Genomic DNA, 115,343 nt, shown 5'->3' with positions numbered 1-115,343 from the left:
CAACTAATACGGATGGTAGCTCTACCACCGCGGGTAAATGGGAACGCAACGGAACCACTTACACAAGGGAATGGGTAGTACCAGCAGGTCTTGCAATCCATTACGAACTTACGCCACGTTTTGACCTTGGACTTGATTTCACATACAATTATGTGAATACTGAGAAAATGGATGCAACAGTGAGCGACGTAAGTGATTATCGTACCCAACAAGGTATCTGGACTTTCGTCAAAGGTGAATCCAAAAATGACGGTTGGGGAATGGCCTCCATCGCTTTGACCTACAAGCTCGGTAAAAATGCTGTCATGGCTAAAAAGGGTAAGTATGATGCAGGTAGTGGACGCTATCATTTACGTTGGGCTAATCCTCAATCATTAATCCCAATTCCATACAATCCAACTATGGAAGATGCAGACTCAATTGCAAAGGCAAATATGCCGAAGCCAGTTGATCCACGTCTTTACACTGACTCTGATGGTGACGGTGTTGCAGATCTTTTCGACAAAGAGCCTAATACACCGCTTGGTAGCATAGTTTCTGGTGGTGGGGTCGCATTGGATCTTGATAAAATTATCAGGGATGCAATTAAGAACAACTTGCCGAAAGATGAATGCGAGGCTTTGTTTAGCAACATTGAATTCGATACAGACAAGGCAATTATTCGCAATCCGTCAAAGGAAACTTTAAGTAAAGTAGTTGAATTGCTTAATATGCGCACTAACTGCCGTATCGTTCTGGTGGGTCATACCGATGCACGTGCCTCGGACAGTTACAACGTTGGCTTATCACGCCGCAGGGTGGATGCAGCCAAAAGATTCCTGATCCGCGCTGGTCTTACTGATCCAAGCCGTATCATTGCTGAATACTACGGCGAGTACCGCCCGATTGCAGAAAATACAACAGTCGAGGGGCTGCAATCTAACCGTCGTGTTGAGATTAAAGTACTTCCAAACAATACAATTCGCTCTACTTATCCTGCCGGATTCCGGAGATAATAGTTTGACTTAAAGGCAAATGACAGGGAGGGTAAGTAATTACCCTCCCTTTTTTTATACCTGGTTAACAAGTAAAAAATAAATTTTAAGTACATTTGCACCCTGTTTAATCAAGGGACGAGTTCCCAACAAAAATTCTACAATGGCAGTTAAAATAAGGTTAGCGCGTCGCGGACGCAAAAAGAAGGCGATTTACGATATCGTAGTCGCAGATGCCAGAGCACCACGTGATGGTCGCTTCATCGAAAAATTGGGTATCTACAACCCAGGTACGAACCCAGCTTCTATTGTTCTTGAAGCTGATAAAGCAGTTGATTGGCTTCTTAAAGGAGCACAGCCAACAGATACAGCCCGCTCTATCTTGCAACATGAAGGTGTTATGTTAAAAAAACATTTACAAGTTGGTGTTATTAAAGGGGCTATTACGCAAGATGTAGCTGATGCTCGTTTTGATGATTGGAAGGGTTCAAAAGAAGGTCGTAAAGCAACTGCTGCCGACTCTCTAACTTTGCAAAGAGATGCTGATAAACAAGCTAAACTTGATGCGGAACGTAAGAAGAATCAGGATCGTGCGGATGCAATTGCGAAAAAGAATACGCCGCCCGCAGTGGAAGTAGTTGAAACGGAGGAAACGGAAGTTTCGGAAGAAGTAATCGACGAAACTGAAAGAGAAGTTGCTGCTGAACCAGAAGTTGCCGCAACAGAAGTTGCCGCAACAGAAGTTGCCGCAACGGAAGTTGCTGCAATGGAAGTTGCTGTTGAACCAGAAGCTGTTGCTGCTGAACCAGAAGTTGCCACTGAGCCAGAAGTTACTGCCGAAGTAGAACCAGAAGTTGTAGCTGAACCAGAAGTTACCGCCGGAGAAGAACCAGAAGTTGCTTCCGCTACGGAGGTTGCAGAACCAGAAGCTGCTGTAGAATCAGAAGTTGCTGCTGAACCAGAAGTAATAGCCGCTACGGAAGAAGCAACAGCAGTGGAAGAAGCACCAGCCACGCCTACCGCAGCAACGCCTGCATCGGACGCACCAGCTGAAAAGTCTGCTGAGTAACTGAAATAATAATTGAATATTTATGGGTCTGTCGGTTGTTCCGTACAGACTCATACTTTTTTATATCATACTCATTTTTTATAACAGTGACACACGATAATTGCTTTTTACTGGGATACATTGTCAGGACACACGGAACTGCTGGGAATGTCGTCATCTATCTGGATGTTGATTACCCGGACGATTACGACGGTCTCGAATCAGTTTATCTGGATATAAAGGGTGAATTGGTCCCTTACTTCATTGAAGACATCAATCTGCAAAAGCAGAGCAATGCAATTGTGCGTTTTGAAGACGTAACCAGTATTGAAAAAGCGCAGGCATTGGTGGGAAATTCATTATACCTGCCACTGGAAGATCTTGGAGAATTGGAAGAGGATGAATTTTACTACCACGAAATCAAGGGTTACACGGTTGTTGACCAAAATAAGGGAGAGTTGGGTGTGGTAAGGGGAGTTTATTCACTCAACGGGCAGGATCTGGTTGCAATGGAGTATGCTGGTCATGAGGTTTTGATCCCGACCGCAGTTGATATTGTTTTGAAAGCAGATAAGGAAAATAAGATATTATTTGTAAATCTGCCGGAGGGGCTGCTTGAAGTGTATCTCAGCAGCGATACCGACTCGGAAAACGTACCTGATGATGCGGATTGATATATTGACTTGCGTCCCCAATCTGCTGGATAGCTTTTTTGCCCATTCAATTTTGAAGCGTGCGCAGCAAGGCGGATTTGTCGAAATCCTTGTTCATGATATCAGGGATTACGCTACCAATAAACATCGCACGATCGACGATTATGCTTTTGGAGGTGGTGCAGGAATGGTTCTTCAGATCGAGCCGATTGCACATTGCATTATGTCACTTCAAAGTGAGAGGAATTATGATGAAATCATTTATCTCACACCTGACGGAGAACTGATGCAGCAGAAAATGGTAAATCAATTATCATTAAAAGGGAATATCATAATGCTCTGCGGTCATTACAAGGGAGTTGACCAAAGGGTTAGGGACCTTTTCATTACAAAAGAGATAAGTATCGGGGATTATGTCCTTTCGGGCGGAGAATTGGCGGCCGCGGTTTTGTCAGATGCCATTATCAGACTTTTACCCGGGGTTCTTAATGATGAAACTTCTGCATTAACCGATTCTTTTCAAGATAATTTGCTAGCTCCTCCTGTTTACACAAGGCCAGCCGACTACGAAGGCAATAAAGTTCCGGAAATCTTGATGTCCGGTCATGAGGCAAAAATTGAAGAATGGCGTTATGAACAGTCGCTTAAAAGAACCAGGGAACGCAGACCTGATCTTTTGAAATCTTAAAAGTCCAGGCTGCAATTAATCCATTCATTGTCAAAGTTGGTCCCGTATTTCCTGTAGAAACCAACTGCCGACGTGTTCCAATCCAAAACCTGCCACAGCATTCCTGTGCATCCGGTTGTCTTCGCCGCAGCAACCGTCGCATCAAAAAGGATCTTGCCAATCCCGTTACCACGCATTGCTTCGGTAACAATAATATCCTCCATATAAAGTCTTTTTCCTCTCCAGGTGGAATAGCGAAAATAATACAGGGAAAGTCCGATAATTTTTGAATCTGATTCGGCGACAAAGAAATTATACAATTTTTCATTGTAATCGCGGGTCATTTTTTCGACGTTATTGGTGACCTGGTTCAATGCTCTTTCGTAAACCGCAAGTTCTTTTACCAATTCAAAAATGGCAGGAATATCCTCAATCGTACCTTGTCGTGTGGAGATCGTCATTTGTAGTATTTTATCTTTAAAACCTCTATCTAAGGAAAATATACTAACTCCTACTGATAGTTTACATAGTTTTCCCACTTTTCTACAATGGCCTGAAAATTTTCTGGAAGGTCCGTATCAAACTGTATCCATTGCTTTGTAGTAGGGTGAATAAAGCCCAGGGATTTTGCATGCAAAGCCTGCCCGGGTAACAAGCTGAAACAATATTCGACCATTGCCTTATACTGCCCGCTGGAAATGCTCCGCAGGATTTTATCTCCTCCATAGGTCGTGTCATTAAAAATAGGATGGCCAATATACTTCATATGTGCGCGTATCTGGTGCGTGCGGCCTGTTTCTAGGTTACACCTGATGAGTGAGACATATCGCATGGATTTGATCACTTCGTAATGCGTGATAGCGTATTTACCCAGACTTTCATCCGGAAATACATCCATCACACGCCGGTCTTTTGCGCTTCGCCCAACATTGCCGGTAATTGTTCCTTTTGCTTCTTTTGGTTCACCCCATATGAGCGCCTGATAAGTCCGTTCAATGGTGTGGTCGGAGAATTGTTTGGCAAGAAACGACATTGCAAATTCTGTCTTTGCGATCACAAGAAGACCGGAAGTGTCCTTATCGATCCGGTGGACAAGCCCAGGTCGTCCTTCGCCATTTCTCCCGGTAGGCAGCTGTTGAAAATGATAAACCAATGCATTAATCAGCGTTCCGGTCCAGTTCCCAAACGCAGGGTGTACGACCATTCCCACGGGTTTATTGACAATGAGCAGGGCATTGTCTTCGTAAATAATGTTTAAAGGAATGTTCTCCGGACTGATTTCGGTATCACGGGGAGGCTGGGGCAGCGAAAGCGTGATAATGTCAAAAGGTTTTACTTTGTAGCTGGCCTTTGACGAAAAGCCATTGACTTTTACAGCTTCTGCCTCAATTCCGTTTTGTATTTTTGTCCGGGAAGCATTAGCGACGTGCAAGTTAAGGTATTTGTCAAGCCTGATCAGGCCTTGCCCTTTATCAGCGACAATGCGGTAATGTTCAAATAAATCATCTTCTTCGGACGCAATTTCGGTGAAATCTTCGGACATTTCAATTCTGGATATACTCAACAAAATTATTAAAATTGATGGATTTACTCGGCCCTTCGATTCCTACTTCATTACAAGAGATATCAAATGAAATTCTGAGAGCGGCGAAGATCAGGTTATATGTCAAAAGGGATGATCTCATTCATCCAGTCGTTTCGGGAAACAAATGGCGGAAATTAAAATACAACCTGCTCGAAGCCAGAGCAACAAACCAGAAAGCGATTTTGACATTCGGAGGCGCTAAGTCCAATCACTTGTATGCGACGTCCGCCGCGGGCAAAGCAATGGGTTTCGAAACAATAGGCATTATCAGGGGAGAAGAATATGAATTCAAGGAAACGGATACCTTAAAATTCTGCAAGGAACAGAACATGCAGCTTCATTTTGTTTCGCGGGAGGAATATAAAAGCCGGAATTCTATTGCTTACTTATACGGGCTTGTTCAAAAATTCAACTATCCATTTATTATACCAGAAGGCGGGACATCAAGTTCAGGCATGAAGGGCGTGAGCGAAATGGTGGAGGAAGTAGGTCAGCAGCTGGGAAGTCAGCCCGATTTTTATGCTGTTGCTGCCGGGACTGGTGGTACTGCCGCAGGTATAATGTCTGCCGGCTCCGATGTACTGGCTTTTTCTGCATTGAAAGGCGGGGAGTTTTTGGAAGAAGATATCCATGATCTGCTCATCCACCAGAAAGAAAAAGGCCGGTTGACATTATTCACAGAGTACCATTTTGGCGGATATGCAAAGTGGAATTCTGAATTAATGGATTTTATAAACCGTTTCAACAGCGATTTTGATATCCAATTAGAGCAGGTCTATACAGCAAAAATGTTTTACGGTCTTTTTGATCTGATCCAAAAGGGTTATTTCCTCAAAAATACCACCATTGTTGCGGTACATACCGGAGGTTTACAAGGGTTGATTTAAGACATCGAAGGTACTCCTTCGCTACTCTCAGCGGTTTTATTGCTAACAAATTCTTTAATCAAATCTCTATCTCCCGCAATCCAAAGCACATCCTGGTTTTCGATGATCATCGAAGAATCCGGATTGAGAATACGTTCTCCATTGCGCTCCAAACCAACAATCATCCCATGCGTTCTCTCGCGAATCTGACTGTTCCTGATGGTCTTTCCGCGAATGTTATATTCATTCCTAACCTCAATGCGTTCGAGGACAATGCTGTCTTCATGCGCTATGTATGCGTCTCCATTGGTACTGATTTCCACATGTCCGCGAAAAACATCCAATTGGTCGTCAGTGCCGATTACTTCTATTCGGTCGCAGGGATATAGCAGCTCGGTCGGGCGGGGTAAATGAATGGTCTTGCTGCCTCTTTCAATTAATACGACGTTAATGCCAAAACGCTCTCTTATTTTCAGTTCCTGTAAGGTTTTACCAATCAAATGAGAATCGGCACTTACTTCAAGAAATGCAAAATGAGCGTCCCACGGGAGTAATATCTTTTTTGATTTACCACTTCCTTCCAATTGCCGTGCATTAAGATTTTGCAAAAAGCGGTACTCTATCTTACTGTAAAACAATTGCAGTCTTCTGTAAAATATTGCAAAACCAAAAATCATGATACAGGCAGCAACGCTAAGTGCAGTTGGCGTTGCGAAAAATGAATTTAATAAAAAGCCGGTCAGAATAATGGCAATCAACACTCTGGATAACTCCAAAAGCAGCAGTGGTCCACGGCTGTATTTTCTGCTAAGCCAAATCGCGGAATATGCTTTGCGATTGGATCGTTTGAAAACCAGAGCCCAGAGAAAAGGTGAAATGAGCAGAAAAGTGATGCCAAATAAGACGGAATTGGTAATAAACGTCTCGGGAATGCGGGTATGCAGCGCATCAGCAAGCTGACGGGAAGCAGCCAGGATTACTCCGATTACAACCACGGAGTTCAATACCACCGTTTGTGCATAGGATTTCAGGATTTCATTCCAATGTGTTGTTTGCGAGATGTTCGTGGTGCTGGTGCTATATCGGTTAAGATACAGCCGCCACTTTTCAGGTAACCGCTTTTCAAGCCAATTATAAAAAGGTTCTGACGCCCTCATCATATAAGGTGTTGTGAATGTGGTGATTACGGAAACACCCACGGCAATTGGATAAAGGAAGTCGCTGGTCACCTTGAGGGTAAGTCCCAGGGTCGCAATAATGAAAGAAAACTCGCCAATCTGCGACAAGCTCATGCCCGATTGCATCGCTTTTTTCAACGGCTGCCCGGAAATAACCGCACCCAATGTTACAAACATGGTTTTTCCTACAATCACAACAAATACAAGGATGGCGGTTGGGACGGCATATTGAAGAAGCAAGCTCGGATTGATCAGCATTCCAACGGAAATGAAGAATACCGCTCCAAACAAGTCTTTCAATGGCTTTAATAAATGTTCAATCTTCTCAGCATGTGTGGTTTCCGCAAGAATAGAACCCATGATAAATGCACCCAATGCTGCTGAAAAGCCAGCTTTGGTTACCAGGAAGACCATTCCGAAACATAGGGCAACTGAAGTGATGAGAACACTTTCATCATTCATAAGTTTCCGGTAACGTCGCAGCAGTGTCGGGAAAACGGAAATGCCACCTAAGAACCAGATAGTCAGGAAGAAAAACAATTTTGCAATGGATTGTAACAATTCATAACCCGCAAATTGCCGGCTGATCGAAAGGGTCGACAATAAAACCATCAGTAGCACAGCTGTCAGATCCTCGATGACCAGAATCCCCAATACAACTCGCGTAAATTTTTGTGTTTTGATACCCAGCTCCTCAAAAGCCCGAAAAATGATTGTAGTAGATGAGATTGAGATGATACCGCCCAGGAAAAGGCTATCTATTTTACTCCAACCCAGTAACTGGCCGGTTATGAAGCCGGTGATCAACATTAAAAACACTTCAAAAAGCCCCGTAATGGCAGCCGTATTGCCAACTTTGACCAATTTTTTGAAACTAAATTCTAAACCAAGATTAAATAGCAGAAAGATCACCCCAATCTCAGCCCAGATTTCAATCGTTTTAATATCTGTGATGGTAGGGAACAGGTGAAAGTTAGGTCCGACAAGTAATCCGGCCAGAATGTAACCGAGCACAATGGGTTGTTTCAATTTCTTGAAAATGAGGGTAATAATACCCGCCATTGTGAGGATTAAAGAGAGGTCAACAATTAATTGCGGAACGTGCGTCATGAAGGGTCATCGTTGATCGATCAATAAAATACAAAAAGCCTTTGACTAGTCAAAGGCTTTTATGATATAAAACTGTTAAAAAGAACATCTTATGGATTATCCAACGCTTCCTTCCAGGCTGATTTCCAGCAGTTTCTGGGCTTCAACAGCAAATTCCATTGGCAACTGGTTCAGCACTTCTTTCGCATAACCATTTACAATAAGAGCAACTGCCTGTTCGGTCGGGATACCGCGCTGATTGCAATAGAAAAGGATGTCTTCCCCAATTTTTGAAGTTGTAGCTTCATGCTCAACAGTTGCAGAAGGATTACTTACTTCAATGTATGGAAAAGTGTGAGCTCCGCATTTATCGCCCAGTAACAGGGAATCGCATTGGGAAAAATTACGTGCTTTTTCAGCTTTTTTAAAGACTTGTACCAATCCGCGATAAGAATTTTGGCTTTTACCTGCCGAGATTCCTTTGGAAACGATGCGGCTTTTGGTGTTTTTGCCAATATGGATCATTTTAGTTCCTGTATCGGCCTGCTGCATGTTATTCGTTACAGCAACGGAATAAAATTCTCCAATTGAATTATCACCTTTTAAAATTACAGAAGGATATTTCCAGGTTATTGCCGAGCCGGTTTCAACCTGTGTCCATGATATTTTAGAACCTGCTCCGTCGCAAAGCCCACGTTTGGTCACGAAATTATAAATCCCGCCCTTTCCTTCTTTGTCACCTGGATACCAGTTCTGAACGGTGGAATATTTTACATTAGCATTCTCATGTGCGAAAATCTCTACCACTGCCGCGTGCAACTGATTTTCATCGCGCATTGGGGCTGTACACCCTTCCAAATAACTCACGTGACTGTCCTGGTCGGCAATGATAAGAGTCCGTTCAAACTGGCCGGTTCCCGCAGCATTAATACGAAAATAAGTTGAGAGCTCCATCGGGCAGCGAACACCTTTTGGAATGTAAACAAAAGAACCATCAGAAAATACGGCAGAATTCAATGCTGCATAGAAGTTGTCTCGTGGTGGAACTACCGATCCCAGATATTTCTTGACGAGCTCCGGATGTTCACGGATTGCTTCACTGATTGCGCAGAAAATAATGCCCTTCTCTTTCAGCGTACCTTTAAAAGTGGTGAACACGGATTCCGAATCCATCACCGCATCAACAGCAATCCCTGAAATCCTCTTTTGCTCATTCAGGGAAATACCCAGTCTTTCAAAAGTATTGCGCAATTCAGGGTCAATGTCTTCAATACTCTCCACTACCTTCTTCTTTTTTGGAGCAGAATAGTATTTTAACGCTTGAAAGTCAATTTTTGGGTAATGTACGTTGGGCCACTTCGGTTCAGTCAGCGTAAGCCAATAGTGGTAAGCTTTCAGACGCCAGGCCAGCATCCATTCTGGTTCATTTTTTTTGGCTGATATAAACCTGACAATATCATCATTCAACCCCATAGGAGCTTCATCTGCCTCAATATCAGTTACAAAGCCGTATTTGTATTCCGAACTGGTGATTTCCTCTAACAATTCTTCTTCTTTGCTCATAGTCTGTAATGATCACACTGTGTTATGTTAAAATAGTAACACAGAGAAATGGGATTGAGTTTAACCGGGATTTAAAAATACGGAAAATTGGCGACTTAACAGGTGTCAAAAGCATTAGAGGTAACTCCCCGAGGAAAGATAGTTTTTCACATAATCACTTACCCCATCTTCCAGCGAAGTAAATGGCCGCGTAAATCCAATGGATCTGAGCTTACTCATATTGGCCTCGGTAAAATATTGGTACTTATCGCGGATATCTTCCGGTGTGTCTATATACGAGATGTCCGGGGTTTTGGCCATTGCTTTGAAAGTATTCGTAACCAGGTCCTTAAAAGTTCTCGCCTGGCCGCTTCCCAGATTGTAAATGCCGGAATTTTGACGATGATGCATGAAGAAAATGCATACATCAATCAAATCCTTCACATAAATGAAATCCCGCATTTGTTCACCATCCTTGAAATCAGGATGATGTGAACGGAAAAGCTTCATTTTTTCAGTCGATTTGATCTGGTTATAGGCGTGGAAAATCACGGACGCCATTCTTCCTTTGTGATATTCATTTGGGCCGTAGACATTAAAAAATTTAAGGCCTGCCCAGAAAAATGGTTTTTCCCCCTGTTCCAATGCCCAAATATCAAACTCATTTTTAGAATCGCCGTATGGGTTTAGCGGTTTCAGGCTTGAGAGGGTTGATTCATTGTCGTCATATCCGTTTTCCCCGAGCCCATATGTGGCGGCAGATGAGGCGTAAACCAGCGGTATCTGATAAGCGACGCATTTTTCCCAGATCGATTTGGAATAATTGACATTCAATTCATCAAAAATTTCTTTGTCAAATTCGGTTGTATCTGTACGTGCGCCAATGTGAAAAATGAATTCAACATCACGATAATTCGCGTCCAACCACTCAAAAAGCGCAATCCGCTCAACTTTTTCCTTTATAATTTTTCCTTCCAGGTTTTCAGCTTTTTCAATTTTTGAAAAATCATCGACTGCGATAATGCTTTTAAAACCATCCTGATTGAGGCGGCTGATCAATCCGCTACCAATGAATCCGGCAGCACCTGTTACGATAATCATGGTGAGAATGTATGGTTAATGGGATTTTTTCCGATGTACCCTTGTTAATCTGCAAAACTACGGATACAAGCTGTAATTTTGTACCCTATTTATTAAGTGAGGATAAGTTTTTTATGATTTACGTAACAAGAAAAGAGCATTTCAATGCGGCGCACCGGCTTTTTAATCCGGCGTGGTCGGAGGAGAAAAATCAGGAAGTATTTGGGCCGTGTGCTAATCATAACTGGCATGGACACAACTTTGAGCTGATTGTTACCGTAAAAGGCATACCAAATCCGGATACTGGCTTTGTAATTGACCTGAAAGTTTTGGGAGATATTGTTAAGGAAAAAATTATCGATAAAGTGGACCACAAGAACCTGAACCTCGATGTTGACTTTATGAAAGATAAAATGGCGTCTTGCGAAATTTTCGTCATGGAAATATGGAATATACTAGCGCCCGCCATCACCGCAGAAGCCTCCCACGCCCAACTGCACTACATCAAACTCATCGAAACCCCCAAAAACTTCGTCGAATACTACGGAGAATAACAAAAAAAACTAATAGCTAAACGCTAACAGCTAAAGCTCAAACATGAAATACTACCTCATCGCCGGCGAACGTTCGGGAGACCTGCATGGCTCCAATTTGATCAAGGGCATCAGGGAAAATGATCCGGAAGCCACTTTCCGGGGCTGGGGCGGCGATATGATGGCTGCCGAGGGATTGGATTTGGTTACACATTACAAGGATACCGCCTTCATGGGTTTCCTGGAAGTGGCGCTGAACCTGCATAAAATCTTCGGACTTCTCAAAAAATGCAAGTCAGATATTATTGGATATCAACCCGATGCGCTGATCCTGATCGATTATCCGGGTTTCAATTTACGCATTGCTGCTTTTGCTAAATCCAAAGGTCTTAAAGTCTTCTACTACATTTCCCCAAAAGTCTGGGCCTGGAACCAGAAACGCGCTTGGAAGATCAAGAAAAATGTAGATCACATGTTTGTGATCTTTCCTTTTGAAGTTGACTTCTATAAAAAATTCGATTACAAAGTTGACTACGTCGGCAATCCATTGATGGATGCCATTGCTTCGTTCAAAGCCGATCCTGATTTTAAAACAAAAAATAAAATTGACGAGAAAAAGCCCATTATTGCTTTGCTGCCGGGAAGTCGCAGACAGGAGATCATAGGTATGCTCGATTTAATGTTGTCTGCCCAGCCGCACTTTCCCGATCATCAGTTTGTCATTGCGGGCGTTCATAACCTTCCGGCTTCGCTTTACGAAGGTTATAGGGAATCTCAAAAAGCAAGCATTGTTTACGAAAGTACTTATGACCTGCTTTCTGTGTCGCAAGCTGCCTTGGTTACATCGGGTACCGCCACTTTGGAAACAGCCCTGTTTTCGGTTCCGGAAGTGGTTTGCTACAAAACCAGCGGATTGTCATATGCGGTTGCCAAACGTCTTATCCGCGTCCCGTTTATATCATTGGTAAACCTGATTTTGGTCGAAGAGGGTGTCAGAGAATTGATTCAGGATAATCTGAATGAAAAGCTGATTGTCGAAGAACTCAGGAGTATTTTACCGGGCGGGGCAAAACGCGAACGGCAGCTCAGTCAATATGCCTCATTGCAAAAGCTTGTAGGTGGCCCGGGCGCATCTGAACATGCGGGAAATCTGATCGTAAATTACATTAAATAGCTTTTAGTCAGATGGATGATCAATTTATGCAAACTATTTGCTCTTTAAGTAGTCGTCTACGTATATTTGAACTTAAATTATTGCATGACATGAATATCTTTAATGAGATTGGCGGACTGGCTATTTCAACGAGGCTGCAACGGCTGAGCGACCAGTTTAGGAGAGAAGGAATTCAGATCTACAAAGCCAATAACATTGAATTTGAACCGAAATGGTTTCCTGTCATTTATGCTCTGCATGTCAAATCTTCACTTAGCATTTTAGAGTTATCAGAAGAAATCGGATATGCTCATCCTTCGACAATCAGCTTGTTAAAAGAACTGGAACGGGAAGGTCTGGTGGAGTCTTTCAAAGACAAAAAGGACGAGCGCAAAAGAATGGTGCGCCTGACAGGAAAAGCCTCAAAGATGGTGCTGCAAATGCAGCCGGTTTGGGAGAAAATGAAAAGTGTAGCCGAACAAATTACCAACAATGCAAATAACCTCTTATTAGCTATGGACGAAACAGAATACCAATTGAAAAAGGAAGGCTTTTTTGACCGCTACCAAAGCCTGACGCAAAGCCAAACGGATTCCGCAATTACCATTATTGACTACAGGCCTGAACTCGCGCAAGCTTTTTACGACCTAAACTATGCCTGGATATCAGAAATTTACGAAGTTGAGCCGGAAGACCAAAAGACATTATCCGACCCGGGAGGTTATTATTTGAAAGACGGTGGGGCTATCCTGATCGCCATGTTCTATGATGAACCTGTGGGTACCTGCGCATTGAAACTCGTTGGACCGGGAGTTGTGGAATTGAGTAAAATGTGTGTTTCAAAATCAATGCGCGGGAAAAAGATTGGAGATTTGCTTGGTACCGCCACTTTGGAAAAAGCCCGTGCAATGGGAATGAAGAAGGTAATGCTGAATTCTAACCGAAAAGGTTCGGCAGCCGGAATTAACTTATACCGGAAGCTAGGTTTTGTGGAAGTCCCCCTGTCAAAAACCAATTTCAAGCGAGCGGATATTGAAATGGAAATCGATTTGTGATTTTGAAAAATCAGGTTTTTCTTTTTTTCTTCCGAGCTGATGGGAACAACACATTGTTTAGGATCAACCGGTAGCCGGGTGAATTGGGATATAGATTGAGGTCGGTTGGCATACGCCGGCCACCTCCGCCACGGCCTTCGGGATCGTGGCCGCCGTAAAATGTCCATTGACCGCGGCCCAATTCGCCATAAATGTAGCGGTCGGAGCTGCTGCTGGTACCCATGATCAACGAGCTGGGCTTAACGGTATATTTTGAAAATGCGGTGGTTTGCCCGAAGAATTCGCGGATCAAATGTTCGTGATTTTGCACCAGCATAGCAGGAATAACATCCCATTTGGCCGAAAAATCGAACAATGAGAAGTAGGCGTCATTTTCCCCCCAGCCCCGGTACCTGCCAGCAGATGAGTTAATGTCTGAGAAATTCATCCCTTCGTATTCGTCCAATTGCAGTTTGAAATTGTAAAAAGCAAAAGTCTTATCGAAATCAAGCTTGGATTGCGCGTCTGGATCAATACCGTCGCCATCCAAATTATCCACAATATCCACACCGTCCGCAGCCAGCGCAATGTCGAAGGTCTCTGCACCAGAACACATTGCAAACAGGAACCCGCCACCTGCACAAAATTCCTTAATAGCCTTGGCCACAGCCAGTTTCATTTTTGAAACTTTCGCATAGCCGAAGCGATTCGCAATGGCTTCCTGCGCTTTAATGTCTTGCTGCGTTGTCCTCCTCAGGTTTTTGCCAAACTGGCCTGTAAAATCTTCGTGATGTAAATGCAGCCAATCGTATTTGGGCAGGTCGCCTTTCAATATTTCCTCATCATAAATTACATCAAAAGGGATCTCGGCATATTTTAATACCAACAAAACCGCATCTGTATTTTCAAACTCAGCCGGACTGATCTTGATGGGCGAATAAACGGCGATTTTGGCTGCCTTAAAAAGCTTCACAACATCCATATTCACATTCGGATCACTGATCTGGCCAACAATCTGGGCGCTTGCCGATTCTGAAAGTACCTCATAGGAAATGGCGCGCAGCTTGCATTCATTTTCAATGGACTTGCTGTACTGTACTTTGAAACTGCCGCCACGGTAATTGAGCAGCCATTCAACCTCGATATCCCCTTTTAATAAGATATAGGCAAGTCCATAAGCTTTTAAATGATTTGTCTGTGCCTGGTCCATGGGAATAAGGATCTGATTTCCCAGGCAAACCTTCGAAATGAGGACCAGAAATAGGAAGATAGCTTTTTTCAGCATTGTGACTGATGATTGGTATCCGGCGCTTTATCGTGGGGGGAGGTTGATCAAATTTAATGAATTAAAATCACTTTTATATCACTGGAATTGAGGTTTTTACTATTTTTGAAATATCCCTTCAACACTCCTGATAATGACCGAAACCAACATACTAGCTTACGCTTTGAAGGAATTTGCAGGGATAGGAGCGGAGGGTTTTGCTTTATCGCTGCCCTACTGGCAAAAGAAGCAATACGGCAAAGGGGAGTTTTATAATGAGTATAAAAACGTTTGCAAACATCTGGGCTTTATCCTGGACGGCGTTTTCAGGACTTACTACATACATGACGATACGGCCGAGGAAAAGAATGTATTTTTCTTCACCACCAAGCAGGTCATAGTCGCTTACAAAAGCTTTGTCACTCAAACGCCCTGCAACTATTACACACAGTCATTAGCGAATTCCACCATTATTTACATTCATGTTAAACATCTCAAGGAGCTTTATCAGCAATCGCATGAGTGGGAACGTTTTGGCCGATTGGTTGCCGAAGCGGCTTTCAACATTGCGATGACCCGGGCGGAGGATTTCATGTTTCTTACACCTGAGCAGCGTTATCTCGACCTGGTTGAGAAGCATCCAAACATTTTCAATACTGTGCCGCTTTATCACATTGCCTCCTATCTGGGCATTCAGGGACCTTCCCTAAGCCGTATCAGAAAAAGAATGATTGGCAAATAACGATTTTAACCTGGGTTAAAATTATTGTCTCAGTTACTGCTGAATTTTGTCATGTTCAATTAGGAACACAAACAAAATCAAACCTTTAAACATTAGAAATCATGAAAAGCAGTGACTCAAAAACCGTCGTATTTGTAACAGGTGCATTTGTAACGAACAGTGGCTGGGACCAATGGAAAACCTATTTTGAAAGCAAAGGATACAAAACCCATGCTCCCGCCTGGCCTTATAAAGATGGAACACCAGCCGAGTTGCGAAACAGACAGCCTAATGACATTCAACTTGCAGAGCTTACATTGGAAGAAGTAATCGATTCTTATGCTGACTTTATCAAGAAACTTCCTGAAAAGCCGATCATCATCGGACATTCATTGGGTGGATTAATGACTCAGGTTTTAATAAACAGGGGATTGGGAGTAGCAGGCGTGGCAATCCACTCCGTGCCACCACAAGGCGTTTTCCCTTACGAATTTTCATTTCTGAAAGCTGGCTGGAAAGCTTTGGGATTGTTTACTTCCCTGAAAAAGACTTACTTAATGTCATTATCCGACTGGCAGTATGCATTCACAAACGGAATGTCATTAGAAGATCAGAAAAAATCATACGAAGAAAATACAATCCCTGAATCCAAAACGGTAGCAAGAGGCGGCTTAACATCGGCTGCAAAAGTTGATTTCGCAAAACCTCACGTACCACTTTTGCTGACATCGGGCGACAAAGACAACATCATTCCAGCGCACCTGAACAATCGGAATTTCAAAGCGTATAAGAATAGCGGTTCAGTATTGGAATACAAAGAGTTTCCTGGCCGTAACCACTTCGTACTCGGACAATCTACCTGGAAAGAAGACGCTGATTATATTTTAGAATGGCTTGACAGAAATTAATTAAACATCACTCCTTTTACCGATCCTATGAAAACCAAAACTGCATTGCCTGCCGAAAGAAGGGATTTTCTGAGAAAACTAGGCGTAGGCTCACTGGCCGCGTGGTCCCTGCCATCCCTTGCTTTTGAAACACAGCTTCAAACCATTGCTCCATATCCAGGTGCAGCTGCGGATGAAAAGTATTGGCAGCAGATTAAAAAGCAGTTTGCCGTACCCGAAAACCTGATCATGCTGAATGCTGCTAATTTGTGCCCTGCACCGGCAGCTGTGAATGATGAGGTACGGAAAATGATGCTTGGATTGGAAAAGGATGTGTCGTTTGATTTCAGAAGCCAGTTTCCCGACAAAAGGAAGAAAGCGATAGAAGCCCTGGCAGGATATATGAATGTTTCAGGGGCCGAAATCGGGATAACCAGGAATACTTCGGAGAGTAATAACATTGTTGTTAATGGCCTGGACCTGAAACCTGAGGACGAAATTTTGCTATGGGACCAAAACCATCCATCCAATAGCACGACCTGGGAGCAACGAGCAAAAAGGTATGGTTTTACGGTCAAAAAAGTAGGTGTTCCGGCCGCTCCACAATCGGTGGAGGATCTGATCAAACCTTTTCGCGATGCGATTACTTCAAAAACCAAAGTGATTGCGTTTTCGCACATTTCCAATACCAGCGGCATTGCGCTTCCTGCCAAACAATTATGCGCCCTGGCCGCCGAGAAAAATGTGCTTTCACATCTGGATGGCGCGCAATCATTGGGTGCTGTTGACCTGGATTTGAAGGATATCGGTTGCGATTTTTATACAAGCAGCGCGCATAAGTGGTTTATGGGACCGCTTGAAAATGGTGTTTTGTATGTAAAAAAGGAAAGTATGGCAAATTTGTGGCCAAATATTATCAGCGCTGGTTGGAAGGAAAGCTCGCAGACGGTAGACGAAAAGTACTGCATGCTTGGACAGCGCAATGAAGCGACTATGGCCGGAATGTTAGAGACCGTTCAATTCCATCAAACCATTGGAAAAAAAAATGTCGCGGACCGTGTCTCGCAACTTAACAGTTATTTGAAAGAGCAGATCAAGTCCAAAATTCCGCAAATTACATTTGTTACCCCCATCGCTCCCGAGCTCAGCGGTGGTGTGACGGTTATTAGTCTTCCTGCCAAAAAGCCCGCAGATGTAGCCAAAGTACTTTATCAGACTTATGGCATTGCAGCTGCCCCGACTGGCGGGATCCGGATGTCGCCACACATTTATAACACCATGAGCGACCTTGATAAGGTGGTGAATGCATTAAAAGAAGCTGCGGTATGATCATTGGAAACGGATCACATGTTTGAAAGGGGTGAAGCCTGTGATAAAAACGGTGGGCGCTTCCATGGCTGGCAGCGCCCCGCGCAATGCGACATTTTTGTGCAAAGCCAATCCCGGACCAAATGAAATGGTATCTGTTCCAAAGCTATAACTTCCAGTACCATTTTTCAATAGCCAGGAGTCTTTAGTGTTTTCGATCTTAGAAACACCTTTTAATGTTCCCCCGGGCCTGAAAATCAATTCTAATGCTGCAGGGACCCGCTCGGTACCTTTGGTCATGATCTCGATTTCCATGCCTTCCGAAGTTTCTTTGATTTGTATGGTCGTTTCCAGGATTTGCACTTCGCTTTGCTGACGGTCGGTTTTTGGCATTTTCTCCCAGTCCCCGTCCGCTTTGATCTTTTCCTTAGGCAAAGGCTGATAATAAGGGCCGTCCAGTTTCTGTGTCAATGTCCAGGTTTTGCCACTTTCAGTCAGTTTTTCGGATTGGAACTGGCCCTTCCCGAAAAAAGAAGAAGCGAACCGTACGCCCTGCAACACAGCAGTACCTTTCATAAAAGTAAACCATACCGGATTATTGGCAATCAATGTACTATCCCAATTGTTCCTCCTGATCCTTACCAACCCTGAATTTGGGAATGTCTTCACATAGCTGACAGGCAATGGTTTTTCCGCTGTTAAGTCTACCCATAAGGATGGGTCAGTCAAAAAATAATCGATAAATGCGCCGGTTTTGGGGCCAGCCGTTTTTTCAATAAGCCTGCACATGGCTGCATACTCGCCGCTATTGTCTTTTATGGCCAGGAAACGGTAAGGATAATAGTAGTTTTCCAGCGTCCCGATCACCGCCTTATCCTGCCTTCCGGAAGCGTCGGTCACCACTTCGCCATTGGGATGCACGTAGAACATAGTCATATTCAGATTTTTCCGGACATAATCAAGCAGTTCCGGTTTTTTGAGACCCTTCGCCACCGTAATCAGCAGCCGATCGGTGAGCGACGAATAAATAAACGTGCTTTTTTCATTGTACTGTCCGTCCTTGTCCATATCAATGTGCTCGCCAAGCCATTGTTCAATCCTGGCGGCGTATTTTGGATTTGGCCAAAGCTCGTTCAGTTTCGTGAGGGCAGCGGAAACAACCCAGCGATGATTAGGCGTGTGAATGCCTCCCCGGCTCAGCGCTTCTCCGCCACGGATCAGGAAGGTTTTCAGGTTTGGTAAAACCTTTTCAACACCCGGAGTGCCCGATTTTTCCATCAAGGTGTAGGACATGGCAAGTCGCTTTACAATAAATCCGGTATCTGGCGTCGAATGGAAATTGGTGGATAGCAGGTCGATAGTACCGTCTTCATGTTGTGTTTTTATCAGGTATAATGCCGCGGCATTCATATCCGCCAATAATGCAGTTGACCTGTAAAATTTGGAAGTAGGCGAGGAGAGACCGCACGCGCCTGCCTGAATAATGGCGGCGGTGCTGTGTGGGTTCAGGATGTCGTATCCGTCTTTCAAACCACCAAAGGCAACATTTCCCGAATCTCTGACCTGGTAGGATCGCAGCGACTCAATCCCGAGATCATTTTGCACAATCATGGCAAGAAGCCAGTCCGGCATGGCCGTTGAATAAGTTTTTGGTAAAATTTTTGTTAAAGAAACTGCTTGCAAGGCACACACAGCAAGTGCACTGCTTGTTACGAACTGTCTTCGATCCATGAATAGTTATTGCTTACATGGGTCAAAAGAAAGAGTAGCAAAAGGATTACTTAGCCCAAAGAAATTATTCTTGGTAGTGATGTTGCAAGTTGAGTTTATGCTTTACAAGCCCCACGTAGATTTACACTGGGCTTTTTTACGAATTTATTCGATAATTTTGTTTACAATTTATTACCCCCATAATATTTCTGTCGGATGAGAACAACTGTACTGCGTAACATCAGTTTGGGTTATCTGCTTTTACCAAATATTATCTTTTCCCTTGGCTGGTTTAGGCTTCCCGTTTCAATTTGCCTGGTAATTGGGCTGATATTTATGTTTGTCAAGGGTTACGAGCGCAGAAAAGATCTCGACACTGTGCTAACTACAAAAGACATCATCCGAATTTCTGTTATCTCCTTACTCATCGTCGCATTCTCTGGAATAGGAGGGTTTTGCTTTCAGGCGTTCGATTATTGGGCGCATAATTCTAAATATTATACCCTCTACAACCAGTCCTGGCCAATTCTTTTCAAAGGAAACGGCCAATATGCCTGCCATTATTTTGGGTTTTTTCTTGTCCCTGCACTCATTTCGAAAGGCCTTGGCGAATTGTCGGGAATCGCGTTGTACTTGTGGGCAGCCATCGGGTTATGTCTGGGCATTTGCTGGATTTTTATATTTACCGGCAAAAGCTACCTGTCCTTTGTCTTTTTTCTTTCTCTCGGAGGCGTCGGACATGTGAGCAAAGTTATTCTTCTCCATGCAATAGGTCTCAATTACCACGTACCACCATTTTTCACCGAAATCTGGCCGGTGCTCTATCAGACCCAATGGGCTCCCAATCAGCTGATTCCGGTCATCATTGTTTCCTGCATCCTATTCAATGACTTTTCATACTCAAAACGGCCTGAGAACAGCTTTCTGGCCGTTATTGCCGTTTTTATTTGGGGGATTTTCCCTTCGATCATTTTCGTATTTATCTTTTCTGTTCTACTTTTTGTCAGATACCGAAGCAACCTGAGAGCGCTGCTGGCACCTAGGGTAATGCTGAATGTCATTTTACCTAGCCTGCTCTTTATTCCGACATTCTTTTACTTTCTGGCGGGCAGCAGTTCCGTGGTGATGGGATTTATCTGGCAGTTCAATCCGCTGAATGAGATTGCATTTCACTATTTCTTCGGGGTGGTCGTAGATCTGGCGGTGCTTTATGGAATTGTGATGATCCTGGGGCTGCATAAAAGTGAATACCGTAATGTGATTCACTTTTTATTCGTGATCCTTATTCTGATATCTTTTGTGCGGATGGGTAAATGGAATGATTGGTTTTTGCGAGGAAGCACACCGATTCTTACATTACTCTCTTTATTTATCCTTCAACGTTTTTCAGCCTGGATCAGAGAGCGTCCGGATTGGTATATGATGAAAATGGCGTTCCCTGTATTGGTCATTCTTGTCATGGGATTGATAGTTCCTGTGTCCCACATTACCAGGGCATTACGCCAAAACATACTTACCCAAACCCTTTTCCCGGATCAGGTTCAATTTTCTCCCTACCCTTATAATAAGTTCGAGGATTTTTATCAAATGGGTAAGTCAGTTTACTCCGAACAAGAAGCAAATCAGTTTTTAGGACGCAAAGGATCTTTCTACGAAATCTATCTGTCCAGATAGAAGGTACCTAACCTACGCTGGTTGTCCCTGCCGTTTTGATGAATTTTGGCTGAGACCTGTTTTTGGAGATCTGCTCATAAGCAAAGCCAATTCCAATAAGACTTGGCTCAGAATAGGCTTTTGCGAGAAAGGAAATTCCGACTGGCAGTTCGCTTAGGTTACCCATTGGTAATGTTAAGGAAGGAAAACCCGAAATAGCTGCAGGCCCGTATGCTCCATATCCTGTCCAAAAATCCCCGTTGATCGGATCGATACACCAGGGCGCGCCAGTCGCAGGGCCACAGAGCGCGTCGAGTTGATGTTCATCGAAATGCTGGTTTAGCAAATCTTCAACATGCTTGATCTTTTTCAACGCTGCCTTGTATTCTTCTGTTTTTAGATCGCCTTTGGCCTGAGAAGCTTCAAGTAATTCTTGTTTGAAAATCGGCATCGCAGTTGCTTCATTCTGTTTGTTGAAAGCAATCAGCGCTTCCAGAGACTTAATTTTCGCATTGGAATGGGTAAGGTACTGATTTAAACCATTCTTAAATTCATATTGTAGCAATACTGACTCAGCCCCTTCCAGTTCCTGCGTTTGCATATAGTCAACTTCAATAATGGTTGCGCCAGCTCCCCGCATCTGATCGAGCGCCTTTTTTAGTAGCGCATCAATTCCTTCGTGCAACTTTAAAAATCCTCTATCCACGCCAATACGCTTACCTTTCAGTGCATTAGGATCAAGGAATTTGGTGAAATCTGTGGGAGATGGCTCCTGACCGGTGTGCCTCGCCGGATCAGCCGGATCCGAACCGGCCATTGCTCCTAATAATATTGCTGCATCTGCTACCGTCCTCCCAAATGGCCCGGCTGTGTCCTGCGTTATGGATATAGGTATAATGCCCGATCGGCTCACAAGTCCGACGGTAGGCTTGATACCCACAACCGCATTCATCGATGCCGGGCAGGCGATGGAACCGTTTGTTTCCGTACCCACAGCAACCGCACATAAATTGGCAGCTACCGCCACACCCGATCCAGAGCTAGATCCACAGGGGGAACGATCGAGGATGTAGGGGTTTTTGGTTTGCCCGCCACGGCTGCTCCATCCGCTTGACGAACGGGTAGAACGGTAATTGGCCCATTCACTCAGGTTGGTTTTTCCGATAATGACAGCACCGGCCTCTCGTAGCTTTTTGACAATAAATGCGTCAGCAGACGCAACGTTGCCAGCCAAAGCCACTGATCCTGCCGTCGTCTGCATTTTGTCTGCGGTATCAATGTTGTCTTTGATCAGGATAGGTATTCCATGCATCGGTCCCCGCACTTTTCCATTCTTTCTCTCCTTGTCCATAGCATCCGCAATGCTCAGTGCATCAGGGTTTAACTCAATTACGGCGCGTAACTGAGGCCCCTTTTTGTCCAATGTTTCAATTTGGTTCAGGTAAAATTCGGTAAGCTTCCTGGAGGTCAGTGTTCCCGCCTGCATTCTTTTAGCAATTTCAGCCAATGTTATTTCCTTGAAATCCGAAGTTGATTCCGCTTCTTTTTTTTCAGTTTGGGAACTGCATCCGGAAATCGGAGATACAAGGGTGGTAACGCCTGCCGCTGAGGCAAGGCTGATAAAAGTTCTTCGTCTCATCGGGTGGAGTTACAAACAAGGTCTGGTGCAATATAAGACGAAAACAAAATTTGAGGGTATTTACTAACAAAGAAATTTCAATGGCTAGGTATGATCAGTAATAGAAAGACATTTCCATAAAATTATGACTACAACGCAAAAAATAGTTGTAGTCATAATTCTATAAATCATCTAATTAAATAATAAAATTGTGATATTTTATCGAGTGGCACGATTATTTATTTAATTTTACCATTGAAAATTATCACATAACCGTTTCGACTATGAGCTTCCTATCGAAAATGATATACTACTGCGGGAAGTTTTTCTTTGCTTCGATTTTATTCGTTGCAATGATTATTTCTACAATCATTTCACTACCATTTATAGGTGCGGGAATGATTAAAGATGCGATGAATTCGTATCTCCAACCAACTAATGAAAATAGCTTTTCAGACTATTATAATTAACAGTTTCTTGGAATAACGCAGTAAGCAAGGGTATGGCCGGGAGGTTCATACCCTTGTTTTTTTGGACCTAGCGAGAGAAACGTTGCTATCGGCAAAATGCATTTCCTTCAAAATGAATTAATTTGCCAGGGATATTTAGTGAACAACCACTATGAACCGAGTCCTCCATCTCCATAACCTCGTATTCTTACTGACATTCAGTCTGTTGGGCTGCCATCCGCTTTATGGACAGCAAAAGCGTTACACTTTTGAAAAAGGCTTGATGGGTTCGCCATTCAAACTCGTGTTTTACGCACCAGGCGATTCCATAGCGCAATTGGCAGCGCAGCGTGCCTTTGCCCGGGTTGAAAAGCTCAATGAAATCATGAGTGATTACCGGGATGGAAGCGAAATTAACCTGCTTTCGGCAAGTTCAGGGAGTGCTAAATGGGTGGTCGTGAGTGAAGATTTGTTTGATATACTCGCAATTTCTCAGAACATCAGCATCAAAACGGAAGGTGCGTTCGATGCCACCATGGGGCCATTGGTGCAAATGTGGCGTCATGCTACCAGGAAGGGTATTTTTCCAACCACTGCTGAGATTAAAGAAGCGAAAGAAAAGACAGGATACCAGAAGATGCAGATGGATTCGACATCCCGAAGTATTTTGCTCACACAAAAAGGCATGCGGCTCGACATTGGTGGTTTGGGCAAAGGCTATGCCGCAGAAGAAGCAATCAAAGAATTAAAATTAATGGGAATCACCTCTGCGATGATGGATGCTGGGGGAAAGATCGTACTCACCGATCCTCCTCCAGGCAGCAAAGGATGGAAAATTACCGTTTCAAATGGCAGTGACTCCCTTAAAACGATGGAGCTGGCTAATCTAGCCCTCGCAACTTCCGGACCTACTTATCGATTTATGGAATATAAGGGTGTGCGTTACTCGCATATAGTTGATCCTAAAACGGGCATCGGCCTTTTGTTCCATGTCAGGACCACCGTTATTTCTCCGGACGGAACGGTTGCTGACGCATTGGCAACTGCTTTCAGCGTGGCTGGCATCGCAAAGAGTAAGGAGTACCTGTCCCGCTTCCCCAATAGCAAAGTCTGGCTCGTTGAAAAGCAAAACGACCATATCGCAGACTGGAATATGCTGGAATAATCTCTTCGAATCTGACTTTCTAACTGAGTTTAAGCTTTTTATAGGATAATATTGACAAATAGTTTAATCAAATGAACATTTTAAACGATCGTTTAAACTATTCATTTAAAACGTTTGTTCGCCTGATACGAATGGTAAAAATGAATTTAATTAGCGAAGAACAGATTCAGGATTTACCCAATCTAACACGGAAAAAAGTGAAGTGCATAACAGAAAAAAGTGAAGACAAGATTAAGGAAGCAGCCAAGCGGGTTTTCCTGAAGAAGGGCTTTGACGGCACAACATCACGGGACATTGCACGCGAAGCTGATATGAACATTGCATTGACCAACTATTACTTCAGAAGCAAGGAAAAGCTTTTCATTGAGATCTTCAAAGACTTGATGGAGTTGTATTTCCAGAGCATCATTGATATACTGAATAAACCCGTAGACATTAAAACCAAGATCTCCGAGGTGATTGAGAATAATTACCAGATGATGAAGGAGGAGCCAGACCTGGTCATTTTTATCATGAACGAAATTCATAAGGAGCCAGAAAGGCTGTTGATAAAAATTCCATTGTACCAGCAATTCAAGTCGACCTTATTTAGTCAGCAACTCGATGCGGGAATTAAAAATGGGACAATTAGGCCGATTCGCATAGAAAACATTCTGCCTTTGATGACCAGTTGTATCGAGTTCCTGTTTTTAGGAAAAGGAATTCACCAGCAGGTTTTTAATATGTCGGACGAGGACTTTCAGGAATTCGCCGAAAGTCATAAGGAGCATGTGAAAGCAATGATTTGCAATTACCTGATTTTATAGGGGTTAAATACGAAATGTTCGCTTATCATCCTGAGAAGCCGCCAGTAGAAAATAACCTTTGATTTAGGAATGTATCGGCCGATATTGATCAACGTTTAATACAAAATGTTTGCCTGCATTTAAGAGGCTTTAAAAGAATCGATTTTTTTAATGGCATGCTATTTTGCGATAATAGTAGTAGACTGCCAAAAGCCAAATGGACGGCTAATTGCAAAATATAATAGGTTGACACTCAACGTAACTCAGGTAATACACACTTCCTGAATATTTAAAATTTTTCGGCAGATCCAAGTAGGGTGCAGTAGAAGGCTGACGTTCACGATCGTTAGCTCAAAATATCATTTGCCTGAGGAGGAATGAGGCCAAAAACTTTAATTTCTTTTTAACGGTAAAATACAAAATGAATGGTTGATTTTTTGAACTAGTGACACCAATATGTGGTTTCAGCCTGAAGCCATCGGGCACCCACCAAAGAAGCTATTGATTCTGACATTAATGATCTATGGGTAAAAAATTAAACAATCGCATTGCTGAATTCAAAGATCCGGCAGCGGCAAGGGAAAGGGGAGTATATCCTTTTTTCAGACCTATCGAATCCGGACAGGATACAGAGGTTATCATAAACGGAAAAACGGTCCTGATGTTCGGGTCGAATTCCTATCTGGGACTCACTTCCCATCCATACATTATCGAAGCTGCTCAAAAGGCGGCTCAGAAATATGGTACAGGCTGCGCTGGTTCCCGTTTTTTGAACGGAACGCTAGACATTCATGAAGAACTTGAACGCAGGCTTTCCAAATTTACTGGTAAGGAGGACGCAATTCTTTTTAGTACTGGGTATCAGGCGAATTTGGGTGCATTATCATGTCTCACCGGTCGCAATGATTATCTGATACTCGATGAAAGCGATCATGCATCCATCATTGATGGGAGCAGGTTGTCATTTTCCAAAGTAATCAAGTATGCCCATAATGACATGACTGATCTTCGTAAAAAGCTAAGCCTTCTTCCGGAAGAAGCAGACAAGCTGATAGCGACGGACGGGATTTTCAGTATGGAGGGCGACATTGTTACGTTGCCTGAGCTAACTGTGATCGCGGCTGAATTTGATGCGACGGTGCTCGTGGATGATGCACACAGCCTCGGCGTAATAGGGGAAAAGGGCGCGGGAACTGCCTCCTATTTCGGCTTGACAGACGCCACTGACCTTATTATGGGCACTTTTAGCAAATCGTTGGCTTCGTTAGGAGGTTTCATTGCAGGGGATGCAGCCGTGATCGATTACATGAAGCATCGCGCACGGTCGCTGATGTTCAGCGCCAGTATGACACCTTCCTCGGTGGGCAGCACATTGGCGGCGTTGGATATTATCGAGTCGGAACCGCACCATATGGAGCGGCTCTGGGCCAACACTAGGTATGCCAAAGAGCTTTTGCTGGTGAACGGCTTTGACCTGGGTAAAACGGAAAGCCCGATCCTACCACTTTACATCAGGGACAACGAGAAGACTTTTATCATGACCAAACGTCTTCAGGACGAAGGGGTTTTTGTTAATCCAGTGGTTTCGCCAGGCGTTCGTCCTGAACAATCTCTGATCCGTTTTTCTTTAATGGCCACACACACTTTCAGCCAGATTGAAGAAGCAGTTGATAAGATGGCCCGAATCTACCGTGAGGTTTGTCCCGAAGCGATCAGAGAAAGACAACAACTATGAAGAAAATAGTACCTGTAAACTCCTCCAAAGAACTTGCATCGTTCATTGATTACCCGCATAGTCTTTATCAAAACGATAAAAATTATGTTCCTGAACTGTTCATCGCGCAAAAAGATATGCTTACACCGGGAAAGCATCCCTTTCATGAGCATTCAGAAATTAAGCTTTTTTTAGCGTATGACGATAGCAAGATCATAGGACGCATTGCAGCGATTTTCAACAATAACTATAATGCTTTTGCCAATGAACTTGACGGTTTTTTTGGCTTCTTCGATACCATTAACGACCAGGAAACAGTGGACTTGTTGTTGAACGCAGCCACTTCCTGGGTGAAAGAAAAAGGGGCAAAGAAATTGATCGGCCCGGTGAATTTGTCGACAAATGAAACCAGCGGACTTTTAGTTGACGGCTTCAACAGGCCTCCAATGGCCATGATGGCTTACAATGCGCCTTACTACCAGCAGCTGGTAGAAAATAGCGGGTTGGCTAAGAAAATGGATTTGCTGGCTTACGAAATCAATACCAATACCGCCAGCGACCGGTCTATTAAGATGATCGACGCATTGGAAACCAGGCTGCAAAGGAGTGGCATTACGATCCGCCAGATTAATCTGAAGGATTTCAAGAATGAAGTGGTGAAGATCAGGGAAGTGTATAATTCTGCATGGGATAAAAATCAAGGTTTCGTTCCGATGACAGAACATGAATTCGACTATCTCGCGAAAGACCTGAAAATGATATTGGATCCAAGATTTTGCCTGGTTGCTGAAAAGGATGACAAACTGGTTGGATTTATACTCGGAATTCCGGATATCAACCAGATACAGATCAAAATCAAGAAGGGCCGTTTATTGCCAACCGGCATTTTCAAACTGCTTTTTGGCAAGAAAAATATCACCCGTCTGAGAGTAATTACGCTTGGCGTGATCGAAGGTTATCGCAAAATGGGAATTGAAGCGTGTTTGTATGGCAGGATCATTAAGAATACAGAAGGCACCAAAATTACAGGAGGTGAATGTTCCTGGATGCTGGAAGACAACTATCTAATGAACCACGCCATCGAACAAATTAACGGAAAGCTGTACAAACGATACAGAATGTACGAAAAACTGATATGAAAGAGAGGGTATTCATCACCGGCGCAAGTGGGTTCATAGGTTATCACCTGGTAGAAGCTGCTCTTAATGCCGGCATGGAAGTGCATGCGGCGGTGAGACCAACAAGTGACCTGACCTTCCTGAAAAAACTACAGGCTGTCTGGACCAAGAAAGGTTCGGAGACAAAGTTGGTTTTTGTGAATACGGACTTCAGTTCAAAGGAGGCGTTGAAAATATTGTTGGAAGAAGGAAAGTACACGCACATCATTCACGCAGCGGGTGTTACCAAGGCCAAAGGTGCCGCGGCTTACAACCTGGTCAATGCCGACTACTCCAGGAACTTAGCCCAGGCAGCCATGTCGTCGGATATTCCACTGCAACGATTTGTTTTCCTGAGCAGCCTTGCGGCAATAGGGCCACTGGCTTACGCTGAGGAACAACCCATTACAGAAAATACCCTTGCAATTCCGGTAACCGAATATGGCAAGAGTAAATTACTGGCAGAGCATTACCTCGAACAGGTGAGCGGTTTGCCGCTCAGCATTATCCGTCCCACGGCTGTTTACGGTCCGGGAGAAAAAGACCTGTTTGTATTGTTCAAGACATTGAATAGTGGATTGGATGCATATATCGGCAAAGGACCGCAGCGATTGAGTTTTGTGTATGTGAAAGACCTCGTGGATGCCACCATGGCTGCATTGGCTGAAAATCACCGGGAAGTTACCGTTTACAATATTTCCGATGGAAATGCCTACGACCGTTACGCATTGGCCGACCGTTTCAGGGAAATCAGCGGGAAGCAGATTTTCAGGACACACCTTCCAATGATGCTTGTAAAAATGATGGCGGGAATGCTGGATGCGCTCTACACATTTTCGTCTGCGACACCGCTACTTAACAGGGAAAAATTAAAGGAACTGACAGCTCCGAACTGGATCTGTAGCATTGATGCCGCGAGGAATAACCTGCAATACAAGCCGCAATATGATCTTCGGCAAGGACTTACAGAAACACTATCATGGTATAAAGAGAATAAATGGCTATGAATTTGAAGTGCCCATTTGATCATTAACCGCATTTATTGCGTAAATGATTTTGTCAAAGCGAACGGGTATGAAAAACGTTACGAAACTCAAAAATGAAAACAATAAGTAAGTCGATATGGTTGAACATCTTCCTGACGCTCTGTGTAATACAGATTGGCGCAGGGGCTGCCATAGCGCAAAATACCACGATTAAAGGGACCATTACCGATGCCAGGTCTGGCGAAACGCTGCCTTACGTGACCATTCTCATTCCAGGTACCAAGATGGGTACGATCTCAGATGTGGATGGAAAATATGCGATGACGCTGAAGGAAACTTACCCGACTGTTAAATTCACTTATGTAGGTTATCTCAATATCGAAAAGCCAATTGCGCCAGGAATTGACCAGGTGATCAATGTGAAGATGGCGGTCGATGCCTCGATGCTGAAGGAGGTTACGATCAAAGGCAAGGGCCGTTATCGCAATAAGGATAATCCTGCGGTGCAGTTGATCCGCGAAGTCATTGCGCACAAGGATGAAAACAAAATGGCAGCCAATGACTTTGTAGAATACGAACAGTATGAAAAAATCTCATTGGCATTAAGCAACTTATCCGACGATTTTAAAGACAAACGCATTTTCAAAAACTACCAATTTTTGTTCAAACAGCAGGACTCAACTGCCATGGGAGGTAAGGTGATGCTGCCTGCCTATATTGAAGAAAAGCTTTCGCAGATTTATTTCAGAAAAGACCCTAATGCGAAAAAGCAAAAGGTAATTGCAAACCGTCGTGCAGAGTTTGATCCGAAATTTGTGGATAATGATGGTTTGAGCAAATATTTCAACCGGCTTTATGAAGATATCAACATCTATGATAATGACATTTCCATTGCTACCAATCTGCTTCTGAGCCCAATTGCCAATTCAGCCCCGACTTTCTACAAATTCTTCATCCGCGATACAATTAAAACAAGTACGCCCTGGCTGATTGAACTTGGTTTCGTGCCAAGAAATAAAACAGATCTGCTTTTCGAAGGAAGGCTCTTCGTAACATTGGATGGAAAATACGGCGTTCAGAATGCATATCTGACTGTGAACAAAGACATTAACCTTAATTTTTTACGGGATCTTGAAGCAAGTCTAGAGTTTGAAAAAGGGAATGATGAAAGGTATCACGCCAGTAAAACCACCTTGGCCATGGAATTTGCATTGGGTGAAAAAGGCGGTGGGTTATATGGTCAGCGGGTAGTGAATTTCAAAGATTATAAGATCAATGAGAGCCGGCCGGACAGCATTTACAAAGGCCCCAATGAAGAGATAGCCTACAATCCGGAGATAAAAACCGGAGAGTCCTTCTGGGCAAGCGCAAGGCACATTCCCTTGGAACGGACGGAGCTGGATATTTATAGGAACATTGATACCCTGCAAAAACTTCCTTCTTTCAGACGGACGATGGACATTGCCACACTTTTGCTGGCAGGTTATAAGTCATTTGGAAAAGTGGAGATTGGGCCGGTGAATACTTTTTACAGCTTCAATCCTATTGAGGGCTTTCGGCTTCGTTTCGGTGGACGAACTACGACCGAGTTGAGCAAACGCGTCTATTTTGAAACTTATGCGGCTTATGGTTTTAAAGACCGGAAGTGGAAGTACTTTTTGAGCAGTACCTATTCATTCAACAATAAGTCGATATACCATTTTCCTTTTCATTATCTCCGGGCGAGTTACCAACGCGATACCAAGATCCCCGGCCAGGATTTGCAGTTTGTGCAGGAAGATAATTTCCTGCTATCCTTCAAAAGAGGGGATAACAACCGCTGGCTATACAATGACGTTTACAAACTGGAATACGTCCGCGAATTTGAAAACCATCTGTCTTATAAAATAGGATTTACACAGTGGAGTCAACGGGCAGCCGGAATTCTGCGCTATGAGACTCTGGATGATGAAGGTGTTTTACAAAACGCGGGTCTACTCAACAATTCCGAGGCGAATGTGGAGCTGAGGTATGCGCCCAATGAGAAATTTTATCAGGGAAAATTGTATCGCACACCTATTATCAACAAATACCCGATTTTCACATTGCGTTACAATGCAGGTTTGAAAGGGGTTTTCGAAGGGCAGAATCGCTATGATAACCTGGCTCTCAATATTTCGAAAAGAGTTTACCTTTCCCAGTTCGGTTATGCTGATGTCAGCACCGAAGGTGGTTACACATTCGGAAGCAAGATATTATTTCCGCTGCTGACCGTACACCGTGCCAACCAGACTTACGCCTATCAGCTCAATTCCTATAATCTGATGAATTTCCTTGAATTTGTCAGTGACCATTATGCAAGCGTGGATGTGCAGTACTATATGAATGGTTTTCTTTTCAACAAAATACCGCTATTGAAAAGATTGAAATTGAGAGAAGTTTTCAGTTTTAAAGGATTGATGGGTGGTTTGCGTGATGAAAATAATCCGGCTAATAACCCGTCGCTTTTCCGCTTTCCGGTGGATGAGCAGGGTAAACCGATCAGTTATACATTATCGCGGCAGCCTTACATTGAGGGAAGTGTGGGTGTGGCCAATATATTCAAGCTTATTCGTGTAGACCTGGTCAAAAGGTTTACTTACCTGAATAACCCAAATGTTTCCGAATGGGGGATCAGGGCAAGGTTTAAGCTTGATTTTTAGTCATAGGGCAGTTGAAAAGGCAGCGATATGAATTATGCAATCATAGCGGCGGGGGAAGGTTCGAGGCTGGCGAAGGGAGGATTTAAACTTCCAAAACCAATGGTAAGCCTCAATGGTGAAATGCTGATTGACAGGCTGATCGGCATTTTCATGCGGAACAATGCAGAGAAGATCATGATCATTATTCGTGAAGAATCGACAAGTCTTGAAGCGCATTTATCTGAACTAAGCCTGACATTGCCGATTGAAGTGGTCAAAAAATCAACGCCAAGTTCTTTGCATAGCGTTTATGAGCTTTTGAAAACGGATCCCAATCTTGACTCGGTTTGCCTTACTACGACCGATACCGTTTTCAAAGAGGAAGAATTCAAAGCGTTTATCACCGAATTCGAAAATAATCCGGATAGGGAAGGACAAATGGCGGTAACCTCATTCATTGATGACGAAAGCCCATTGTTTGTGACTGTTGACGAGGATCAAATGATCACGGCTTTTACAGATGTGAATAGTACCGAAACACTGTTTGTGTCGGGTGGGATTTATTGTTTCCGAGAAAAGGCAATCCGAAATGTGAAGCAGGCAATGGAAAACGGACTGAGCCGCATGCGGAATTTTCAAAGGCAGTTATTGGACAATGGTGTGAAGCTGCGGGCTTATCCTTTCTCCAAAATCGTGGATGTCGATCATGTAAGCGATATCCGTACAGCAGAATTGTTTCTAAGGCCAGAAGAAATGGTCTAGGAACATTAGAATAAAAAGACAAACTGACACCAATTATAAAAGGCCGGAGAATTTGCCGGGCGCAGCGTACATGAATGATTTAGAATTACTCGGCGTACACCGCAATAAAAAGTTTTCGCCTAATCACATTGGTAATGACGACGCGATTTTTCAGCTGACTGCAAAGGCGCTTGAAAAATTGGGTTTCAGGGTTACAATTTGTTGTGAGGATGAGTTTCTTGAAATGGAATTAGTGGAACAGGAACAGATATTCACCATGGCCCGGCAGAAAGAAGTTGTTGCCAAGTTGCAAATGCTGGAAAAAACTGGAAAAGTAGTGGTTAACTCCGCATTTGGGATTGAAAACTGCTTTCGTACCAACCTGACCAATGCATTGAACCTGAATGATATCCCGGTTGCTGACAGTTGCATTGTACCTACCAGCTATCAGGACGACGAAATTTTCGATCGGATTAAAGGAAAAGGTTACTGGATCAAACGCGGGGATTTCCATGCGATCCATAAGGAAGATGTTTCGTATGCAAGGTCGAAGGAAGAAGCCAAGGAGATTTTGCGCGAATATGCACTGCGCGACATTCCTGATGCTGTTATTTCCCAACATCTGATCGGTGATCTGGTGAAGTTTTACGGCGTGCGCGGTACTGACTTTTTCTATTGGTTTTATCCTTACGACAGCAACCATCATAAGTTTGCCGGTTATCAGCAGATTAACGGAGACCCAGTCCATAACCCATTTGATGAGTTAGAATTATGGAGAGTAGCCACGAAAGCTGCGCGGGTTGTTGGAATTGACATTTACGGCGGAGACGCCATTGTGAGCAAAGACGGCTCTTTCCGCATCATTGACCTGAACGACTGGCCGAGCTTTGCACCGTGCCGCGACAAGGCAGCGCCGCACATTGCGAACAGGATTTATCAAAAGTTTACAACGACAGTTCATGGCTAACCCAACCACTTCGTTTGAAAATTCTTTAAAATCCAGCGATACCGAGGAGCAGATCGATATCTGGTTCTATCGGCCGATCGGTTACCAGATCGCATTGTTTTGTGCAAAAGTGGGTTTGAGGCCCAATCCGGTTACCATCATCAGCATATTTTTTGGAGTTGCCGCTGGCATTTTATTCTATTACCAGGCTTTGTGGATTAATGTGATCGGAATGTTGTCGCTGGTATTCGCGAATTCGCTCGACAGCGCAGACGGACAACTTGCCCGGATGACGAATGATAAAAGCAGGCTGGGTAGGATATTGGACGGAGCGGCCGGAGATTTCTGGTTTATCGCGATCCACATTGCGCTCTGCCTTCGCAGCCAGCAGGAGGGTTGGAGTGTATGGATCTGGGTACCCGGCGTTTTGGCTGGTGTATCCCATGTGATTCAGTCAGCGATGGCAGATTATTACCGGAATGTGCATTTGTTTTTTATCAAAGGAACAACCGGGAGCGAGCTGGATAGCAGCCGGGATTTGCAGAAGGAATACGACGCGATGACCTGGTCCAAGAATTTCGGGATGAAATTGGTCGCGCGCTTTTACTTGAACTATACCAAAATGCAGGAAAGCTTTTCACCCAATCTGCAACAGCTGCTTGGAATAGTCAAAAAGCATTATCACAGCGGCTTACCCGCGGAGCTGGTTACCGATTTCAGGGCTCAAAATAAGCCGCTGATGAAGTATACCAATATTGTACAGTTCAATACCCGCGTGCTGTTCCTGTTTTTGTGGTTGTTCATCGATCAATCATGGATCTATTTCTTCTTTGACATTTTTGTGCTAAACCCAATCCTGATTTATATGATTGTAAATCAGGAGAAGGTGAGCAAATATTTTTACCAAAAAATCCTGAAAAAGGAAGCCAATGAATTCCAAGGCGTATAAAGCACTTTTCCTTGCAATAGGCATTATTTCCCTTGGCTATATGGTCTACGGAACGGGCCTGGCTGAGATATGGAGCGATATTCAGCGGACAGGGATTTGGTTTGTACCCGTAGTTGGCAGCTGGTTATTGATTTATATACTCAATGCATTTGCATTTCGGTCTATCATCCGTGAACCCAATTTGCCTGAAAGTGATTTGTCTTTGTGGTCTGTTTTACGGCTGACGATTTCTGGTTATGCTATCAATTACATCACGCCATTTGTGGCTTTGGGTGGAGAACCTTACCGGATCCTGGAACTGAAACCGGTGCTGGGAATCCAGAAAGCGACTTCTTCGGTACTGTCTTACAGTCTGATGCACATGTTTTCGCATGTTCTTTTCTGGCTGGCGTCCATTATCCTGATCGTGGCGGTGGTGCCTTTGAGCAATTCCATGCTGACAGGCTGCGGAATGCTGCTGATCGCTGGGTTGGGTTTGGGCTATTGGTTTATCAATGTTTATAAAAAAGGATTCACAGTAAGCACATTCCGCCTGCTCGAAAAAGTCCCTTTTGTCAAAAATAAGGCCCGCGAATTTGCGGCGAGAAATGCTGAAACACTTTATGAAGTGGACGAGCAGATAAGGATTTTATATGCGGAGAGGCAGGATGTTTTTTATAAATCATTGTTCTTTGAGTTTGTTGCCAGGGTAATCGGCTGTTTGGAAATATATTTCACAGCACATGCTATCGGCTTGGAAATGAGCCTGTCCCAATCATTGATCGTCAGTTCCGGCTCATCCCTTTTCGCCAATCTGATATTTTTCTTCCCAATGCAATTGGGCACCAGAGAAGGTGGATTGGTATTGGCATTAAAAAGCGTAGGATTAGCGGCTACCCCGGGAATTTTCATCGGAGTAGTGATGCGGATCAGGGAAATCGTTTGGATTATGATTGGGTTGGCGTTGGTGAGTAGGAAGGTGGAAAAGAAGAAGGAAAAGGGGCTTTTAGCTGTTAGCGATTAATTAATGGGAGGAATGGGAAGAAAGGGAGGAGGGAAAATGGAATTAAATTTCCTCCCTTTTCTCCTTCCTCCCCCTCCTCCAAAAAACAGAACATGATAAAAGGCATCCTCCTAGACTACGGCGGCACCATTGACACCAACGGGCTTCATTGGGCTAATGTTTTGTGGGAAAGTTACCAGCGGAATAAAGTAAATGCAGATAGGGAAACGTTTGCAAAAGCATACACATTTGGGGAGAAGGCATTGGCGATGAACCCCATCGTTAAGCCGCATCACGTTTTTTATGATGTGCTTTTTTTGAAGGTTGAGCAGCAGTTTAATTTTTTGAAAGAGAAGGGTTTTGAAGTTGATGATGCTGCAATTGAAACAATCGCAGGAGAATGCAATGATTTCGCACACACTACCGTGAAAAATGCAACGCTAGCTTTGGCGCAGTTGGCAGCAAATTACCCTATCGTTATGGTTTCCAATTTTTACGGGAACATTCAGAATGTGTTGCAGGATTTTGGCATTGGAAGTTACTTCCAGGCTGTTGTAGAATCTGCTGTGGTGGGCGTCCGGAAGCCTGATCCGCAAATTTACCAGCTTGGAATTGACATTCTTGGTTTTGCTCCTGCGGAATGTGTGGTGGTTGGGGATTCTTATTCCAAAGACATTAACCCAGCCAAACAGCTTGGATGTAAGGCGATTTGGTTGAATGTAAAAGGTTGGGATGAGGCTTTGGAACCGCAGCAGATTTCGGAAGCGGATGTTGAGATTACCGATTTTAACCAGATCACAGAAGCGATTAAGGATCTGGGCTAGTTGTTCACTTTTATCAGGACATGTGAAGTGCCATGATAAAATTAAAGTTTAAAAGTCATGTACGATATATGTACCATAGGCCATATAACACTGGATAAGGTAGTTACGGCCCAATCAGTGAAATACATGCCTGGCGGCACGTCATTTTATTTTTCGAAGGCGCTCAGGCAGTTTGATGTCAATTATATGCTGGTAACCGCGCTGGCGGAAAATGAAAATTACATTGTGGCCGGGTTGCGGGATGAGAACATCGAAGTTTTTTCTCAAAACAGTGCCTATACCGTTTACTTCGAAAACATTTACAGCGCCAATCAGGATCATCGCCAACAAAATGTTTTGCATAAAGCGTCGCCATTCACGTTAGCCCAAATGCCCGGTATTGAAGCGAAAATCTTTCATCTGGGACCATTGCTTTCCGACGATATTTCTGTGGACCTGTTGAAATCACTCGCTTCGAAAGGACTGGTTTCACTCGACATTCAGGGCTATCTCAGGTATGTGAAAGACCAGAAGGTTTTTTACACCGACTGGGCCGATAAGATAGAGGCGCTTCCATATGTATCCATCCTGAAAGCCAATGAATTTGAAATGGAAGTGGTAACAGGTACGCGCGATGTGCTTGAAGGAGCTAAAATTCTGGCTGGCTGGGGAGTTGAAGAAGTAATCATCACGTTAGGGAGCAAAGGCTCACTGATTTATAAGAACAATGATTTTGTGACGGTACCGGCTTACAAGCCATCGGCCGTGGTGGATGCGACGGGATGCGGAGATACCTACATGGCGGGGTATCTGAGTAAAAAAGTGAAAGGAGCGGATAGCCAGGAGGCAGGAGAGTTTGGTGCGGCTATGGCTACATTGAAAATCCAGTCGTCAGGACCATTTTCGGGAGACCCGGAAATGGTCAATGAAGTGCTCCAATATGGTGATTGTGATAGAGAAATGATTGCCCAGGCAATTTATTTATAGTTCTTAAATCTTTATGAAATACATAATTAGCATGCTGCTGGCTTTTTGCCTGACGCTTGTTTCGTATTCAGGAGGCTATTCCGCTGACAAAAACAATGCAGCTGAGCCTGATGAATTTCCAATACCAAGGAATATTCCCGGATTGCTTTTTTATATTCAGCGTGACCCGAATGCGAATACAATCTGTTATCAGCTTAATTTGGACGAACAAGGCCAATTAAGAGAGAAGGAGCCTGTTCATACCTTCTGGATACGTTACACGGATGGAGGGACCAGACGGGAGCTCAATTATCTGCAAAAGAAATTTGCGTATGGTATTAATTTCAAATCGACGGGGAATTCCTCCTACGAGTTGACATCAGTGGCCTATTCTAAACTTCCCATGTCTTTGCGGAAGGATAAGAAGAATATTTACCACGTTTACGCAAACATTGATAAAAAGGAGTGTATTCTTTCGCGGGTATTTATCCGGATCGATGGCGGTACATTCTGGTCACCCAATGTGCTTTATATTGAATTAAAAGGAACTGAGACAGCAACTGGTAAAACGGTAATTCAGCGAATAAAACCTTCATGACATGACACATCAATGTCATGATCCTAGCAAAGGTTACCGAGTAAGTTCGGATATTTGGGGCAGACTTTTCTATTCAAACGAAAAGTGTCCTGAAAATCTAACCCAATTTAATTGTTTGCCTTATGGAGAATACGGGAAATACCAATGAGGACCAGGTATTTAAAGATGAAATTAACAAAGTGTCAGACTTCAAGTTTGGTACCACGGTAGTAAAAGTCTTTGACGACATGGTCAGCCGGTCGGTACCCTTTTACAATGAAATTCAGCGAATGCTTGGTGAGATCGCCGCAGATCATGCCAAGGAAGGTTCGTCGGTTTACGATCTGGGCTGCTCGACGGGTACCACAATGATCGAAATTGACAAGCTGATACCATCTGATGTCAGGTTCGTCGGCATAGACGAATCCCCTGAAATGCTCGATAAGTGCGATTTAAAATTGAAAGAAGCGGGTTTTGTTCGACCTTATGATTTGGTGGCGGGTGATTTACACCAGGAAGATCTTCCGATTCAAAATGCCTCGGTGGTTATTCTTTGCCTCACATTGCAATTTGTCCGTCCGCTTTTCCGCGAGAGGCTTTTACGGAATATTTACAAAGGATTGAACCCGGGAGGGGTATTATTGCTAGCTGAAAAAGTACTTACCGAAAATTCACAATTTAACAGAGATTTTATAAAGTATTATTACAACTATAAACGTCGTAACCATTATAGTGAATTGGAAATTTCACAGAAACGAGAAGCGTTGGAAAACGTTTTGATCCCTTATAAGTTATCTGAAAACACATTGTTATTAAAGGAAACCGGTTTCACAGATTGTGAAGTCTTTTTCAAATGGTATAATTTTTCAGGAATGATAGCTTATAAAAAATCATGATCGCAATCGGGAATTTCTTTTTTAAATACAGGAATAACCTGTTCATTTTTCTTTATCTATTACTATTTATACCGTCACCCTTACTCTTTGCGCCGGAGCAGTTTGGGGACAAATATTTTCTCTTTCCAGTTATCCTGGGTTTGCTGGTCACTTTTGCAGGAGAAATCATAAGAGGTATTACCATTGGGCTGGCTTACATTATCCGGGGAGGGAAGGATAAGAAAGTATACGCAGAAAAACTCGTGACGGAGGGGATTTTCCGTCATTGCCGAAACCCGCTTTACGTAGGCAACATTTTAATGCTGCTTGGCGTGGGGATACTGGCCAACTCGCTGATCTATGTTGCGATTGTGATGCCATTGTTCCTGTTTATTTATCAGGCCATTGTGCTGGCGGAAGAGAATTTTTTGAGGAATAAGTTTGGTGCCCAGTTTGATGCATATTGCAGCAGGGTAAACAGGTGGCTCATCAATTTCAGGGGCATTTCTGCAACGTTGAACGGCATGCATTTTAATTATAACCGCTGGCTGCTGAAAGAGTACAATACTTTGCTGGTTTGGTTGATCGGTATTTCAGCATTGTTGATCTTTAAATACCCTCAACTCATCCCAAACAGCGATAGCAGGATCATTTTGTTCATTAGTATTGTTATCATCTTGGGTGCTGCATACGGTTATGTGAGGTATCTCAAGAAATCCGGTAAAATGACCGATGTATTATAATTCCTATTGGCCTGGTGTAGCTTTTTTGTGGCACGCTATTGTCAGTAGGGTCCCTAACAACTCAACAGGAAATCATGAATATCGTAATTATTGGGGGAGGATTTGCAGGTGTGAATCTCGCTCTGGACTTGGCAAAAAGCAAAAAGTTTGAAGTAACGCTTGTTGATAAGAACAATTACAATTTCTTTCCACCGCTGATCTATCAGGTCGCGACGGCATTTTTAGAACCATCCAGCATTAGCTACCCTTTCAGGAAGTTGTTCTCAGGAAAAGAGAACCTCCACTTTCGGCTGGGTGAATTGATGAAGGTTGTTCCTGCCGAAAATAAGATCATCCTTTCAAACGGCGAACTCGATTACGATTTTCTGGTCTTTGCTACCGGGGCTGAGACCAACTTCTTCGGGATGGAAAATGTGAAGCGTAATGCTACGCCGATGAAAACGCTCGAAGATGCCATTGGAATGCGGAATAAAATGCTTTCGCAAATGGAAAAAGCCACCATTTGTAGTGATCCCGAAGAAGTAAAGAAGCTTTTGACCGTGGTCATCGCAGGCGGGGGACCTACCGGCGTGGAGATATCCGGTATGTTCGCAGAAATGCGAAATGGGATTCTCAAAAAAGAATATCCTGAACTCGCTGGTAAGGGAAGTGAAATATACCTCGTGGATGGGGGCGACGCATTGCTCTCACCCATGAGCGTAAAATCGCAGAAAGATACCTACGAGGCGCTCAGAAAACTGGGAGTGAAAATCAAGCTGAATACCCACGTGGTCGATTTTGTAGATGATAAAGTTTTCTTTTCAGAAGGAGAAACCATTGAATCTAAAACGCTGATCTGGGCAGCGGGCGTAACCGGAAAAGTATTTGAAGGAATGCCAGCCGAATCGTACGGTCGTGGAAGAAGGCTGATCGTAGATGCTTATAATAAAGTCAATGGCGCTTATAACATTTATGCGATAGGCGATTCTTGCCTGCAATCAACGGATGCGAATTTTCCGACTGGTCATCCACAGGTAGCTCAGGTGGCCATTCAGCAAGGTAAAACGCTTGCAAAGAATTTTGAGCTCATTGCTGAACAACAGCCATTACACCCATTTGCATACCGCGATAAAGGGTCAATGGCGATCATTGGGAGAGCCAAAGCAGTAGTTGACATGCCTTCACCAAAAGTGCATTTTAAAGGCGTTATCGCCTGGCTGGCCTGGCTTTTCATTCACCTTATTTCTCTAATCAACCACCGTAACAGGATCAAAACCTTGTATAACTGGATGGTAGCTTATTTTACCAAAGACCAATCCCTCAGAATGATCATCAAGCCGGCGATGAGGGAGGGACAGGTAGAGCCCGTTAAAGCCGGCTGAATTGACATTACAAATCAGAAAATATGGAACCGATTACAATTGATGTAACACAAGACTCACCACTCGGTATCCAGCAGATAGACACTTCTATTTCTTTCGTTCCTTTTATAGATTTCCTTGAAAGAAAAACGGATCAGGAAACAACCGTAAAGCGGACATTTTTCGAAATGGTCCTCGCAAGGCTGAAAGCCAAACCTGAATTTAGTGCTATTATTCCGCTGGAAGACATTGGCAAATACAAAGAAGAACTGAGCCTGATCTATGGCATGCTGATGCCACCCATCGCCGATGAAAAGGATGTTTGCTGGGCTATGAGTGCGCCGGTAAACCCAGTGGTGTTTTATGGCACTTCGGGATTTTACGACTTACTGCTCGACAGCAATACAGGAGATATCCGGTGCGACCTGATGAAGGACGATCCGCATACCAGAAATGAGAAGATGCAGATGCTTTATTCTTTCATCCTTGAAAGATTGTATCACGTGCCCCCCATGCGCAAGCACGAACTGATCATTACGCTTTTGGATGAAAGGTCGGGCCTTCAGAAATTTTATAAGCTTAATATTGATACCCGTTTTTGTGAGATATTTCCCAAAGACGTCCTGCCACATCTGGACCTGGAAGCGATCAGGGAATCGTTTGATGTGTACAAGATCGCAGCAATGCTGCCTTTATCCTTATTCCGGTTTGAAGGTTTTTCGGTGATCACGCTGGTGGATGTTACCGCAGAACATGCTGTGGAAAGCATTAAGAATACGATTTTGGAAAGGGCATCCATTGATTCGGAGACCTATTTTCATCAGGTCACGACTGCCCTAAAAATGCTGATCGGAAATCCCCAGTTTGATTTTGGCTCCATGGCGATCTTGCGGGTCAATAACAAGCTCATCTTCAACAAGGGTACCGTTCTTTACAGCAAACTGATGAACGCGGCAACTGCCAATGGGATGGCCGAGGAAATGTACCTGAGAATGGCCGATGAATATCTTCAGGCACCCAAACCCATGATTATCCGGGAAGTGAAACTGGATGATGTCCCCAAGAAGGACTTCGCCAAGTTACTATATAACGATGGCGTGCGCTCCTATGCCTTAATACCTGTTTTTTATGATAACCGGGTCGTAGGGTTACTGGAAGTGTTTTCCAAAATTTCCGATGCTGTCAATGAAATGGTACTGTCTAAATTGGATACAGCATTGCCGCTTTTAGCCCAGATCTTTAAAAATTACATTGACGAGTTCAATATCGGCATTGATAATGTGATCAAAGAGAAGTTTACTTCGTTGCAGCCTGCGGTTCAGTGGAGGTTTAGGGAAACGGCATGGCATTATCTGAGAGATAAAGCATTAAGCCCCAATAACGCGGCTATTGAGAACATTCATTTTAAAAATGTGTATCCGCTATATGGTGCCGTTGATATCCGTAATTCGACGCTCGAAAGAAACATTGCTTTACGACAAGACCTTAACCTTCAATTTAATTTATTGATAGAAACCTTTACTGTCCTGAAACAAAACCTTGGATTTGGCCTTGCCGATGAGATGATCTATAAATGCAAAAAATGGATCCAGGAAATCAATGATGAATCGACGGACAACGACGAAATGAAGGTGAGGGATTTTCTGGAATATGAGGCGCATCCGTTTCTGCTGCATTTCAAAGAAGAAAGCCTTCAGCGTTCTGGCATAGGTCAAAAAGAAAACACCGAAGCGGAAGCATTGATCAGAGAGCGTATTGACCGATATTTTCAAGTCGTGGATGAGCATACCGGTGCTGCCAATGCAAATAGAAAGGCGCTGGAAACGTCCATGCAAAAGATCAACGGTGCTGTAAACCTGTATCTGGACCTGTTCAGAAAGGAAATCCAGCAATCGTATCCGACTTACTTTGAGAAGTTCAGGACCGACGGGATTGAGTATGACATATACATTGGGCAATCCATTGAGCCTGAGAAGAAATTCAGTGAGCTTTATCTGAAAAACATTCGGTTATGGCAATTGACATCCATGGCTGCGATAGCCAGGATTACGCATTCACTGGTACCCCAGATGGAAAAGTCTCTTGAAACAACCCAATTAATTTTCATCCATTCTACCAGCATTGACATTAGTTTCAGAGATGATGAACGGCGTTTTGATGTGGAGGGTGCGTACAATATCCGCTATCAGGTGATCAAGAAACGCATTGATAAAGTGCACATCAAAGGCACCGGGGAGCGGCTCACGCAACCTGGAAAAATTGCGCTGGTATACTTCAATAATAAATCTGCGGAAGAATATGTGGGGTATATCCGGTATTTACAAGAAAAAAATACTTTATTGAATGATCTGGAATTTCTGGACCTCGAAGAATTGCAGGGCGTCACTGGACTAAAAGCATTACGGGTAGGCGTAAACCTGGATGCGGAATGGAGCTGACCGCATTTCAATGACAGACTCTCAATAAATGCACCTTTTTCTATGAATTACCATCATCGGCTTGACAAAGTTAAGCACCATGTCCAACATTTTTTTGGGGCAAAAGTACTTTCCCAACTGATTTATCATAATCTGATACATACCGAGTCCGTCGTAGGGAATGCCGTTAAAATTGCAAACCATTATCAGTTGGACGACCGCGAAACATTCATTGTGGTCACTTCGGCGTGGTTTCATGACGCTGGGTATATCAGCGGCGAATCAGCCGGACACGAGCAGCGGGGTGCCGAGATGGCGGCAGAATTTCTGAGGCAAGACGGTATTGACGAAAGCGTTGTCAATGAAGTCAAAGGATGCATTGTCGCCACTGTTTGGCCGCAAAGCCCGAATGGACTCTTGCAGCAGATAGTATGTGATGCAGACCTGTTCCATCTGGGCCTGCCCGAATTCATGGATTGGAATAAGCTCGTCCGCAAGGAGGCTGAGCAGCGGCTAGGAAAGAAAATCGATAAGTCGGAGTGGCGTAAAAGCACGATCAAGTTGCTGGAATCACATACATACCAAACTGATTACTGCCGTAATTTGCTGGATAAGCAGAAAAAGAAGAACCTTGAAAAATTAAAGGAGAAGGATGAAGATTGGAGAACGGAAGCCAAACAGGATGATGAGATAGCCACACTACCGAATGAAGAAGTGGTGACCATGGAAGTAGGTGAAGGTAAGAAACCTAAGTCAGACAGGCCGGATAAGGGGATTGAAACTATGTTCAGGATCAGCTCCAATAATCATCAGCGACTAAGTGATATGGCTGATAATAAGGCACATATCATGATCACAACTACCTCCATCATCATGTCGGTTTTGCTGAGTGTGCTCATCCGGAGACTGGAAGACAATGCGTACCTGATCCTGCCCACCACCATGCTGCTGACGGTTTGTATGATTACCATGGTTTTTTCCATTTTATCAACCCGGCCTACGATCCCGCATGGAACCTTTACGCAGGAGGACATTGATACAAAAAATGTAAACCTGCTTTTCTTTGGAAATTTCTATCGGATGTCTTTTAATGATTACTCCAACGGCATGCAGCGAATGATGGCCGATCGCGAATTTTTGTATGGGAGTCTTACCAAAGATGTTTATTCTCAGGGAGTTGTGTTAGGAAGGAAATATCGGCTGCTCCGCATTGGCTACAATGTATTCATGTTTGGCATCGTCGCATCCGTGATTTCTTTCGTCGTCGCGTCCCTGCTATTTGAACATTGATCGCTGCCAATATGAGGAAAAAATACCTTCATCTTACTGCACTCAGAAATCTATTCAGCGGGCTCATATTAGTCCTCCTTCTAACCGGCTGCGGTGCTACCGAGAAAAAGGAAGCATCCAGCGAGGACTATGACCTGGATAGCCCTGAAAAATTTAATATGCCGGAAAGCCTTTTTGAAATCTCAGGGATAGCATTGAACAAGGGCAGGAATGATACCGTATATGCTATACAGGACGAAGAAGGAAAATTATTCCGTCTGGCTTGGGAAGTGAGTAAACAACTCAATTCCAAATTTTCAAAAAAAGGGGATTATGAAGATGTTTCAATCCTAAGGAATACGGTATTTATCCTGAAAAGTAACGGTACCCTGTTTTCATATCCACTATCAGAGGCGGTTTTTGAGGATCCGGAGGGCGTGAGAGAGCAAAAGGGGATTTTACCAAAAGGCGAATATGAGGGAATGTATGGAGATGAAACCTCCGGGGAGCTTTACATTATATGTAAAAATTGTCCGGGTGATGATTCCAAAAGCAGTGTGACCGGCTACATCATCAATCCGACTGATTCTACTAAGTCTGCCAGGACATTTTCAATCCAAGTTGATGAAATTAAAGCCTTTACCGGGAAAGTAGCCCGAGGGTTCCGTCCTTCTGGAATTGCTAAAAATCCTCTGACAGGAGAGTGGTATATCATTTCGGCGGTCAATAAGCTGATGGTCGTTACCGACAAGCGTTGGAAAGTGAAGAGTGCTTTGCCGCTCAGCGGAAACCAGTTTATCCAGCCGGAGGGAATTGCGTTTGATCGGACCGGTAGCTTGTATATTTCAAACGAAGGCGATGATTTATTTAGTGGTAACATTCTTAAATTCAAGAAATTATCACGTTGACATGGTTTTTCCGTTACGGTTAATGCTTTTTTTTATTTTAATAGCCGGCATTTCTTCCTGTGCCAGTTACAAAACGCATTATTCCAAAGAGGCCGCACAATGGAACGCTTCCACCCCCGATCCGGAACTGCAATTAAAGCATACCATGTATCTGATCGGCGATGCAGGTAATGATTCTCCGCGAAGCCGCGCGCCGGTCCTCGAATACCTCAAAACCAAATTGGCAACCGAATCCAAGAACAGCTCTGCGCTATTTCTGGGTGATAACATTTATGAATATGGCATGCCGCCTTCGGAGGATTCGCTGAATAGGGGAGTCGCGGAATACCGGATCAATTCCCAGTTAGAAACATTGGATGAATTTCCGGGCAGACCTGTTTTTCTGCCCGGTAACCACGATTGGCGTGGCTGGGGAGTGAAGGGATTGAAGCGGCAGGAAAAATACATTAACAAATACCTAAACGAGCGCCGAGGAAAAAAGGACAAGGAAGATTGGGAAAACTATTTCCTTCCGCCCGACGGATGCTCGGGCCCGGAAGTCATTGAGCTGAACGACAATGTGGTGGTCATCGTCGTGGACTCGCAATGGTGGCTTACCGATTGGGACCGGGACCAGAAAATCAATGATGGCTGCGAGATCAAAAACCGGGATCAATTCAGGTTTATTTTTGAAAATGTGGTCAGAAAATACCGAAACAAGAATGTGGTGATTGCCATGCACCATCCACTTTACACTTACGGGCCTCATGGAGGCCGATTTACCGTAAAGCAGCACCTGTTCCCACTCACCGAAATGAACCCGAATTTGTACATTCCGCTTCCTGGGCTGGGAAGTTTGAGCGCACTGTTCCGGGCGTCGATTGGGTCACGGCAGGATATTGCCAACAAGCATTATAAAGACTTAAAGACAGCGGTACTGGCCGGGGCGAAGAAGAATGGGAATTTTATTTTTGCAAGCGGACATGAACATGCATTGCAATTTATAGAAAATGATGGGCAGGAATACATTGTGAGTGGAAGCGGTTCAAAAAACAGCCCTGTAAGTCTTGGAAAAGGGTCTCTATATGCCTCATCATCATTGGGTTATGCTACATTGAGTTTTTATGAAGGTGGCGAAACCTGGGTGAGTTACTGGAATGTAAATGCCAATGGGAAGGACGCGACGCTGTCATTTCAGAAAAAAATCAAAGATAAGCCAGTCGTGGAAACGCCGGATTCTACCTTTTTCTCAGAGTATGACCAGCATGCCGACTCGACCAGCCGATTTGTCACCAGCAATGAAGTCAAGCCCATTGGCAACTTTCATAAATTTCTTTTTGGGGAACATCACCGCCCTTTATATCTCGAAAAATATCCTTTTCCCGTGCTGGATCTTAGTACCTACAAAGGAGGCGTAACTCCTGTCAAGCAAGGCGGGGGAAACCAGACTAATTCATTGCGGCTTCGTGATAAGGAAGATAAGGAATATGCAATGAGGGGACTAACCAAAGACGTAAGCCGGTTTTTGCCGTTCCCATTTAATCAAATGGTAGCAGCAAAGTATTTAGTAGAGGATAACTTTTTATCAACGAATCCTTTCGCACCGCTTTCGATGCCCGTTATGGCGGATGCGGTTCAGGTTTATCATACTAATCCCAAACTTTATTATGTTCCTGCGCAACCTGCGCTCGCGACATTCACTGACCTTTTTGGAGGGACAATGAACCTCGTTGAAGAGCGGCCTGATGGAAAAAAATGGAAACAGGCGGCTTTTTTTGGAAACCCGGATAAGATCGTAAGCACGCCCGAGTTGGTTGAAAATATATTGGAAAGCAGCAAACACCAGATTGATGAAGAATGGGCGGTTCGTACCCGGTTGTTCGATTTCCTGATTGGTGACTGGGACCGGCATGACGACCAATGGGCCTGGTCGTCGGTTAAGCAAAAAGATGGAAATATTATTTACCGCCCCATCCCCCGCGACAGGGACCAGGCTTTTTCGAAATATGATGGTTTGGTGACTGGTGTTGCCCGGCTTACATTGCCTTTTTTGCGTCAGCTCCAATCATTTAGTCCAGATATTCAAAGTTTGAAATGGACAACTTGGAGCGCACGGCTGTTTGACCGGACTTTCCTGAATGCATTAAGCTGGGAACAATGGGAAGCGCAAGTGAAATTTATCCAGGCAAACCTGACGGACGATATCATTGCCAAATCTTTTGACGGCTGGCCACACAAGGCCCGAGAAATTGCGTCTCCTGCATTAATTGCGGGCATTAAATCCCGCCGCGACAACCTGATGAAGATTGCAAGGGAACATTACGAATTCGTCAGTGAATCGGTGAATGTGATAGGAACCGAAGAAGAGGAACGCTTTGTAATCGAGCGGCTTGACGATGGACATACCAGCGTAACAGTATATGAAACCGGGAAAGACGGTCGGATTAAACACCAGAACTATAAGCGGATTTTTGAGCGGAATGTTACCCGTTACGTTAACATTTACGGCAATGGGGATAAGGATGAATTTATTGTAACAGGCGATGTGCACAAAGGGATTAAGCTGAGGTTGATTGGCGGATTGGGAAAAGATGTTTTTACGGATAGCTCGCACGTGAGCTCAGGTGGGAAAAGGACCTTTGTATTTGATGATCAGGGGAATAATACATTTAATGCTGGCCCGGATACGAAGGTAATGGCCTCGGGGACATACCGTTACAATGTGTACGACCGAAGAAGCGCTGAAAGTAATTACGATATTTCAATACCATTTCCAGTACTTGGAGCCAACCCGGATGATGGCTTTTTTATTGGCTCCAATGTGAATATTACCAAGTATGGTTTTAAAAAAGAGCCTTATAAGTCCGTTCAGAGTGTTGGTGCCAGCTTCGCATTCCGTACAAAAGGTTTCAAAGTCAATTACACGGGCGATTTCATCAATGCATTCAAGCGTTTTGATTTTTATCTGGATACCTATTATCATGGCCCGACTTATGCATTCAATTATGCGGGTTTGGGAAATAATTCTGTCCGCATTGGTGATGATGCCAATTATTACCGCGTAAGGCAAAGTGCATTGCATATATATCCTGCGATCAAGAAACGTTTTGGCGGAAATAGTGGATTTTTGACCCTTGGGCCATTTATCGAAGCTTCCGACATTCAGGCGACCGCGGGGCGCTTCATTACCAGCTCCGAAAATGGGCTAAGTGAGGATATTTTTAAAACAAAATGTTTCGGCGGCGCGAAGTTCCAGTTCGATTTCAACAGCGTCGACAACATTTTTGCACCACATTCAGGTATCCGTTTTCACACCATAATTAATTGGACATCAAACCTCAAAAACGATAGGAACTTTGGATCGCTCAGGGCACAGTTTGCTTTTTACCGCAACCTTGATCAGCGCGAAAACTTCATCCTGGCTTCACAAATTGGTACTGGACTAAACTTTGGAAATGGCTATGAATTTTTTCAAATGCCCACCATTGGCGGCAAGCAGGGACTGCGCGGCTACCGTACCGAAAGGTTTTATGGAAAAAGCAGTATCTGGCACGACACCGATCTGCGCGTAAGGCTTGGCAGCAGCTATAATCCCACATTACCCCTTACTTACGGCGTTTTTGGCAATTTCGACTACGGTCGTGTCTGGCTGGGCGACAATGATCCCACCGAAAATTGGCATTACAACTATGGAGGTGGTATCTGGTTGGCCCCCGTCGATATCCTGACGTTTGCGGTAGGCGCATTTATACCCAAAGAAAAAAAGGAGGAAAGCCCTAGAATCGCTTTACAGATCGGGTTTTGGTTTTGATGACTGTATCGTTAATCGCTTATTTCTTTTCCAATACACTGAGGTTTCCACTGCCTTCCAGGTAACAGGCTGCAACGTTCTTAAGGTCTCCGACGCCCTTCTCTCTCAAATAGCCATGCAAGTCATCCTCTGATATGAATTCCTTTCGCATGTTGATGTGCTGAAATACGCCGTCCTTGATTAAAAGTTTGGGTTCGGGTTGCGCGAAAAGGTTGAATCTTTTGGATTTGAATCCCATCCAATCAATGGCCAGGTCCCAGAACACCAGCGTTCCTACCAGGATAACTCCTTCGGTAATGCTTTGATAATCACCTGCCATAGCGTTTTGTGCCGCATCGCCAATAAGGATTATGAGCAGGATATCGCTTACACTAAACTGACCAGTCCCTCTCCGAAAAAATCGAAGCAGCAAGAAAATCGACCAGTAAGTCAGCGTTCCGCGGATGATAATTTCCAGGGGTGAAACCTGAGGTACCCACAGGGTGTGCCAATCAATGTGAAGGATTTTTTCCATAGCAGAATGCAGCGGTTTTATTGGGTGATTCGTTGTAAAATAACATTAATTATTAAATTAAAAAGACGCTACTTATATTTCGTGCGCATTCTACTACGTTCTGAAACCTTCCCGCTTTGAAAAATATTTACTACTCAGATTCCTTTGAGAAAATCTGGCTTGAAGAGGCGGAATTAAAGTCCCGTACATCCAACAGGCTTTTCTGCATCGCTTTCCTGATCTGTAACCCTGCTTCTTCTGTCGCATTTTATTTAGCAAAAGACCCGTTTTTCGATACCCTTTGGCAGACGCACCTGATCTCCGGCACCCTGATCCTGATCTACCTGTTTTTGAATTATAAGAAGATCATCACAGGCCAGCAACTGAGCTTTATTACATACGTTACGCTAATCTGCTTTTATGCATTTTTGCTATCCAGACCTCACTTATCCTACGTGCAATCCTGTCTGAACCTCACACTGGCAGTCATATTTGCCGGACTTATCTTGCGTTGGCCGGTGAGGTATTCAATAATCTGCAGCGCATTGAGTATCCTGTTTTTTTCGCTGTCTATTCTTTTCGTGGCTGAAATTACATTGAGCATTTTTTTCCAGGACGGCGGATTGTTTGTGCTGATCGCCAACCTGTTGTTCCCGTTCATAAATTATTTGGGCTACAGCAAAGACAAGCGGGAGTTTTTCTACAGATACACGCTGCAGGAACAGAATGAAGCTCTTGAAATGCAGAAAACGATTGCGGAAAACGCTACACGCGCCAAATCTAATTTCCTTTCCATGATGAGCCATGAAATCCGTACGTCGTTGAATGGGATTGTGGGGATGGTGCACCTGATGTTGCAGGAGGAAAGCAATCAGAAAAAACCGAACGAGCTTCTAGATACGCTGAAATTTTCTGCGGACCATTTGATGGACGTGGTCAATGGTGTGTTGGATTTCAATAAGATAAATTCTAATCATGTTGTGCTTGATCCTCAGCCTTTTGATACCGTACTATTTTTTGAGATTCTAAGGAAATCTTTCGTCCCCAAAGCCACCGAAAAGGAAATTGGGCTGATTTTTGAGATAGACCCTCGCTTACCGGCGCAGCTTATTGCGGACAAAGTACGACTCAATCAGATTCTGAACAACCTGATCCACAATGCAGTCAAGTTCACCCAGGTTGGTTTGGTCAAGTTCGTGGTAAGCGAATTGGGCAGGGATGAAAAAAAGATCAATATCATTTTCCAGGTCATCGATACAGGTATAGGAATTCCGAAAGGAGAACAGGAAGTGGTTTTTGACTTTTTTACCCAGGTGAAGCCCAAAGTGCAGAAGGAAAATACAGGTACAGGTCTTGGCTTGGCGATTTCGAAAGAATTATTGCGAATATTTGAAAGCAGACTGGAATTGCAAAGTGAAGAAGGCGAAGGCAGCGTGTTTTCTTTTAAGTTAAGTCTTCCCTATTCCGATCAAATCAAAAAAGCGCCAGAGGAAGAAGATAAAATGGTTCAAACAACAGAGTTTCCGGATAGGAGAGTGCTGGTTGCGGATGACAATAAAACCAACCTCGTATTGGTAACGCAGCTATTGAAACGAAAAAATATTTCGTTTGACATTGCCAATAACGGCAGCGAAGCCTTTGAACTGTTCAAGCACGGGACGTATCACCTGATCCTGATGGATTTGTTGATGCCCGTGATGGATGGTTTCGAAAGCACATTACTGATCAGGCAAATAGATAAGCAAATTCCAATCATCGCATTGACTGCCTCAGCATTCGAAAATGAGAAGGAGAGAGCCCTGGCAAATGGTTTCACGGGTTACCTGACAAAACCGTTTATACCGGCTGACTTCTACAATTACATATTGCCCTTTTTGAATCAGTGAAGGTGTAAGTTCCAATATGGAAACGTATGATCAGAAACTCATTTGTTGTGGCGATAAGAAGCAATTTTGGCATATAATTCGGCCGGACTAAACGGTTTACTGATGTAATCGTTCATGCCGACGGTGAATGCAAGGTGCTTGATATCCATCATGGCTGAGGCTGTGAGGGCAATAATGGGTAGTTTGGCATATTTGGGATCAGGTAACTGCCTGATTTTCGTGGTGGCTTCATAACCATCCATTTCGGGCATCTGAAGATCCATAAGTACCAGATCATAATCAAATTCCTGGACCTTACCGAGCGCGATTAAACCGTTCTCGGCCACATCGTAATCAACGCCCCACTGTTTCATGAAGTTTTTCATCAGCAGCACATTGATCGCATTGTCTTCCACAATCAGGAGCTTGATTCCTTCCAGGCTGAATGTGTTGACGATCGTGCCATTTACCTGCTCAGCAAAATGTTTTTTGCTGATTTTCAATGTAAGGGTAAAATAGAAGACAGATCCCTTTCCGGGCTCACTTTCTACGAAGATATTGCTCTGCTGCAATTCAAGAAGCTTTTTGGTAATGGTAAGACCAAGTCCCGAGCCTCCGTATTTTCTGGTTGTATCGGATGTGGCTTGAGTAAAGCTGTCGAAAATGTTTTCAATCTTATCCGCCGGAATTCCAATGCCGGTATCTTCCACTTTAAAATCGATGGTAACATCGTCTCCGTAACGTTTCGAAACCGCTGCCAGGATCGTGACTTTACCGGTTTCAGTGAATTTCACAGCATTGCTCACAAGGTTTGTCAAGATCTGTCCCAGCCTTACCGGGTCGCCTACGACGGTAATATTAACATCGTTTTTAACCTGCAATTTGAGAAGGATGCCCTTTTCGTTTGCCTTTTGAAGAATACCCGAGCGGATATTTTCGAGCAGGGAGAGTATATTAAAATCTACTTCCTCAAACTGGATCTTCCCAGCTTCGATCTTACTGAAATCAAGGATATCGTTGATCAATACAAGCAGATTTTCCGCCGAGAATTTCAGAATGTTCAGGTGTTCCATCTGCTCAGGCTTAGGGTCCTGCTGCAAAAGGAGATGGGTAAAGCCGATCACCGCATTCATTGGTGTCCTAATCTCGTGACTCATGGTGGAAAGAAATTGCGATTTGGCCACCGCTGCCATTTCCGCTTCCTCTTTTGCCTTAATCAGTTCCTTTTCATTCTTTTTTTGTTCATCAATGTCCATGATCGCGCCAAAAAGCTTGACCACCTTGCCCGTTTGGTCCAGAAATGGTTTACCAATGGCATGGATAAATTTAATGTTACCATCTGGAAGGACGATTCTCAAGTCGAAGCTGGCCGGGGACAAATTGTTGATCGCATCCTTTATATGTGATTTGTAAAGATGCAAGTCTTCCGGGTGGATCATACTTGAAAAAAGCTCTGTCTCCGGGCCATTCGGATCCGGTTCGAGACCGAAGATCCTGAAAGTTTCGTCGGACCAGTAATTTTTGCCTGTCATCAGATCAGACTCCCAACTTCCACTATGGGTCAGCTGCTGGGATTCAGCTAGCATAGCTTCACTTCGCCTGATCGATTCCTCTGCCCGTTTACGGTGCGAAATGTCGTGCCAAACCACGAGCAGTACCTTTTTATTATTGATGATAACGGGATTCAAAGTAACCTCTACTGGAAATTCCTCACCATCCATTTTCTTATGCATCCATTCAAAACGATGATACCCTTTTTCATAGGCCAGACGATCCATTTCAACCGACTTTTCGGACGATTTGCGTCCATCTGGCTGATATTCTGGTGAAAAACGGGCAGGGTGGATGGATAGCAGCTCGCTTTTATTTTTGCATTTGAGCATATTAACCGCTGCCCGGTTACAATCAATAATACCTGTTTCGTCAAATAACAAGTGGGCGTCCGTCGAATTCTGGAAAATGACACTCAGCTTTTCTTCCAGTAATTTTTCTTCGGTGAGATCTTGTAATACGTGATCGAATTGGAGGCGTTGTTCATTCTGGTCGACCTGGTCCGTTACGTCATGCAGAAAACCAACCATTCGTTTTGGCTGGCCATTTTCAAACCGGACATTCCCTTTGCTAATAAACGAACGGTAACCGTTATTCTTGGTTCTTAATCTGATCTGGACTTTGTAAGGAATGTTGTTTTCGATCCTGTCCCTTACCGCAATGGCGATAATGCCCTTATCATCCGGATGCACCAGATGTTCCAGTATCGTTTCATAGTTGGAATCTATTTCATTAGGTACATATCCCAGCAACTCAAACATCCGATCCGACCACACCTGCTCCCCTGTTTGAAAATCCCAGTCCCAGATTCCAGCATCAATGCCGGAAACAACCATTTCCAAAGCCTCGGTTTTGAACTTGGATCTCATCAATGTTCGGTAGTATTAATTCGAACAAATTTAAAGAACAAAAGTCAGGCTTCGCCTTTCTATAATGCATAACGGGTACTTCTTTTACGGCTTTTTAAGATTCGGGCTATATTATTTGAAAAAAATGGTAAAATTCCTGTAAATGTTTTCGGATTAATCAGTATTTTATTTCCCATCAAAACATCTTCATGAAAAAGTGGCTTCTAATTACGGCAATCCTATTAAGTTTTTCAGACGTGAGATCCCAGGGCCGTCCGAACATCTTGTGGATTGTCAGCGAAGATAACACCACCATGCTGGGCAGTTATGGCGATCAATTTGCGACTACGCCCAACCTGGACAAATTTGCTGCTGAAAGCATTAGATATAAAAATGCGTTTTCCACTGCGCCGGTTTGCGCGCCGTCTCGTAATACGTTGATTACAGGGATGTACCCACCTTCATTGGGCACGGAGCATATGCGCAGCGTATATCCGGCGCCAGATTTTGTGAAATTCTTCCCAAGATATTTGCGGGAAGCAGGATACTACACGACCAATAATGCCAAAAAGGATTATAATACCACCGATCAGTTGGAAGCCTGGGACGAATCAAGCAACAAGGCAACTTATAAAAATCGGAAGCCGGGTCAGCCTTTTTTCGCTGTTTTCAATCTGAATGTGTCGCATGAAAGTTCGCTGCATGAGCCGGTAGCTTCCTTAAAGCACGATCCCGAGAAAGTCCCGCTCCCTCCTTACCATCCTGCTACAACTGAGTTGAAGCACGATTGGGCGCAGTATTACGATAAGCTGGAAGAAATGGACCGGCAGTTTGCCGCGTTGCTGCGAGAATTGCAGGACGGAGGTCTGGCGGAAAATACCGTTGTTTTTTACTATGCAGATAATGGCGGCGTGCTGGCCAGAAGCAAGCGGTTTATGTACGAATCGGGCTTGCATGTTCCGCTGATCATTCATTTGCCTCCGAAGTACGCGCACTTGGCAAAAAATAAACAAGGTACTGTTTCCGACAGGCTGGTCACCTTCCTCGATTTCGCCCCGACTGTTTTGAGTCTGGTCGATATTAAAATTCCTGATTATATGCAAGGCGGGGCGTTTCTCGGAAAACAGCAGAAACCTGAGCCGGCATATGCATATGGATTTCGTGGCAGAATGGATGAGCGAATTGATATGTCACGGTCGGTGAGGGACAAGAAGTACAGGTATATCCGAAACTATTTGCCCAATAAAATTTACGGCCAATTCCTTGAATATTTGTGGCGCGCACCTTCGGTGAAGTCGTGGGAAGATCTGTATAAAGCGGGAAAACTAAATGCAGTTCAGTCCAAATTCTGGGAGGCAAAACCGGCGGAGGAGCTATTTGATGTAGAAACTGATCCGCATAACATTCACAACCTGGCGGAAGATCCGAAATATAAGGCTGAACTGGTCAGGCTGAAAAAAGCGAACGATCAGTGGATTAGAGAAAGCAAAGACATTGGCTTTATTCCCGAAGCGATTTTATATGGAATTGCTAAGAAGACGCCACTATACGATTATGCAAGAAGCGGCAAATACGATTTTGAAAAGATTATTACGACTGCCGACATTGCAACTTCCCGCAATCCCGTGCATTCCAAAGAACTGATTAAAAGATTAAGCGATCCGGATCCGGTCGTGAGATATTGGGCAGCAACTGGTTTGACTATTTTGAAGGAAAGTTCGGCGAAAGCGCCCCTGATAAAAGTTTTAAGCGACCCCGAAGTTGCCGTCCGAATTGCCGCAGCGGAAGCACTGTATATAACGGGTGCAGACAAATCTGCCGCTGTCGCAACACTAACTGATGCATTGAAAAGTGCTAACCCCTATGCAAGATTGCAGGCATTGAATGTTCTCGATCTAACTGGGAAGGATGCGAAGCCTGCTTTGGATCTGGTAAAAAAGATTGCAGATCAAAAAGCGGAGATGTTTGATTATGATGTTAGGGCAGCGAAGGTGCTGGTGGAGCGGGTTGGGAAGGAGGAGTAGAATCTTAATCATCCTTGAATTTAAGGGGGCCTTTAAGATTAACAAAAAACTCGACAGCATCCTGATGTTTCTTCTTGAAAGAAGGAGAAGTTTCCAGTGCCGCTATCAATTTTTCATCAATGACTGGAAGAGAATTTCGTGATGCAGAACGGGTAATCTTTGTTATTTCTTTCTTCGGAAGACTTGCGTGTGTTGTTTTCATTAGATATCGGATTTTAGTATATCAAACTTAACCAATTATCTGTGCTGAACCAATATCTTGTTGTACAGTTTTCCAGGAACATAATCTTCCTGTTTATCATCCCGGATACCCCAAAATTGAAAATAAGTGTTTAACTCGACCCAATTGGACTCGATAGCTCTTTGATATAGAATGGTTCTTTGATTGCGACCCAGGGTATCGGATTTTTGGTCAATGTATCCTGAAAATGTGAGTACCGCATTCTTGTTTTTCTTCATAAAATCAATCGCAATTCTGACAACTGTTGCCATAACTTTCGGCATGTCACCATTATTGCTACGCGAACTGTCATCGAAAATCCACGAATTATCCTCTTCTTTTACGTCTCCGAAAGCTAGATTGTATAAGTCCAGGTGAGGAGAATTTACCAAATCAGGTTCAATCGGAGTAATCATAACCGTTTTTGTGATGGTTCCGTAAATCCCATCGCTGAAAAAAAAGTATCTATTAGTTCTTCCAAACTGGTGGTATTTGTAAGCAGGTCTATTCATTTATTGAAATGTGTGTGTCAAGAAACTCAACGGAAAATTAAGTAATATTTAGCTAAACAATAAAAAAGCTCCTCCCAGATTATCTGAAAGAAGCTTTCTATGCCTTATGTCCAGCTCAAAATATAAACTTCGTACTCAAAAAATTCGATGTATCCTCGTGTATGATCTCGTTGATCAGCTGCTTGTTAGCTTCGTTCATTTTGAATGCGACCAGGGAGCGGATGGAGAAGGCGCGGATGGCGTCCGGGACGGATAGTGTGCCTTCTGCACTGTCTTTTCGGCCAGTAAACGGGAATACATCAGGTCCGCGCTGACATTGGGTATTAATATTAACCCGGCTTACCTGATTGACCAGCGGGTCGATCAGGGATGCAACTTCGTCGGCGTTGTTGCTGAAAATACTGACTTGCTGTCCGTGGGTTGATTCAATCAGAAATTCAATCGTTTCTTCCAGGTCGTCAAAGGGAACCACAGGTACAATGGGGCCGAACTGTTCTTCGTGATACAGCCTCATTTTGCTGTTGACAGGATACACCACGGCGGGGTAAAAGAATGAGCCTTCTGATTTTCCCCCATTTTCATTCACAACTTTCGCTCCATTTGCGATGGCATCGGAAATACAATCGTTGAGGTATTCGATTTTGTTGGTTTCGGGCAATGGCGTCAGCGATACACCTTTTTCCCAAGGCATGCCGTACTTCAATTCGGCGACTGCAGCACTGAACTGCTGCAAAAACTGGTCGGCAATGCTGCGGTGCACCCACACAATTTTGATGGCGGTGCAACGCTGGCCATTGAAAGAAAGTGACCCTGAAATAATCTCTTTTACAGCTAATTTAATGTCTGCATTGGGAGTCACAATTGCCGCATTTTTGGCATCCAGCCCCAATACTGCCCGTAGCCGGTTTATTTTTGGATGTTGTTTTTTGAGCTCATTGGCCACTTTACTTGAACCAATCAGTGTCAGCACATTAATCTTGCCCGATTGCATCAGCCCCGGGACAATGGCATTTCCCCGACCGTAAATGACATTCACCACACCTTTTGGGAAACTGTCCCTGAAAGCTTCCTGCAAAGGATAATGAAGCAATGTTCCAAATTTTGGTGGTTTGAAAAGAATAGTATTGCCCATGATTAATGCCGGGATCAGCGTAGTGAAAGTCTCGTTCAACGGATAGTTGAAGGGCCCCATACAAAGCACCACACCCAGCGGCGAACGTCGTACCTGTGCTGCGATGCCATCGACAATATCAAAGCCTGACGAATCCCGATCAAGGTTTTTCAGTGAATCGATGGTCGCATAAATGTACTCGACGGTTCGATCAAACTCCTTCGTGGAATCAGCAAACGACTTTCCAATTTCCCACATGATGAGCTTTACGATAATGTCTTTTTGCTCGATCATTTGACCTGTAAACTGCTCAACGCAATGAATTCTTTCGGCAACGCCCATGGTAGGCCATTCCCCACGGCCATTGTTATACGCAGTTACTGCGGCGTCGAGTGATTCTTCCGCTTCCGCTTCCGTACAGATCGGATAACTGCCGATGAGTTTGCGTTTCAGACCGTTTGATGATGGAATACAAACAGGGGAATATACCTCGTGGACCTGTCCGTTCCAGGGTTTCATTTCACCATTGCTCAGGTATTCACGCTGGTGGATCAGTGCTGACAAGCTGAATTCTGCCGGAATGTCCTTTTCTTCAACAAAAATATTTCTTAAAGCGTCATCGAAATCCATTTTGAAATTGATAGGTTGAATTGATAAGACAGATTCTTTAATTCCTTTTAAATAGACGACGTAATGGCCGTGTTTCTCTTACCCATTTTCAAAAAACGAGTGATGAGGAATGCCGACGCCACGGTCAAACCCATGATCAGGCCAAGCCACATACCCGACGCTCCCATACCGAAACGAAATGCCAGTACATAGCCAAAAGGAATCCCAATGACCCAATAAGCGATCCCGATCAGAATGGTAGGCGTTTTCACATCTTTAATCCCTCTCAATAGCCCGGCCCCAATAGCCTGGGTGCTATCGGAAATCTGGAACAAAGCAGCGAAAAGCAACAGGAGTGACGCCAATTTAACAACTTCAAAATTGTTGTTGAAAGCCAGCGGTAGCTGATTTCGAAAAATCACAAATGTAATCGCACAGAAAGTACCATAGACTAGCGCGGTGATCATGGTGCTTTTCCCAATCAGAATTATTTTGTACCAATCGCTGCGGCCCAATGCATTACTCACCCGGATAGAGCCGGCCTGCGCCAGACCCATGGATACCATAAAGGTGAACGAAGCACAGCTTAGTGCGATCTGGTGTGCGGCTTGTGAAACGGCTCCTAAAGTGCCAATAATAATGCCGGATACTGCAAAAGCACCCGCTTCCATCCCAATCTGCAAACTGCTCGGCACGCCAATGTGCAGCAATTCACGCCAGGTTTGCGCTCTAAATTTCCATTGGGTAGCACTCACTGCAATGTATTTTTCGAAGGTCTTATGTCGCAAGATCACGTATCCCAATGCCAGGAACATACAGCTCCGGGTGATCAGCGTCGCCCAGCCGGCTCCTTCCAGTTCCAGTCGTGGGAAACCCCAATTGCCGTAAATAAGCAGCCAGTTGAGCAGGATATTCAAAGGCATACCGCCCAGGGAGAAGATCATGGCGGTTTTGGTTTGCTCCAGACCATCCGCAAATTGTTTCAGTGTCATAAAGAGCAGCATGGGTATGATGGAAAATCCCATCAATTTCATGAATGGTATGGCCAGCGTAACCACCTCCGGATCCTGGCCCAGGTGGTACAATACGTCCTTACCAAACACCAGTGTTAGCGAAATGGCGACCGCTGTGAGCGTGCAAAGGAGGAAGCCATTGAACAGATAATGGGAAACAAGTTGGGCGTCGCGGCGACCATTGGCCAGTGATACCATTTGAGAAACGGAGATAGTCATTCCCAGGCCGATTACAAAAGGAATGTTCATGGCATTGATAACCAGTGCCGCAGCCGCCAGCTGCTTGTAACTGATTGCGCCAACCATCGCGCTGTCAATTAAATGCAGCGCCATTTGGGCCAATTCTCCAATGATAATGGGGAAGGCTAATTTTAATGTTTGTGATGCTTCGTTTTTCATGGACCGTGAGGAATTGCTTAAAAAGGTTGCAAAGTTAGATAAATACAAGTGAGAGGAATAATCTTTCGTCTTAATATCCGTGCATAGGGAGTAAAAACAAGTAAAAAAGCGGTTTCTTTGTTATCAAATCTTGCAATCAATTATTGAAAAAATATTACAAAAGACAGAATGGGTATCAGAGCGATTTTAGAGAAAGGCTTGACTGCTGGAAGAGGATTGAGTGTTCTTGTCGGCATTCGGATAATGGTGTTCATCCTGTTTTGCAGTTCATTTACTGTTTTTGCCCAAAATGAAGCCAAATTGAAGGTGATTGGGAAGATTACCGATGCGCAAAGTAACAGTGCGCTCAGCTACGCCAGCATCCGGTTGTTCAAAGTTTCAGATAGCACTTTTGTAAGTGGAGCGATTACGGATGAAGCGGGTGCTTTCACCGTGGATATTGCTGCCGGATCCTATTATTCGTTGGCTGAATTTATCGGTTATAAGCCCCAGATCACGCAGGGAATCAAGCTCACTTCCGTGAATTCCCCATTAAATATTGGAACCATTAAAGTGACGGCATCGGCAAGAACGCTCGATGAAGTGACGGTTCAAGCCGAAAAGAGCTCGATGGAGCTTTCACTGGATAAGAAGATCTTCAATGTGGGTAAGGATTTGGCAAATGCTGGCGGTACTGCGGTTGATATTTTGACCAATGTTCCGTCCGTGGCGGTTGACGTGGAAGGAAACGTTAGCCTCAGGGGAAGCGGAAATGTACGTATACTGATCGACGGTAAGCCATCGGGGTTGGTAAGTATCAAAGGTGCAAGCGGGCTCGCCCAATTGCAGGGAAGCATGATTGAGCGGGTAGAAATCATTACTAATCCGTCTGCCCGTTATGAGGCCGAAGGTATGGGAGGGGTAATTAATATTGTTTTGAAAAAAGAAAGAAAAGAGGGAATAAACGGCTCTTTTGACATTATAACAGGCCATCCGACCAATTACGGGGCTGCGGCTAATGTTAACTACAGACGTAAAAACCTAAACTTCTTCATTAATTATACGATGTCATACCGCAATACACCCGGTAAAAACTTTCTTTACCAGGAATTGTACCGCAATGATTCGACTTTCATCATGGAGCGGGATATGCGGAGCAATCTGAAAGGGATGAACAACAGCGCAAGGGGAGGGATTGACTATTATTTTAACCCTAAAAACATTCTAACAGGCTCCTATACCTGGCGGAGAAGCAAGGGAAAGCGCTTCTCTAATCTCAATTACCGTGATTATTTATCCAATCTGGGCAACTTGACGGGGATTACCAACAGAACCCAGGATGAAACGGAGACGGAACCAAACGCGGAGTATTCGTTAACTTATAAGAAAACTTTTGACAGAAAAGGAAGGGAACTTACCGCTGACGTGAGGTATTTGGACAACTGGGAAAATTCGGACCAATATTATAATGAGAATATTTTTAAAGCAGACGGTAGTCCTTCCGGCATTCCACCGCTGCTGCAAAGGGCCGTTAACTACGAAACCGAAAAACAGCTTTTGTTCCAGCTTGATTATGTTCATCCTTTTGGCAAGGACGGGAAATTTGAGGCGGGTGCGCGGAGTAGTACCAGGGATATGACAAATGATTACATTGTCACACAACAGGCCAGCGACGGCGGCTGGATCACATTACCAGCTTTGACGAATGATTTCCTATACGAAGAAAACATCAATGCAGCTTATGGGATCGTCGGAAACAAAACCGGCAAATTCTCTTACCAGGCAGGTGTGCGTGCAGAATGGACGGGGGTTACCACCGAATTGAAACAAACACGTGATGTGAACGAAAGGAAATATGCCAATTTGTTCCCCAGCATGCATATTACATACGACTTTGCCAAGCAAAATGCATTTCAATTAAGTTTCAGCCGACGCGTCCGTCGACCGCAATACAATGACCTGAGCCCTTTTGCGACGTACAGCGATAACCGGAATTATTGGAGTGGGAACCCGGACCTGAATCCTGAATTTACCAATGCTTTTGAACTGGGGCATATCAAATACATGTCCAAAGGCTCGCTGACCTCGTCTGTTTATTATCGCCATACCAACGGGAAAATTACGAGCATCAGGCGTGTTCAGGACGATGGCAGTTCTTATACCCGTCCTGAAAACCTGGGTACGGAAGATGCTTATGGCGTTGAGTTTACTAGCTCTTTCACTCCTTTCCCCTGGTGGAAAATGGATGGAAGTTTTAATTTTTTCCGCGCTATCACGGATGGGACGTCTTTGGACGAGGATTTTCAAAGCGATACTTACAGTTGGTTTGTGCGGGCAATGTCAAGATTTACCCTTTGGAAATCGACGGATGTGCAGCTTCGCGGCAATTATGAGGCGCCACAGCAAACGCCTCAGGGAAGAAGAAAGGCACTGGCTACACTAGATCTTGCAGCAACACGGGATATCCTAAAAAACAATGGCACGCTTACATTGAGCGTGATTGACGTTTTCAATTCGCGTAAGTTCCGATCCATAACAGAAGGCCCGAATTTTTACGCAAGAAACAGTTCTCAGGGCCGTCTTCGGCAGATTAACCTCACTTTAAATTACCGTCTGCACCAGGCTAAAAAGAAACCTAAGGAGAGTTTGGAGGGCGAGTTTTAACGCACCTCATTTTATTTAGCTTTTTATTATTTAACTTGTGTAATAACCCTCTTCCCTGCATTTGTTAGATTGTAGGTACGTTTTCGAAACCATTTTTAAGTGAGCACATTAACAGAGTCCGGCCAACCCATTCAGGGACAAACCAATAGTGTGGAAAATCACCTATCCAGCGATAGCGAAAGCAGATTTAGAAATGTAATGAAGCAGGCACCGGTAGGAATAATTATCCTGCGAGGTCCCGATTTTTTTGTTGAGATAGCCAATGACTCATACCTGGCCATCGTAGACCGCACAGAAGCCGAATTGATCGGAAAGCCACTTTTCGATGCACTACCCGAAGCGAAAAAGTTCGTTGGGCCAATCCTTGCCGAGGTGCTTCAAACAGGCGTTCCCTTTAATGGAAATGAATTCGAGATTATATTAAAGCGCTCCGGTCAGCCAGAGCAATGCTATTTTAATTTTGTCTATCAACCACTTTTTGAAGGTACGGGCGAAGTTTCGGGGATTATCGTGGTAGCAACCGAAGTTACTGAACAGGTCCTTTCAAAGCAGGCCCTGCAGAGAAGCGAAAACCAGTTCAGAAATCTGGTTACCCAATCTCAATTTGCCAAAGCTGTTTTTAGGGGCGAGGATTTCGTGATCAGCATTGCCAACGAAACCATGTTGAAAGATCTTTGGCGCAGGGATCTGAATGAGGTGATCGGCAGAAAGCTTTTCGATGTTTTTCCTGAGCTGAGGAATCAGAAATTTGCTAAAATACTGAATGATGTTTACAGTAAGGGTATTGTTCACCGGGAAAATGAGGCATTAGCTTATGTGGACGGACCTGGCGGATTAAAAGAATACTACCTTGATTTTCAGTATGCTCCGATGTTTGAGGTGGATGGAAGCGTTTCAGGAATTATGGTGTCCGTAAATGACGTCAGCGATAAGGTAAGGTTCCGCCAGCAGATCGCGGAGGCCGCCGACCGGCTTTCACTGGCCACCGATGGCACCAAGCTCGCAACCTGGGACCTTAATCTTGAAACCCGTGATATCATTCACTCGGGAAGGCTTGCCTCGATATTCGGTTATCCGGAATCAACGGTTTTTACGCATTTGGAACTTCGAAACCATGTTCATCCTGACGACCGGGTAGCCATTGTTGAAAAAGCATTTCAAATTGCGCTCGAAACAGGTACTTATTATTATGAAGCCAGGGTGGTGCATCCCGACAATTCGGTTCATTGGGTTCGGACTCAAGGGAAAGTTTTATACAAAGAAAATCATGTCCCGCACAGAATGCTGGGTACCATGATGGACATTACCGATCGGAAAGAAGCGGAGCTTGCGTTAAAAACAAGTGAAGGTAAGTTCAGGACCCTGGCCGATTCCATGCCGCAATTTGTATGGACGGGGGAGGCCACTGGTCACCTCAATTACTTCAACCAGTCCGTTTATGATTATTCAGGCCTTTCACCACAGCAGATTCGGGATGAAGGCTGGTTGCAGATTGTCCATCCGGACGACAGAGCGGAAAATATACGCCTTTGGACGAAAGCGATTACCCATGGAAGCGACTTTCTCTTTGAACACCGTTTCAGAAGAAACGACGGCGTGTACAGATGGCAGCTAAGTCGGGCTATTCCTCAGAGAAATCCAGATGGAAGCATTCAGATGTGGGTGGGGACCAGTACTGATATTCATGACAGCAAGCTATTTATTGATCAGTTGGAAACGAAAGTTCAGCTGCGTACGAAGGAGCTCACGATCGCAAACAATGAATTGGTGAGAACCAATATGGAACTTGCACAATTTGCATATGTAGCCAGCCACGATCTTCAGGAACCATTGCGTAAAATCCAGACATTTGCTACGAGGCTACTGGAAACTGAAAGCGAAAACCTGACGGATAAGGGCCGCGACTATTTCGAGAGAATGCAGGCATCCTCTACGAGAATGCAGCAGCTGATCGTCGACCTTCTTGCCTTTTCGCGGGCTAATGCGGTTGAAAAGCATTTTGAGAAGATCGATCTGAACCTTCTTTTGGGGAATGTGAAGGAGCAATTGGGTGATTTGATTGTACAAAAGAATGCGTCTGTTATATGTGACGTACTGCCAGTCCGGAATGTCATTGTTTATCAGTTCGAACAGCTTTTCATGAACCTGATTACCAATGCACTGAAATTCACGAAGGCAGGAACGCCACCTATAATCGAGGTCAGAACAGGACGCATTGCCGGTGCATTGATACCGTTTGAAACAGATCCGCAGATAGAATATGAATTCATTTCGGTTTCGGATAATGGTATTGGTTTTGATCCCCAATTTAAAGACAGGATTTTTCAGGTATTTCAGCGTCTGCATAGCAGGAGTGCTTACGAGGGGACGGGGATCGGTCTGGCAATTTGTAAAAAAATTGTGGATAACCATAGCGGCATGATCGACGCAGTGGGAGAGCCCGGGATAGGGGCTACATTTATTATCTATCTACCTGTTTATTAAATCATTACTATCTCGGCGCAACTCGCTTTTTCTGGTAAGTAATTGCTATTCCTGCCAGAATAATTACTCCTCCCACAATCATTTGAAGTGTTACTTGCTCACCAATGAATGCCCAGGCAAACAATCCGGTCACCAAAGCCTGACTGAGCAGGCTTAGCGATACGCTTTTTGCATCCATTTTCTTAACCGCATAATTGATTGCCAGCCAACCCAGCAATTGGCAAATCAATCCCTGGATTAAGAACACAATCCAGATTGACGGATGAAAACCAATTAAGGGCTGTTCAAAAAATAGGCAGACGAGGAACAGATATAAACACGAAACGGCCATATTAATAGTCATAAAGCTCACAATATTGATCCGGTTTAGAACAGATTTACTGACCAGCATATACGTGGCATATAGCATTCCCGATAAAATGGCCAGCGCAAAGCCTTTATCCAGCTTCATCTCTGAAAATGAATCAAAACCAATCAGGACGACCATGCCTGATAATGCTACCAATGTTCCAATCCAGAACCTGCTCCCGGGTTTCTCAGGCAAGAAGAAAAATGTACCGATACCTACCCAAACTGGTGCCAGATTGGTAAGTAATGTGGCTTGTGTAGCATTGGAATAATGGATTGATAAGTTCCAGACGGCAATGTCAGTAGCAAAAATAAGCCCGCAAGCAATGATAGGAAGCCACTGTTTGCTGTCGGGCCAGGTAAGTTTTTTGGTAATTAAAACATAGGGTAAAATAAAAACGAATCCGAAAAACATCCGATAGAATGCAGATGTGATTCCCGAAACAGGCGCCCACTTTACCAAAACCGGGAAAATGCTGATGCTGACGAGACCAATAAGCAGGCAAATACGGGGATTTGGCATAAATGAGATAATTTCGGGCAAAGATAACCATTCAATCCAACTGGTATGATGCTCAGGGATATTGATCAGTTCTTTTGGGATAAGCCCGAGCCAGCCAAAAGTTGTATGGAAGCGCTCCGGCATTTTGTCCTGCAATATCATCCAGGTATGGTCGAGGAATGGAAATATGCAATGCCATTTTACAGATTTCAGGGAAAAAGGCTCTGCTATATCTGGGCCGAGAAAAAAACAGGCAGGCCTTACCTCGGGATAGTAGATGGAAATATGATAGATCATCCGTTTTTGATCCCTGAAAAACGATCAAGAATGAAAATCTTTTTGCTTGATCCCGCATCTGACCTGCCGGTTGAAATGCTCGCCGAAATTCTCGACATGGCAATTGCCCAACTCTAGTGCGCTGGCTTTGCACGGTCATACTGAACCGGCCATTCAATATCCTCTCCAAGCTGACGTGCTGCATGTAACGGAAAATAAGGGTCACGCAACATTTCCCGCGCCATCACAATGAGGTCGGCTTCGCCATCTTTGAGAATATCTTCTGCTTGTTGTGCCTCCGTGATCAGGCCCACCGCGGCTGTGAGCGCATGCGTTTGTTTTTTGATTTTCGCTGAGAATGGTACCTGATAAGACGGCCCAATCGGAACTTTGGCATAAGATACCAATCCTCCAGACGAAACATCGATCAGCGATATGCCCTTATCTGTCAAAATCTTCGCAAGCTCAGTGGATTGCTCTGCTTCCCAGCCACCGTCGGCCCAGTCTGTCGCGGATATTCTGACGAAGATTGGCAGATCGTCCGGCCAGACTTTTTGTATTGCTTCAATAACTTGAAGTAAAAGCCGGATGCGGTTTTCAAAGCTACCTCCGTATGAATCGGTGCGTTGATTGCTGAGAGGGGATAAAAATTGATGAATCAGGTATCCGTGGGCGGCGTGAATTTCAATAACTTTAAATCCGGCTTCGAGCGCGCGTTTTGCAGCCTTCGCAAAGTCATCGATCACCTTTTTAATTCCCTGCTCGTCCAGTTCCAATGGTGCGTCCTCTTTTTCCAGGAAGGGAATGGAAGACGCGCTGACCGTTTTCCAGCCTCCCTGATCAAATGGCACCTGCCCCCGGCCTTTCCAGGCAGGAAACGTACTGGCTTTTCTTCCTGCGTGCGCTAATTGTACGCCAGGAACCGTTCCCTGGGACGAAATGAAGTCGGTGATCTGCTTTAATTTTTCTTTATGTTTATCTTTCCAGATACCCAGATCCTGCAGAGAAATGCGTCCCTCCGCAGAAACTGCGGTTGCTTCGAAGATAATCAGGCTCGCTCCGCCGACAGCCCTGCTGCCCAAATGGACCAAATGCCAGTCGTTTGCAAAGCCGTCCACAGACGAGTATTGGCACATGGGTGAAACGACAATCCTATTTTTTAATGTAATGCTTTTTAGGCTTAATGGAGTGAAAAGATGCGATGACATGCTGATTCTAATTGGATATTGGTTCTTTGATAACTTTGACTCTGCCGACTTCGCCCGTTTCAAGTCTCACCTTGATACCATGCGTATGATTGGGTGACTTGGTAAGAATGTCCCTGACAATGCCGTCTGTCAAGGCGCCGCTGCGCTGGTCTTTCTTGAGAACAACACTCACGGATAGTCCGGGAGTAATATTTTTTCTTTCTGTGCCTGGTAATGAGCTCATTTTTTAATGTTGTATGCTTACTGCTTTGATTTTTTGTAATATTTTGATTTCGTCAATTGTGATTGTGCTGATCAATTCGAACAACCCATTGATGGTTTTGACGTCGGATAACATTTTTCTGGCGGGGGATTGATCTGCTTTTTCTATCCCTAGTTCTTTAATCTCCTTTTTTCTTTTCGCTAGTAATTCAATCAACCTCTGATTTTGCGGGAGCGATTCTCTTGTGATTTCAAGACTGTTACCCGTTTTGCCTTCGATCACATCGGCACCAGCCTGCAACTGCCGGTCTATCTGCCTGATCATCATTTCAAATTCAACTGAAAAATCAGAGTAGTCAAGCGTTTGGGCGTAAGTTGACAAACTGGCAATGTAAGACGTCAGCATATGACTGGTCGCAACAAACTGGTGGTACTCTTCCATATTCATTTGCTGACGCTTTGGCTCGGATAGCATCTTTTGGAAATTATCCGAAAGGTTCGCCATAGCAATGATGGCGTCCTTGCGAAGCACTTTTAAATCATTGATATTAAACTGTTTACCTGCAAACTTGCCAGCAACAATATCAAAATATTTACGATTTGCATTTAATGCTTCCTTCATGTATTGATTAATCTGCGTATGCTCCCAAACCGGCAAAATATAAGAGGATATGAGATAGGCAATCACAGACCCGATAACCGTATCCGTAACCCGATCCTGTAAAACGGCGGTTATATGCTGCGGGTTCAGAAAATTGAAAGAAAGGATTACATAAAGGGTAATGCTGGTAGAAGCTATAAAGTAGTTGGTCTTTAAAAAAGTGTAAGCCAATACCATTGCGATCAGCATTACAAAAAAGAGCGCGGTGGCATCACTGATCAGGTATAGCAGTAGAAAACCGGTTGTTACACCGAGAATCGTACCTCCAATGCGGTGCAGGTTGCGCTGCTTGGTAATGCTGAAGGCAGGTTTCAGGATCACAGCAATGGTCAGCAAAATCCAATATCCATGTCCTAATGCAAAGAAAAGCGAAGCAATATAACCGACTAGTAAACCAAGTGTGACCCTCACCGCATGCCGGAAATGGCTGGATTTCAGGGATAGGTTGTCCAGCAAGATGCGTGGATGGTATTCCTGTTTCGGGATAAAATTTTCGGCGTCAACATTCAGTTTGAAACCTTTGCCAACTTCTGCATCGTAAGTTGTAGCGCGGTGAAGTTTTTTAACCCGCTCAGTAACGTCCTGTAAACTATTCAGGATTTGCCTTAACATAATAAAGTCTTCCATGTTATCATGGTTCATTTTATCTGCCCGCATTCGCTCAAAAGCTTTCTGGCATTTATTGAAAGCTTCGTCCAGATCATGTCGCGGAGTGGAAGAAAAACCACTTTGTACGGCTAGCCCGATCTGCTGGATTTCCGCAGATAGCCAGGTAAGGTATATGCCAAATAGCCTTAAAACCTTGGTATGGTCAAATGCGCGGTGCAGATTTGCGTAATTCTGCTGAGAATTAAGGATTCGTTCAAACAGGTCAATGCTATCCAGAAACATGAGCATCAAAATCCTGCTTTTGTTCGTCGATTCCGTAACGATTTCACGGGTTTTAAATAAAATTTCTCTCAAATTCTCATGATTTTCTCTGAGGATAACCTGCTGATGGATCATGCGATTGAAAAGCTCATCGTAATCAGGATTAGCGAAATAGTAGTCTGCTTTGATGGAAAGCAATTTTCCAAGCTGAACAAAATTTTCTCCCAACAGCTGCTGGATCAGTTTATAAGGCAGCAGTTTTTGCAAAACCATAAAAAGGATAAAGTACCAGATCCCGCCAGCCGAAAAAATAGCGGCTGTTCGCAATACCATATCGCCGCTCAGGTGGTCGTCGATATTAAATACAAATACCAGCAACGAAATCAAACCAATGCTGTTGACCCTGTTCCCGTATACTCCAACAAGCGAAAAGAACATCCCGAAAACGATGATTTCAATGAAAACAATGAAATGAATATGTCGAAGAAAGCCGGTGATACAAGCCACTGCGAAACAGGTGCCGATGGCAATTAGTAGTGAGTTCCGCCTTCTGTGGTAAGGGCCAGGATTATCCGTTCCTCCAATGAGCAAAGTCCCCAACGGAAACGCAATCATTTCACTCAAAATGCCATAATGCTGAAATATGAGGCTTGGTATAAGAGCTCCCAGGGTTAATCTGACACCAGTCGCGAGGTTATGGCTGGAAATAAATTTTTTAAACTCGTCGAGGTAATTCATGAAAACAAATCCATCGGTAGCTTTTGCAATACTACTATTTTAAATTTACAAGCAACAAAAGACATACCAAGTTGAAAAAAGAATTCCACCCATTTCCGGAAATCGAAACGGAACGTTTGTATTTGCATGCATTGCGTGCTCAGGAAGCTCAAAATATGTATCTGTTGAGAAGCAATCAGCAGGCTATGGAATTTATAGGGAAGCCTCTGCTGAGGTCGGTTGAGGAAGCAGAGGAGCTTATTTATGGATATCAAAGAAATTTAAAGGAATTGATCGGCATCACCTGGTCCGTTTCGCGGAAAGCTTCAAGCGGACTGATCGGAACCATTGGATTTCATAAAATTGACTGGCCCAATCATCGTGCGGAAATCGGGTATATGCTTCATCCGGATTATTGGGGAAAAGGATTTATGATCGAGGCTGTCGGCGCAGTGCTTAATTATGGGTTTGATCAGATCGGGTTGCATAGCGTAGAGGCTAAAATACATCCGAACAATGGGGTATCAAGAAATTTGCTGATTAAATTCCAGTTTTTAAAAGAAGGCTATTTTAGGGAAAATTTCTTTGATAATGGGATCTTTTGGGACACTGAAGTTTACTCATTATTGAAAAGTGGTTATCTGGAAAAATAAAAAAGCTGCACTGGATAGATGCAGCTTCATTTTGAAATAATTGCCTGAATTAATCATCCTTACCGATCTTCAAAATTGCCTTATCAATCATATACAAGCCAGAACCTTCTTCGCCAATCATATCAAAAAGTTCAAGCGCGTGGCGTGCATTGTCTTCTTCCTCAGTCTGCTCTTTTACAAACCATTGAAGGAAGTTTTCAGTCGCGTAGTCTTCTTCCTTGCGGCTTTGCGTAACGATCCTGTTGATAGATTGTGTTACAGCGATTTCATTTTGTAGCGCTGATTCGAATACGCTTCTGAATGTTGGAAATTCCTGCTTTACAGCCGAAACCTCTGGTGATACAGCGGTTCCGCCAACAAACATCAGATAATTAAAAATCTTCACCATATGCTCCCTTTCCTCAGCCGACTGCTTCATAAAGTATTTGGCGCTATTCCTGAAACCATTACGGTCACACCAGGAAGCCATGGCCATATATTTGGCAGAAGCTTCCGCTTCCATTTTAACCTGATTGTTCAACAGTATTTCTATTTCCTCTTTAAGGGAAGTTCTTTGTCTTAATAGATCTCTCATGGTACTTGCTTTTATTTATTTAATGATTGCAAATATCATGCGAAAGTTTAGGAATCCAAACTTAAATCTAAATTTGGAATTGGTCTAATATGATCTGAATGAGCTATTTAGACTGATTCTGATTCGGAGAAAAGAAGTTGGTGAAGAAGGGAGTTGAGTTCGATTGCGAAGTGGGTACCATTCACAAGTTCTCTCAACTGGATCAATTCACAAAGAGTTAGTTTGTGATAAATGTTGAGTTGGGGAGCCTCAACAAACTCAAAATCAGATTCATCCGAAAGGTCAAACAATTTGCTACGAATGTCGATACTATTGATAAAACGACGGAACGTGAGAAAGTCTTTGATCTTGAAAGAAGCGTTCAAGTCATCGAATTGAAGAATGACTCTGGAAGTCAAGTCACACTGTACGCTAAATCCTTTCGCGGTACTAAACAATTCGTTTGGGGTATTCACTGACAGCAACAAGTTGAATCGTGGAAATTGTTACACAAATATACATGCTGTCAATTTTGCACGCAAGTTTATTTGTAAACGATCTAATTAAAACCGAAATCAAGCTGATTGTAAATTTTGATCATTCCAAAAATGTTGAATCGCAGAACGGTCCACTTTTATTTCTGCATGCCACATCTCATAGTTTGTCTGAAGGTTAATCCAGAATTGAGCGGTGTTTCCAAATGCTTCTGAAAGTTTTACAGCTAATTCAGGACTTATACCCATATGCTCATTAACCACTGCGGAAAGGGTTTTTCGGGTAATTCCCAACCCCTTAGCGACCTCAGTAATGGTCAACCCTCTCTCAAGAATATACTCTTCTTTCAAAATTTCACCAGGATGAACTAGCGCCAGGTTTCTTTTTATCATAATGTTAGTGATAGTCCAGGTAATCAACGTCATAAATATCGCCATCTGAAAATCGAAATATGATTCAAAAGTTCGGCGATATCTTTATTGACCAAAATTGACTCATATCTCCCGATAATTTATGAATTCCTGATCCGATCCGTTTGATATCATCCTGCGATGAGACTGCATCTAACTGATCAAGGATTCTATTAATCTTTCTTAAATACTGAGAAGGCAAGCCCGAGCCATTGCCATCCTGATAATAATTCAATAATCCCTTGTGCCGGATGGAAATGATCATGATAAGTGTGTGATTACTAGAAGGCGAAATTTATTTCTCAGCAGCCTTCGTCCAATTATCCCTTAACGTAACGGTCCTGTTGAACACAAGCCTCGCCGCATTGCTGTCAGAATCTTTGGCAAAATAGCCTTTTCTCAAAAATTGAAAAGATTCTCCTTCTTTTGCTTCCAATAATGCTGGCTCGGCGTAGCCAGTAATAATTTCCAGGGATTTTGGGTTGATATAATCTTGAAAATCACCCTCTTCCGAAGAAACATCTTCCACTGAAAAGAGACGGTCATACAAACGAACTTCTACTTCGGCAGCGTGCAATGCTGAAACCCAATGCAATGTTCCCTTCACATTAATTCCAGTCGTGTCTTGTCCGCTTTTGCTGTTTTCAACATAAGAGCAATGTACTTCGGTGATTTCACCCTCTTCATTTTTAATCATGTCATTGCATAGAATAATGTAAGCGCCTTTCAGCCTTACCATTTTTCCTGGTGCCAAACGGAAGTATTTTTTGCTGGGAACTTCCATAAAGTCTTCTTTTTCAATAAATATCTCTTTGGTAAAAGGAATTTCACGCATTCCGGCTCCCATGTCCTCAGGATTATTTTCGCTATGGCACATTTCGGTTACACCCTCTGGAAAGTTGGTAATCAACACTTTCACCGGATCAAGGACCACCATTCTTCGCGAAGCTATTTTATTTAGATCTTCCCTCACACAGAATTCAAGCAGGCCCACGTCAATCATGTTCTCTCTCCGCGCAACACCTATTCTTTCACAAAAATCTCGGATACTTTCCGGTGTGTAGCCTCTGCGTCTTAGTCCGCTAATCGTCGGCATTCTGGGGTCGTTCCAACCGTTCACATGACCTTCCTGAACAAGGCGCAGCAACTTTCTTTTACTGGTAACGGTGTAATTTAGGTTGCGGCGTGCAAACTCATATTGTTGTGACGGGTATATGCCCAATTGCTCAATCAACCAGTCGTATAACTCGCGGTGCGGCGCAAATTCGAGGGTACAAATTGAGTGGGTAACTGTTTCAATGGAATCACTTTGCCCATGGGCGAAATCGTACATTGGGTAAATGCACCATTTGTCACCAGTACGGTGATGATGCGCATGTTTGATCCTATAAAGAATGGGGTCACGCATGAGCATATTGATATGTGCCATATCTATTTTGGCGCGGAGCGTGCGGCTGCCATCCGGGAATGCGCCATTCTTCATCTCTTCAAAAAGTACAAGATTCTCCTCGGCGGTGCGGTTGCGGTAAGGACTGTCTTTTCCCGGTTCTGTCGGGGTTCCTTTCAATGTTGCAATTTCCTCAGAAGTGGAGTCATCCACATAAGCAAGACCTTTCGAAATGAGGGTAACCGCAAATTCGTAGAGCTTATCAAAATAGTCGGAAGCATACAACTCATTTTCCCACTCAAAACCCATCCAACGTATATCATTCTTAATGCTTTCGACATATTCGGTGTCTTCTGTTACCGGATTGGTATCGTCAAAACGGAGGTTGGTATAGCCCTGGAATTTCTTGGTTAGGCCAAAATTCAAACAAATACTGGACGCATGACCGATATGCAGATAGCCATTGGGTTCTGGTGGAAAGCGTGTGATAATCTGAGTATATTTTCCTGATTGCAAATCTCCCTCCACAATCTCCTCAATAAAATTCAGGTTTTTCTCTTCTTTTTTCTCTTCCGTAATCATACTAAAATGAAATTTTCTAATCTCAAAGTTAACCTTCTTCGGCACAAATTCCGCAATCAAACCTGTAAATCGCAAATCTGCCTGGTTTGGCTTATTTTTGCGACATGCGATATTTTCTGGAATTCAGCTATCGGGGAACTGCCTACAATGGATGGCAAAAACAAAACAATGCATTAGGCGTACAGCAGGTATTGGAAGAGGCGCTGCTAAAGGTTTTAAGAATCCCTGTTGAATTAACTGGCAGCAGCCGGACAGACACGGGCGTTCATGCCGAACAACAATTTGCGCATTTTGACCTGGAAAAGCCTATTGGCGATTATGATATGCTTATTTATAAGCTGAATGGAGTGATTCCCAGGGATATAGCGGTAAGGAGTGTTTATGCCGTTCCGGATGAAATTAATTGTCGTTTTGCGGCGACCTATCGGAAATATGAGTATCGGATTGCCCGTAACAAAAACCCTTTTCTGATCAATCTTGCCTATCTGCTGAAAGCTGATCTCAATATTCCTCTAATGAACCAAGCAGCGTCTCTTTTGCTGGAATATTCTGATTTTGAGAGTTTTAGCAAGATACATACCAGCGTGAACAACTTTCGGTGCAACATTACGCAGGCCGAATGGATAGAATCTGGCGACATGCTGATTTTTCACATTCAGGCCAACCGTTTCTTGCGCGGAATGGTAAGAGCATTAGTAGGTACTTTGCTTGAAGTCGGCAAGGGTAAAATAACGGTGGCGGATTTTGAAAAAATTATTCTTTCCAAAAATCGAAAGGAAGCTAGTGCACAAGCGCCAGCAGAAGGCTTATTTCTGGTGGAAGTCGGGTTTCCGTCAGACCTGATTCCGAGTTAGCACATTGTTGATAAGCCGGTAGATACCAAGCGGATTCGAATCTTTGAGCTCATTAGGCAATAAAGAATTCGGCCAGCCCTGATAAGACTGCGGACGAACGAAACGTAAAATGGAGTGTCGGCCCACCGAAGTAAAGCGCGCATCAGCAGTTGCAGGAAATGGCCCTCCGTGATGCATGGATGGACAAACCTCCACGCCGGTAGGAACTCCGTTCAAAATAAATCGGCCAGAAATCTTCGACAACTTCCGCACAATGCCGGGATAAGTGCTTATTTCTTCGTCCTGGGCCATTAATGTAGCTGTCAGCTGGCCTTTTAAATGAGATACCGCCTCCAATAATTCTTCGGTATCTTCACAAACAATCAACAATGAAAACGGGCCAAACACTTCTTCGTGAAGTTTAGGATTTGCAATGAAACTCTTCCCCGAAACCCGGGCAATAGAAGCTTGGGCCTGATTCTCTCCGACAGATAACTTCTCTGAAATCGCCAGTTCTGATACATTGGCTTGTTCGAAAACTTCCTGTTTCAGCTTATTGTAATTTTTGCAAATTCCGGCAGTCAGCATTGTAGCAGATGCGGTATTTTCTATTTCCTGTTGATAAGAATCTTCAAAAACCCCTAATCCTTCCGATTCTGTCACAAATACAAGTCCCGGATTGGTACAAAACTGCCCGGCGCCGAGCGTAACCGACGCGGCCAAGGTCTTACCAAATTCCTCTGCATTTGATTTGAGATAGCCAGGCAAAATGACGATAGGATTGACGCTGCCCATTTCTGCGAAAACAGCAATGGGTTCTTCTCTTTCCTGCGCCAATTTGTACAATGCCATACCTCCTTTAAACGAGCCTGTGAAACCAACAGCCTTACTGGCCGGATGTTTCACAAGCGCTGTTCCTACTTCAAAACCATCATCATATAGCATTGAAAATACACCGTCAGGCATAGCGGTTCTCTTTGCTGCCTTCACAACCGCCTGCGCCGTCAGGTCGCTTACTCCCGGATGTGCGGAGTGCGCCTTTACAATAATAGGATTTCCAGCCGCTAGCGCTGGCCCCGAATCCACACCTGCTACTGAATAGGTGAAAGGAAAATTGCTGGAACCAAAAATAATAACAGGTCCGATCGGAACGAGCATTTTTCGGATATCGGGCTTTGCAACAGGTGTTCTGTCGGGCAATGCGGTATCGATGGAAGCTTCTATCCACGAGCCCTCGCGAAGCAATTCGGCGAATTGGGTAAGCTGGTTGATTGTTCGCGCCCGCTCACCCTGCAGCCTTGCAATTGCAAGTCCCGTTTCCAGGTGTGCCCTTTCCAGTAATTCGTCTCCTAATGCCGTAATTTCCTCCGTAATGGCAATCAGAAAATCGGCACGTTTTGACGCAGAGACAGAGGAATATTCATCACAAGCATTTTCAGCAAGGGCCATTGCCCGGCTCACTTCTGATTGGGTTGCGCAACGAAAATCCTCGGGTAAAAAACGGTCTTTTGAAGGGATATAAGACTGAAAAGTGCGTTCCCCTTCCGCAGAAAGAGAGTAGCCAATATAATTTTTACCTTGGATTCCCATAAGAAATTGAATGCTGTCAGACCAGGCGGCCAATAATATCATCCACTGAAATTCCTTCCGCCTCCGCCTTGAAGTTCCTGATAATCCTGTGACGAAGCACTGGCAGTGCCACGGCCTTCACATCTTCGATATCGGGAGAATATTTGCCGGATAACAGGGCATTACACTTCGCTGCGAGTATGAGCGCTTGAGAAGCGCGTGGGCCTGCGCCCCATTCTAAATAATCGTTCGTTTCCTTTACAGCAAGGCCGGTTAAAGGTCGGGTCTTATGAACGAGCTTTACCGCATACTCTATCACATGATCGGTAACAGGCACGCGGCGCACCAGATGCTGAAAATCCATAATTTCCTCGGCAGAAACTACTTTCTGAACCAGGTGTCTCCTGTCGCTGGTTGTACTCTTTACAATGTTTACTTCCTCTGCATAAGAAGGATAATCCAGTTGGATCATAAACATAAAACGGTCGAGCTGTGCTTCTGGAAGCGGGTAGGTGCCTTCCTGTTCAATGGGGTTTTGAGTTGCCAGAACGAAGAAAGGTCTGTCCAGCGTGTGCTTTGCGCCTGCTATGGTTACAGAATATTCCTGCATCGCTTCCAGCAATGCCGATTGCGTTTTAGGGGGCGTCCTGTTAATTTCATCAGCAAGGATGATGTTTGCGAAAACGGGACCTCTTATAAACTTGAAATTACGGTTCTGGTCTAATGTTTCAGATCCTAGAATATCGGAAGGCATTAAGTCCGGCGTGAACTGGATCCTGTTAAATGCGAGATCAAGTGATGAGGCAATGGTCTGGATCAGAAGCGTTTTGGCAAGTCCGGGAACACCCACTAGTAAGCAATGTCCCTGACAGAAAATGGCGGTTAACAACCTTTTGACTACTTCGTCCTGTCCAATAATCACATTGCCAATTTCACTCCGAATTTTTTCATAAGCTACTTTCATAGCTTCCGCAGCTTCCACGTCCGATGAATATTTCACAAATAGGTCAGATTAGATTTTTAACTTCTTCAAGCGCATTCAGGCTTTAATCTAAATATCACTCCCGGTAGCCAGCCCAAGCACTTTACAATTTCGGTATTCAGGTTCAATGCTAATGAAAACATCTCCCTGAGCCTTTTTAAACCATTCTTCCAACGCATTATTCCTCTTATTACTTAAAACAATCTGAGACAATTTCTCATAATCGTCGCGCAGGTTGGCTGTATGCGGTTCCGACTTGCTTTTGTACCAAATGATACGCATTGCGCTGCTACCGTCCTCTAATCGATACGATACCGGCTGGCTGAGATCGCCAACTTTCATGGTATCTATTGCAAAATACAATGCCGGATCCATAGAAGCATCCAGTGTCAGCCTGGCGATTCCGGTATTTCTGTCTTGGATCAAGCCGCCGGCTTCGGCAGTTTCCTTGTCCTCAGAATTATCGAGCGCCGCCTTCGCGAATTTAAGCGTATCTATTTTGATCAGGCTGCGAAGGCTGTCTAAGGATCTTTTCGCCTCGGTCATATCGGTTCCTTTGTTATAATCGGGCCTCAGCAAAATATGCCTGGCGTGATATTCTGCACCTCTGGTTTCAACAAGCTTAATCAGGTGAAAACCAAACTGGGACTCGACAATGTCAGACATTTCGCCTGGTTTGAGTGCCAATGCAGCACCTTCAAATTCCGGAACCATAGCGCCCCTTTTGGCGAAATTCAAGTCACCACCGTTTTTTGCTGAGCCAAGGTCTTCTGAATAAATCTGGGCCAATGTTGCAAAGTCTTCGCCTTTCTCCGCGCGTTGCTTCAAATCAAGTAATTGCTGTTTTAGCTTGTCTTTTTGTTCCCTGGTTACAGTACCTTTTTTGACGATATGTCCAATTTCAACCTCCGAAGGTATGTACGGCAAACTGTCTTTTGGAATAGCATTGAAGAATTTGCGCACCTCGCTTGGTGTAATTTTGACATTGCCCGAAATAGTACGCTGCATTTTCTCGACGACTTTCTGTTCTTTTACCTGCTGACGAAGTTCGCCTTTGAGGTTATCAATGCTTTTTCCGTAGGCTTCCACGATATTTTTCTCCGATCCGAAGCGCTGGATCATATAACCCATTTTCGCATCTAATTCACCATCCACTTCTTTGTCTTCCACCGTAACCGAGTCAATCTCAGCCTTTGCAAGAAGCATTTTGTTGATGATGAGAGATTCCAGAAGCTGGCATTTCTCGGGAGCTGTTCTTCCCTCTGCCTTGTACTGGTTGTACATTTCTTCCAGCTCCGAATTGAGAATGTAGTGATTATCGACTCTCGCGATGATTTTATCCAGGCTTACTCCCTGCTGTCCCTGCCCCACGCTATTCAGACAGAAAGACAGTGAGAACACTGCTAAAAACTGAATTGCAATTAATTTATTTATTTTCATAGGATGATATTGTTCCAACTTGTACTTAGGGATTTACTTTTTTTGAATTCAAACGAGTTATAAAATGCTAAAATACAGCTAACGCTTAATCTTTTCTAATTCTTCTGCATTGACTTTCACTGGGAATTTCTGTGTTAGCCGGGCCAGCCATTGCTTTTCAAGCTCTTTCTGATAATCATTGATCACGGCACCGCGAGCTTCGGTAAAAGTCTTGGCTCTGGGAGCTTCTATTTTGGTAATGTTTGCCCAGATAACCGCATTATTATCAGATGTTGTCTGTTCGCCAGCCTGCCATTTAAGTTTTACAAAAACAGCACTTTCCTTTGTGAAATACCCATCCTGAATCGAAACCGGATTTTCATTGTCCTCACTAAAAGCCTTTTCCAAATCTTTCCCGGAAGGGCTATAAAACTGAAACCCCACCCTGCGATTTCGCTCAGGGTCAGCGGCCGGCCGGAAAGAGCCGTAATCCTTTTCTATAATACGCAAAATTGGAATGTTTTGTGCCGTTAAATATTTGACCGCATTTCTTATCCGGGTCGCCGATGTAATTTCAGATTCATCGTCAGAGCGATATCCGGCGGTTTCGACAATGTATTCCGGATTTTTCCGCATGATAATGTACAAATCATGGATCGCATCCTGCTGCTCTTTTCCAATTTCGGAAGCATTGGCGGCGAAAAGGATCTCCTTGGATTTTCTTTCCAGCTTATAAGGACTTGTAGCAAAGGCCTTTCTTATCGCATTGACAGTTTGGGTGTCCTTTGCCGAAATGACCATCCCCAATGCGCGTTCAGGGAAATTGTAACGCTGCTTGTTTCTGTTATAAAAACCAACCTGTCCCGTCGAGTCGGAAAGCGACCTTTGCCAAACGTTTTCTTCCATCATTTGAGAGAGTAGCACGCCATCACGGATCTCGTTCATCAAAATCCGAAACTCCGTATTCGTTTCTTCCAGATGCTCACGTTCATAATCGGAGAGGCGTTCCGCAACGTATTCGTTATAATACCGCCGAAACAGCAATGCAGGAGAAGCTTCCTTGGATTTTGGCAGCTGTTTTCTTTTTACGTACGTCAGGAACGACAATGCATCAAAAGGTTTATCTTCAATTTTAAATAGCGTAACATCTGACCAGTCAGCGGTAACCGCCTTCATATAATCCCATTTGCCTGTCCTGAGCGTGCTGTCAGCCAATGCCGAAACAGCCTTCCATTGATCATCGAATTCCTGAACGACGTATTTTTCTCTTAATCTCGAGATACTGGACTGTTCAATGATTTTTGCACGAGAATCGGTCACTACCTTTTTTCTAAGCGCGGGGGCCATTACGGCGAATGGTTCAATACTCCGTTTTTCAATCAATTTAATGATATGCCAGCCGTAGATTGTCAGGATAGGTTTTGAATAGGTATTTACTTTAAGATTAAAAGATGCATCCTCAATTTCCTGAACCATCTGGCCGATTCCAAACATAGGAAGCAAACCTTTGTTTTTACTGGATTGCTTATCATCGGAGTAACTTTCAACTACCTCAGCCCAGTCCTCACCGGCTTGTAGATGGCCATAAGCTTCATCAATCCGTTCCTTGGCCGATTGCTTTTGAGCGGCGGTACTGGTTGAATCCAGTTTGACCATAAGATGTGCAATCTGCACCATTCCACGGTTTGTCCGTCGATCCATAACCTTGATCAAATGATAGCCTGCCTTCGTACGAACCGGCTGGGATACCCTTCCTACTGCCAATGCGTAAGCAGCGCTTTCGATTGGATAAAGCGTTTGAAATGCGGTAAAATAGCCAAGATCACCTTTGGTTTTTTTGGCAGCAGGATCTTTTGAAAAGCGGGCAGCCATGTCGCCAAAGTCACTTCCTTCTTCCAGCCGGCCTCTTAATGCAATGGCAGCCCGATAGGCTTCGAGTGTATCTGCGGGAGATGCGTCTTCCGAGACGCCAATCAGGATATGGGATGCTCTAACCTCTTGCTTTAAACGATTGTAAACTTCGTTCGTCAATTTTTCTACCAATGCTTTGTCAACAAGATGATTCTTGGCCAACTGTTCACGATATGAATTGATTTCTTCCCGATAATCCAGGGTAGTATCTTTCCCGTCCTGCTTTGCCTGCAAAACTTTGATTTTTAGGTCCGTGTATAAAGCAAGATATTCCTGAGGTGAGAGTTCTTTGGTTGAATCGGTTGCAAATTTGTTCTTATTGTAAGCCTCCTGATATTCTTCCAAAGAAAACTTATGATTCCCAATTTCAAGCAGAGGAGCAGTTTCAGTAACAACCTTTGGAGGTGGTGCTGTGGTTTTGCAGGAACACACAATGAATATCGTAATGAAACAAAAACTGGCAATGGCTTTAAACATATTTTAATTTGTATTGATCAACTACCCGAAGTCGCTTTTAATTAACCCGAATAGCATTCATATATTGTAAAGCTGGCAAAGTTAGACGCTTTCCGTTCAGGACAAAAATATGGGGGTGGTATGTGCTAGTTTATGGCATCTGTGCTTGTTTACAGCCTGTCCGTTATTTGCCGCTTTTAGAACTTCTGGAAGAAAGAGTATTCAAATCGGACGATAATGACCGCATTTTGTGCGTTTAGGAATAATTTTTTACATAATTCAATCACCGCTTTTAAACATCAGGTGCATGGAGAATGTAAAAGAAAACGAATTCATTCCGATGATCAGGGCATTGTGGATTGAACAGAGAAACCGGGAGCTTCTTTATCTGGAAGCATTGAAAAAAGACGGTATGGGTTCATTTCGACGGGTTTTAAGTCAGGGTCACGTGAGCGCTCTTCTTTTTCAGAAGGAAGTAAAGTGGATTTACGATTATTTTAAATGCTTTTTGGAAGATAAGGAATTGGTAGATAATCAAATCTCCTCCCTGGCGACTTTGCAAAACTTGGAAAGCTTGAATAATAAAGAAGAGATTGCCGGCTGCCTAAAATGTCTTGAAGCCTCAACATTAAAACTATACAAAACGCTTCGCCTGTACGTTGAGAAGGATTCCGAAATTAGGAGAGTCCTGGACGAACATCTCAACCGCATTTCAGAATTTTATGAGGCTCTATGCAAGCTGGAATTGGGGAGCCGCAAAAGCGTTAATTTCATTGTTTTGGCCTGATTTTCATATTTCGTAGAGTTCGATGGGTAAATCATCGGGATCTCCGAAGAATGTAAATTTCTTTCCGGTGAATTCGTCCACCCTGATCGGCTCTGGGGAAATCCCTTTCATCTCTAATTCCTGAAAAGCGCTTTCAATATTCGATACTTGAAAAGCAATATGCCTCAATCCACAGGCTTCCGGCCGCGATGGACGGGCGGGCGGGTTAGGGAAAGAGAATAACTCAATGCAATACTGCCCGTTCAGCGAAAGATCTAGCTTGTAAGATCTGCGCTCTTCCCTCAATACTTCTCTATCAATCTTAAATCCAAGAATTTCGGTATAAAAATGTTTGGACTTCTGATAATCCGAACAAATAATCGCAATGTGGTGGACAGCCTGCAGGTTTAGCATTGGGAAAATTTTGAGAGGAATAGCCAAAGATAAGCAGTGCCATTAGATCTTGATAAATAACTTCTTTTTGAACATCCAATAAAGGATCCAACATTCAACCAGCAGGATCAATGCACCGCTAACCAGGGAACGGTAACCTTCTCCAAATAACAGGTCATAATTTGGCGAAATGTTGATGCGAAAGGAGTTGTCAATAAAGCTGTCGACGGTATGTGCAATGATATATGCTGCCATTGAGTTGCTACCGATCACAATTAGTGGCAAAAACCACTCTTTATTAGCTTTGACATCTACGATAAAATAGAAAGCCCCTAGCAGCAGAAAGCACCAACCGCCACTAAAAAGCGTCCATGCGGGAGTCCAGATCCTTTTTACAATCGGGTTAATGCCGCCGAAATTCAATACAATCGCAAATAGGAATAAAACAATCGCAGTGATCACAAACCGACGAATAAGCCATGAGTTGGTGGTTGCCGATTTTAGCCATTTTCCTGCGATCAGACCCAGGATCATCGTTCCTAATGTTGGGATGAAACTCAATGTGCTGTATCCGCCACCATTAAAATGAAATACTTCTTCCCGTGGAAACAGGTTTAAAAACCATCGGTCGAATGCCCAGGCAAGATTTGTATTTTTATTCCAATGAGCCGCAAAACCCGTTAGGTTATGCTCCCAATCCGCCGTAGTTCCTGTTTCAGCCCAGTCGAAATAGGGCCCTGGGAGCGGATAAAGTGCAAAAGCCAGGGCATATGTGAATAAAATCAATATCAATACACTCCATTGAATGCGTTCGGTTGCAAAAGCCAGCGCAAAAAGGATTGGGTAGCCAAGCCCGATCTGTGAAAGGGTATCTTCAAAGGTAAAATTGGTTTGCGACGCATGCATTGATCTTAAAAACACGCCAAGCAAAACCAGGATCAGAGATCGTCGCAGGGTATGCATCCACATCACAGCAGTACTTTGCTCCTGGCTTGCCCTGCTCGCAATGGAATAAGGTAAAGCCACACCAACCAGAAAGGAAAAGGAAGGTTGAATAAGATCATGTAAAGAACATCCGACCCAAGGCACATGGCTTTGTTGAAAATCAAGAAATGCCCAGAAAGAACTGTTAGGAAATGATTCGGCGACCTGCGCAAACCGCAACACCTCGGCCATCATCAGAAACATTACAAAACCACGATAAGCATCGATAGAAGAAACACGCTGAGGAGGGTTAGGGGCAAAGTCTTTCAAGATGATAAGTTAAAAGTGGGCAGTGTCAACGGCAAAAGAAAAAACCTCATTAGATTTACCCAATGAGGTTTTTTCAGTTCTAAATAACAGCTATCACATTAACCTAGACATTCATTTTCTTCAATTCTTTTACGGCATGATCTGCCGCGCGGGCAGTCATTGCCATGTAAGTCAATGATGGATTGACGCAGGATGCCGAGGTCATAAAGGCACCGTCTGTGACATATACGTTTTCAGCACCCCAAACCTGATTGTTTTTGTTCAGGACAGATGTTTTTGGATCATTCCCCATCCGCGCTGTTCCCATTTCATGGATACCAATACCCGGGTGTTTCGAATCATCAATATATGGCGTAACATTTTTCAAACCAGCGGCTTCCAGCATTTCGGCTGCGTCGTTCATCATGTCGACGCGCATTTTCCTTTCATTTTCTCCATAAGCTGCATCGAAGACCAGGATAGGTAATCCCCATTTATCTTTTTTGGATTGATGCAATGTGAAACGGTTTTTTTCATCGGCGATCATTTCACCAAATCCCTGGATGTTCATGTTCCAACCGCCCGGCTCTGAAAGGCTTTTCTTGAAATCGGCGCCGAAACCTTCGGTGCCAACGCCACGTCCCCAGCTTTCGCGGCTTGCGCCTCCCTGGTACCCGAATCCGCGAATGTAATCGCGCTTGTCATTGCCCCAGTTACGGTAACGCGGAATGTAGATCCCATTGGCGCGACGCCCGAAATAGTATTTGTCCTCAAAACCATCTACATCTCCCTTGGCGCCTACAGCCAAATGGTGGTCCATAATGTTCCGTCCCAGTTGGTCGCTGTCGTTACCCAATCCATTCGGGAAACGTTTCGACTTGGAATTCATCAGAATAGAAGCAGAAGCGATCGCGGAAGCATTCATGAAAATGATCTTTGCGTAGTACTCCTTGGTTTCTAGCGTGTTTTGATTAATCACCCGAACCCCTGTGACTTTTCCTGCCTTGTCATCATATATGACTTCGGATACGATTGAATCAGGTACTAATGTGAGGTTGCCTGTCTTCTGGGCAGCGGGCAACGTAGCCGACTGTGTGCTGAAGTACGCGCCATAGGGACAGCCGCGCATACACATATTACGGAATTGGCAAGCGGCACGTCCAAGCTCGGTATGGAATGCCTGTGGCTGGGTCAGGTGGGCTGCACGGCCCATAATGATGTGACGACCAGCGAATTTTTTCTCAACTTCTCCTTTAATATGTTTTTCAACACAGTTCATCTGCATGGGTGGCAGATAGTTACCATCCGGTAAAACATCCAAGCCGTCCTTTGCACCGCTGATTCCGGCAAATCTTTCAACGTAGTTATACCAGGGAGCAATGTCTGCATACCGGATAGGCCAGTCGACGCCTATGCCATCTTTAGCATTTGCTTCAAAATCCGCGGGGTTGAGGCGATAGCTTTGGCGTCCCCACAATAGGGATCTTCCGCCAACATGATAAGCGCGTATCCAGTCAAATTTTCGGGTTTCGTCGTATGGATTTTCTTTATCGTTTTCGAAAAGGTAACGGTGTTGCTCCTCTGGCGTGTAACCGGTGCGGATACCTGCCCAATATTGTTCTTTTGCGATGGTGGTAATTCGTCCTCTGTGTTCGAGTTCCCAGGGAGCAAGTGTTGCGGTTTTGTAATCTGTGATGTGTTTGATATCACGTCCTCTTTCCAACATGACTACTTTCAGCCCTTTTTCAGTCAATTCTTTGGCAGCCCAGCCGCCACTAATTCCCGAACCTACCACGATGGCGTCAAATGTGGTCTGTTTCGCTGCTTTTATATTTAAATTCATGATGAATGTTTGTCGTTTTTTAAGATCTCGGATTTGATTGCCTGAAATGGTCCTTACATCGCGTATGATTTTTGCCCCTCTTTGAGGTCGATGCATCCGTCATAGCGTCCGGGAACTGGCACATAGTCCAATGCCAATGTGGCGCCGGGCTCTGATGTAAAATAACCCAGTAATGTAAGTTCTTTGAAAAGCCTGAAAAATGGTACAGGAGCGTCCGTATATTCTTTTCCTGCCTCGGTGTACTTTTTCTTTTCTGCTCCGGCTTTTTCGACCTCGCCTTTCACGGCTGCCTCCATTTCTTTGAGTATAGCAGTTTGTTTTGCAGGATCAGCTTTCATAAAATCCTTTTTCTCCAACTCTTCCAATCCTTTGTTAAAGCTTTCCTGATCCCGTCCGGTATAACAATCTTTGATCATCAGCTCAATGAATTCACCTACTTTGGCTTCTTTGGCACCAGGCGTATCTGTTTTTGGGATGATGATTTCGGCAACCTCGGAGATTAGAGACTTGCGTTCAGCGGAAAAGGGGAATTTAATTGCGGAAGAAGTTTCAGTAGTTGATTTGCATCCTTCCAGAAAAGCCAGTAGGGTTGGGGCTGAGAGTGTGCCACCCATTACAAGCGCCACACGACCAAGGGCATCACGTCTTTTCATTTGATATATTAATGATAGGTTAACGATTTAAAATATAATAATACATTTGATTAATGCAATTTCAATAAGCAGGCTAATTTATAAAATATTCTTTGTCGGGAATTGTTAGAACAATTCTATATAAGGAAAGTCATTCGCAGTAGCTTGATTTACAATATACTGAGGATTATTAAATTGGGATTAAATCTTGCGCTGAGTTAGCAGGCGATGCTTCGAAATGCTGGGGAAAAACGATTTAGAGCACCATTAAATTGCAGCCGCGGATATCAGAATTGTCGAATCGGCCCATTATGTGAAAAGTGCCGGGCACTTCACCAAACCGGCCGAGATCCTGTGTTTCTATAAATGCACAGGTATCCAGATTTGCTAAATCGATGACGTTGATCCCGCCGGTTTTGTTTTTGATAAGAGTGTGATCGTAGACAGCGAAAGGGTCATTGATATCCCTCAGCAAAATTTTCATGGTATAACCCGCATTGAACAGACCATTACCTTGAGAATAACCTTGGGAAAGTAACTCTGTCATGCCATACTCAGAATGAATGGCGGGTACAGAAAAACGGCTGGTGAGAATGTCGTGGACCTCTTCACGTAATAATTCCGGGCGGCGTCCTTTCATTCCGCCTGTGTCCATGATAATCAGGTTTTCCATTTTTTTCAGGAAAGCCAGGTCCTCATTGCTTTCTGCAAGATCCAGCAACGCGAAAGTCACACCGAGAAGAAGAATGCTCTTTCCGTCTGGATTTTCGGAAAGATATTTAAGCCTTTGGAGCAGTTCAGCAGGGTTATTGAGGTAAAATCCAGAGTGTTCTGATGCGCTTTGGTCAATAAAATGTCGCATCATATACACGAGTGAAGAATTGCTTCGTTCAAGGTATGATGGCAGCAATGCCAGGATGTGGTACTGGTTCAGCGCTCCATAATTTTTTTGAAAAATACGGTCGGAAACGACTTTATAAAGTTCGGGATCATACAGATGATGTCGGCTGGTATTCAGGCCGGTAGTTCCGCTGCTCTCAAAAATTATATCTGTTGTAAAAGTCTCCCGGCGATTTCCAATCGTATGTGTTTTGAAGAATTGGATCGGAAGAAAGGGGATATCAATTAGCGTATTAATTTTATTTAAGTCAATGTTTAAGTGGCTGATATAATGCTGGTAAACATCGTTATAAGATGCCTGATATCTTAAAATATCCAGTGCGAGTTCGTCAAATTCTTTGGGTTCAATGGCGATAATTCGATCCCTCAGACTGTCCCTGATTTCGCTGTTGGATTTGTTGTTTTGAAGTTCCAATACTGTTACTTTCGTATAAATCAAGTGCAAAGTTAAAAATTGAAGCAATATGAAACTGAAAGTTTCCCTGTTCCTGATGTTTGTTGTGGCGTTGACGGGCTGTGTGGATATCCCTGATTTCGATAATACTCCCAAGATCTATTATAATGGTGTTGATCAGTTTACCGAGGTAAATGATTCAACTGGAAAAAAGGTCCGTGAAAATGTGATTATCACCATTGATTTTGAAGATGGCGACGGTGATTTGGGCGCGTCTGCATTGGAACGTTCCGATTCGTCATTTCTTCGTCCATACACTACCTGGGGTAATTACGAATTGGTAACTTCCAGGAAAGGGGCTGACGGAAAGTGGACAGAGTCAATCCTGGCAGAGGATGCATTCAAATGGATGCCTATCTTAAAACCAGACGGAAAGCCGGGGCCGCTTAAAGGGAAATTGGATTTGAATACGAGTTTTCTCTACGGAAATAGCACGGTTAATACCACCATCAAATTCAAAGTCCGTATTCGTGACAGGGCGTTACATGTCAGCAACCAGATCGAAACGGATAGCATTCAAGTACCTGGTTACCGCTAAACTATTCAATAATATTTGCTCCCAGCGTAATTCGGAAAGTAGTTCCTTTCCCTACTTCTGAATTTTTTACAAATAACTTTCCGGAATGATAATTCTCAATGATCCTTTTGGCGAGCGTAAGGCCTAATCCCCAGCCCCGTTTTTTAGTGCTGAACCCAGGATTAAAAATCTTGTTCATGTTAGCTTTGGTCATTCCTTTTCCAGTATCTGCAATGTCAATCCACATTTCCTTCATCTGAGGAGGCGCCTGAAGGGTTACATTAATTTCTCCGATCCCACCCATCGCATCCACCGCATTTTTGCAAATATTCTCAATCACCCATTCAAAAAGGTTTTTATTCAACAGGGCGGTTTGTTCAACAGCCAGTTCATTGTAAACTGAAAACTTAACCTTCGACGATACGCGTTTTTCGAGATAGCTGATAAAATTAGTAACCACTTCTGCAACAGGCTCTTCTTTGAGCGTTGGTACAGATCCAATGTTGGAAAACCTGGTCGTGATCATTTCAAGACGTATTACATCTTTTTCAATTTCCTCCGCAATGGATGGATCAATCATGGGATCACTTCGAAAATATTCAACCCAGGCCATGAGCGAGGACAGCGGCGTACCCAACTGATGCGCAGTTTCTTTTGCTAGTCCTACCCAAACCCTGTTCTGCTCGGCTTTCCGCGCCGAACTGAATGCCAGATAAGCCAGGTACCCAATCAGCAACATAACGGATAGTTGTAGAAAAGGATAGTATCTCAGCTGTGTGAGCAAAAACGAATTGCTATAATAAATGTAACCTGTGCGGCCTTTCCCAAGTTCGACGGGAATTGGCGGATGTTCCAGTTTCATTTCAGATAATTTTTCCTCAATGATCCTCTCGCGTTCCTGCTGACTGACCTTTGTAGGGAATTTTATATTCAGGTTGGGGTTCGGAAGATTGTTTTCATCAACATAAATAGCAGGGATCTGGTAAAAATTGACGGCATCCTGGATTACCTGATATATCACATTGAAGTTCTCGTCGAACGGACTGTTGACGACATAGCGAAGTCCTTCCGCATACAATTGCACTTCTCTCTCCTCCCGTTGTTCCAGCTCTTCCACCAGCTTGTCTGTATAGAACAAAGACCCAATGCTCAGAATGAGCAGGATAACACCGATCATGTATTTATAAAAGCTTTTTTGGTCGTAACTATCCATCAGCGATCTGCGGAGACGCTGGCTATTCAATATAGCAACAGGATGCAGACGGAATCGGGGCTTTTGTTTGGAAGTGTCGCTAATCATTCTATTGGCTGGGCACCCATTACCCGGAGTTGATGTTATGTCTTACAAATAACGTAAAATATTTGTGCTTAGTGGGTTTCGATTCAATTCAGGACGAATTATCCGGTGAATCGACGCAAAACTATTTATACGACTTCTAAATAGCTAAACGGTCATTCTTTCACTTTTCTATTGAAATTTTGTGCCGTATTTTTGCCCATTGAATCAGACCTAGTGATGTATAATCAGTTCAAATCAGTAAGCTTATCACATCGGAATGCTCCTCTTGCTATCAGGGAACAACTGGCATTGAATGAGGCGGAAGCGAAGGGCATTATGCTACGTCTGAAGGATTTCTTTGATGTCGCCGATGTACTGGCCGTATCTACCTGCAATCGTACTGAAATATATTATTCTTCTTCCTCAGACTTGAATGAAGAGATTATCAAACTCCTTTTGATAGAGAAAGGAGTTACTGATATCGAATCATTTCAAACTTATTTTGAGCGTTTTGCCGAAGGAGAAGCTGCTGTTCTGCACCTTTTTCAGGTTGCAACGGGTTTACAATCACAGGTTGTAGGTGATATGCAAATCCCGAATCAGATTAAGCATGCATATCAATGGTCAGCTGATCTTAACATGGCTGGTCCATTTCTTCACCGTTTACTCCACACGATATTTTTTGCTAATAAAAGAGTCGCCCAGGAGACATCTTTCCGTGATGGCGCTGCGTCGATTGCTTATGCGGCCGTAGAATTATTGGAAGGTTTAATGCCAAATCCAAAGGTCCTTGTTGTTGGTTTGGGCGAGATAGGTACGGACGTTTGTCGGAATTTATCACAAAAGCCAGAAACGGAAGTGACGCTTGTTAACCGTACATCGAGCCGGGCAGATGAATTGGGAAAAGAGCTGGGTTTCCGGGTTGCAGATTTCTCCGACGTTGAAGCAGAAATTTCCAGGGCTGACATTATTATTTCGTCGGTAAGGCGTGATGAACCATTTTTTACAAAAGAAATGATGGTTCGCCTGAGAGGAATGTCATTCAAGTATTTTATTGACCTCGCTGTTCCGCGCAGTGTTTCTCCCGAAGTGGAGGAAATTCCTGGCGTAATGCTTTACACAATTGATTCAATTCGTTCCAAAGCTGACACTGCACTGCATCGCCGCCTTGAAGCTGTTCCACACGTGAGAGAGATTATTGATGAAGCTGTGCTGGAATTTAATGATTGGTCAAGAGAAATGATCGTATCTCCTACAATCCAGAAGTTGAAAGGTGCATTGGAACAAATCCGGAGAGAAGAGCTTACCCGTTTTACTAAAAACCTGACCGATTCGGAATTGGAAAAAGTGGAGCGGATCACTACCAGCATGATGCAAAAAATACTAAAACTACCCGTGCTGCAATTAAAAGCAGCTTGCAAGCGGGGTGAGGCCGAGACTTTAATAGATGTACTAAATGATTTATTTAATCTTGAAAAAGAAAAGTCGGATCATTGACTAAATATAACATTAACTGATTTACCCGCTGGATCCTATCCGGCGGGTTTTTTTGTTTTCGTTTTTACACAAAAAAGAGAGGATGACTTTGGTCATCCTCTCTATGTATTACCTTACCCTCCACAATAATTAATTGTATTTTTTACATCGTTTTAACGATGAATGGTCCGGCGATTGCCAATACCTCTTCCATTGTTAATGGTTCATCGAAAGATTCAGTTACAGCATCGTCTGAAATCGATCCAATGCCTGCAAGCGTTGAAGCATCCAATCCTGCATGAACCATATTTGATTCAGGGGTCATACCTGCGTAAACTGCTGGTGGGAAACCTTTTGCCTGAGTAATCCATCCTTTCATCATTGGATCATTTTTAAGTTTTCCAATGATTCTTCTTACTAGTGAAGCATGGCGAGCCTCAACTGAATGTACCTGGAGTGCATACTCAAGAATTTGAGGAGCACTGATCAGATTACCAGCCTGACCTTTGTAGGCACGAACACCAGTATCTTCCAATGCTGCTGAAATCGTGATAAAAGTCATGAAGTTAGTCCATGCGTCAGGAAACGCACCTCCATAAGTGAAGTCGAAAGTAGGGCGATCAACCGCAGCACTACCAAGAGCAGCTTTCAGGAAGTGAACGTGCTGAGTTTCATGCTTCTCAATTTGAGAGAACACAAGTGTATACTCAGCAGGAATGAAATTGTCCATTCTGTTAGCCTGGAAGTAAAATGTTTCTTCCAGGTATTCAAGTGTAAGTGCGAAATTCAGAATCTCTGTTACCGTTGGAGTTGCGCCATATGCTTTGTTAACAATTGATGCAAAAACAGTAGGAACTGCGGCTGCGGCAAGTGAGCTGCTTACGCGGTTCATAAACATACGGCGGGTAGAATGCTCAAGGCGTCCTGCAGCGTCACCGTCAACTTTTTGAATGCTGTCTAATATCTTAAAAATATCCATGTCTGTTGTTTGTTAATTAGCTTGGCAGATTTTTTCCACTGATTTTGTCCATCACGAATGGTGATACTCCGTCAAGAATAATCGAAGGAGAATAAGCATGCTCAAGTCCATTTTCGTCAATCTGGCCATTCGCAAACTCCAAAGCATTTGGATTAATAAGGTCAGCAATTGCTGATGCATGTCTTGCTTCAACAGAAACAATTTTACCTGCAACTAACAAGTAATTAACATCTTCGATCAGTTTCCCTGCTCCATTGTAAGCGGCTACACCAGTATCTTCGAACAATTTTGCAGCTCCCAAAACGCTGGTACGGCTTGCGAAATCGATTTGCGAGAAGTTAGGAGTAAGACCTTTAATGGCCTTCATGCCAAGCGCAGCCTTGAAAAATTCTCTGTGAATGATTTCATGGTCACGGATATCTGTAAGAATCCATTTTTCCATATCTGTCATGTTCAGATAAGGAGTAGTCAAAACCTGGATGTAAAAAGCAGCTTCCAGTTGTTCTAATGCATAAGCGTAATTAAGAATACCAAAATCTCCTGAGCCAAGGTCTACCACATCGTCGGACATCAGATCTTGCTCTGTGCAGGCACCCATGATAAATGCGCCGGTCGTTGCAGCCACCCCTGCCGATCTTAAGAAAAAGCGTCTGTTCACTTTCGATAGCATAACACTATCTGAGGAATCAGAAAATTGCGTTAAGGTTTTTTTCATAAAAGTTTTTTTTAGATTTTGAGCAAATGAAATCTTATGAAGGAATCACATTCAGGAAGACTTACGGTTTGAATTGAATAATGGATTGAGCTATTCATAAATTATTTTGCCGGATCTCACCTACCTAACTTAACATTTTGCATTAATTCAATATTACCAAACTATAAGTGGCGTTTTGATTGAATTATTCGAATGATTGCAATCGAAAGAATATTTTTCGAACCCAGAAAATAAGAAAAAAAAGGCGGCGTGTCATCGACACGCCGCCCATTAAAGAGGTTCTTAGATGTTAAAGTCCAAATCCTAATGCAAAACCTTTTACAGATCCTGCAAAGTCAGACATCTTAGTAGCTACTCCAGAAGTAAGGTTGATGTTGTACAATCCAGTACTTCCACTTACTGTTAGCAGCGCATAAGCAGTTCCCGTTTTGCTGCCAATATCGAAACCATTCGCCGAGTCGAAGTTAACGCCCAAAGCTCCAATTTTTTCAAGGCCTCCACTGTTTGGCGGATTTTGCTTGAACAATGTATTTGATTCGCTATCAAGATCATATAGTACCGTAGCCGTCGTGCCTGCAAAGCTGTTGGTGTATGCAGCAGCATTAACAGTTGGTGATCCTGGTCCAGGAATTAGATTCAGCATGCCGTCTACAATGGTAACACCATTGGTAACATTAATCCGGAGATTCTGCCCAGTGTTGGTAACCACACGCAATCTGTCTGCAACCGGGTTGAAATCAACGCCAAAGCTTGTTCCCATAACTTTGAATGTCGGATCATCCATATTTCTTAATTCCGCAAGAAATCTTGATGCGCCGCTTCCAAGATCAACTGTGTAGAGCTTTGTATCTGAGCCTAGCCCGTAAAGGCGTCCGTCCGCCGGTCTAATGTCGATACCTTCAAGCGTAACACCCATTGGTAAGCCGGTAATCATCTTTTCTACCCGGGTCGATGCATTCATTGGATTGAATATCAACAGCTTATTGGAGTTATCCACAGCGTAAGCAACCGGATTAGTCGGAACAGCGATCCCTATAATCTTACCGGATGGAAGGTTGCCGATTTTGGTTAATAAACCGCTGGATAAGCTAATTTCATCCAACTCCCAAGCGCCACCAATCAAAACAGATACAATCCCCATGTTGGTACCAGCAGCAATGTCAAAGCCACCTACGTCCGTGATGTTCTTGCCCAATCCGCCAACTTCCTGCAAAACGCCATCATTAGGAGGCATTTGAAGGAAAAGTTTATCCACTTTTGGATCGATATCATATAGTTGTGTGGTTGTAGCACCCGCAACGCTATTGGTATAAGCCGCAGCTGCTACCATTACATCGTTGTAACCTTTCAGGTAACCATCTACCGCTACAAGCGCACCGGTTTCAGGATTAAGTCTGTAATTCTGGTTAGTGCTGGAAACTAAACGAATCTTATCAACAGTAGGGTTGAAATCGAACCCAACCATTTCAGGACCTGAAATTCCTGGACTAAAAGGAACAGGGCTGATAATGGTTGCCCTTCCCGGATTAATGTCTGCACGCAGGTTGATCGTGTAAAGGTGGTTTTTGTTTCCGATTGCATACAGCTGACCTGTTGCCGGGCGAAAATCAATACCTAATAATTTTTCGCCTGATTCCAGGCCTTGGATTGTGAGGGTACGAACGGGTGTACCCGGGCTTTGTACATTTAATTCATAAAGCGTGTTGTTGTCTGTTAATGCATAAAAGATTTGATCTGCCTCTGTGCGGAGCGAGCTGGATTGTCCTTGGCCGGGAGCAGATTGTTTTTCAATCTCGGTTTGTTCAATACAAGACTGGACTACGAGCAAAAGTGCGGCAAGAAAAAGCGGGGTAGCAAAACTGACCCCGAGGAATTTAGAAATTTTCATAACCTTTCGGATTTGAGTTGAGAAATGGGAACTGACAGGTCACATACGTTTAAAACGGCAAAATGGATCAGCGGTGTTTAATTTTATTTTAATGCCAAAATACCGATTATTATTGGTTACTGATGCAATTAACTACAAGACAATTTCTTCCTGATGATCAAGCCATGGTCACGTTGGAGCGGGTCTCCTACTTTTTGCCAGATCGTTTGATCGGCCTGCCGTATTTCTGCATTTTTTCTTTTGCATGATCACGGCGAACATTCACTTTTTGATTCTTTGCAATCTTTTCATGAAATGCCCCGCCCGTCGAATCTCTTCTTGGAAGCTTCATTTCGATGCTCTTCATGTAAATCAGAGGCTCCTCGTCCGGGGTGAGGATGTCAGATATTTTTAATTTTTCCGGCAAAGGCAGGATTGGTATCTTATAATTCATCAGGTCTTCAATCTGTTCCTGCAATTCTTTATCCTTTTCGGTAATAAATGATATTGCAATCCCTTTTTTATCGGCCCTGCCCGTTCTTCCTATACGGTGGATGTAATTCTCGGGCGTTTCGGGAATATCAAAGTTGAAAACGTGGGATACCTCGGCAACATCCAGCCCCCTGGCGATAATATCCGTGGCAATTAATATGCGATACGTCCCTTCGTGAAATTGTTTGATAGAATTGAAGCGGTGGTTTTGTTCCTTATTAGAATGTATGACACCAATCCGGTTTAGGAAACCGAGCTCAAGCTGCCCAAATAGCTGATCTGCCAGCTTTTTGGTCGCTACGAAGATCAGTACCTTGCTCATGTCTTCGTTTTGTTCCAGGAGCAGGTCGATGAGATTTACTTTCGTATAAAAATTAGGAACATAATAGGCCAGCTGCTCAATGTTTTCCAGCGGTGTTCCGACCGGCGCCGCTTCCACGCGGACGGGATTATTAAAATAAGTTTGCATTAAAGATTCCACTTCATCCGTCAATGTGGCAGAAAAGAGTAGGTTCTGACGCTTTTGGGGAAGTAAGTCCAGTATATTTTTGAGCTGCGTACGAAATCCCAGATTAAGCATTTCATCCACTTCATCGATGACCAGTTTTTTAATGGCTTTCGTTTTCAGCGAACCGTTCAATGCCAGGTCTACCAACCTGCCGGGTGTTGCGACGACAATATCAGCGCCATTTTTCAACTCTTCCATCTGGACTTTAATGTTCCCGCCCCCATATACGCCCACTACTTCAAGGGTCATATAGGCACCCAATTTCCTAACTTCTTCCACCACCTGCACAACGAGCTCGCGGGTTGGGACAAGTATGAGCAATTGGGGGAGCCGGTCTTTGGAGAATTCGAGTTGCCGGAGCGTTGGCAATAGGTATGCAAATGTTTTCCCTGTTCCTGTTTGTGCAATTCCACAAACATCTTTACCCGACATCATGACGGAAAACACCTTTTGCTGAATTGTGGTAGGAGAAGTATATCCTGCTTCGGTGAGTGCCCGCAGCAAGGGTTTGTTAAGATTTAATTCTTCAAAAGTCATAACCCTATTCAAAATGAGATACAAAGTTACTCGTATTCTTCATTAACCTTGAATTAACGGGTGTACAACCATGCCCACCATATGAGCACGAATTGTAATGGCAGCCTTAAAATGGTGACCCAGAGATAGGGATTTTTGTGATGGTAAAAGTCGATAGTCATCTGAATATTGGCCGGAAAGACCGCGATGAGAAGCGCAATAATTAGCCACGCGCCAAAGTGACGCGTGTTTGGTATAATCAGCATCAATCCAAAAATAATCTCGCAAAACCCGCTCAGATAAACCAATTGTAAAGGATGCGGCATGTAATGCGGCATGATCCTCAAAAAAGTTTTGGGACGTATGAAATGCATTGTACCGGCAAGCATATATAATGACGCCATGAAGTACAATGCTATTTCTTTCATATTTATCTGGCCCTGAACCTGCCGGTTGTTTTGTTGTAAGTGCCTAGTGGAAAGCTCAGGCCTACATTAATCCCAAAGTTATTATTTTTGACATTTGAGTCGTCCGACTGCGTAATGTCGAGCAATCCTAAGCCATAGCGAGCATCAAAATTGAGCCATATCTTATCCTGCAAGCGGTAATTCAAACCAGCTCCAAATGTCAACCCTAGATCGAACGGATTGAAAACACGGTTGTTGGAATCGCCATTGATGTTATTGCCATCTTTATCTCTTGCTCCAACCAAAAAGTTGAAATTTGGTCCCAGGAAGATTTTAGGGCGAACCCGATCACCATATTCACCAAAGAAAAAAGTAGCCAGCAAAGGAGCCTGAATGTAGTTGAGTCGGGTAACATTGGATTTATTTGCAACCTGTGCCCCTAGTTGCGTAAAGAGCAATTGACCGCTAAACCCAAAACCAGATTCTGAACTGTAATTGTAAAAACCACCGATTGTCGGCCCAACTTTCCAGTCGGTATTGGATACATCTCCACGGAAATTAGTAATAGAAATTCCAGCAATTGGTCCTATGGAAACATTTTCCTGTGCTTGTGCCTGCGAGATACAAAAAGTTGCGGCAAGTAGTAATAAAATACAATTTTTCATCGATGTGCTGTTTGAATGAATTATAACAATCGTCCAAAAAAGATATGCCAAAAAGTGCTTAAAGGCCTTATTTTAACCTGTGACAACAATTTTCAATCCTGATGGCGATATTTATATATTTACATTTTAACATTTTGACGTAAAATCGTAGAAATTAGTACCCAACTGCATCTTTCTCCCGCAAATGCAAAGCTTGCGTTATTAAAAACCTTTGTGCAGGTCGGGTACGCCTGCCCCCTTACGAAATACGAAAAGCGTTGCAGCTGCACTTGCCAATGCAATGCCATCTACTGACATTACATAGTTGGAAATTTACAGGTTCAATTCCTGATAAGATATAAGAACGATAGCGACGATCGCCATTAATAAGCCCAATCTGTTATAATTGTTCAGCCGCTCTTTGAAAACTGCCCAGGCTGCCAGGGCGGACACAAGCATAGTGAGAATGTTGTAGATCGGAAAAACATATGCGGCACTATTCCCAAATGAGGCGAGGGCCAACAAGAGGAAGTAGAGAGACAGGAAGTTAGGTACACCCAATATCAACCCACCCAATACACTGCGAAATTGAAGCTTTTCGCCTTTTGTGACAATCCTGAAAAGCAATAATGTGGTCCCGATTAATATGGCTCCCGTGCAGGCAATGATCATAAAAACCGTCGTCTGGCCAGGCAGATAATATTTGACAGACAAAAAATTGATCAACGTATTATTAGTGCCTGCTGCCAAAAAAGTCAGGATCGGAAAGATCCATAGGGGCGAGGATATTGTTTCCACCGCACTATCCGGTTTTATTTCCTTGTCTTTATCTGCTTTTTGAATTGCACCCAAAGCGAGTGCGGCGAGGGCTACGACCAGGCCCAGATAATTCAGCGACGTAAACTCTTTATTGTTATTGCGAAAGACAAAAAGCCCAAAAAGTACGGGGATAACCAATGACATATTGCCCGCCAGGGAGGTAGCAGTAATGCTTACTTTTTGGGCGGTGAAGCCTATCAGCATAAATGCAGTCACGAACATTGCTCCCAATGCCAATGTCAAAAGTGTCCCGGTTGAATTCCATTGGACTTCACTGAATGCTGTCAGGTCGGGAGTAAGTATAAGTCCGGTAATTACACAGGAATAATAATTAAAAACCACAGCGTGAAATGAGTCCACCTGATAGCGGGGATATGCCCGCATAATCAGGTAAAGCATTACAGTAAAAATAACAGCAAGGACGAAATAAAGCATACGCTGGTTACTGCTTGGAAAGGATATCGTCGATCACGCGCGGATAGTGTTCGTGTTCCAATATATGTATTTTGCTTTCAAGATCTGCGGCTGTATCTGTTGGAGCTATGTCGCAGGTAGCCTGAAAAATAATATGTCCTTCATCATAATGCTCATTAACAAAATGAATGGATATCCCCGACTGCAAATCGCCCGCATCGATTACTGCTTCATGGATATAGTGGCCATACATACCTTTTCCGCCGTATTTGGGCAGGAGGGCAGGGTGGATGTTGATCATTTTATTTGGGAATGCGTTCACCAGCATAGGAGGGACGAGTAACATAAAGCCAGCTAGTATAATGAGGTCTATGCCTTCATTCTGCAAGATCTGTGGAATTTTGCCCGTATGATAAAATGTCTTTTTATCAAAAAAAACCACTGGTATCTGCAGGCGGCAGGCCTTTTTGATGACACCGGCCATGGGGTTATTCGTAAAGATCAGGGAAACTTCTACATCTTCTCTTTTTGCAAAGTATTCACTTATTTTTTCAGCATTTGTCCCGGAGCCGGACGCAAAAATGGCAATACGTTTCATGGTTGTGTAGTTAAAATTATTATCGATGAGAATAAATTGTAATAGTTCTATTACAAAACTATAAAAAAACGGCTCAGGGAATAACCGAAAGCCGTTCTTTGTCAAAATGTTAATTGAATATTATCAAAATCAATAGATTTTACTCAATTCACTATACGCCATCAATTTACCTTTTCTGTAAGTTTCTGTTTTGAGGTCCCATATAATTCCGGGCGCGCGGTATGAAATGGTTTGCATTTCCATTTTGACCGGAAACCCCATCACCATTTCCATATTCAGATCCGAATTGATTTTGTAGGCATCATAAGTGCCTGCCGGCACTGTCAGCTTTTCTTGGCTTGCCACAGTGCGGTTTTTGATGTGCATATTATAGGTAATGCCCATAGGTCCCGATTTGCCTTCTCCTTTTACAGAGGCATCTTTCAACTTGTCCCCGACGGAATATTTGGTTGGATATTCGATATTATCATAAGTGAACTTCATCTCCATATTCTGGAATGACTTAAGCTGTTCCTGATTGATCATTGAGCTGGCATCCATAATCAGCACATTGCCTGTACATTTCAGTTTATAACTATTTTTCAACTGGGATTTACCCTTAGTATCAAGGGATTCCATATCGACGGAGAAAACAGTACTGGCACCCTCGCTGGCGATTTTTGCAATTTTGTAAATAAGTTTTCCCGAGGGCTTCCCTTTTCCATCAAAATTGTTCATTTCAAAACCGGAGCCTTCTTTAAGATTAAATCCCATGCACTCCTGAGCTACGGACGGTGTGCTGAATGCAGAAAGACATAACAGGATCCATAATGTAAACTTTTTCATTGTTTTTAGTTGATTAGCGATTTAGTTTTTTGGGGTTGTAAAGATACTTTTTCCATCCAGTTTTGATGCTGCTCAACCGTTAAAATGATTATTTGGATTCACGCCCAGATCATTGTCAATAATCCGAGCAGCATAATAATCTTGCAGAGATTGCTACTCTCTCTAAAATCACGGCGGGTATCGGCCTGGTATAATCTGACTCCCAGAAAGAGCAATGGTGCCAGAAGGAGGAAAAATAGGATTACCAATACGCCATTATCGAGCGCATGGGCCATGATAAATAGTGTAATTACAAAGAATAGGAGGACCAAGTAAACGAAATTTTTAGTTTTTCGGATTCCCCAAATGATCGGCAGCGTTCGACATCCGTGCGCCTCGTCACCCTTTATGTCTTCCATGTCCTTCACAATTTCCCGGATCAGGGAAATAAAGAAAGAGAAGACTGCGTAGATGAAGACAATGTGCCGGTTTGCCGGGAAATGAACGGTCAGGATAAGCAGCGAAAACCCGGTGAGCAGTGAAACAATGAAGTTACCGATGAAAGGCAACCGCTTAAAACGCTCCGAATAAAACCAGAGCATTGTAATGGAGCACACATTAACCAGGAAAATATATGGGCTTACGACAAGTCCCAAAACTGCGCCCATCACATTCAATACCTGATGCGCTCCCATTGCCCAGCGCCTTTTCAGGTAGCGGCCCACCACCACCCGCTCGGGTTTGTTGACAATGTCGATTTTGACATCAAAATAATCGTTGATAATGTAGCCCGCAGCGGCAATGCAGACGGTCGAAAGCGAAAGCAGGAACATATCGAAATTGCCGATAATTGCTTTCCATTCATGCCTGGGCCCAATCAGGAGAATGCGTGTGAGATACTGGGTCAGTACGACAATCACCAGATTGGTCATTCGTACCAGACGGACACTTCCGGCGATGTAATCCCATAATCTGATTTTGGGCCTGGCAGACACATTCATGCAGGTTAACGCTGAAAAGAAGGTTTAGGCACTAAAATTATCCATTTTATAGCATTAACGACAATTCAATACATCTTTATCCATTTGTGGGATAAAAAAGAAACATTTGTTGTTAGTTGTTTAAAATCTGTAATCCGGGCGGATTTGAGGACCGGATCTTCAACTATTTTATTAACAATATGAAAATTGGTATCGTATGCTATCCCACATTTGGAGGAAGCGGCGTAGTTGCAACTGAACTTGGAAAAGCGCTTGCCAAAGTGGGGCACCAGGTTCATTTTATCACATATTCACAGCCTCCGCGCCTCGATTTCTTTAATGAGAATCTTTATTATCATGAAGTAAATATACCCGCTTATCCCTTGTTCCAATATCCGCCTTATGAGTCGGCGCTTTCCAGCGAAATGGTACATGTAGTAACCCAGGCTGGCCTCGATTTGCTGCACGTTCATTATGCAATCCCTCATGCATCTTCGGCTTATCTTGCCAAACAGATTTTGGCTCAGCAAGGCATTAATATTCCTGTCATTACAACTTTGCATGGTACAGATATTACTTTGGTAGGTAAGGATGCTTCTTACGAACCGGTTGTGACATTCAGCATTAATCAGTCTGATGGGATTACAGCAGTTTCCGAATCGCTCAAAAAGGATACTTACAGCCATTTTAATGTAACAAAAGACATTGAGGTGATTCCTAACTTCATTGATCTCGACCGATTTAACCGCCAGAAAAAAGATCATTTCAAACTGGCCATCTGTCCAAATAACGAAAAGCTTATCGTCCATACTTCCAATTTCAGGAAAGTAAAACGGATCGATGACGTGATCATGATTTTTGAACAATTACGCAAATTATTACCGAGCAAGCTGTTATTGGTTGGCGATGGTCCCGATCGTGCGCGCATCGAAAGACTCTGTAAGGATCTGGATATGTTGTCGGATGTGAGGTTTTTGGGTAAACTGGATGCAATTGAAGAGGTGCTCTCTGTTGCCGATTTGTTCTTAATGCCCTCAGAATCGGAAAGTTTTGGACTAGCCGCTTTGGAAGCATTGGCTTGTGAAGTTCCGCTTATTACCTCCAATGCTGGTGGTTTGCCGGAGTTGAATTTACATGGTATCACTGGCTTTTTAAGTGACGTAGGTGATGTGGACGATATGGTTAAAAATGCCGCTTATATTCTGCATGACGATAATCTGCCAACATTCAAAACCAACGCGCTGGCACGCGCCAGGGAATTTGATGTCGCCAAAATCCTCCCGCATTACGAAGCGTATTACGAACGCGTTGTGGAAAACACCAGGGCTATCGAAATTTAGGAACAATATTTGAGGCTTCCGTTTGTAATGGCCATGGGCCTTTCCGCTACCCAATTATCACACTCGTTATGTTTTTCGTTATATTCGTGTGTGGTTTTGGCTACGTTTACGTTATTAAGTGAAGTAAAAAAACTTTCGAAATATGAAACTGTTATTTAATATAATCCTCATTTTTCTGCTTCTGATCGCGTTTGTTCCATTTTTCAGAAGATTTATTTTTCACTTGCTCGTAGGACGTCAGCTTATTAAAGAGCAGGAAAAGCAATTTCGCGCCGCACAACAGCAGCAGCAGCAACGGACGAAGGCGGGGGTAAGAGTGGATAATGTTCCGCCTGGTGCAAATCAGTCCTCTCAATTTAGGGGAGGCGAATATGTGGATTACGAGGAAGTCAAGTAGAATATTTTTTCAAGTTATAAAACAAACAGCCGACATTTTGAATGTCGGCTGTTTGTTTTTAGCCTGCTGGTTCTTAATATCCGTAGATCCTACCTACTCAAATAAAGATTTCTTTCGCTGTAAATTTTTTGAAAGAAATCGTCCTGCAAATCGTCAATAAAATAAATGGCTTCTCCCGTGGACTTCATTTCAGGCCCAAGTTCCTTATTGACATTCGGGAATTTATTAAATGAGAAAACCGGGATTTTAATCGCCCAACCCTTTTTAACAGGGTTGAAAGTAAAATCCTTCACCTTCTTATCTCCCAGCATGAGCTTGGTTGCATAGTTTACGTAAGGTTCCTGGTACGCTTTACAAATAAATGGAACAGTCCGCGAAGCCCTTGGATTTGCTTCGATCACAAATACCACACCGTTTTTAACCGCGAATTGCACATTGATCAAGCCTTTCACATTCATGGCCAAAGCAATCTTGCGCGTATGCTCTTCTATCTGACGAATTTCATCCTCAGTTAGGTCAAATGGCGGAAGAGCTGCGTGAGAATCGCCTGAATGGATCCCAGCTGGCTCAATATGCTCCATTACACCGATGATGTAAGCTTCTTCTCCATCACAAATGGCATCAGCCTCTGCCTCCAATGCTCCTTCCAGGAAGTGATCGAGCAAGATATTGTTATCAGGAATGTCATGAAGGATTTTCACAACATGTTGTTCCATTTCTTTCTCGTTGATCACAATCTTCATGCTCTGTCCACCCAAAACGTAACTTGGTCTAACTAGCAGTGGGAAGCCAAGTTGACGTGATAGTTCGACAGCTGCATCGGAAGTCCTCACCGTACCAAATCTCGGAAAAGGTATACCCAATTCCTCCAAAAGCGAGGAGAAGCGGCCTCTGTCTTCGGCCCAGTCCAATGATTGATAGCTGGTACCTATGATTTTAATTCCATATTTGTCAAGCTTTTCCGCCATTTTCAAGGCAGTTTGTCCGCCAAGCTGTACGATTACACCCTCAGGCTTTTCATGCATGATAATGTCATACACATGTTCCCAGAAAACCGGTTCAAAGTATAATTTATCAGAAATATCCGGGTCAGTAGAAACTGTTTCAGGGTTGCAGTTGATCATAATGGTTTCATAACCAGCCTCTTTCGCGGCCAATACACCATGTACACAGGAATAGTCAAATTCAATTCCCTGTCCGATCCGGTTAGGTCCTGAACCCAATACGACCACCTTTTTCCGATCGCTTACAATTGACTCATTGTCAGGAAATTCCTGGGACGAATTAAAAGTAGAATAATAGTAAGGTGTTTTTGCCTCGAACTCGGCAGCACAAGTATCCACGCATTTGTAAACCCTGTTGATACCAAGCGCAATTCTTTTATCGTAAACTTTGCTTTCCTTGGTATTGATCAAATGTGCGATCTGACGGTCTGCGTAGCCTTTTTGTTTGGCAGTTAGTAACAATTCCCTTGGGAGATCATCCAAATCAAATTTCTCAATCTCATGTTCCAGTTCGATCATTTCCTCAATCTGGCGCAAGAACCAGGAATCAATTTGCGTCAGGGTCTGAATGGTTTTGAAGGACAAACCAATCTTGAACGCATCATAGATATGGAATAACCTGTCCCAACTTGGATGTTTCAGACTGTACTTAATCGCTTCCTGATCGCGAAGTTCGCGGCCGTCGGCGCCCAACCCGTTTCTGCGTATTTCAAGCGATTGACATGCTTTTTGCAATGCCTCCTGAAAATTACGACCGATACCCATCGCCTCACCAACAGATTTCATCTGCAATCCCAGCGAACGATCCGCTCCCTTGAACTTGTCAAAATTCCAGCGCGGAACTTTTACAATCACGTAGTCTATTGAAGGCTCGAAAAAAGCTGAGGTACTTCCGGTAATTGGGTTAATTAATTCATCAAGGTTATATCCAATGGCCATTTTCGCCGCAATTTTTGCGATCGGGTAACCTGTTGCTTTGGATGCAAGCGCAGAAGAACGGGAAACGCGTGGATTGATTTCAATTGCAATTATCTTATCGTCGGCCGGATTTACGGAGAATTGCACATTACAGCCGCCAGCGAATTTTCCAATTCCGTCCATCATTTTGATAGCCAGGTCCCGCATTTGCTGGTAAAGCGTATCAGGAAGCGTCATAGCCGGTGCGACAGTAATGCTGTCGCCGGTGTGAACGCCCATTGGATCGAAGTTTTCGATGGAGCAGATGATGATGAAATTCCCTTTTCCGTCGCGGAGCAATTCGAGCTCATATTCCTTCCAGCCAGTTACGCTTTGTTCTACCAAAACCTCGTGAACGGGAGAAGCATGTAAACCATTATTAAGGGCTTTATCAAAATCTTCTTCTTTTTCAACAAATCCGCCACCTGTTCCACCAAGTGTAAATGAAGGCCGGATCACGAGCGGAAAACCAATTTCCTGTGCAATTTCCTTCCCTTCTAAAAATGACCTAGCCGTGCGTCCTTTACAAACATTTACACCCAGTTCCAGCATTTTAAGACGGAATTTCTCCCTGTCCTCTGTGGTTTCAATAGCCTTAATGTCAACACCAATGATATCAATCCCATATTTTTTCCAAATGCCAGCCTTGTCGCAATCAATCGCCAGGTTCAGGGCCGTCTGTCCACCCATCGTTGGAAGTACTGCATCAATGGGTTTTCCCATTGCTTTGTGTTTTTCCAATATTTCGATGATGTACTTTTTTTCCAACGGCAACAAATAAACGTGGTCTGCACTGATCGGATCCGTCATAATGGTTGCCGGATTTGAATTAATAAGAACCACCTCTATGCCTTCTTCGCGAAGTGAACGGGCTGCCTGGGAGCCTGCGTAGTCAAATTCGCATGCCTGACCGATGATGATTGGACCTGAACCGATAATTAGAACGGAATGAATATTCGTATTTTTGGGCACAGTAAATGGTATTTTGTGTAGATATGAAGGAAAAACTATAACAACTTTTGGGGCTGCCTGTTATTTGTGAGCAGGGGTACGTCCAAAAATTCCACAAAGTTAATTCACATATCCGAGAAAGAGGGATCGGTTAGTTGAAAAACTTCAAAATATTAGAATTACAGCGATTACATATTGAAAACGATGAGTAGCGCAGTCCCGGAAGTGCAGTTATTGAAGTGGTACAATGGATGGGGCTGAAATATCGAAGTCCCGAAGCCTAAGCGGCACGTTACCATCGACACCGAACCGCCAGGGCGACGAATTGGCAGGAATGTTTGGATAATAACCTACTCTTAACTGCAAAGTATTGAAAGTAAGATTTTCATTTCTAAGCCTCAAACCAAGTCCATAACCCTGATAAAGAGGGCCGCTCCAAAGGGAAGACACTCCATTAACCAAGCCCAAATCGGCAAAAACGAAATAGGCAATACGGAAACCCAATAAGCTTTTATCGGAGAAAAATACAGTTTCAGTTCCTAGGGTCAACCTTTTGGTGCCTATCAGCTGTTCGTTGTTGATACCTCTTATTCCCTGATCCCCGCTGATGTTCAGGTAATCCAATGGATCACGCCGGATCCCGTGGGTATATCGGAAAGTCAGGAATTGCCGGAAAAAGCTATAACGGAAAGGGATCAGATTGCTGATGTAATTAAGCTGGCCATTGATAACACCCTGTTGTGCTTTGCTATTCTTAAAATAAGTACCTGTGTTGGCAATTGCATACATATAGCCCAGATTATGAGGGAGATATTTGCCAATTGCGTATTGTACTCCGCTGTAACCGCGTCCACCAAATTCGGTATGCTCCTGCCCAAGGGTCAGCGCAAAAAGGCTGCCAATCGGAACGTCCTCTGTGCGGCCAAATCCGTAAATCAGAACGTCACGTTTGTAGTTACGGTTGGAATAGCCGAGACTGATGAGCGTAGCGCTCCGGTTCCAATATATTTTGTTTAGATCTGCCGTAACCAGCGGCCTGTCGTCAAAGCGGTACTTGTTGTGTCGGAGCGCCACTACGAGGCGGGAATTCTGGCTTAGCCTGCTATTCTTGAATGGATATTTAAATGATCGCCCAAGCCAGATATCGTAATATTTAAACTCAGTGGGAAAAAGCGGGACGGACACATCGGTACTATCTATCCTCCGCTTATTTTGTAGCAATGTCGTATGTCCTGCATCAAACGCGCCAGCGTATTTTGTCTCATTGGTTAAAAATCGTCGATAAAATCGGATGGATTGTTCTTTAATATCCCTTTCAAGAATAAAGTTTGCCTGGCCTGTGATGAATGTTTTGCCAATGTAAGGCACGGTGTAAATGGTACGGAACTGGAATTTTCTAATCGAATCCTTCGCATCCCAGCGGACAGCAGTAAGCTGGGAATGTGTCGTCCCTCGGACGTTAATGTCCTCGATTTTCGCATTAAATTTTTTGAAGGAGCTGAAACCGGCGCCGAAATTCAATGACCAGGCGTCTTGTATCAACACGATCACATCAGCCATCCAGGTTACATCTTTGCGGGGAATTACAATGATACGCGCATCCACAATAGTCTTATTCGACCTTAGTAAACGTTCATTGTCTTTTAATACCTGGGCCTGAATATCATCTCCTTCGGAGAATCGCAGCAATGATTTTCGAATGATGCCTTCCCGGGTATTAGTATGTACACTTTTACTTAAAAACCTTTCGAGCCTTTTGCCTTTTCTGGTGGTATCGTAAACGGATTCACCTAAAATGTCGAGTTGTCGGATATATATTTTGCGGATGACCATTCCCTCGTAAGGCGTAAAAGGATTGGTTTCAATTTCCTTGACCTCAGTAACCTTACCCTTATTATAAACATCCCGAAATAGCAGTCGGTAAACTGCCCGCGAAAATTTGGTTTTCGACATCCTGGCTTTCAGGTTGGTATATCTAATGCTGTCACGGCTGTAAACGGCCATGCTGTCGGGATTTTGAGCCGAAGCGAGACCGGAAACCAACATCAACAGCAATAAATATCTACACATCGGGCTACTCAAAATTCCAAACCAACAAACTTAACGTAAAGGAAGGATTGTCAGATATAGCTTACTTCCCAGCCTGCAATATCGCCTGGATGGTCTTTTCGCGTTCGCTGGGTGGTGAGGCTTTTTTTAATGCAAATTTTCCATTGGGCCTGATCAAGGAGAAAGTGGCGGCGTCCAATGGGTTAAGCCTGAATAGCAAGTCCATCATCTGATCGTTGTTCATGAGTAAATGGACCCCTTTTAATTTATGCCGGACAATGTATTGTTTTAAAAGTGTTTCGGATGTACCGGCTCCTTCATTTGGTAAGTGGATATACATAAAAACAATGTCTTCGGGTAGGCTTGCCTGAAGAGAAGGTATAAAGTCGAGCTCGTCACGACTTTTTCCATCTTCAATATTCCATTTCGCCAGATAAACCGTTTTGCCCCGATAGCCTTCCAGCACGCGATCGAACCAGGCGGTCCCCCGGTCGTTGGACGCGGCGAGCCAATAGCCAGGCAATGCTTCAACAGGATCTGTTTTGAGTCCCCTGAAATCCACCAGTCTTCGAATATCGGCGCTATCACGTACTTCCAGCGCCACGATTTCGTCAAGCGACTTTTTAAATTGATCAGTTGCCGTCCTCGATTGTATGTGCTTGCTCAGTAGCAATTGCTCGGGATATGTAAATTTGTAAAGGTTTTTGGCCAGGTACCGGACTTTCAGAAATTCGGTGGCAGTACTGTCGAAAATGTCACTGTAAATTCTGCTCTCTCTTTCGTAATTAAAAAGCAGGTTCAATACCATTTCATTCTTTGCAAAGAGCTTATTAAGGAAGTCCAGCTCACTTTTTTCGGCTAATCCATTTTCAGTGATTTGCTCAAGATGCCTGCGTTCGTCAGCGGAAAGGTTCGTCGCATTATTCCGGATCAGGGATGCCATTAGTCTAACGGGGAGGGAATTAACCATACTGGGATTTGACATTTTACGGTTTTCAACCAAAATGTCAGCATAGTTACCAAAGCGGTTCGCCCATATCACACGCTGTCCGGTAAGTGGCGTGCCTTGCAATCTCTTCAGGCTGTCCAATAAATCTTTGGATACCACATAATCGGTTCCAAGCGCATGCTCGTACAACAACTGCAATCCTTCTTCATCCGTAACCGACTTAATCCATTGAAAAAGAACGGGTGAAAGGATTGCCTTTTGCGTAATATTCTGAAGTGCAGATAACCTGAGTTGTTCTCTTGCATTCACCACTGCCTTCGCTTCGGTAGTGCCTTTTTGCCAAAAATTTTTGAAGAAGTTTGGTCCAAGCAAATCTTTTGGAGAAGTAACCGTCACAGCCAGCATGGTCTTACCCGATTCAGCCAATTTGTTTTCTGCCTCCACATATAGCGGATACTGATTGTTGGCGTCGGCATTCACTCCGGCGAAAAAGAAAAGCTTTTTGGCCTTTCCAATTGAATCTCCATTGAAACTGATTTCCACAGTCCCCGGCGATCCCAGAAATGTAGCGAACGCCTTACCACCGTAATCCAGATAAATCTCTTCTTGTGGGAATAAAATAGGTAACGAAACCCTGAAACTTCCGTCAGGTTCAAGCGGAGCCTGTTTACTAAGCTCAGATTGTGGTTGGAGAATGTTGTTTCTCGAGAAATTTATGAAAGAGGCCTGCCTGTAAAGCCTGCCATTGAGGTTTTGTATGCGACCCTTAATGATCAGCGAGTCGGTAGCAGCGAAAGAGGCGGAGAGTAAACCCGAAAAAAGAACGGTCAGGAAGATGAAGCGCATGCACGTGGCTATTAAAAATTAATAACGAAAAATAACGAGCCTTTCTCATGCTACCAAATTTGTATTATTTATTTCCACGTAATGGCGGATCCGCTAAGCGTTACGTTATACTCTGTCCGAGGTGTCGGGTAGTTGACCGTCTTCATATCGGACGTAAATTCCATGGTAACGATCCTGGACGACATAATCTTTACGTAATGGATGGCCTTCCCAATCCTCAGGCAGGAGAATGCGACGCAAATCCGGATGACCTTCAAAATGAATACCCATCAGATCAAATGCTTCTCTCTCATGCCAGTCGGCAGTTCGCCAGATATGTGAAACAGTTGGAACGGAAGGCAGCGGCGCACCAGGGACATTTCTTGAAAAAACCGTTTTTATGGTTAGATTGAGGTTGTAAGGGATAGAGGTTAAATTATAAATAACTTCCATAGTTGCCAATCCTGCACCATTATCAATTGCTGTAATGCAGGCGAGATAATCGAAATACAGCCTTTCATCTTCAAATAAGAACCGACATATATCTGCAATGCTTTCCACAGGCACTACAAGGATGGGCTGTGGTCCTTTTATGTCGGCGTCGATGGACAAATCGGGAAACTTTGATACGATCAACCCGGTTATTTCCTGAAAATTCATAGGCCAAAATAGGGATTAAACGGCCACGGTTTCGGCGGCTTCCATTTCAAGGAATAGCTGAGGTGCCGGTGCATTACTGTTTCTGATCTTTTCCTGCAACTTCATAAATCCACCAATCAATGCTTCCGGACGGGGCGGGCAGCCCGGAACGTATACATCTACCGGTATGATCCTGTCAACACCTTTCACAACATGATAACCATGTTCCCAGTAAGGACCGCCGCAATTGGAGCAGCTACCCATCGAAATCACAAATCGGGGCTCGGGCATCTGCTCATATAACCTGCGAATCCGGTCAGCCATTTTAAAGGTAACCGTTCCCGCAACAATCATCACATCCGACTGCCTTGGGGAAGGCCGGGGCAGGATCCCAAATCGTTCAAGATCATAATTGGATGCATAGGTTGCCATCATTTCAATGGCGCAACAGGCCAATCCGAAGCCCATAGGCCATAACGAAGAGAGGCGCGCCCAATTCATGAGGTCTTCTGCGTTGGTCAGGATGATTCCACCGTCTCCGGTTTTTGGTCGTTCACTCATGGGGTCAATTGGCGAAATATGAACTGGTATGGATATTGCTTACGTAAGAATACCGGCTTCTACGAAAGTAACCATATTTGACAAGAAACCGTTTCAGCCCACGTTACAAAGCATATATCAACAATCACATCTTTATGAAAAACAAATTACTTTTTAGCGCCTTGCTGCTTTTTACTTTTTCTGAATTTGCACAGGCACAAACTGATAGTACCGTTCGGATTTTCAAAAGCGGAATGGCTATTTACGCGGAATTTGGATTGCTTCCCAACAACAAGGTGATCAGAGAACAGCTCTCGCGCCTGCAGGTAAAACCCTTTACCTCATTTATGGGATCAATTGTACTTGCCAAGAGGACAGAATCGGAGAAATGGTTTTCAGAGGGTAGGCTTATTTTGATGAATAGCACAAATTACACAACTGATAAGGATGAGAAAAAGGCCTATCTGGGCGGATTCGGGATTGGAACAGACGGCGGTCCTAAACTCGTGAATACGTCACGCTGGAATGTGACCATACCATTAGGAGTCGATTTAATGCTTTACCGGCTGAATATCAAGAGTAATGGTTCGGCAACGATTGCTCAGTTAGTCAATAATCCTTCAGCTTTTCAGGCTGTAAAACTGTTTACAGGAAATATAAATGTGCACGGTGGGGTTGGTGTTGACTATAAAATGAATTTTATGCCAAAGTTCAACGAAATGGTTTATCTGAGCGCCAAGGTTGCCTATCATCAGCCGATTTTAGGCAAGCGAAAATGGAGGGGTGAAAATGTAACAATAAGCGATCTGGGTAATCTCAAAGTTAATCAGGTATATGTTCAGGTTGGGGCCGTCTTTTTCCCAAAGCCTGGAAAGATGAAATGGGGAGGCATGCATTAAGAGAGTTGTTTATGACTCTCTTTTTCCAATAGCAATACCCTTAGTCGGTTTTCCAGGATTTTGATATAGATATCCTTGTCAGACTCGGTGAAATGTTGCTTATTGAATGAATTGACTGGGTTTGCAAAGTCAATGGAGCCAACAGGGCGCTCAGAAATGAGTTCGTCAATCGATGCATCCAACACTTCCGCAAATCTTTTGAGCTGCCTTATCGAGGGACTGGTTTTGCCTCTTTCGATATCAGAGTAATTTGGCTGTGACATTCCGCATTGCATGGCCATATACGCTTGTGTGTAACGTTTTTCTTCCCGCTTTGCGAGCAGGTTACTGGCAAAAATGTTCATGTAGTGTATGATTTTTGGGAGGTATTTTTTGCAAAATCTATATTTTTTACGTCAGCGCCAAGCTGTTTCAGAAATTATAAGTAGGGGTTATGAAGATATAAGCTGAGGCTATTGCCCTATTAGCAGGACACATCAGAACAAAGCAGATTTGCAAAACCTTATTCGAATCAGTTGACACCTATTTCTTATATCTTTCATTGACCTTCTGATACAAGTTGGCAGGCACCGGGGAGTTTACTTCCGGGATTTGAGGTTTTGGTAATACCCATTCAAGGTAGCCTTTGCCCCAGGCATAAGCCAACCCGAAAATGAGGAGTCCGATAAAAACGGTCATTTCGGCCATTGCATACCATCCCCAAGCACCATTGGTCTGTGAAATGAGCTCCTCGTTGCCAAATACAACAGCGCAGGGAAAGAGAAAGAGAAGCTCGACTTCGAAGAGAACAAAAATCAGCGCAACTACGTAAAACCGTACATTAAATTGAATGTTCGCATTGCCAATCGGATCCTCGCCGGATTCATACGTAGTTAACTTTTCTTCATTGGGATGACTTGGGCGCAGAAATTTTGCAACGGTCAAAACTACGCCAAGAAGCGCCAGCCCTGCGATGATGAAAAGAAGAATATAGCCGAAATCGGTAAGCATAGTGGAAAACTTGTTTCAGCAAAACTAAGGATTTGAATCAATTCAACCAATTAAGGTTTTTTGGTTAAATCACCAGCTTTTGGCCCAGAAGTTCTGCCCTTCGAAACCGCTATCAATGAGCAACTTAGCGGCTTTTTTACTGCGAATTCCGCTTTGGCAATAGAAAATAATAGTTTTGCTGGCTGGGAGCGAAGAAATATTTTCAGGAATATCAGACAAAGGGATATTTACGCCACCAAAATTATCGGCTTCAAACTCGTAATATTCACGAACATCAATCAGTTCAACCTGATCAGGATGCTGACTTTGTAACATTTCAAATTCTTCCCAGGAAATTTCACGGAGGAGAGACTGTTCTTTCTCTTCATTCTTTATTGATTGCTTTGAAACCGCATCAAATGAAGCGGATCTCGAAAACTGAAAAATGGATGATGAATTCGTCAAGGAATTGATTACCAATAATTTTCCTGAAAGAGGCTCTCCAATATCACAGATCAGTTTAATGGCTTCATTAGCCATATAACTTCCTATCAAACCTGGTAAAATTCCGATCACGCCTGCTTCTGCGCAATTGTCTTCATCACTAATGTCGGGAAAAAGGCAACGGTAGGTTGGGCCATTTTTATAATTGAAAACAGACACCTGACCCTCAAACCTTAAAATAGAACCGAAAACGAACGATTTGCCCAATTTAACACAAAAATCGTTGATCAAATACCGTGTCGGAAAGTTGTCCGAACCATCGATGACAAAGTCATAACCATTAATGATTTCTTCTGCATTGGAATCACTCAGGCGTACAGGGTAAGTCGCTGTCGTGACAAAGGGATTTAAAACCGAGATTTTTTCTGCCGCCGTGAGCGCTTTGTTTTTGCCGACGTCAGCAGCAGAATAGAGAATCTGTCTATGCAGATTAGTCATATCAACTACATCGTCATCGACAATTCCCAATGTGCCAACTCCGGCTGCGGCCAGATACTGCAATACCGGACAACCCAAACCACCCGCACCAATTACTAAAACTTTTGCCAATTTCAGCATTTCCTGTCCTCGAATCCCCAGTTCGGGCAAAAGGATTTGTCTGCTGTAGCGTTTACGTTCCTGCGGTTCAAGCATTGCTTTTTTAGTTAGCCTAACGAATCTATCAAATAAATGACTTTTTTTGCCATTAATTTTTTGAGAATTATGGGGTAACTTTAACCCTGTTTATTAACCTGCAACGACCTGTTTTACTTTGATGGATCTTATTATCAGAAGTGCGGCTCCTAAGGATTTGCCTTCTCTGCTTGAAATTATTAATCATGCGATTCTAAATACGACCGCCATTTATGATTACGAACCCAGAACATTGGACCAGCAAAAAGCATGGTTCGACCAAATGTACAATGATGGCATGCCGGTTATTGTGGCTGAATTGGAGGGTGTGGTGATTGGTTACGGATCCTATAATATTTTCCGCCCGAAAATCGGATACAAGTTTAGCGTGGAGCATTCGATTTATTTGGATGAAAAATCGAGAGGTATGGGGGTTGGGGGGAAGTTGCTGGGAAGCCTGATCCAGCGCGCGAAAGAGTCAGGGATTCATACCATGATTGGAGGCATCGACGCCGCCAATCGCGGCAGCATCGAATTCCATAAAAAATACGGGTTTGTAGAAAAAGGATATCTTAAAGAAGTGGGGTTCAAATTTGACCAGTGGCTTGATTTGGTTTTCATGCAATTGCTGCTGGAAGAGCATTAGTTAAACACGTAGTTTTAAAACTACGCCCAACTTACCAGGTCCTCTTTTTCATATATTCATCCAGTTCCGCGCGTTTCATCGGAATTTCACCGGGATTCTTGTCCAGCCATTTTAGGAAGCCCTCTTTAAGCTCGTCCGTCCACTGGTTATCGATTTGTCCGGGAGAGAACTTCCCTTCTTTGAGCATTTGAATGGCAAATTTGTCGCGTAAAGTCAGGAATTCGGCAGTCAGGATCACGCTTTCGGCCATATGTGCGGGGATAAAAATCACTCCTTCTTTTTTAGCAAGAACCAGGTCACCTGGCAGAACAATCGCACGACCAATGCGTATGGGCACATTCAAACCACTCAGAAAAACATCTTTCAAAAACGACGGATCAAAATCACGCACGAAAGCATTGAAACCCTCAATTTTGGATAACCCTTCCAAGTCTCTTACGGAAGCATCAAAGACGACCCCGTTTCCTGACTTAGCAAATATGGAAGTGCCCAAATTATCGCCGATCAGCGTGCCGCTGGCTATTTTTCCAAATCCGTCGGCCACATAAACATCCCCTTTTGAGAGCTGTTCAATTGGCCAGGAGTTGGTGTTGCCTGCACGGCCGTTTTTATTCCCGCGATCTTTAACCAGTTTTTCCACGTCTGGCCGTGACGGCATAAACTGAGCGGTCAATGCACGACCCGCAACGACGATATCATCTTTAAGTAGCTTCCAATTTCCATCGAATTGACAGTTATAGCCTTCATTTTGCAATACTACCCAAGCTTCTTCAATGGTAATATTCCTGACGCGTTTGATTAGTTCGTCAGAAACTTTCGGACGACCATCCGGGAATCTTTCACCCTTCCATTCGGATGTCAGGAAAATCAGCTCTTCTTTGGGAATGGTTTGGGCATTTGCGGAATGCAGGATTCCCAGCATTGAGATGGCTGCAACAAGGGTATTCAGGAACTTTAATTTCATAAAACAAAAATATTAACGGCAAGAATTTGGGAAGATAAAGGCTTTAATTATACTCAAGACATAAAAAGGCTATCTAATCCTCAGTCTATCCCTGCTTTTTTTTATTCCTTTAAAAGCAAGATACGGATTGCAGGATAACCCGCAACCCGTAAGTTTAATGGAGAGGTTACAATTACTTATCCCACCAAACAACACTCGAAAGCGTATTGGTGCCGCCCTGGCGGGTGCGCGCGTCGATGAAGTTGGCTTTGTTATATTGCTCTTCTGAATCGGGGATGACAAAGCGGGTCGGTATCTTGCCTCCCGTCAGGTTACCTGGATAGTTTGTTGGCGTCAACTTTGGATATCCCGTACGTCGCCAGTTAGAGAAGATTTCATACTCGTCTTCCAGGAATAAGCTGGCCCATTTCTGTGTACCGATCTGTTCCATTTTATCGGCCAGCGTTCCGGCTGTTTTGAACGGATTGGCCTTCAGGTATGCCGCAATTTTCGCATCTGAAATGACACCGGCACTGCCAAACAATGTCCATTGCTTCATCGCCGAGGTTACCGCAGCATTATATTCAGCTTCCGCAGTACTCGCGGCGTACCAACCCCTCAGGTTTGCTTCTGCTAAAAGAAGGTGAGCCTCTGCGCTTGTGAATACCAGCAAAGGTGCGCTGTATTTCAGGACAGTGGCAGGATTTGGCTCCGAATAGGTATTAAAATCCGCCGGCAAGCTGTTGAATGCGGCGTTTTGCATTCCTTTTTGCAATGCTGTAGTCGTATCGGCAGAAAACGTTTTTCCATCAGCAGAAGGCACCCAAACTATGGAGATGACATTCAGACGAGGATCTTTGGTGCTTTTAAAGTGGTCCACCAGCGTTTTTGCGAGTTTCCCGCCTTCCACATTGTCACCACCCGGATTTACATAGTCTGTACCCATTAGGCCGCTTGCAATGAAGTTTCGGCTTGCCGTAATAGACCCGTCCACATATGCAATGGTAGCCATATCAGCATCATTGATGATCACACCGCCGGCAATTGCTTTCTTTACCCAGGTTTCGGCCATAGCAGGATCTATTTCGGTCAGGCGCATACCCAAACGCAGCATCATTGAATAGCCAAACTTCTTCCATTTAGTCACATCCCCGCCATACACCAGGTCAGAGTTGCCGAAAGTAGCTTTTGCTGCGTCGAACGCTGCGATGGACTCGTCTATCTCCTTTAATAAATCCGCATAAATGGAAGCTTGCGTATCGTATTTTGGTGTAAAATTCTTATCAGTAAGTG

Annotated in this window: 99 protein-coding genes (2 of these 99 only partly in view); 46 read left to right on the top strand and 53 right to left on the bottom strand. The window is 43.8% G+C overall.

Translation table 11 applies throughout. The features are described from left to right. The 4 genes from FHS68_RS11450 to trmD form a co-directional block, all read left to right on the top strand. A protein-coding gene (locus FHS68_RS11450) for an OmpA family protein (RefSeq protein WP_167270075.1) crosses the window boundary here: on the top strand, nucleotides 1-995 show its 3' portion. The gene continues 526 nt to the left of window position 1, outside the view; the window shows 995 of its 1,521 coding nt (coding positions 527-1,521); its start codon lies beyond the left edge, outside the window; its stop codon occupies nucleotides 993-995. 142 nt (nucleotides 996-1,137) lie between these two features. Next, nucleotides 1,138-2,043, top strand: a complete 906-nt coding sequence (locus FHS68_RS26410; RefSeq protein WP_229211855.1) for a 30S ribosomal protein S16 — start codon at nucleotides 1,138-1,140, stop codon at nucleotides 2,041-2,043. A gap of 86 nt (nucleotides 2,044-2,129) precedes the next feature. Next, the gene (gene rimM / locus FHS68_RS11440; RefSeq protein WP_167270073.1) at nucleotides 2,130-2,696 is read left to right on the top strand and encodes a ribosome maturation factor RimM; all 567 of its coding nucleotides are present in this window, start codon (nucleotides 2,130-2,132) and stop codon (nucleotides 2,694-2,696) included. Next, a complete protein-coding gene (gene trmD, locus FHS68_RS11435; protein WP_167270918.1) occupies nucleotides 2,686-3,363 on the top strand; it encodes a tRNA (guanosine(37)-N1)-methyltransferase TrmD in 678 nt (225 codons plus the stop codon). The genes rimM and trmD overlap by 11 nt, the downstream gene beginning before the upstream one ends. On the opposite strand, the gene FHS68_RS11430 is transcribed toward trmD, so the two are convergent. Beyond that, the gene (locus FHS68_RS11430) at nucleotides 3,360-3,803 is read right to left on the bottom strand and encodes a GNAT family N-acetyltransferase (RefSeq protein ID WP_167270071.1); all 444 of its coding nucleotides are present in this window, start codon (nucleotides 3,801-3,803) and stop codon (nucleotides 3,360-3,362) included. The genes trmD and FHS68_RS11430 overlap by 4 nt on opposite strands. 50 nt (nucleotides 3,804-3,853) lie before the next feature. Then, nucleotides 3,854-4,885, bottom strand: coding sequence for an RluA family pseudouridine synthase (locus FHS68_RS11425; RefSeq protein ID WP_167270069.1), 1,032 nt, complete (start codon nucleotides 4,883-4,885; stop codon nucleotides 3,854-3,856). 38 nt (nucleotides 4,886-4,923) lie between these two features. Here FHS68_RS11425 and FHS68_RS11420 point away from each other — a divergent pair, with 38 nt between their 5' ends. After that, a complete protein-coding gene (locus FHS68_RS11420) occupies nucleotides 4,924-5,814 on the top strand; it encodes a 1-aminocyclopropane-1-carboxylate deaminase/D-cysteine desulfhydrase (protein ID WP_167270067.1) in 891 nt (296 codons plus the stop codon). Here FHS68_RS11420 and FHS68_RS11415 read toward each other — a convergent pair. The 3 genes from FHS68_RS11415 to rfaD form a co-directional block, all read right to left on the bottom strand. Further along, entirely contained in the window at nucleotides 5,811-8,081 is a 2,271-nt protein-coding gene (locus FHS68_RS11415; protein ID WP_167270066.1) for a monovalent cation:proton antiporter family protein, read from the bottom strand. The two genes, FHS68_RS11420 and FHS68_RS11415, sit on opposite strands and share 4 nt — an antisense overlap. A 96-nt stretch (nucleotides 8,082-8,177) precedes the next feature. Beyond that, entirely contained in the window at nucleotides 8,178-9,623 is a 1,446-nt protein-coding gene (gene sufB, locus FHS68_RS11410) for a Fe-S cluster assembly protein SufB (RefSeq protein WP_167270065.1), read from the bottom strand. 114 nt (nucleotides 9,624-9,737) lie between these two features. Beyond that, a complete protein-coding gene (gene rfaD / locus FHS68_RS11405) occupies nucleotides 9,738-10,703 on the bottom strand; it encodes an ADP-glyceromanno-heptose 6-epimerase (protein ID WP_167270063.1) in 966 nt (321 codons plus the stop codon). A 113-nt stretch (nucleotides 10,704-10,816) separates the two neighbouring features. Between rfaD and FHS68_RS11400 the strand changes: the two genes are divergently transcribed. From FHS68_RS11400 to FHS68_RS11390, 3 genes are all read left to right on the top strand, one after another. Continuing rightward, a complete protein-coding gene (locus FHS68_RS11400; protein ID WP_167270061.1) occupies nucleotides 10,817-11,236 on the top strand; it encodes a 6-pyruvoyl trahydropterin synthase family protein in 420 nt (139 codons plus the stop codon). Between the two features lie 43 nt (nucleotides 11,237-11,279). Beyond that, nucleotides 11,280-12,389, top strand: a complete 1,110-nt coding sequence (lpxB, locus tag FHS68_RS11395) for a lipid-A-disaccharide synthase (protein WP_167270059.1) — start codon at nucleotides 11,280-11,282, stop codon at nucleotides 12,387-12,389. 89 nt (nucleotides 12,390-12,478) lie between these two features. Next, complete coding sequence (locus FHS68_RS11390; RefSeq protein WP_167270057.1) at nucleotides 12,479-13,423, top strand: bifunctional helix-turn-helix transcriptional regulator/GNAT family N-acetyltransferase; 945 nt, start codon at nucleotides 12,479-12,481, stop codon at nucleotides 13,421-13,423. 10 nt (nucleotides 13,424-13,433) lie between these two features. Here the strand turns inward: FHS68_RS11390 and FHS68_RS11385 are convergent, their stop codons facing one another. Beyond that, the gene (locus FHS68_RS11385) at nucleotides 13,434-14,687 is read right to left on the bottom strand and encodes an asparagine synthetase B (RefSeq protein WP_167270055.1); all 1,254 of its coding nucleotides are present in this window, start codon (nucleotides 14,685-14,687) and stop codon (nucleotides 13,434-13,436) included. A 133-nt stretch (nucleotides 14,688-14,820) separates the two neighbouring features. Between FHS68_RS11385 and FHS68_RS11380 the strand changes: the two genes are divergently transcribed. The 3 genes from FHS68_RS11380 to FHS68_RS11370 all read left to right on the top strand — a co-directional run bounded on the left by FHS68_RS11380 (nucleotide 14,821) and on the right by FHS68_RS11370 (nucleotide 17,603). Further along, the gene (locus FHS68_RS11380) at nucleotides 14,821-15,408 is read left to right on the top strand and encodes a Crp/Fnr family transcriptional regulator (protein WP_167270053.1); all 588 of its coding nucleotides are present in this window, start codon (nucleotides 14,821-14,823) and stop codon (nucleotides 15,406-15,408) included. Nucleotides 15,409-15,509: 101 nt separating this feature from the next. Continuing rightward, nucleotides 15,510-16,295 (top strand): alpha/beta hydrolase, encoded by a 786-nt coding sequence (locus FHS68_RS11375; RefSeq protein WP_167270051.1) that lies wholly within the window; start codon nucleotides 15,510-15,512, stop codon nucleotides 16,293-16,295. A gap of 27 nt (nucleotides 16,296-16,322) precedes the next feature. Continuing rightward, the gene (locus FHS68_RS11370) at nucleotides 16,323-17,603 is read left to right on the top strand and encodes an aminotransferase class V-fold PLP-dependent enzyme (RefSeq protein WP_167270049.1); all 1,281 of its coding nucleotides are present in this window, start codon (nucleotides 16,323-16,325) and stop codon (nucleotides 17,601-17,603) included. On the opposite strand, the gene FHS68_RS11365 is transcribed toward FHS68_RS11370, so the two are convergent. Further along, the gene (locus FHS68_RS11365; RefSeq protein WP_167270047.1) at nucleotides 17,604-19,313 is read right to left on the bottom strand and encodes a hypothetical protein; all 1,710 of its coding nucleotides are present in this window, start codon (nucleotides 19,311-19,313) and stop codon (nucleotides 17,604-17,606) included. 195 nt (nucleotides 19,314-19,508) lie between these two features. On the opposite strand from FHS68_RS11365, the gene FHS68_RS11360 reads away from it, so the two are divergent. Beyond that, entirely contained in the window at nucleotides 19,509-20,966 is a 1,458-nt protein-coding gene (locus FHS68_RS11360) for a hypothetical protein (protein ID WP_167270045.1), read from the top strand. A gap of 7 nt (nucleotides 20,967-20,973) precedes the next feature. Here the strand turns inward: FHS68_RS11360 and FHS68_RS11355 are convergent, their stop codons facing one another. Then, nucleotides 20,974-22,584: an amidase gene (locus FHS68_RS11355; RefSeq protein WP_167270043.1), complete on the bottom strand. Its 1,611-nt coding sequence runs from the start codon at nucleotides 22,582-22,584 to the stop codon at nucleotides 20,974-20,976. Between the two features lie 600 nt (nucleotides 22,585-23,184). Between FHS68_RS11355 and FHS68_RS11350 the strand changes: the two genes are divergently transcribed. From FHS68_RS11350 to FHS68_RS11255, 20 genes are all read left to right on the top strand, one after another. After that, entirely contained in the window at nucleotides 23,185-24,177 is a 993-nt protein-coding gene (locus tag FHS68_RS11350; protein WP_167270040.1) for an FAD:protein FMN transferase, read from the top strand. A gap of 197 nt (nucleotides 24,178-24,374) precedes the next feature. Next, nucleotides 24,375-24,983 carry a TetR/AcrR family transcriptional regulator gene (locus tag FHS68_RS11345; protein ID WP_167270038.1) on the top strand — a complete coding sequence of 203 codons (609 nt, stop codon included), beginning with the start codon at nucleotides 24,375-24,377 and terminating at the stop codon, nucleotides 24,981-24,983. Between the two features lie 502 nt (nucleotides 24,984-25,485). Next, the gene (gene spt, locus FHS68_RS11340) at nucleotides 25,486-26,697 is read left to right on the top strand and encodes a serine palmitoyltransferase (protein ID WP_167270036.1); all 1,212 of its coding nucleotides are present in this window, start codon (nucleotides 25,486-25,488) and stop codon (nucleotides 26,695-26,697) included. Further along, nucleotides 26,694-27,815 carry a GNAT family N-acetyltransferase gene (locus FHS68_RS11335; protein WP_167270035.1) on the top strand — a complete coding sequence of 374 codons (1,122 nt, stop codon included), beginning with the start codon at nucleotides 26,694-26,696 and terminating at the stop codon, nucleotides 27,813-27,815. Before spt ends, FHS68_RS11335 begins: the two co-directional genes overlap by 4 nt. After that, on the top strand, nucleotides 27,812-28,840 hold the full coding sequence (locus FHS68_RS11330) for an NAD-dependent epimerase/dehydratase family protein (protein ID WP_167270033.1): 1,029 nt from the start codon (nucleotides 27,812-27,814) through the stop codon (nucleotides 28,838-28,840). Before FHS68_RS11335 ends, FHS68_RS11330 begins: the two co-directional genes overlap by 4 nt. Before the next feature lie 92 nt (nucleotides 28,841-28,932). Further along, nucleotides 28,933-31,500 (top strand): DUF5686 and carboxypeptidase-like regulatory domain-containing protein, encoded by a 2,568-nt coding sequence (locus FHS68_RS11325; RefSeq protein ID WP_167270031.1) that lies wholly within the window; start codon nucleotides 28,933-28,935, stop codon nucleotides 31,498-31,500. 27 nt (nucleotides 31,501-31,527) lie between these two features. After that, entirely contained in the window at nucleotides 31,528-32,241 is a 714-nt protein-coding gene (locus tag FHS68_RS11320; RefSeq protein WP_167270029.1) for a sugar phosphate nucleotidyltransferase, read from the top strand. Nucleotides 32,242-32,311: 70 nt separating this feature from the next. Next, a complete protein-coding gene (locus FHS68_RS11315) occupies nucleotides 32,312-33,187 on the top strand; it encodes an ATP-grasp domain-containing protein (RefSeq protein WP_167270027.1) in 876 nt (291 codons plus the stop codon). Beyond that, nucleotides 33,180-34,115: a CDP-alcohol phosphatidyltransferase family protein gene (locus FHS68_RS11310; protein WP_167270025.1), complete on the top strand. Its 936-nt coding sequence runs from the start codon at nucleotides 33,180-33,182 to the stop codon at nucleotides 34,113-34,115. The genes FHS68_RS11315 and FHS68_RS11310 overlap by 8 nt, the downstream gene beginning before the upstream one ends. Next, the gene (locus tag FHS68_RS11305) at nucleotides 34,096-35,118 is read left to right on the top strand and encodes a lysylphosphatidylglycerol synthase transmembrane domain-containing protein (RefSeq protein ID WP_167270023.1); all 1,023 of its coding nucleotides are present in this window, start codon (nucleotides 34,096-34,098) and stop codon (nucleotides 35,116-35,118) included. Before FHS68_RS11310 ends, FHS68_RS11305 begins: the two co-directional genes overlap by 20 nt. Nucleotides 35,119-35,210: 92 nt before the next feature. Further along, the gene (locus FHS68_RS11300) at nucleotides 35,211-35,921 is read left to right on the top strand and encodes an HAD family hydrolase (RefSeq protein ID WP_167270020.1); all 711 of its coding nucleotides are present in this window, start codon (nucleotides 35,211-35,213) and stop codon (nucleotides 35,919-35,921) included. A gap of 57 nt (nucleotides 35,922-35,978) precedes the next feature. Continuing rightward, nucleotides 35,979-36,887, top strand: a complete 909-nt coding sequence (locus FHS68_RS11295) for a PfkB family carbohydrate kinase (RefSeq protein WP_167270018.1) — start codon at nucleotides 35,979-35,981, stop codon at nucleotides 36,885-36,887. A 13-nt stretch (nucleotides 36,888-36,900) separates the two neighbouring features. Then, the gene (locus FHS68_RS11290) at nucleotides 36,901-37,464 is read left to right on the top strand and encodes a DUF4833 domain-containing protein (protein ID WP_167270016.1); all 564 of its coding nucleotides are present in this window, start codon (nucleotides 36,901-36,903) and stop codon (nucleotides 37,462-37,464) included. Nucleotides 37,465-37,586: 122 nt separating this feature from the next. Continuing rightward, entirely contained in the window at nucleotides 37,587-38,339 is a 753-nt protein-coding gene (cmoA, locus tag FHS68_RS11285; RefSeq protein ID WP_167270014.1) for a carboxy-S-adenosyl-L-methionine synthase CmoA, read from the top strand. Further along, entirely contained in the window at nucleotides 38,336-39,061 is a 726-nt protein-coding gene (locus tag FHS68_RS11280) for a methyltransferase family protein (RefSeq protein ID WP_167270012.1), read from the top strand. The genes cmoA and FHS68_RS11280 overlap by 4 nt, the downstream gene beginning before the upstream one ends. Nucleotides 39,062-39,135: 74 nt before the next feature. Next, nucleotides 39,136-40,422: an NAD(P)/FAD-dependent oxidoreductase gene (locus FHS68_RS11275; protein WP_167270010.1), complete on the top strand. Its 1,287-nt coding sequence runs from the start codon at nucleotides 39,136-39,138 to the stop codon at nucleotides 40,420-40,422. A 23-nt stretch (nucleotides 40,423-40,445) separates the two neighbouring features. Further along, nucleotides 40,446-42,839 (top strand): GAF domain-containing protein, encoded by a 2,394-nt coding sequence (locus FHS68_RS11270; protein ID WP_167270008.1) that lies wholly within the window; start codon nucleotides 40,446-40,448, stop codon nucleotides 42,837-42,839. Nucleotides 42,840-42,881: 42 nt separating this feature from the next. Continuing rightward, entirely contained in the window at nucleotides 42,882-44,108 is a 1,227-nt protein-coding gene (locus FHS68_RS11265) for a Pycsar system effector family protein (protein ID WP_167270006.1), read from the top strand. Nucleotides 44,109-44,119: 11 nt separating this feature from the next. Further along, nucleotides 44,120-44,995: an SdiA-regulated domain-containing protein gene (locus FHS68_RS11260; RefSeq protein ID WP_167270004.1), complete on the top strand. Its 876-nt coding sequence runs from the start codon at nucleotides 44,120-44,122 to the stop codon at nucleotides 44,993-44,995. Nucleotide 44,996: 1 nt separating this feature from the next. Then, on the top strand, nucleotides 44,997-48,785 hold the full coding sequence (locus tag FHS68_RS11255) for a metallophosphoesterase (protein ID WP_167270002.1): 3,789 nt from the start codon (nucleotides 44,997-44,999) through the stop codon (nucleotides 48,783-48,785). A gap of 19 nt (nucleotides 48,786-48,804) precedes the next feature. Here FHS68_RS11255 and FHS68_RS11250 read toward each other — a convergent pair whose 3' ends face one another. Continuing rightward, nucleotides 48,805-49,299 (bottom strand): DUF421 domain-containing protein, encoded by a 495-nt coding sequence (locus FHS68_RS11250; protein ID WP_167270000.1) that lies wholly within the window; start codon nucleotides 49,297-49,299, stop codon nucleotides 48,805-48,807. 116 nt (nucleotides 49,300-49,415) lie between these two features. Between FHS68_RS11250 and FHS68_RS11245 the strand changes: the two genes are divergently transcribed. Then, nucleotides 49,416-51,164: a response regulator gene (locus tag FHS68_RS11245; protein ID WP_167269998.1), complete on the top strand. Its 1,749-nt coding sequence runs from the start codon at nucleotides 49,416-49,418 to the stop codon at nucleotides 51,162-51,164. A gap of 38 nt (nucleotides 51,165-51,202) precedes the next feature. On the opposite strand, the gene FHS68_RS11240 is transcribed toward FHS68_RS11245, so the two are convergent. Then, nucleotides 51,203-53,563 carry a hybrid sensor histidine kinase/response regulator gene (locus FHS68_RS11240; protein ID WP_167269996.1) on the bottom strand — a complete coding sequence of 787 codons (2,361 nt, stop codon included), beginning with the start codon at nucleotides 53,561-53,563 and terminating at the stop codon, nucleotides 51,203-51,205. Between the two features lie 188 nt (nucleotides 53,564-53,751). On the opposite strand from FHS68_RS11240, the gene FHS68_RS11235 reads away from it, so the two are divergent. Next, the gene (locus tag FHS68_RS11235) at nucleotides 53,752-55,566 is read left to right on the top strand and encodes a sulfatase-like hydrolase/transferase (RefSeq protein ID WP_167269994.1); all 1,815 of its coding nucleotides are present in this window, start codon (nucleotides 53,752-53,754) and stop codon (nucleotides 55,564-55,566) included. A 4-nt stretch (nucleotides 55,567-55,570) separates the two neighbouring features. On the opposite strand, the gene FHS68_RS11230 is transcribed toward FHS68_RS11235, so the two are convergent. The 4 genes from FHS68_RS11230 to FHS68_RS11215 all read right to left on the bottom strand — a co-directional run bounded on the left by FHS68_RS11230 (nucleotide 55,571) and on the right by FHS68_RS11215 (nucleotide 59,430). After that, on the bottom strand, nucleotides 55,571-55,768 hold the full coding sequence (locus FHS68_RS11230) for a hypothetical protein (protein WP_167269992.1): 198 nt from the start codon (nucleotides 55,766-55,768) through the stop codon (nucleotides 55,571-55,573). Nucleotides 55,769-55,803: 35 nt separating this feature from the next. Continuing rightward, on the bottom strand, nucleotides 55,804-56,298 hold the full coding sequence (locus FHS68_RS11225; protein ID WP_167269990.1) for a DUF6934 family protein: 495 nt from the start codon (nucleotides 56,296-56,298) through the stop codon (nucleotides 55,804-55,806). 115 nt (nucleotides 56,299-56,413) lie between these two features. Beyond that, complete coding sequence (locus tag FHS68_RS11220) at nucleotides 56,414-58,039, bottom strand: NADP-dependent glyceraldehyde-3-phosphate dehydrogenase (RefSeq protein ID WP_167269988.1); 1,626 nt, start codon at nucleotides 58,037-58,039, stop codon at nucleotides 56,414-56,416. A 47-nt stretch (nucleotides 58,040-58,086) separates the two neighbouring features. Next, on the bottom strand, nucleotides 58,087-59,430 hold the full coding sequence (locus FHS68_RS11215; protein ID WP_167269987.1) for an MATE family efflux transporter: 1,344 nt from the start codon (nucleotides 59,428-59,430) through the stop codon (nucleotides 58,087-58,089). 243 nt (nucleotides 59,431-59,673) lie between these two features. Here FHS68_RS11215 and FHS68_RS11210 point away from each other — a divergent pair, with 243 nt between their 5' ends. Continuing rightward, nucleotides 59,674-62,073, top strand: coding sequence for a TonB-dependent receptor (locus FHS68_RS11210; protein WP_374757512.1), 2,400 nt, complete (start codon nucleotides 59,674-59,676; stop codon nucleotides 62,071-62,073). Nucleotides 62,074-62,172: 99 nt separating this feature from the next. Beyond that, the gene (locus FHS68_RS11205) at nucleotides 62,173-64,557 is read left to right on the top strand and encodes a PAS domain-containing sensor histidine kinase (RefSeq protein WP_310588542.1); all 2,385 of its coding nucleotides are present in this window, start codon (nucleotides 62,173-62,175) and stop codon (nucleotides 64,555-64,557) included. Between the two features lie 7 nt (nucleotides 64,558-64,564). Here the strand turns inward: FHS68_RS11205 and FHS68_RS11200 are convergent, their stop codons facing one another. Next, the gene (locus FHS68_RS11200; protein ID WP_167269983.1) at nucleotides 64,565-65,428 is read right to left on the bottom strand and encodes a DMT family transporter; all 864 of its coding nucleotides are present in this window, start codon (nucleotides 65,426-65,428) and stop codon (nucleotides 64,565-64,567) included. Nucleotides 65,429-65,473: 45 nt separating this feature from the next. On the opposite strand from FHS68_RS11200, the gene FHS68_RS11195 reads away from it, so the two are divergent. After that, nucleotides 65,474-65,821 (top strand): DUF1801 domain-containing protein, encoded by a 348-nt coding sequence (locus tag FHS68_RS11195; RefSeq protein ID WP_208408283.1) that lies wholly within the window; start codon nucleotides 65,474-65,476, stop codon nucleotides 65,819-65,821. Here the strand turns inward: FHS68_RS11195 and FHS68_RS11190 are convergent. The 3 genes from FHS68_RS11190 to FHS68_RS11180 are packed head-to-tail and all read right to left on the bottom strand — an operon-like array spanning nucleotide 65,818 to nucleotide 69,361. Next, nucleotides 65,818-66,891, bottom strand: coding sequence for an NADH:flavin oxidoreductase/NADH oxidase (locus tag FHS68_RS11190; RefSeq protein WP_167269981.1), 1,074 nt, complete (start codon nucleotides 66,889-66,891; stop codon nucleotides 65,818-65,820). The genes FHS68_RS11195 and FHS68_RS11190 overlap by 4 nt on opposite strands. A 7-nt stretch (nucleotides 66,892-66,898) precedes the next feature. Further along, complete coding sequence (locus FHS68_RS11185) at nucleotides 66,899-67,114, bottom strand: YwbE family protein (protein ID WP_167269979.1); 216 nt, start codon at nucleotides 67,112-67,114, stop codon at nucleotides 66,899-66,901. 3 nt (nucleotides 67,115-67,117) lie between these two features. Then, nucleotides 67,118-69,361: an FUSC family protein gene (locus tag FHS68_RS11180; protein WP_167269977.1), complete on the bottom strand. Its 2,244-nt coding sequence runs from the start codon at nucleotides 69,359-69,361 to the stop codon at nucleotides 67,118-67,120. A gap of 71 nt (nucleotides 69,362-69,432) precedes the next feature. On the opposite strand from FHS68_RS11180, the gene FHS68_RS11175 reads away from it, so the two are divergent. Then, entirely contained in the window at nucleotides 69,433-69,993 is a 561-nt protein-coding gene (locus tag FHS68_RS11175; protein ID WP_167269975.1) for a GNAT family N-acetyltransferase, read from the top strand. A 49-nt stretch (nucleotides 69,994-70,042) separates the two neighbouring features. Here the strand turns inward: FHS68_RS11175 and FHS68_RS11170 are convergent, their stop codons facing one another. From FHS68_RS11170 to FHS68_RS11150, 5 genes are all read right to left on the bottom strand, one after another. Further along, nucleotides 70,043-70,567: a ferritin gene (locus FHS68_RS11170; RefSeq protein WP_167269973.1), complete on the bottom strand. Its 525-nt coding sequence runs from the start codon at nucleotides 70,565-70,567 to the stop codon at nucleotides 70,043-70,045. A gap of 107 nt (nucleotides 70,568-70,674) precedes the next feature. Then, nucleotides 70,675-71,022 carry a hypothetical protein gene (locus FHS68_RS11165; protein ID WP_310588541.1) on the bottom strand — a complete coding sequence of 116 codons (348 nt, stop codon included), beginning with the start codon at nucleotides 71,020-71,022 and terminating at the stop codon, nucleotides 70,675-70,677. 99 nt (nucleotides 71,023-71,121) lie between these two features. Next, nucleotides 71,122-71,433 carry a HigA family addiction module antitoxin gene (locus tag FHS68_RS11160; RefSeq protein ID WP_167269971.1) on the bottom strand — a complete coding sequence of 104 codons (312 nt, stop codon included), beginning with the start codon at nucleotides 71,431-71,433 and terminating at the stop codon, nucleotides 71,122-71,124. 64 nt (nucleotides 71,434-71,497) lie between these two features. Further along, nucleotides 71,498-71,716 carry a type II toxin-antitoxin system RelE/ParE family toxin gene (locus FHS68_RS11155; protein ID WP_167269969.1) on the bottom strand — a complete coding sequence of 73 codons (219 nt, stop codon included), beginning with the start codon at nucleotides 71,714-71,716 and terminating at the stop codon, nucleotides 71,498-71,500. A 30-nt stretch (nucleotides 71,717-71,746) separates the two neighbouring features. After that, nucleotides 71,747-73,420 (bottom strand): glutamine--tRNA ligase/YqeY domain fusion protein, encoded by a 1,674-nt coding sequence (locus FHS68_RS11150; protein WP_167269968.1) that lies wholly within the window; start codon nucleotides 73,418-73,420, stop codon nucleotides 71,747-71,749. A gap of 104 nt (nucleotides 73,421-73,524) precedes the next feature. Here FHS68_RS11150 and truA point away from each other — a divergent pair, with 104 nt between their 5' ends. After that, a complete protein-coding gene (gene truA, locus FHS68_RS11145; protein WP_167269967.1) occupies nucleotides 73,525-74,274 on the top strand; it encodes a tRNA pseudouridine(38-40) synthase TruA in 750 nt (249 codons plus the stop codon). On the opposite strand, the gene FHS68_RS11140 is transcribed toward truA, so the two are convergent. The 4 genes from FHS68_RS11140 to FHS68_RS11125 all read right to left on the bottom strand — a co-directional run bounded on the left by FHS68_RS11140 (nucleotide 74,254) and on the right by FHS68_RS11125 (nucleotide 80,611). Next, entirely contained in the window at nucleotides 74,254-75,843 is a 1,590-nt protein-coding gene (locus tag FHS68_RS11140; protein ID WP_167269966.1) for an aldehyde dehydrogenase (NADP(+)), read from the bottom strand. The two genes, truA and FHS68_RS11140, sit on opposite strands and share 21 nt — an antisense overlap. A 16-nt stretch (nucleotides 75,844-75,859) precedes the next feature. Continuing rightward, on the bottom strand, nucleotides 75,860-76,822 hold the full coding sequence (locus FHS68_RS11135; RefSeq protein WP_167269965.1) for an AAA family ATPase: 963 nt from the start codon (nucleotides 76,820-76,822) through the stop codon (nucleotides 75,860-75,862). A 51-nt stretch (nucleotides 76,823-76,873) separates the two neighbouring features. Then, complete coding sequence (locus FHS68_RS11130) at nucleotides 76,874-78,244, bottom strand: peptidylprolyl isomerase (RefSeq protein WP_167269964.1); 1,371 nt, start codon at nucleotides 78,242-78,244, stop codon at nucleotides 76,874-76,876. A gap of 78 nt (nucleotides 78,245-78,322) precedes the next feature. Next, nucleotides 78,323-80,611, bottom strand: a complete 2,289-nt coding sequence (locus FHS68_RS11125) for a peptidylprolyl isomerase (RefSeq protein ID WP_167269963.1) — start codon at nucleotides 80,609-80,611, stop codon at nucleotides 78,323-78,325. Between the two features lie 286 nt (nucleotides 80,612-80,897). Here FHS68_RS11125 and FHS68_RS11120 point away from each other — a divergent pair, with 286 nt between their 5' ends. Then, nucleotides 80,898-81,377, top strand: a complete 480-nt coding sequence (locus tag FHS68_RS11120; RefSeq protein WP_167269962.1) for a hypothetical protein — start codon at nucleotides 80,898-80,900, stop codon at nucleotides 81,375-81,377. A gap of 3 nt (nucleotides 81,378-81,380) precedes the next feature. On the opposite strand, the gene gloA2 is transcribed toward FHS68_RS11120, so the two are convergent. The 5 genes from gloA2 to FHS68_RS11095 all read right to left on the bottom strand — a co-directional run bounded on the left by gloA2 (nucleotide 81,381) and on the right by FHS68_RS11095 (nucleotide 86,796). Beyond that, complete coding sequence (gloA2, locus tag FHS68_RS11115; protein WP_167269960.1) at nucleotides 81,381-81,770, bottom strand: SMU1112c/YaeR family gloxylase I-like metalloprotein; 390 nt, start codon at nucleotides 81,768-81,770, stop codon at nucleotides 81,381-81,383. A 42-nt stretch (nucleotides 81,771-81,812) separates the two neighbouring features. Beyond that, a complete protein-coding gene (locus tag FHS68_RS11110) occupies nucleotides 81,813-83,003 on the bottom strand; it encodes an acyltransferase family protein (RefSeq protein WP_310588540.1) in 1,191 nt (396 codons plus the stop codon). A 103-nt stretch (nucleotides 83,004-83,106) separates the two neighbouring features. After that, nucleotides 83,107-84,825, bottom strand: a complete 1,719-nt coding sequence (locus tag FHS68_RS11105) for an FAD-dependent oxidoreductase (protein ID WP_167269958.1) — start codon at nucleotides 84,823-84,825, stop codon at nucleotides 83,107-83,109. 53 nt (nucleotides 84,826-84,878) lie between these two features. After that, complete coding sequence (locus FHS68_RS11100; RefSeq protein WP_167269956.1) at nucleotides 84,879-85,478, bottom strand: gluconate 2-dehydrogenase subunit 3 family protein; 600 nt, start codon at nucleotides 85,476-85,478, stop codon at nucleotides 84,879-84,881. A gap of 235 nt (nucleotides 85,479-85,713) precedes the next feature. Beyond that, nucleotides 85,714-86,796, bottom strand: coding sequence for a LuxE/PaaK family acyltransferase (locus FHS68_RS11095; protein ID WP_229211854.1), 1,083 nt, complete (start codon nucleotides 86,794-86,796; stop codon nucleotides 85,714-85,716). 25 nt (nucleotides 86,797-86,821) lie between these two features. Here FHS68_RS11095 and FHS68_RS11090 point away from each other — a divergent pair, with 25 nt between their 5' ends. Next, a complete protein-coding gene (locus tag FHS68_RS11090; protein WP_167269954.1) occupies nucleotides 86,822-87,349 on the top strand; it encodes a hypothetical protein in 528 nt (175 codons plus the stop codon). Between the two features lies 1 nt (nucleotide 87,350). Here the strand turns inward: FHS68_RS11090 and FHS68_RS11085 are convergent, their stop codons facing one another. After that, complete coding sequence (locus FHS68_RS11085; protein WP_167269952.1) at nucleotides 87,351-88,628, bottom strand: sensor histidine kinase; 1,278 nt, start codon at nucleotides 88,626-88,628, stop codon at nucleotides 87,351-87,353. Nucleotides 88,629-88,844: 216 nt separating this feature from the next. Here FHS68_RS11085 and hemA point away from each other — a divergent pair, with 216 nt between their 5' ends. Continuing rightward, nucleotides 88,845-90,104: a glutamyl-tRNA reductase gene (gene hemA / locus FHS68_RS11080; protein ID WP_167269950.1), complete on the top strand. Its 1,260-nt coding sequence runs from the start codon at nucleotides 88,845-88,847 to the stop codon at nucleotides 90,102-90,104. 142 nt (nucleotides 90,105-90,246) lie between these two features. Here hemA and FHS68_RS11075 read toward each other — a convergent pair whose 3' ends face one another. The 10 genes from FHS68_RS11075 to FHS68_RS11030 all read right to left on the bottom strand — a co-directional run bounded on the left by FHS68_RS11075 (nucleotide 90,247) and on the right by FHS68_RS11030 (nucleotide 99,847). Next, nucleotides 90,247-91,062: a ferritin-like domain-containing protein gene (locus FHS68_RS11075; protein WP_167269949.1), complete on the bottom strand. Its 816-nt coding sequence runs from the start codon at nucleotides 91,060-91,062 to the stop codon at nucleotides 90,247-90,249. A gap of 16 nt (nucleotides 91,063-91,078) precedes the next feature. After that, nucleotides 91,079-91,777: a ferritin-like domain-containing protein gene (locus FHS68_RS11070; RefSeq protein WP_167269947.1), complete on the bottom strand. Its 699-nt coding sequence runs from the start codon at nucleotides 91,775-91,777 to the stop codon at nucleotides 91,079-91,081. A gap of 289 nt (nucleotides 91,778-92,066) precedes the next feature. After that, nucleotides 92,067-93,665, bottom strand: a complete 1,599-nt coding sequence (locus FHS68_RS11065) for a DUF4394 domain-containing protein (RefSeq protein ID WP_167269945.1) — start codon at nucleotides 93,663-93,665, stop codon at nucleotides 92,067-92,069. Nucleotides 93,666-93,852: 187 nt separating this feature from the next. Beyond that, the gene (locus tag FHS68_RS11060; protein WP_167269943.1) at nucleotides 93,853-95,181 is read right to left on the bottom strand and encodes a DEAD/DEAH box helicase; all 1,329 of its coding nucleotides are present in this window, start codon (nucleotides 95,179-95,181) and stop codon (nucleotides 93,853-93,855) included. Nucleotides 95,182-95,234: 53 nt separating this feature from the next. Beyond that, nucleotides 95,235-95,588 carry a DoxX family protein gene (locus tag FHS68_RS11055; protein WP_167269941.1) on the bottom strand — a complete coding sequence of 118 codons (354 nt, stop codon included), beginning with the start codon at nucleotides 95,586-95,588 and terminating at the stop codon, nucleotides 95,235-95,237. Between the two features lie 2 nt (nucleotides 95,589-95,590). After that, nucleotides 95,591-96,232 carry a porin family protein gene (locus FHS68_RS11050; protein ID WP_167269939.1) on the bottom strand — a complete coding sequence of 214 codons (642 nt, stop codon included), beginning with the start codon at nucleotides 96,230-96,232 and terminating at the stop codon, nucleotides 95,591-95,593. A 312-nt stretch (nucleotides 96,233-96,544) separates the two neighbouring features. After that, nucleotides 96,545-97,465: a hypothetical protein gene (locus FHS68_RS11045; protein ID WP_167269937.1), complete on the bottom strand. Its 921-nt coding sequence runs from the start codon at nucleotides 97,463-97,465 to the stop codon at nucleotides 96,545-96,547. A gap of 7 nt (nucleotides 97,466-97,472) precedes the next feature. Next, entirely contained in the window at nucleotides 97,473-98,042 is a 570-nt protein-coding gene (gene purN, locus FHS68_RS11040) for a phosphoribosylglycinamide formyltransferase (protein WP_167269935.1), read from the bottom strand. 129 nt (nucleotides 98,043-98,171) lie between these two features. Continuing rightward, nucleotides 98,172-98,867 (bottom strand): TapB family protein, encoded by a 696-nt coding sequence (locus FHS68_RS11035; protein ID WP_167269933.1) that lies wholly within the window; start codon nucleotides 98,865-98,867, stop codon nucleotides 98,172-98,174. A 98-nt stretch (nucleotides 98,868-98,965) separates the two neighbouring features. After that, nucleotides 98,966-99,847, bottom strand: a complete 882-nt coding sequence (locus FHS68_RS11030; protein ID WP_167269931.1) for a geranylgeranylglycerol-phosphate geranylgeranyltransferase — start codon at nucleotides 99,845-99,847, stop codon at nucleotides 98,966-98,968. Nucleotides 99,848-100,026: 179 nt separating this feature from the next. Here FHS68_RS11030 and bshA point away from each other — a divergent pair, with 179 nt between their 5' ends. Together bshA and FHS68_RS11020 are read left to right on the top strand one after the other, a co-directional pair. After that, a complete protein-coding gene (gene bshA / locus FHS68_RS11025; RefSeq protein ID WP_167269929.1) occupies nucleotides 100,027-101,166 on the top strand; it encodes an N-acetyl-alpha-D-glucosaminyl L-malate synthase BshA in 1,140 nt (379 codons plus the stop codon). A gap of 142 nt (nucleotides 101,167-101,308) precedes the next feature. Beyond that, the gene (locus FHS68_RS11020) at nucleotides 101,309-101,563 is read left to right on the top strand and encodes a DUF4834 family protein (protein ID WP_167269927.1); all 255 of its coding nucleotides are present in this window, start codon (nucleotides 101,309-101,311) and stop codon (nucleotides 101,561-101,563) included. Between the two features lie 89 nt (nucleotides 101,564-101,652). On the opposite strand, the gene carB is transcribed toward FHS68_RS11020, so the two are convergent. From carB to nuoB, 5 genes are all read right to left on the bottom strand, one after another. Beyond that, nucleotides 101,653-104,496: a carbamoyl-phosphate synthase large subunit gene (carB, locus tag FHS68_RS11015; protein ID WP_167269925.1), complete on the bottom strand. Its 2,844-nt coding sequence runs from the start codon at nucleotides 104,494-104,496 to the stop codon at nucleotides 101,653-101,655. Between the two features lie 210 nt (nucleotides 104,497-104,706). After that, complete coding sequence (locus tag FHS68_RS11010) at nucleotides 104,707-106,521, bottom strand: BamA/TamA family outer membrane protein (RefSeq protein WP_229211853.1); 1,815 nt, start codon at nucleotides 106,519-106,521, stop codon at nucleotides 104,707-104,709. 85 nt (nucleotides 106,522-106,606) lie between these two features. Next, nucleotides 106,607-108,319 carry a hypothetical protein gene (locus FHS68_RS11005; protein ID WP_208408282.1) on the bottom strand — a complete coding sequence of 571 codons (1,713 nt, stop codon included), beginning with the start codon at nucleotides 108,317-108,319 and terminating at the stop codon, nucleotides 106,607-106,609. Nucleotides 108,320-108,424: 105 nt separating this feature from the next. Continuing rightward, a complete protein-coding gene (locus FHS68_RS11000; protein WP_167269921.1) occupies nucleotides 108,425-108,958 on the bottom strand; it encodes an NADH-quinone oxidoreductase subunit C in 534 nt (177 codons plus the stop codon). A gap of 15 nt (nucleotides 108,959-108,973) precedes the next feature. Continuing rightward, nucleotides 108,974-109,498 (bottom strand): NADH-quinone oxidoreductase subunit NuoB, encoded by a 525-nt coding sequence (nuoB, locus tag FHS68_RS10995; protein WP_167269919.1) that lies wholly within the window; start codon nucleotides 109,496-109,498, stop codon nucleotides 108,974-108,976. Between the two features lie 134 nt (nucleotides 109,499-109,632). Between nuoB and FHS68_RS10990 the strand changes: the two genes are divergently transcribed. Then, nucleotides 109,633-110,376 (top strand): hypothetical protein, encoded by a 744-nt coding sequence (locus FHS68_RS10990; protein WP_167269917.1) that lies wholly within the window; start codon nucleotides 109,633-109,635, stop codon nucleotides 110,374-110,376. On the opposite strand, the gene FHS68_RS10985 is transcribed toward FHS68_RS10990, so the two are convergent. From FHS68_RS10985 to moeB, 3 genes are all read right to left on the bottom strand, one after another. Further along, nucleotides 110,373-110,720, bottom strand: a complete 348-nt coding sequence (locus FHS68_RS10985; RefSeq protein WP_167269915.1) for a helix-turn-helix domain-containing protein — start codon at nucleotides 110,718-110,720, stop codon at nucleotides 110,373-110,375. The genes FHS68_RS10990 and FHS68_RS10985 overlap by 4 nt on opposite strands. Nucleotides 110,721-110,898: 178 nt before the next feature. Beyond that, nucleotides 110,899-111,366 (bottom strand): NADH-quinone oxidoreductase subunit A, encoded by a 468-nt coding sequence (locus FHS68_RS10980; protein WP_167269913.1) that lies wholly within the window; start codon nucleotides 111,364-111,366, stop codon nucleotides 110,899-110,901. Nucleotides 111,367-111,435: 69 nt separating this feature from the next. After that, a complete protein-coding gene (gene moeB, locus FHS68_RS10975) occupies nucleotides 111,436-112,482 on the bottom strand; it encodes a HesA/MoeB/ThiF family protein (protein ID WP_167269911.1) in 1,047 nt (348 codons plus the stop codon). Between the two features lie 121 nt (nucleotides 112,483-112,603). On the opposite strand from moeB, the gene FHS68_RS10970 reads away from it, so the two are divergent. Continuing rightward, entirely contained in the window at nucleotides 112,604-113,107 is a 504-nt protein-coding gene (locus tag FHS68_RS10970; protein WP_167270907.1) for a GNAT family N-acetyltransferase, read from the top strand. 31 nt (nucleotides 113,108-113,138) lie between these two features. Here FHS68_RS10970 and FHS68_RS10965 read toward each other — a convergent pair whose 3' ends face one another. Beyond that, a complete protein-coding gene (locus FHS68_RS10965) occupies nucleotides 113,139-114,071 on the bottom strand; it encodes an RraA family protein (protein ID WP_167269909.1) in 933 nt (310 codons plus the stop codon). Between the two features lie 172 nt (nucleotides 114,072-114,243). Next, nucleotides 114,244-115,343, bottom strand: the 3' portion of a protein-coding gene (locus FHS68_RS10960; protein ID WP_167269907.1) for a SusD/RagB family nutrient-binding outer membrane lipoprotein. The gene runs 463 nt beyond the window's last position; 1,100 of the gene's 1,563 nt are visible here — the last part of the coding sequence; the start codon falls outside the window, past its right edge; its stop codon occupies nucleotides 114,244-114,246.

It is taken from the genome of Dyadobacter arcticus, assembly GCF_011762185.1.
GTDB classification, from domain to species: domain Bacteria; phylum Bacteroidota; class Bacteroidia; order Cytophagales; family Spirosomataceae; genus Dyadobacter; species Dyadobacter arcticus.
The sequence above is the reverse complement of the archived record's forward strand: the minus strand, read 5'-3'. Positions and strand labels throughout refer to the sequence as shown.

Bases quoted from the DNA above. Each gene is read 5' to 3' on its own strand.
- FHS68_RS10965 (WP_167269909.1), bottom strand. From the start codon at position 114,071: ATGAAATTAAAGTTCCTGAATACCCTTGTTGCAGCCATCTCAATGCTG.
- FHS68_RS11240 (WP_167269996.1), bottom strand. From the start codon at position 53,563: ATGAGATCCAAGTTCAAAACCGAGGCTTTGGAAATGGTTGTTTCCGGC.
- FHS68_RS11220 (WP_167269988.1), bottom strand. From the start codon at position 58,039: ATGGATTTCGATGACGCTTTAAGAAATATTTTTGTTGAAGAAAAGGAC.
- nuoB (WP_167269919.1), bottom strand. From the start codon at position 109,498: ATGAGTGAACGACCAAAAACCGGAGACGGTGGAATCATCCTGACCAAC.
- FHS68_RS11170 (WP_167269973.1), bottom strand. From the start codon at position 70,567: ATGAGAGATCTATTAAGACAAAGAACTTCCCTTAAAGAGGAAATAGAA.
- FHS68_RS11310 (WP_167270025.1), top strand. From the start codon at position 33,180: ATGGCTAACCCAACCACTTCGTTTGAAAATTCTTTAAAATCCAGCGAT.
- FHS68_RS11380 (WP_167270053.1), top strand. From the start codon at position 14,821: ATGACCGAAACCAACATACTAGCTTACGCTTTGAAGGAATTTGCAGGG.
- FHS68_RS11060 (WP_167269943.1), bottom strand. From the start codon at position 95,181: ATGACTTTTGAAGAATTAAATCTTAACAAACCCTTGCTGCGGGCACTC.
- FHS68_RS11275 (WP_167270010.1), top strand. From the start codon at position 39,136: ATGAATATCGTAATTATTGGGGGAGGATTTGCAGGTGTGAATCTCGCT.
- FHS68_RS11010 (WP_229211853.1), bottom strand. From the start codon at position 106,521: ATGTTGGTTTCCGGTCTCGCTTCGGCTCAAAATCCCGACAGCATGGCC.
- FHS68_RS11300 (WP_167270020.1), top strand. From the start codon at position 35,211: ATGATAAAAGGCATCCTCCTAGACTACGGCGGCACCATTGACACCAAC.
- FHS68_RS11140 (WP_167269966.1), bottom strand. From the start codon at position 75,843: ATGGGAATCCAAGGTAAAAATTATATTGGCTACTCTCTTTCTGCGGAA.
- FHS68_RS11295 (WP_167270018.1), top strand. From the start codon at position 35,979: ATGTACGATATATGTACCATAGGCCATATAACACTGGATAAGGTAGTT.
- FHS68_RS11070 (WP_167269947.1), bottom strand. From the start codon at position 91,777: ATGAAAAAAACCTTAACGCAATTTTCTGATTCCTCAGATAGTGTTATG.
- FHS68_RS11225 (WP_167269990.1), bottom strand. From the start codon at position 56,298: ATGAATAGACCTGCTTACAAATACCACCAGTTTGGAAGAACTAATAGA.
- FHS68_RS11315 (WP_167270027.1), top strand. From the start codon at position 32,312: ATGAATGATTTAGAATTACTCGGCGTACACCGCAATAAAAAGTTTTCG.
- FHS68_RS11130 (WP_167269964.1), bottom strand. From the start codon at position 78,244: ATGAAAATAAATAAATTAATTGCAATTCAGTTTTTAGCAGTGTTCTCA.
- FHS68_RS11370 (WP_167270049.1), top strand. From the start codon at position 16,323: ATGAAAACCAAAACTGCATTGCCTGCCGAAAGAAGGGATTTTCTGAGA.
- FHS68_RS10980 (WP_167269913.1), bottom strand. From the start codon at position 111,366: ATGCTTACCGATTTCGGCTATATTCTTCTTTTCATCATCGCAGGGCTG.
- moeB (WP_167269911.1), bottom strand. From the start codon at position 112,482: ATGCTTGAACCGCAGGAACGTAAACGCTACAGCAGACAAATCCTTTTG.
- FHS68_RS11195 (WP_208408283.1), top strand. From the start codon at position 65,474: ATGATGCTCAGGGATATTGATCAGTTCTTTTGGGATAAGCCCGAGCCA.
- FHS68_RS11415 (WP_167270066.1), bottom strand. From the start codon at position 8,081: ATGACGCACGTTCCGCAATTAATTGTTGACCTCTCTTTAATCCTCACA.
- bshA (WP_167269929.1), top strand. From the start codon at position 100,027: ATGAAAATTGGTATCGTATGCTATCCCACATTTGGAGGAAGCGGCGTA.
- FHS68_RS11430 (WP_167270071.1), bottom strand. From the start codon at position 3,803: ATGACGATCTCCACACGACAAGGTACGATTGAGGATATTCCTGCCATT.
- rfaD (WP_167270063.1), bottom strand. From the start codon at position 10,703: ATGATTATCGTAACAGGTGCTGCCGGATTCATTGGTAGCGGATTGATC.
- FHS68_RS10970 (WP_167270907.1), top strand. From the start codon at position 112,604: ATGGATCTTATTATCAGAAGTGCGGCTCCTAAGGATTTGCCTTCTCTG.
- FHS68_RS10985 (WP_167269915.1), bottom strand. From the start codon at position 110,720: ATGAACATTTTTGCCAGTAACCTGCTCGCAAAGCGGGAAGAAAAACGT.
- FHS68_RS11065 (WP_167269945.1), bottom strand. From the start codon at position 93,665: ATGAAAATTTCTAAATTCCTCGGGGTCAGTTTTGCTACCCCGCTTTTT.
- FHS68_RS10990 (WP_167269917.1), top strand. From the start codon at position 109,633: ATGAAAAACAAATTACTTTTTAGCGCCTTGCTGCTTTTTACTTTTTCT.
- FHS68_RS11090 (WP_167269954.1), top strand. From the start codon at position 86,822: ATGAAACTGAAAGTTTCCCTGTTCCTGATGTTTGTTGTGGCGTTGACG.
- FHS68_RS11035 (WP_167269933.1), bottom strand. From the start codon at position 98,867: ATGAAAAAGTTTACATTATGGATCCTGTTATGTCTTTCTGCATTCAGC.
- FHS68_RS11085 (WP_167269952.1), bottom strand. From the start codon at position 88,628: ATGATTAGCGACACTTCCAAACAAAAGCCCCGATTCCGTCTGCATCCT.
- FHS68_RS11100 (WP_167269956.1), bottom strand. From the start codon at position 85,478: ATGAAAAGACGTGATGCCCTTGGTCGTGTGGCGCTTGTAATGGGTGGC.
- FHS68_RS11305 (WP_167270023.1), top strand. From the start codon at position 34,096: ATGAATTCCAAGGCGTATAAAGCACTTTTCCTTGCAATAGGCATTATT.
- FHS68_RS11045 (WP_167269937.1), bottom strand. From the start codon at position 97,465: ATGCTTTATTTCGTCCTTGCTGTTATTTTTACTGTAATGCTTTACCTG.
- sufB (WP_167270065.1), bottom strand. From the start codon at position 9,623: ATGAGCAAAGAAGAAGAATTGTTAGAGGAAATCACCAGTTCGGAATAC.
- trmD (WP_167270918.1), top strand. From the start codon at position 2,686: ATGCGGATTGATATATTGACTTGCGTCCCCAATCTGCTGGATAGCTTT.
- FHS68_RS11155 (WP_167269969.1), bottom strand. From the start codon at position 71,716: ATGATCATTTCCATCCGGCACAAGGGATTATTGAATTATTATCAGGAT.
- truA (WP_167269967.1), top strand. From the start codon at position 73,525: ATGCGATATTTTCTGGAATTCAGCTATCGGGGAACTGCCTACAATGGA.
- FHS68_RS11125 (WP_167269963.1), bottom strand. From the start codon at position 80,611: ATGTTTAAAGCCATTGCCAGTTTTTGTTTCATTACGATATTCATTGTG.
- FHS68_RS11235 (WP_167269994.1), top strand. From the start codon at position 53,752: ATGAAAAAGTGGCTTCTAATTACGGCAATCCTATTAAGTTTTTCAGAC.
- FHS68_RS26410 (WP_229211855.1), top strand. From the start codon at position 1,138: ATGGCAGTTAAAATAAGGTTAGCGCGTCGCGGACGCAAAAAGAAGGCG.
- FHS68_RS11330 (WP_167270033.1), top strand. From the start codon at position 27,812: ATGAAAGAGAGGGTATTCATCACCGGCGCAAGTGGGTTCATAGGTTAT.
- FHS68_RS11180 (WP_167269977.1), bottom strand. From the start codon at position 69,361: ATGAATTACCTCGACGAGTTTAAAAAATTTATTTCCAGCCATAACCTC.
- lpxB (WP_167270059.1), top strand. From the start codon at position 11,280: ATGAAATACTACCTCATCGCCGGCGAACGTTCGGGAGACCTGCATGGC.
- purN (WP_167269935.1), bottom strand. From the start codon at position 98,042: ATGAAACGTATTGCCATTTTTGCGTCCGGCTCCGGGACAAATGCTGAA.
- FHS68_RS11265 (WP_167270006.1), top strand. From the start codon at position 42,882: ATGAATTACCATCATCGGCTTGACAAAGTTAAGCACCATGTCCAACAT.
- hemA (WP_167269950.1), top strand. From the start codon at position 88,845: ATGTATAATCAGTTCAAATCAGTAAGCTTATCACATCGGAATGCTCCT.
- FHS68_RS11050 (WP_167269939.1), bottom strand. From the start codon at position 96,232: ATGAAAAATTGTATTTTATTACTACTTGCCGCAACTTTTTGTATCTCG.
- FHS68_RS11250 (WP_167270000.1), bottom strand. From the start codon at position 49,299: ATGGAAAAAATCCTTCACATTGATTGGCACACCCTGTGGGTACCTCAG.
- FHS68_RS11365 (WP_167270047.1), bottom strand. From the start codon at position 19,313: ATGGATCGAAGACAGTTCGTAACAAGCAGTGCACTTGCTGTGTGTGCC.
- FHS68_RS11290 (WP_167270016.1), top strand. From the start codon at position 36,901: ATGAAATACATAATTAGCATGCTGCTGGCTTTTTGCCTGACGCTTGTT.
- FHS68_RS11075 (WP_167269949.1), bottom strand. From the start codon at position 91,062: ATGGATATTTTTAAGATATTAGACAGCATTCAAAAAGTTGACGGTGAC.
- FHS68_RS11160 (WP_167269971.1), bottom strand. From the start codon at position 71,433: ATGATAAAAAGAAACCTGGCGCTAGTTCATCCTGGTGAAATTTTGAAA.
- gloA2 (WP_167269960.1), bottom strand. From the start codon at position 81,770: ATGCTAAACCTGCAGGCTGTCCACCACATTGCGATTATTTGTTCGGAT.
- FHS68_RS11185 (WP_167269979.1), bottom strand. From the start codon at position 67,114: ATGAGCTCATTACCAGGCACAGAAAGAAAAAATATTACTCCCGGACTA.
- FHS68_RS11255 (WP_167270002.1), top strand. From the start codon at position 44,997: ATGGTTTTTCCGTTACGGTTAATGCTTTTTTTTATTTTAATAGCCGGC.
- FHS68_RS11320 (WP_167270029.1), top strand. From the start codon at position 31,528: ATGAATTATGCAATCATAGCGGCGGGGGAAGGTTCGAGGCTGGCGAAG.
- FHS68_RS11005 (WP_208408282.1), bottom strand. From the start codon at position 108,319: ATGCGCTTCATCTTCCTGACCGTTCTTTTTTCGGGTTTACTCTCCGCC.
- FHS68_RS11355 (WP_167270043.1), bottom strand. From the start codon at position 22,584: ATGAGACGAAGAACTTTTATCAGCCTTGCCTCAGCGGCAGGCGTTACC.
- spt (WP_167270036.1), top strand. From the start codon at position 25,486: ATGGGTAAAAAATTAAACAATCGCATTGCTGAATTCAAAGATCCGGCA.
- FHS68_RS11260 (WP_167270004.1), top strand. From the start codon at position 44,120: ATGAGGAAAAAATACCTTCATCTTACTGCACTCAGAAATCTATTCAGC.
- FHS68_RS11030 (WP_167269931.1), bottom strand. From the start codon at position 99,847: ATGAATGTGTCTGCCAGGCCCAAAATCAGATTATGGGATTACATCGCC.
- FHS68_RS11360 (WP_167270045.1), top strand. From the start codon at position 19,509: ATGAGAACAACTGTACTGCGTAACATCAGTTTGGGTTATCTGCTTTTA.
- FHS68_RS11000 (WP_167269921.1), bottom strand. From the start codon at position 108,958: ATGAATTTTCAGGAAATAACCGGGTTGATCGTATCAAAGTTTCCCGAT.
- FHS68_RS11425 (WP_167270069.1), bottom strand. From the start codon at position 4,885: ATGTCCGAAGATTTCACCGAAATTGCGTCCGAAGAAGATGATTTATTT.
- FHS68_RS11215 (WP_167269987.1), bottom strand. From the start codon at position 59,430: ATGAAAAACGAAGCATCACAAACATTAAAATTAGCCTTCCCCATTATC.
- FHS68_RS11120 (WP_167269962.1), top strand. From the start codon at position 80,898: ATGGAGAATGTAAAAGAAAACGAATTCATTCCGATGATCAGGGCATTG.
- FHS68_RS11385 (WP_167270055.1), bottom strand. From the start codon at position 14,687: ATGCTGAAAAAAGCTATCTTCCTATTTCTGGTCCTCATTTCGAAGGTT.
- FHS68_RS11400 (WP_167270061.1), top strand. From the start codon at position 10,817: ATGATTTACGTAACAAGAAAAGAGCATTTCAATGCGGCGCACCGGCTT.
- FHS68_RS11280 (WP_167270012.1), top strand. From the start codon at position 38,336: ATGATCGCAATCGGGAATTTCTTTTTTAAATACAGGAATAACCTGTTC.
- FHS68_RS11350 (WP_167270040.1), top strand. From the start codon at position 23,185: ATGAACCGAGTCCTCCATCTCCATAACCTCGTATTCTTACTGACATTC.
- FHS68_RS11200 (WP_167269983.1), bottom strand. From the start codon at position 65,428: ATGCCAAATCCCCGTATTTGCCTGCTTATTGGTCTCGTCAGCATCAGC.
- FHS68_RS11150 (WP_167269968.1), bottom strand. From the start codon at position 73,420: ATGATTACGGAAGAGAAAAAAGAAGAGAAAAACCTGAATTTTATTGAG.
- FHS68_RS11375 (WP_167270051.1), top strand. From the start codon at position 15,510: ATGAAAAGCAGTGACTCAAAAACCGTCGTATTTGTAACAGGTGCATTT.
- FHS68_RS11055 (WP_167269941.1), bottom strand. From the start codon at position 95,588: ATGAAAGAAATAGCATTGTACTTCATGGCGTCATTATATATGCTTGCC.
- FHS68_RS11020 (WP_167269927.1), top strand. From the start codon at position 101,309: ATGAAACTGTTATTTAATATAATCCTCATTTTTCTGCTTCTGATCGCG.
- FHS68_RS11335 (WP_167270035.1), top strand. From the start codon at position 26,694: ATGAAGAAAATAGTACCTGTAAACTCCTCCAAAGAACTTGCATCGTTC.
- FHS68_RS11390 (WP_167270057.1), top strand. From the start codon at position 12,479: ATGAATATCTTTAATGAGATTGGCGGACTGGCTATTTCAACGAGGCTG.
- cmoA (WP_167270014.1), top strand. From the start codon at position 37,587: ATGGAGAATACGGGAAATACCAATGAGGACCAGGTATTTAAAGATGAA.
- FHS68_RS11190 (WP_167269981.1), bottom strand. From the start codon at position 66,891: ATGTCATCGCATCTTTTCACTCCATTAAGCCTAAAAAGCATTACATTA.
- FHS68_RS11105 (WP_167269958.1), bottom strand. From the start codon at position 84,825: ATGAATTTAAATATAAAAGCAGCGAAACAGACCACATTTGACGCCATC.
- FHS68_RS11325 (WP_167270031.1), top strand. From the start codon at position 28,933: ATGAAAACAATAAGTAAGTCGATATGGTTGAACATCTTCCTGACGCTC.
- FHS68_RS11230 (WP_167269992.1), bottom strand. From the start codon at position 55,768: ATGAAAACAACACACGCAAGTCTTCCGAAGAAAGAAATAACAAAGATT.
- FHS68_RS11270 (WP_167270008.1), top strand. From the start codon at position 40,446: ATGGAACCGATTACAATTGATGTAACACAAGACTCACCACTCGGTATC.
- FHS68_RS11420 (WP_167270067.1), top strand. From the start codon at position 4,924: ATGGATTTACTCGGCCCTTCGATTCCTACTTCATTACAAGAGATATCA.
- FHS68_RS11210 (WP_374757512.1), top strand. From the start codon at position 59,674: ATGGTGTTCATCCTGTTTTGCAGTTCATTTACTGTTTTTGCCCAAAAT.